At 65.1% G+C, this 112,189-nt stretch carries 108 protein-coding genes (2 of these 108 cut by a window edge); 55 read left to right on the plus strand and 53 right to left on the minus strand.

Annotated features, from left to right (window positions below; translation table 11 throughout):
- Both GTK01_RS05710 and GTK01_RS05715 read left to right on the plus strand, forming a co-directional pair.
- Positions 1–163 carry the 3' portion of a proton-translocating transhydrogenase family protein gene (locus GTK01_RS05710; protein WP_252924900.1) on the plus strand. The gene continues 254 nt to the left of window position 1, outside the view, so 163 of the gene's 417 nt are visible here — the last part of the coding sequence; its start codon lies off the left edge, out of view; the stop codon is at positions 161–163.
- Positions 164–173: 10 nt separating this feature from the next.
- Positions 174–1,574 carry an NAD(P)(+) transhydrogenase (Re/Si-specific) subunit beta gene (locus GTK01_RS05715; RefSeq protein ID WP_252924901.1) on the plus strand — a complete coding sequence of 467 codons (1,401 nt, stop codon included), beginning with the start codon at positions 174–176 and terminating at the stop codon, positions 1,572–1,574.
- A 55-nt stretch (positions 1,575–1,629) separates the two neighbouring features.
- Here the strand turns inward: GTK01_RS05715 and GTK01_RS05720 are convergent, their stop codons facing one another.
- The 3 genes from GTK01_RS05720 to rpsU form a co-directional block, all read right to left on the minus strand.
- Positions 1,630–2,103, minus strand: a complete 474-nt coding sequence (locus tag GTK01_RS05720) for a DUF992 domain-containing protein (protein WP_252924902.1) — start codon at positions 2,101–2,103, stop codon at positions 1,630–1,632.
- Positions 2,104–2,166: 63 nt separating this feature from the next.
- The gene (locus GTK01_RS05725) at positions 2,167–3,006 is read right to left on the minus strand and encodes a tetratricopeptide repeat protein (RefSeq protein WP_252924903.1); all 840 of its coding nucleotides are present in this window, start codon (positions 3,004–3,006) and stop codon (positions 2,167–2,169) included.
- Between the two features lie 129 nt (positions 3,007–3,135).
- Positions 3,136–3,372: a 30S ribosomal protein S21 gene (gene rpsU, locus GTK01_RS05730; RefSeq protein WP_252924904.1), complete on the minus strand. Its 237-nt coding sequence runs from the start codon at positions 3,370–3,372 to the stop codon at positions 3,136–3,138.
- 302 nt (positions 3,373–3,674) lie between these two features.
- Between rpsU and GTK01_RS05735 the strand changes: the two genes are divergently transcribed.
- The 4 genes from GTK01_RS05735 to GTK01_RS05750 are packed head-to-tail and all read left to right on the plus strand — an operon-like array spanning position 3,675 to position 8,825.
- Positions 3,675–4,928: a sarcosine oxidase subunit beta gene (locus GTK01_RS05735; RefSeq protein WP_252924905.1), complete on the plus strand. Its 1,254-nt coding sequence runs from the start codon at positions 3,675–3,677 to the stop codon at positions 4,926–4,928.
- A gap of 9 nt (positions 4,929–4,937) precedes the next feature.
- Positions 4,938–5,306 carry a sarcosine oxidase subunit delta gene (locus tag GTK01_RS05740; protein ID WP_252924906.1) on the plus strand — a complete coding sequence of 123 codons (369 nt, stop codon included), beginning with the start codon at positions 4,938–4,940 and terminating at the stop codon, positions 5,304–5,306.
- On the plus strand, positions 5,306–8,284 hold the full coding sequence (locus GTK01_RS05745) for a sarcosine oxidase subunit alpha (RefSeq protein ID WP_252925063.1): 2,979 nt from the start codon (positions 5,306–5,308) through the stop codon (positions 8,282–8,284). The genes GTK01_RS05740 and GTK01_RS05745 overlap by 1 nt, the downstream gene beginning before the upstream one ends.
- Position 8,285: 1 nt before the next feature.
- Entirely contained in the window at positions 8,286–8,825 is a 540-nt protein-coding gene (locus GTK01_RS05750) for a sarcosine oxidase subunit gamma (protein ID WP_252925064.1), read from the plus strand.
- Here the strand turns inward: GTK01_RS05750 and GTK01_RS05755 are convergent.
- From GTK01_RS05755 to GTK01_RS05775, 5 genes are all read right to left on the minus strand, one after another.
- Positions 8,822–11,512 carry an EAL domain-containing protein gene (locus GTK01_RS05755; RefSeq protein WP_252924907.1) on the minus strand — a complete coding sequence of 897 codons (2,691 nt, stop codon included), beginning with the start codon at positions 11,510–11,512 and terminating at the stop codon, positions 8,822–8,824. The two genes, GTK01_RS05750 and GTK01_RS05755, sit on opposite strands and share 4 nt — an antisense overlap.
- A gap of 137 nt (positions 11,513–11,649) precedes the next feature.
- Complete coding sequence (locus tag GTK01_RS05760) at positions 11,650–12,426, minus strand: SDR family NAD(P)-dependent oxidoreductase (protein WP_252924908.1); 777 nt, start codon at positions 12,424–12,426, stop codon at positions 11,650–11,652.
- A 23-nt stretch (positions 12,427–12,449) separates the two neighbouring features.
- Positions 12,450–13,484 (minus strand): phosphotransferase family protein, encoded by a 1,035-nt coding sequence (locus GTK01_RS05765; RefSeq protein ID WP_252924909.1) that lies wholly within the window; start codon positions 13,482–13,484, stop codon positions 12,450–12,452.
- On the minus strand, positions 13,481–13,972 hold the full coding sequence (locus GTK01_RS05770; RefSeq protein ID WP_305883884.1) for a MaoC family dehydratase: 492 nt from the start codon (positions 13,970–13,972) through the stop codon (positions 13,481–13,483). Before GTK01_RS05770 ends, GTK01_RS05765 begins: the two co-directional genes overlap by 4 nt.
- Positions 13,973–13,983: 11 nt before the next feature.
- Entirely contained in the window at positions 13,984–14,799 is an 816-nt protein-coding gene (locus GTK01_RS05775) for an SDR family oxidoreductase (RefSeq protein WP_252924910.1), read from the minus strand.
- 158 nt (positions 14,800–14,957) lie between these two features.
- Here GTK01_RS05775 and GTK01_RS05780 point away from each other — a divergent pair, with 158 nt between their 5' ends.
- From GTK01_RS05780 to GTK01_RS05825, 10 genes are all read left to right on the plus strand, one after another.
- Positions 14,958–15,602, plus strand: a complete 645-nt coding sequence (locus GTK01_RS05780) for a TetR/AcrR family transcriptional regulator (protein WP_252924911.1) — start codon at positions 14,958–14,960, stop codon at positions 15,600–15,602.
- Positions 15,599–16,849, plus strand: coding sequence for an acyl-CoA dehydrogenase family protein (locus tag GTK01_RS05785; RefSeq protein WP_371924277.1), 1,251 nt, complete (start codon positions 15,599–15,601; stop codon positions 16,847–16,849). Before GTK01_RS05780 ends, GTK01_RS05785 begins: the two co-directional genes overlap by 4 nt.
- A gap of 2 nt (positions 16,850–16,851) precedes the next feature.
- Positions 16,852–17,820, plus strand: coding sequence for an NADPH:quinone oxidoreductase family protein (locus GTK01_RS05790; RefSeq protein WP_252924912.1), 969 nt, complete (start codon positions 16,852–16,854; stop codon positions 17,818–17,820).
- Positions 17,821–17,830: 10 nt separating this feature from the next.
- Positions 17,831–18,865, plus strand: a complete 1,035-nt coding sequence (locus tag GTK01_RS05795; RefSeq protein ID WP_252924913.1) for a zinc-binding dehydrogenase — start codon at positions 17,831–17,833, stop codon at positions 18,863–18,865.
- Positions 18,866–18,973: 108 nt separating this feature from the next.
- Positions 18,974–19,843 (plus strand): branched-chain amino acid ABC transporter permease, encoded by an 870-nt coding sequence (locus GTK01_RS05800; RefSeq protein ID WP_252925067.1) that lies wholly within the window; start codon positions 18,974–18,976, stop codon positions 19,841–19,843.
- A gap of 4 nt (positions 19,844–19,847) precedes the next feature.
- Entirely contained in the window at positions 19,848–20,948 is a 1,101-nt protein-coding gene (locus GTK01_RS05805) for a branched-chain amino acid ABC transporter permease (RefSeq protein ID WP_252924914.1), read from the plus strand.
- Complete coding sequence (locus GTK01_RS05810) at positions 20,945–21,730, plus strand: ABC transporter ATP-binding protein (RefSeq protein ID WP_252924915.1); 786 nt, start codon at positions 20,945–20,947, stop codon at positions 21,728–21,730. Before GTK01_RS05805 ends, GTK01_RS05810 begins: the two co-directional genes overlap by 4 nt.
- 2 nt (positions 21,731–21,732) lie before the next feature.
- Entirely contained in the window at positions 21,733–22,542 is an 810-nt protein-coding gene (locus GTK01_RS05815; RefSeq protein WP_371924281.1) for an ABC transporter ATP-binding protein, read from the plus strand.
- 22 nt (positions 22,543–22,564) lie between these two features.
- A complete protein-coding gene (locus tag GTK01_RS05820; protein WP_252924917.1) occupies positions 22,565–24,454 on the plus strand; it encodes a long-chain fatty acid--CoA ligase in 1,890 nt (629 codons plus the stop codon).
- Between the two features lie 49 nt (positions 24,455–24,503).
- Positions 24,504–25,748, plus strand: coding sequence for an ABC transporter substrate-binding protein (locus tag GTK01_RS05825; RefSeq protein ID WP_252924918.1), 1,245 nt, complete (start codon positions 24,504–24,506; stop codon positions 25,746–25,748).
- A 71-nt stretch (positions 25,749–25,819) separates the two neighbouring features.
- On the opposite strand, the gene GTK01_RS05830 is transcribed toward GTK01_RS05825, so the two are convergent.
- Together GTK01_RS05830 and GTK01_RS05835 are read right to left on the minus strand one after the other, a co-directional pair.
- On the minus strand, positions 25,820–28,957 hold the full coding sequence (locus tag GTK01_RS05830) for an efflux RND transporter permease subunit (protein WP_252924919.1): 3,138 nt from the start codon (positions 28,955–28,957) through the stop codon (positions 25,820–25,822).
- Between the two features lie 11 nt (positions 28,958–28,968).
- Complete coding sequence (locus GTK01_RS05835) at positions 28,969–30,135, minus strand: efflux RND transporter periplasmic adaptor subunit (protein WP_252924920.1); 1,167 nt, start codon at positions 30,133–30,135, stop codon at positions 28,969–28,971.
- 288 nt (positions 30,136–30,423) lie between these two features.
- Between GTK01_RS05835 and GTK01_RS05840 the strand changes: the two genes are divergently transcribed.
- The 7 genes from GTK01_RS05840 to lpdA all read left to right on the plus strand — a co-directional run bounded on the left by GTK01_RS05840 (position 30,424) and on the right by lpdA (position 39,586).
- Positions 30,424–31,794, plus strand: a complete 1,371-nt coding sequence (locus tag GTK01_RS05840) for a glutamine synthetase family protein (RefSeq protein ID WP_252924921.1) — start codon at positions 30,424–30,426, stop codon at positions 31,792–31,794.
- A gap of 12 nt (positions 31,795–31,806) precedes the next feature.
- Positions 31,807–33,192 (plus strand): aldehyde dehydrogenase family protein, encoded by a 1,386-nt coding sequence (locus GTK01_RS05845; RefSeq protein ID WP_252925068.1) that lies wholly within the window; start codon positions 31,807–31,809, stop codon positions 33,190–33,192.
- Between the two features lie 8 nt (positions 33,193–33,200).
- Positions 33,201–34,358, plus strand: coding sequence for an iron-containing alcohol dehydrogenase (locus tag GTK01_RS05850; protein WP_252924922.1), 1,158 nt, complete (start codon positions 33,201–33,203; stop codon positions 34,356–34,358).
- Between the two features lie 72 nt (positions 34,359–34,430).
- Complete coding sequence (locus GTK01_RS05855) at positions 34,431–35,663, plus strand: thiamine pyrophosphate-dependent enzyme (RefSeq protein ID WP_252924923.1); 1,233 nt, start codon at positions 34,431–34,433, stop codon at positions 35,661–35,663.
- Positions 35,664–35,666: 3 nt separating this feature from the next.
- Positions 35,667–36,680, plus strand: coding sequence for an alpha-ketoacid dehydrogenase subunit beta (locus GTK01_RS05860; RefSeq protein ID WP_252924924.1), 1,014 nt, complete (start codon positions 35,667–35,669; stop codon positions 36,678–36,680).
- 154 nt (positions 36,681–36,834) lie between these two features.
- Complete coding sequence (locus GTK01_RS05865; protein WP_252924925.1) at positions 36,835–38,175, plus strand: dihydrolipoamide acetyltransferase family protein; 1,341 nt, start codon at positions 36,835–36,837, stop codon at positions 38,173–38,175.
- 16 nt (positions 38,176–38,191) lie between these two features.
- Positions 38,192–39,586 carry a dihydrolipoyl dehydrogenase gene (gene lpdA, locus GTK01_RS05870; protein WP_252924926.1) on the plus strand — a complete coding sequence of 465 codons (1,395 nt, stop codon included), beginning with the start codon at positions 38,192–38,194 and terminating at the stop codon, positions 39,584–39,586.
- Between the two features lie 3 nt (positions 39,587–39,589).
- Here the strand turns inward: lpdA and GTK01_RS05875 are convergent, their stop codons facing one another.
- A complete protein-coding gene (locus GTK01_RS05875) occupies positions 39,590–39,817 on the minus strand; it encodes a DUF982 domain-containing protein (RefSeq protein WP_252924927.1) in 228 nt (75 codons plus the stop codon).
- Between the two features lie 149 nt (positions 39,818–39,966).
- On the opposite strand from GTK01_RS05875, the gene GTK01_RS05880 reads away from it, so the two are divergent.
- The 10 genes from GTK01_RS05880 to hemH all read left to right on the plus strand — a co-directional run bounded on the left by GTK01_RS05880 (position 39,967) and on the right by hemH (position 50,250).
- Complete coding sequence (locus GTK01_RS05880) at positions 39,967–40,521, plus strand: biotin transporter BioY (RefSeq protein ID WP_252924928.1); 555 nt, start codon at positions 39,967–39,969, stop codon at positions 40,519–40,521.
- The gene (locus GTK01_RS05885) at positions 40,518–41,192 is read left to right on the plus strand and encodes an energy-coupling factor ABC transporter ATP-binding protein (protein ID WP_252924929.1); all 675 of its coding nucleotides are present in this window, start codon (positions 40,518–40,520) and stop codon (positions 41,190–41,192) included. Before GTK01_RS05880 ends, GTK01_RS05885 begins: the two co-directional genes overlap by 4 nt.
- The gene (locus GTK01_RS05890) at positions 41,189–41,794 is read left to right on the plus strand and encodes an energy-coupling factor transporter transmembrane protein EcfT (protein ID WP_256483607.1); all 606 of its coding nucleotides are present in this window, start codon (positions 41,189–41,191) and stop codon (positions 41,792–41,794) included. The genes GTK01_RS05885 and GTK01_RS05890 overlap by 4 nt, the downstream gene beginning before the upstream one ends.
- Positions 41,791–42,954 carry an aminodeoxychorismate synthase component I gene (locus GTK01_RS05895; RefSeq protein ID WP_252924931.1) on the plus strand — a complete coding sequence of 388 codons (1,164 nt, stop codon included), beginning with the start codon at positions 41,791–41,793 and terminating at the stop codon, positions 42,952–42,954. The genes GTK01_RS05890 and GTK01_RS05895 overlap by 4 nt, the downstream gene beginning before the upstream one ends.
- Complete coding sequence (locus GTK01_RS05900) at positions 42,903–43,565, plus strand: aminotransferase class IV family protein (RefSeq protein WP_252924932.1); 663 nt, start codon at positions 42,903–42,905, stop codon at positions 43,563–43,565. The genes GTK01_RS05895 and GTK01_RS05900 overlap by 52 nt, the downstream gene beginning before the upstream one ends.
- Positions 43,566–44,471 (plus strand): DUF3445 domain-containing protein, encoded by a 906-nt coding sequence (locus GTK01_RS05905; RefSeq protein ID WP_252924933.1) that lies wholly within the window; start codon positions 43,566–43,568, stop codon positions 44,469–44,471.
- Between the two features lie 85 nt (positions 44,472–44,556).
- Positions 44,557–46,002, plus strand: coding sequence for a homospermidine synthase (locus GTK01_RS05910; protein ID WP_252924934.1), 1,446 nt, complete (start codon positions 44,557–44,559; stop codon positions 46,000–46,002).
- 102 nt (positions 46,003–46,104) lie between these two features.
- Positions 46,105–46,515: a hypothetical protein gene (locus tag GTK01_RS05915; RefSeq protein WP_252924935.1), complete on the plus strand. Its 411-nt coding sequence runs from the start codon at positions 46,105–46,107 to the stop codon at positions 46,513–46,515.
- Positions 46,516–46,733: 218 nt separating this feature from the next.
- Positions 46,734–48,989 carry a 5'-nucleotidase C-terminal domain-containing protein gene (locus GTK01_RS05920; protein ID WP_252924936.1) on the plus strand — a complete coding sequence of 752 codons (2,256 nt, stop codon included), beginning with the start codon at positions 46,734–46,736 and terminating at the stop codon, positions 48,987–48,989.
- A 196-nt stretch (positions 48,990–49,185) separates the two neighbouring features.
- Complete coding sequence (gene hemH, locus GTK01_RS05925) at positions 49,186–50,250, plus strand: ferrochelatase (protein ID WP_252924937.1); 1,065 nt, start codon at positions 49,186–49,188, stop codon at positions 50,248–50,250.
- A 228-nt stretch (positions 50,251–50,478) separates the two neighbouring features.
- On the opposite strand, the gene GTK01_RS05930 is transcribed toward hemH, so the two are convergent.
- Positions 50,479–52,164, minus strand: coding sequence for an outer membrane beta-barrel protein (locus GTK01_RS05930; RefSeq protein WP_252924938.1), 1,686 nt, complete (start codon positions 52,162–52,164; stop codon positions 50,479–50,481).
- Positions 52,165–52,298: 134 nt separating this feature from the next.
- On the opposite strand from GTK01_RS05930, the gene GTK01_RS05935 reads away from it, so the two are divergent.
- A complete protein-coding gene (locus tag GTK01_RS05935) occupies positions 52,299–53,297 on the plus strand; it encodes an SIS domain-containing protein (RefSeq protein ID WP_252924939.1) in 999 nt (332 codons plus the stop codon).
- Here GTK01_RS05935 and GTK01_RS05940 read toward each other — a convergent pair whose 3' ends face one another.
- Both GTK01_RS05940 and GTK01_RS05945 read right to left on the minus strand, forming a co-directional pair.
- Positions 53,298–54,545: an SGNH family hydrolase gene (locus GTK01_RS05940; protein WP_252924940.1), complete on the minus strand. Its 1,248-nt coding sequence runs from the start codon at positions 54,543–54,545 to the stop codon at positions 53,298–53,300. It abuts the gene before it with no gap.
- A 14-nt stretch (positions 54,546–54,559) separates the two neighbouring features.
- Positions 54,560–55,807, minus strand: a complete 1,248-nt coding sequence (locus GTK01_RS05945) for a lytic murein transglycosylase (protein WP_371924278.1) — start codon at positions 55,805–55,807, stop codon at positions 54,560–54,562.
- 226 nt (positions 55,808–56,033) lie between these two features.
- Between GTK01_RS05945 and galU the strand changes: the two genes are divergently transcribed.
- Both galU and GTK01_RS05955 read left to right on the plus strand, forming a co-directional pair.
- Positions 56,034–56,903 carry a UTP--glucose-1-phosphate uridylyltransferase GalU gene (galU, locus tag GTK01_RS05950; RefSeq protein WP_252924941.1) on the plus strand — a complete coding sequence of 290 codons (870 nt, stop codon included), beginning with the start codon at positions 56,034–56,036 and terminating at the stop codon, positions 56,901–56,903.
- A 53-nt stretch (positions 56,904–56,956) separates the two neighbouring features.
- On the plus strand, positions 56,957–58,165 hold the full coding sequence (locus GTK01_RS05955) for an FAD-binding oxidoreductase (RefSeq protein WP_252924942.1): 1,209 nt from the start codon (positions 56,957–56,959) through the stop codon (positions 58,163–58,165).
- A gap of 9 nt (positions 58,166–58,174) precedes the next feature.
- On the opposite strand, the gene aat is transcribed toward GTK01_RS05955, so the two are convergent.
- Positions 58,175–58,993, minus strand: coding sequence for a leucyl/phenylalanyl-tRNA--protein transferase (gene aat, locus GTK01_RS05960; RefSeq protein ID WP_252924943.1), 819 nt, complete (start codon positions 58,991–58,993; stop codon positions 58,175–58,177).
- A gap of 128 nt (positions 58,994–59,121) precedes the next feature.
- Between aat and GTK01_RS05965 the strand changes: the two genes are divergently transcribed.
- Together GTK01_RS05965 and GTK01_RS05970 are read left to right on the plus strand one after the other, a co-directional pair.
- The gene (locus GTK01_RS05965; RefSeq protein ID WP_252924944.1) at positions 59,122–60,111 is read left to right on the plus strand and encodes an SPFH domain-containing protein; all 990 of its coding nucleotides are present in this window, start codon (positions 59,122–59,124) and stop codon (positions 60,109–60,111) included.
- Complete coding sequence (locus tag GTK01_RS05970; protein WP_252924945.1) at positions 60,108–60,563, plus strand: NfeD family protein; 456 nt, start codon at positions 60,108–60,110, stop codon at positions 60,561–60,563. Before GTK01_RS05965 ends, GTK01_RS05970 begins: the two co-directional genes overlap by 4 nt.
- A gap of 52 nt (positions 60,564–60,615) precedes the next feature.
- Here GTK01_RS05970 and GTK01_RS05975 read toward each other — a convergent pair whose 3' ends face one another.
- Positions 60,616–62,469 carry a M3 family oligoendopeptidase gene (locus GTK01_RS05975; protein WP_252924946.1) on the minus strand — a complete coding sequence of 618 codons (1,854 nt, stop codon included), beginning with the start codon at positions 62,467–62,469 and terminating at the stop codon, positions 60,616–60,618.
- A gap of 142 nt (positions 62,470–62,611) precedes the next feature.
- Here GTK01_RS05975 and GTK01_RS05980 point away from each other — a divergent pair, with 142 nt between their 5' ends.
- Both GTK01_RS05980 and GTK01_RS05985 read left to right on the plus strand, forming a co-directional pair.
- Positions 62,612–64,096, plus strand: a complete 1,485-nt coding sequence (locus tag GTK01_RS05980) for a sigma-54 dependent transcriptional regulator (protein ID WP_252924947.1) — start codon at positions 62,612–62,614, stop codon at positions 64,094–64,096.
- Positions 64,097–64,295: 199 nt separating this feature from the next.
- Entirely contained in the window at positions 64,296–66,110 is a 1,815-nt protein-coding gene (locus GTK01_RS05985; protein WP_371924279.1) for a DUF882 domain-containing protein, read from the plus strand.
- A 322-nt stretch (positions 66,111–66,432) separates the two neighbouring features.
- Here the strand turns inward: GTK01_RS05985 and GTK01_RS05990 are convergent, their stop codons facing one another.
- Positions 66,433–67,074 (minus strand): 2-dehydro-3-deoxy-phosphogluconate aldolase, encoded by a 642-nt coding sequence (locus tag GTK01_RS05990; protein WP_252924948.1) that lies wholly within the window; start codon positions 67,072–67,074, stop codon positions 66,433–66,435.
- Between the two features lie 49 nt (positions 67,075–67,123).
- Entirely contained in the window at positions 67,124–67,981 is an 858-nt protein-coding gene (locus GTK01_RS05995) for an N-acetylmuramidase domain-containing protein (protein ID WP_252924949.1), read from the minus strand.
- Between the two features lie 100 nt (positions 67,982–68,081).
- Here GTK01_RS05995 and GTK01_RS06000 point away from each other — a divergent pair, with 100 nt between their 5' ends.
- The 3 genes from GTK01_RS06000 to GTK01_RS06010 all read left to right on the plus strand — a co-directional run bounded on the left by GTK01_RS06000 (position 68,082) and on the right by GTK01_RS06010 (position 70,695).
- A complete protein-coding gene (locus GTK01_RS06000) occupies positions 68,082–69,005 on the plus strand; it encodes a rhodanese-related sulfurtransferase (RefSeq protein ID WP_252924950.1) in 924 nt (307 codons plus the stop codon).
- Positions 69,006–69,095: 90 nt separating this feature from the next.
- Complete coding sequence (locus GTK01_RS06005; RefSeq protein ID WP_252924951.1) at positions 69,096–69,854, plus strand: tellurite resistance TerB family protein; 759 nt, start codon at positions 69,096–69,098, stop codon at positions 69,852–69,854.
- Between the two features lie 58 nt (positions 69,855–69,912).
- Entirely contained in the window at positions 69,913–70,695 is a 783-nt protein-coding gene (locus GTK01_RS06010) for an alpha/beta hydrolase (protein WP_252924952.1), read from the plus strand.
- A 59-nt stretch (positions 70,696–70,754) separates the two neighbouring features.
- Here the strand turns inward: GTK01_RS06010 and GTK01_RS06015 are convergent, their stop codons facing one another.
- Positions 70,755–71,369 carry a TetR/AcrR family transcriptional regulator gene (locus tag GTK01_RS06015; RefSeq protein ID WP_252924953.1) on the minus strand — a complete coding sequence of 205 codons (615 nt, stop codon included), beginning with the start codon at positions 71,367–71,369 and terminating at the stop codon, positions 70,755–70,757.
- A gap of 122 nt (positions 71,370–71,491) precedes the next feature.
- Here GTK01_RS06015 and GTK01_RS06020 point away from each other — a divergent pair, with 122 nt between their 5' ends.
- The 4 genes from GTK01_RS06020 (at position 71,492) to GTK01_RS06035 (ending at position 75,567) form a co-directional block, all read left to right on the plus strand.
- Positions 71,492–71,941: an ABA4-like family protein gene (locus tag GTK01_RS06020; protein WP_252924954.1), complete on the plus strand. Its 450-nt coding sequence runs from the start codon at positions 71,492–71,494 to the stop codon at positions 71,939–71,941.
- Positions 71,938–72,774: a hypothetical protein gene (locus GTK01_RS06025; RefSeq protein ID WP_252924955.1), complete on the plus strand. Its 837-nt coding sequence runs from the start codon at positions 71,938–71,940 to the stop codon at positions 72,772–72,774. Before GTK01_RS06020 ends, GTK01_RS06025 begins: the two co-directional genes overlap by 4 nt.
- Positions 72,775–72,963: 189 nt before the next feature.
- On the plus strand, positions 72,964–73,716 hold the full coding sequence (locus tag GTK01_RS06030) for an SDR family oxidoreductase (RefSeq protein WP_252924956.1): 753 nt from the start codon (positions 72,964–72,966) through the stop codon (positions 73,714–73,716).
- Between the two features lie 69 nt (positions 73,717–73,785).
- Complete coding sequence (locus GTK01_RS06035) at positions 73,786–75,567, plus strand: SLC13 family permease (RefSeq protein WP_252924957.1); 1,782 nt, start codon at positions 73,786–73,788, stop codon at positions 75,565–75,567.
- On the opposite strand, the gene GTK01_RS06040 is transcribed toward GTK01_RS06035, so the two are convergent.
- Complete coding sequence (locus tag GTK01_RS06040; protein ID WP_252924958.1) at positions 75,545–76,726, minus strand: pyridoxal phosphate-dependent aminotransferase; 1,182 nt, start codon at positions 76,724–76,726, stop codon at positions 75,545–75,547. The two genes, GTK01_RS06035 and GTK01_RS06040, sit on opposite strands and share 23 nt — an antisense overlap.
- 79 nt (positions 76,727–76,805) lie before the next feature.
- On the opposite strand from GTK01_RS06040, the gene GTK01_RS06045 reads away from it, so the two are divergent.
- Positions 76,806–77,492, plus strand: coding sequence for a GNAT family N-acetyltransferase (locus tag GTK01_RS06045; RefSeq protein ID WP_252924959.1), 687 nt, complete (start codon positions 76,806–76,808; stop codon positions 77,490–77,492).
- Positions 77,492–77,686, plus strand: a complete 195-nt coding sequence (locus GTK01_RS06050) for a hypothetical protein (RefSeq protein WP_252924960.1) — start codon at positions 77,492–77,494, stop codon at positions 77,684–77,686. Before GTK01_RS06045 ends, GTK01_RS06050 begins: the two co-directional genes overlap by 1 nt.
- Here the strand turns inward: GTK01_RS06050 and GTK01_RS06055 are convergent.
- The 4 genes from GTK01_RS06055 to GTK01_RS06070 all read right to left on the minus strand — a co-directional run bounded on the left by GTK01_RS06055 (position 77,676) and on the right by GTK01_RS06070 (position 81,559).
- On the minus strand, positions 77,676–78,749 hold the full coding sequence (locus GTK01_RS06055; protein WP_252924961.1) for a nickel/cobalt transporter: 1,074 nt from the start codon (positions 78,747–78,749) through the stop codon (positions 77,676–77,678). The two genes, GTK01_RS06050 and GTK01_RS06055, sit on opposite strands and share 11 nt — an antisense overlap.
- Positions 78,746–79,402, minus strand: coding sequence for a DUF1007 family protein (locus GTK01_RS06060; RefSeq protein WP_252924962.1), 657 nt, complete (start codon positions 79,400–79,402; stop codon positions 78,746–78,748). Before GTK01_RS06060 ends, GTK01_RS06055 begins: the two co-directional genes overlap by 4 nt.
- A 73-nt stretch (positions 79,403–79,475) precedes the next feature.
- Positions 79,476–80,375 (minus strand): LysR family transcriptional regulator, encoded by a 900-nt coding sequence (locus GTK01_RS06065; protein WP_252924963.1) that lies wholly within the window; start codon positions 80,373–80,375, stop codon positions 79,476–79,478.
- A complete protein-coding gene (locus tag GTK01_RS06070) occupies positions 80,375–81,559 on the minus strand; it encodes an amidase (protein WP_252924964.1) in 1,185 nt (394 codons plus the stop codon). The genes GTK01_RS06065 and GTK01_RS06070 overlap by 1 nt, the downstream gene beginning before the upstream one ends.
- 535 nt (positions 81,560–82,094) lie before the next feature.
- Between GTK01_RS06070 and odc2 the strand changes: the two genes are divergently transcribed.
- On the plus strand, positions 82,095–83,228 hold the full coding sequence (odc2, locus tag GTK01_RS06075) for an ornithine/lysine decarboxylase (protein ID WP_252924965.1): 1,134 nt from the start codon (positions 82,095–82,097) through the stop codon (positions 83,226–83,228).
- A gap of 92 nt (positions 83,229–83,320) precedes the next feature.
- A complete protein-coding gene (locus GTK01_RS06080) occupies positions 83,321–84,052 on the plus strand; it encodes a GNAT family N-acetyltransferase (protein ID WP_252924966.1) in 732 nt (243 codons plus the stop codon).
- Positions 84,053–84,120: 68 nt separating this feature from the next.
- Here the strand turns inward: GTK01_RS06080 and GTK01_RS06085 are convergent, their stop codons facing one another.
- A complete protein-coding gene (locus GTK01_RS06085) occupies positions 84,121–84,447 on the minus strand; it encodes a hypothetical protein (RefSeq protein WP_252924967.1) in 327 nt (108 codons plus the stop codon).
- Between the two features lie 146 nt (positions 84,448–84,593).
- Positions 84,594–84,872 carry an SCP2 sterol-binding domain-containing protein gene (locus GTK01_RS06090; protein ID WP_252924968.1) on the minus strand — a complete coding sequence of 93 codons (279 nt, stop codon included), beginning with the start codon at positions 84,870–84,872 and terminating at the stop codon, positions 84,594–84,596.
- A 150-nt stretch (positions 84,873–85,022) separates the two neighbouring features.
- Here GTK01_RS06090 and GTK01_RS06095 point away from each other — a divergent pair, with 150 nt between their 5' ends.
- From GTK01_RS06095 to GTK01_RS06105, 3 genes are read left to right on the plus strand one after another with little or no spacing between them, the layout of a single operon-like run.
- Positions 85,023–86,888 carry a feruloyl-CoA synthase gene (locus GTK01_RS06095; protein WP_252924969.1) on the plus strand — a complete coding sequence of 622 codons (1,866 nt, stop codon included), beginning with the start codon at positions 85,023–85,025 and terminating at the stop codon, positions 86,886–86,888.
- Positions 86,885–88,135 (plus strand): thiolase family protein, encoded by a 1,251-nt coding sequence (locus GTK01_RS06100; protein WP_252924970.1) that lies wholly within the window; start codon positions 86,885–86,887, stop codon positions 88,133–88,135. Before GTK01_RS06095 ends, GTK01_RS06100 begins: the two co-directional genes overlap by 4 nt.
- An 11-nt stretch (positions 88,136–88,146) precedes the next feature.
- Positions 88,147–88,569 carry a thioesterase family protein gene (locus GTK01_RS06105; protein WP_252924971.1) on the plus strand — a complete coding sequence of 141 codons (423 nt, stop codon included), beginning with the start codon at positions 88,147–88,149 and terminating at the stop codon, positions 88,567–88,569.
- On the opposite strand, the gene GTK01_RS06110 is transcribed toward GTK01_RS06105, so the two are convergent.
- From GTK01_RS06110 to GTK01_RS06120, 3 genes are read right to left on the minus strand one after another with little or no spacing between them, the layout of a single operon-like run.
- Positions 88,566–89,075, minus strand: a complete 510-nt coding sequence (locus GTK01_RS06110) for a MarR family winged helix-turn-helix transcriptional regulator (protein ID WP_252924972.1) — start codon at positions 89,073–89,075, stop codon at positions 88,566–88,568. The two genes, GTK01_RS06105 and GTK01_RS06110, sit on opposite strands and share 4 nt — an antisense overlap.
- Complete coding sequence (locus GTK01_RS06115) at positions 89,072–89,521, minus strand: DUF3237 domain-containing protein (RefSeq protein ID WP_252924973.1); 450 nt, start codon at positions 89,519–89,521, stop codon at positions 89,072–89,074. The genes GTK01_RS06110 and GTK01_RS06115 overlap by 4 nt, the downstream gene beginning before the upstream one ends.
- Positions 89,522–89,529: 8 nt before the next feature.
- Positions 89,530–90,549: a TRAP transporter substrate-binding protein gene (locus GTK01_RS06120; RefSeq protein ID WP_252924974.1), complete on the minus strand. Its 1,020-nt coding sequence runs from the start codon at positions 90,547–90,549 to the stop codon at positions 89,530–89,532.
- 152 nt (positions 90,550–90,701) lie between these two features.
- On the opposite strand from GTK01_RS06120, the gene GTK01_RS06125 reads away from it, so the two are divergent.
- Positions 90,702–91,499: a crotonase/enoyl-CoA hydratase family protein gene (locus tag GTK01_RS06125; RefSeq protein WP_371924280.1), complete on the plus strand. Its 798-nt coding sequence runs from the start codon at positions 90,702–90,704 to the stop codon at positions 91,497–91,499.
- Between the two features lie 188 nt (positions 91,500–91,687).
- On the opposite strand, the gene GTK01_RS06130 is transcribed toward GTK01_RS06125, so the two are convergent.
- The 24 genes from GTK01_RS06130 to flgH all read right to left on the minus strand — a co-directional run.
- Positions 91,688–92,218 (minus strand): hypothetical protein, encoded by a 531-nt coding sequence (locus GTK01_RS06130; RefSeq protein ID WP_252924975.1) that lies wholly within the window; start codon positions 92,216–92,218, stop codon positions 91,688–91,690.
- Positions 92,215–92,625: a hypothetical protein gene (locus GTK01_RS06135; protein WP_252924976.1), complete on the minus strand. Its 411-nt coding sequence runs from the start codon at positions 92,623–92,625 to the stop codon at positions 92,215–92,217. Before GTK01_RS06135 ends, GTK01_RS06130 begins: the two co-directional genes overlap by 4 nt.
- A gap of 30 nt (positions 92,626–92,655) precedes the next feature.
- Positions 92,656–93,162, minus strand: coding sequence for a rod-binding protein (locus GTK01_RS06140; RefSeq protein WP_252924977.1), 507 nt, complete (start codon positions 93,160–93,162; stop codon positions 92,656–92,658).
- Between the two features lie 54 nt (positions 93,163–93,216).
- The gene (locus GTK01_RS06145) at positions 93,217–93,603 is read right to left on the minus strand and encodes a hypothetical protein (RefSeq protein ID WP_252924978.1); all 387 of its coding nucleotides are present in this window, start codon (positions 93,601–93,603) and stop codon (positions 93,217–93,219) included.
- A gap of 2 nt (positions 93,604–93,605) precedes the next feature.
- Positions 93,606–94,364 (minus strand): flagellar biosynthetic protein FliR, encoded by a 759-nt coding sequence (gene fliR, locus GTK01_RS06150; protein WP_252924979.1) that lies wholly within the window; start codon positions 94,362–94,364, stop codon positions 93,606–93,608.
- Positions 94,365–94,370: 6 nt separating this feature from the next.
- Positions 94,371–96,458, minus strand: a complete 2,088-nt coding sequence (gene flhA, locus GTK01_RS06155) for a flagellar biosynthesis protein FlhA (protein ID WP_252924980.1) — start codon at positions 96,456–96,458, stop codon at positions 94,371–94,373.
- 98 nt (positions 96,459–96,556) lie between these two features.
- Entirely contained in the window at positions 96,557–96,823 is a 267-nt protein-coding gene (gene fliQ, locus GTK01_RS06160) for a flagellar biosynthesis protein FliQ (RefSeq protein WP_024587712.1), read from the minus strand.
- A gap of 15 nt (positions 96,824–96,838) precedes the next feature.
- Entirely contained in the window at positions 96,839–97,231 is a 393-nt protein-coding gene (flgD, locus tag GTK01_RS06165; protein WP_252924981.1) for a flagellar hook assembly protein FlgD, read from the minus strand.
- A 4-nt stretch (positions 97,232–97,235) separates the two neighbouring features.
- Positions 97,236–97,679, minus strand: a complete 444-nt coding sequence (gene flbT, locus GTK01_RS06170) for a flagellar biosynthesis repressor FlbT (RefSeq protein WP_252924982.1) — start codon at positions 97,677–97,679, stop codon at positions 97,236–97,238.
- A complete protein-coding gene (gene flaF / locus GTK01_RS06175; RefSeq protein WP_252924983.1) occupies positions 97,676–98,023 on the minus strand; it encodes a flagellar biosynthesis regulator FlaF in 348 nt (115 codons plus the stop codon). Before flaF ends, flbT begins: the two co-directional genes overlap by 4 nt.
- A gap of 43 nt (positions 98,024–98,066) precedes the next feature.
- A complete protein-coding gene (locus GTK01_RS06180; protein WP_252924984.1) occupies positions 98,067–99,095 on the minus strand; it encodes a flagellar hook-associated family protein in 1,029 nt (342 codons plus the stop codon).
- A gap of 4 nt (positions 99,096–99,099) precedes the next feature.
- Positions 99,100–100,500, minus strand: a complete 1,401-nt coding sequence (flgK, locus tag GTK01_RS06185; protein ID WP_252924985.1) for a flagellar hook-associated protein FlgK — start codon at positions 100,498–100,500, stop codon at positions 99,100–99,102.
- 31 nt (positions 100,501–100,531) lie between these two features.
- Entirely contained in the window at positions 100,532–101,785 is a 1,254-nt protein-coding gene (locus GTK01_RS06190) for a flagellar hook protein FlgE (protein WP_252924986.1), read from the minus strand.
- 99 nt (positions 101,786–101,884) lie between these two features.
- On the minus strand, positions 101,885–102,553 hold the full coding sequence (locus tag GTK01_RS06195) for a response regulator transcription factor (RefSeq protein ID WP_252924987.1): 669 nt from the start codon (positions 102,551–102,553) through the stop codon (positions 101,885–101,887).
- 117 nt (positions 102,554–102,670) lie between these two features.
- Positions 102,671–103,240 (minus strand): transglycosylase SLT domain-containing protein, encoded by a 570-nt coding sequence (locus GTK01_RS06200; RefSeq protein WP_252924988.1) that lies wholly within the window; start codon positions 103,238–103,240, stop codon positions 102,671–102,673.
- Complete coding sequence (locus GTK01_RS06205; RefSeq protein ID WP_252924989.1) at positions 103,200–104,537, minus strand: flagellar hook-length control protein FliK; 1,338 nt, start codon at positions 104,535–104,537, stop codon at positions 103,200–103,202. Before GTK01_RS06205 ends, GTK01_RS06200 begins: the two co-directional genes overlap by 41 nt.
- Positions 104,537–105,682: a chemotaxis protein gene (locus GTK01_RS06210; RefSeq protein ID WP_252924990.1), complete on the minus strand. Its 1,146-nt coding sequence runs from the start codon at positions 105,680–105,682 to the stop codon at positions 104,537–104,539. The genes GTK01_RS06205 and GTK01_RS06210 overlap by 1 nt, the downstream gene beginning before the upstream one ends.
- A complete protein-coding gene (locus GTK01_RS06215) occupies positions 105,679–106,935 on the minus strand; it encodes a MotB family protein (RefSeq protein WP_252924991.1) in 1,257 nt (418 codons plus the stop codon). Before GTK01_RS06215 ends, GTK01_RS06210 begins: the two co-directional genes overlap by 4 nt.
- Positions 106,932–107,564, minus strand: coding sequence for a hypothetical protein (locus tag GTK01_RS06220; RefSeq protein ID WP_252924992.1), 633 nt, complete (start codon positions 107,562–107,564; stop codon positions 106,932–106,934). Before GTK01_RS06220 ends, GTK01_RS06215 begins: the two co-directional genes overlap by 4 nt.
- Complete coding sequence (gene fliF, locus GTK01_RS06225; protein WP_252924993.1) at positions 107,564–109,198, minus strand: flagellar basal-body MS-ring/collar protein FliF; 1,635 nt, start codon at positions 109,196–109,198, stop codon at positions 107,564–107,566. The genes GTK01_RS06220 and fliF overlap by 1 nt, the downstream gene beginning before the upstream one ends.
- A gap of 171 nt (positions 109,199–109,369) precedes the next feature.
- Complete coding sequence (locus tag GTK01_RS06230) at positions 109,370–110,149, minus strand: flagellin (protein ID WP_252924994.1); 780 nt, start codon at positions 110,147–110,149, stop codon at positions 109,370–109,372.
- Between the two features lie 271 nt (positions 110,150–110,420).
- On the minus strand, positions 110,421–111,155 hold the full coding sequence (fliP, locus tag GTK01_RS06235) for a flagellar type III secretion system pore protein FliP (RefSeq protein ID WP_252924995.1): 735 nt from the start codon (positions 111,153–111,155) through the stop codon (positions 110,421–110,423).
- Positions 111,152–111,640: a flagellar basal body-associated protein FliL gene (locus GTK01_RS06240; RefSeq protein ID WP_252924996.1), complete on the minus strand. Its 489-nt coding sequence runs from the start codon at positions 111,638–111,640 to the stop codon at positions 111,152–111,154. Before GTK01_RS06240 ends, fliP begins: the two co-directional genes overlap by 4 nt.
- Positions 111,641–111,652: 12 nt before the next feature.
- Positions 111,653–112,189, minus strand: partial view of a flagellar basal body L-ring protein FlgH gene (gene flgH / locus GTK01_RS06245; RefSeq protein WP_371924282.1) — the 3' portion only. The gene runs 165 nt beyond the window's last position; 537 of the gene's 702 nt are visible here — the last part of the coding sequence; the start codon falls outside the window, past its right edge; the stop codon is at positions 111,653–111,655.

Consider the following 112,189-nt stretch of genomic DNA (forward strand, 5'->3'; position numbering starts at 1 on the left):
GTCGGTCATCGTCGTCGGCGCGCTTCTGGCGGTCGGCATCTCGGCCTCGGGGCTGGCAACCGGCTTCGGTTTCGTCGCCCTCATCCTTGCATCGGTGAATATCTTCGGCGGCTTCCTCGTCACCCACCGCATGCTCGCCATGTACAAGAAAAAAGAGAAGTGAGGCGCATTCGATGAGCGAGAACTTCGCCTCCTTCCTCTACCTCGTCTCCGGCGTCCTGTTCATCATGGCGTTGCGGGGCCTGTCGCATCCCACCACCAGCCGTCAGGGCAATCTCTACGGCATGGTCGGCATGGGTATCGCCATCGTCACGACGCTGCTTCTGGCGCGTCCGACCTTCGGCGGTTTCCTCCTGATCGTCGTCGGAATCGCGATTGGCGGTGGCATCGGCGCGGTGATCGCCAAGCGCATCCCGATGACCTCGATGCCGCAGCTCGTCGCTGCCTTCCACTCGCTCGTCGGCCTTGCAGCGGTGCTCGTCGCTGCCGCGGCCGTGTACGCGCCGGAAAGCTTCGGCGTCGGCACGGTCGGCCAGATCCACACCCAGGCGCTGATCGAGATGTCGCTCGGCGTCGCCATCGGTGCCATCACTTTCACCGGCTCGATCATCGCGTTCCTGAAGCTCGATGGGCGCATGTCGGGCAAGCCGATCATGCTTCCCGCGCGTCACATGGTGAATGCGGCGATCGCAACCGCGCTCGTCCTGCTCGTCATCGTCCTCGTCATGACGCAGTCGACGCTGGCCTTCTGGCTGATCGTCCTCCTGTCCCTGGCACTCGGCGTCCTGATCATCATCCCCATCGGCGGCGCGGACATGCCGGTCGTCGTGTCGATGCTCAACTCGTATTCGGGCTGGGCGGCGGCCGGCATCGGCTTCACGCTCGGCAACCTCGCGCTGATCATTACCGGCGCGCTCGTCGGCTCGTCGGGCGCGATCCTGTCCTACATCATGTGCAAGGGCATGAACCGCTCCTTCATCTCCGTCATTCTCGGCGGTTTTGGCGGCGAAACGGCTGCCGCCGGCGCGGATGACGGGATCGAGCGAACGGTCAAGCAGGGCTCGGCCGACGACGCGGCCTACCTCATGATGAACGCGCAGAAGGTCATCATCGTGCCCGGCTACGGCATGGCCGTCGCGCAGGCGCAGCATGCGCTGCGCGAGATGGCCGACACGCTCAAGGCCAACGGCGTCGAGGTCAAATACGCGATCCACCCCGTCGCCGGCCGCATGCCCGGCCACATGAACGTGCTTCTGGCCGAGGCGAACGTGCCTTACGACGAGGTCTTCGAACTGGAAGACATCAACTCGGAATTCGCCCAGGCCGACGTCGCCTACGTCATAGGCGCCAACGACGTCACCAACCCGTCCGCCCGCGACGACAAGTCCTCGCCGATCTACGGCATGCCCATCCTCGACGTCGACAAGGCCCGCACCTGCCTCTTCGTCAAGCGCTCGCTCGGCTCGGGCTATGCCGGTATCGACAACACGCTGTTCTACAAGGACGGCACGATGATGCTGCTCGGCGACGCCAAGAAGATGACCGAGGAAATCGTCAAGGCGATGGCGCACTGACCACAAACAAAAAACCCGGCTGAAAAGCCGGGTTTTTGCTTTGCATGTTGGACGACTACAGCGCCCGCAGCTTGAACTCCGTCACACCGAGCGCCACGTTCAGGCCCGTCTGTGCCTGAACGCTCAGCGGTTGCAGCATCAGCGATTCATTCGACCCGCCGACGAGCACGCTGACACCGCCGCCCACCGCCGCCGTCACTTCGGCCGAAGCGCCATAATAGTCGCCGGCCAGGGCGGCGGGCGAGAGCTCGGCAGCGGTCGGTGCCAGAACGGCCCACTGCATCACCGCGGCGCTCGTCACGCCGACGTCGAGGCCATACTTGTTGACGACGCCGACGAACTGGACCGGCGGACGGCCGTCGGAGGGGGTGAAGGCGCACTGCATGTCCCGTGAGGAACCGAAGATGGCGCCGACGTCGCCCTCGATGGCGCATTCGAGCATGCCCATTTCGGCGCGCGTTTCCTGCGCCTGCGCGACCGTGGCGGATGTTCCCGCGACGAGGGCGGCGGCGATCAGTGTGCGGATCATATGAAGTCTCCCGTTCGAGCGTCTGCCTGACAACCGAACGGGCGGAAGATCGTTCCGATTACGTTACGAAGCGCGCGTCCGGCTCAGCCCCTCGCGGGCTACCTCGAGGCTGGGGTCCAGCCGCGCCGCCTCGGCATAGGAACGTGCGGCACGTTCGCGATCGCCACGACGCTCGAGGATGAGCGCCTGATAGGCCCAGGCTTCCGCATTCGTCTTGTCGAGGTTCAAAGCCGTATTGAAATCGGCCAGCGCGTTGTCCTCGTTGTTGATCGCGAGATAGGACAGGCCGCGCGCCGCGTATGGCTCGGCCGCGTTCGAGGCGAGCGAGATCGACTGGGCGAAATCGGCGATGGCGAAGTCATGCTGGTTGCGGGTCTGGTAGAGAAGCCCGCGATTGTAGTAGGCGCGCGGGTCGGTCGTATCGAGCTGGATCGCGCGCTCGAAATCCTGGAACGCGCTATTGGCGTTGCCGGCGAGCCGGTAGAGATTGCCGCGGCCAATCAGGGCCGAATCGTAGTTCGGGTTGAGCTGGAGCGCCTGGTTGTAGTCGGCGAGCGCGGCCTGCTGGTTGCCCATGTTGCGATGGATCAGCGCGCGGTTGTTGTAGGCTTGATAGAAGCCCGGATTGAGCTGGATGGCGCGGTCGAAATCGGCCAGCGCCTCGGCGTTGCGGCCGCCGCGGCCATAGGCCGTACCGCGCACATTATAGGCTTGCGGGTCCTGGGGGGAACGCTCGATGACGGCGGTCAGCGAGGAGATGTTCTCGCTCGAAGCCTGCGCGGCGTCCATCGGCGAGACTGTCGATATCGTTTCGGGCGCGGTCTGGCAGGCGGCGAGCGCCAGCACGGAGACGAGGGCGAAGGCGGTGGCGGTACGCCTGGCGTGGCGCGCGGTCGAAATCATCGGCTGGTTCCCCCAGTTCGGATTTGGCAGGCAGGCTGCTTCGGATCAAACGCGGACAACGAAAAAAGGTGGCAGCGATTGCTCGCGCCACCTCTGATAATTCGGCAATAAAGACCAAAAAGCGGCAGATCAACGCGCCGCTACAGGGGCACGACCGCCGCCGACCAGGCCTTCGCGCTGGGCGCGCTTGCGGGCCAGCTTGCGGGCGCGGCGAACGGCTTCGGCCTTTTCGCGGGCGCGCTTTTCGGACGGCTTCTCGTAGTGGCCGCGCATCTTCATCTCGCGGAAGATACCTTCGCGCTGCATCTTCTTCTTGAGCGCGCGGAGCGCCTGATCAACATTGTTGTCGCGGACGAGTACCTGCACGTGCGTTCCTGTTCGTTACCGTGGATCTGTCTAAATTCGTAAGCGCAAGGAATTGCGCCCGTGGCACGCACCACGGATCGGTGCGGCTCATATCACCGCCCGCATCCCTTGTCGAGCGGAAATCGTCTGGCGCCGAAACGGCATGCAACCTGCCAATTCGTCGCAGTCAAATCGGCGCGGCGCAAACGGGCAATCGAAGTCGCAATCAGTGCAAGGCGCCTCGGCGCTTTTCGCTAGTCATAGCTTCGCCATCCTGGTTCTCCTGGATGTCGTTTTCCAACGGTCCGCGAGGCACGAGCCCCATGCGCAAATATTCGGTCTTCGCCATCGCCCGCGAGGCGCTTCGCGGCCACAAGGGATGGGAGGAGCAATGGTCCTCGCCCGAGCCGCGCTCCGAATACGACGTCATCATCGTCGGTGCAGGCGGGCATGGCCTTGCAACCGCCTACTATCTTGCCAAGGAGCACGGCGTCACCAACATCGCGGTTCTGGAGAAAGGCTGGCTCGGCGGCGGCAATACCGGCCGCAACACCACCATCATCCGCTCCAACTATCTCTACGACGAATCGGCCGGGATCTACGACCACGCCGTGAAGCTGTGGGACGGGCTTTCGCAGGACCTCAACTACAACGTCATGTATTCGGCCCGCGGCGTCATGATGCTGGCCCACAACGTCCGCGACGTTCAGGTCTTCAAGCGGCATATCCACGCCAATCGGCTCAATGGCGTCGACAATGAATGGCTGACGCCGGAAGAAGCGCAGGCCTTCTGTCCGCCGCTCAACATCTCGAAGTCGGCCCGCTATCCCGTGATGGGCGCGGCGCTCCAGCGGCGCGGCGGCACGGCGCGGCACGACGCCGTCGCCTGGGGATATGCGCGCGCGGCGGCAGACCGCGGCGTCCACATCATCCAGAACTGCGAGGTCACCGGCGTTCGCCGCTCGGCCAACGGCCATGTGACTGGCGTCGACACCTCGCGCGGCTTCATCGGCGCCAAGAAGGTCGGCGTCGTCGCGGCAGGGCACTCCTCGGTCATCATGCAGATGGCGGACGTGCGCATGCCGCTCGAATCCTATCCGCTTCAGGCGCTGGTTTCCGAGCCGGTCAAGCCGGTGTTTCCCTGCGTTGTCATGTCGAACACGGTCCACGCCTACATTTCGCAGTCCGACAAGGGCGAGCTCGTCATCGGCGCGGGAACGGACCAGTATACCTCCTATTCGCAGACCGGCGGCTTCCACATCCTCAACCACACGCTCGACGCCATCTGCGAGATGTTCCCGATGTTCACGCGCATGAAGATGCTGCGCTCATGGGGCGGCATCGTCGACGTGACGCCCGACCGCTCTCCGATTCTCGCCAAGACACCGGTACCGGGGCTCTACGTCAATTGCGGCTGGGGCACGGGCGGGTTCAAGGCGACACCGGGCTCCGGCCACGTCTTCGCGCACACCATCGCCAACGACAATCCGCACCCGATCAACGCGCCGTTCAACCTCGAACGCTTCCGCACCGGCCGCCTCATCGACGAAGCTGCTGCCGCCGCCGTCGCGCACTAGGATTCCTCCATGCTTCTCATCCGCTGCCCCTATTGCGAGGAAGAGCGTCCCGAGCTCGAATTTCGTCATGCCGGCGAGGCGCATATCGCGCGCTCGGCCGAAATGAGCGAACTGAGCGACGACGAGTTCGAGAAATTCCTGTTCATCCGCCAGAACCCGAAGGGCCTGATCTTCGAGCGCTGGCGCCATGTCCATGGCTGCGGTCGCTTCTTCAATGCCGCTCGCGATACGGTCTCGGACAAGTTCCACCTGACCTACAAGGCCGGCGAGCCGAGACCGGACATCACGCTGATGGCGCCATCGGGCCCTTCGGCATGGGCCAATCGCGATCCGGCCGAGCTGAACGTCAACACGCCTGACAGGGACAAGGGCGCATGATGACCGAAACCTTCCGCATCGCCGGTGCCGGCCGCCTGACGCCTGCGCGCACTGCGCGCTTCACCTTCGACGGCAAGGCGTACGCGGGGCTCGAGGGCGATACGCTCGCCTCAGCGCTTCTTGCCAATGGCGTCCATCTCGTCGGCCGCTCCTTCAAGTACCACCGCCCGCGCGGCGTGCTGTCGGCCGGCGCGGAGGAGCCGAACGCACTCGTCGGTATCCATCGCGATGCCGCCCGCAAGACGCCGAACGTGCGCGCCACGGTGCAGGAACTCTACGACGGTCTTACCGCCGTCTCGCAGAACCGCTGGCCCTCGCTCGCCTTCGACATCGGGGAGGCCAACGATCTCGGCTCGCCGCTGTTCTCGGCCGGCTTCTACTACAAGACCTTCATGTGGCCGAAGGCAGCGTGGGACAAGGTCTATGAGCCCTTCATCCGTCGCGCGGCCGGGCTCGGCGTCGCGCCGGACCAGCCCGATCCGGATCACTACTCGTCACTTTATGCCCATTGCGACGTGCTCGTCCTTGGCGGGGGCGCGGCGGGCATTGCGGCCGCGCTGGCGGCAGCTGCCGGTGGCGCGCGCGTCATCCTGGCCGACGAACAGGCCAAGTTCGGCGGCGCTCTGCGCTTCGAGACGGGCGCCGAAATCGATGGCATGGGCGGCTGGGACTGGGCACAGGCCAGCCTGTCGAAGCTGAAGGCCATGGACAATGTTCGCGTCCTGCCGCGCGCGACAGCCTTCGGCTACTACGCGCAAAACCTTGTGGGCCTCGTCGAGCGCGTCACAGATCATCTCGCCAATCCCGGCAAGGACCTGCCGCGCGAGCGCCTCTGGCAAGTACGCGCGGGCAAGGTGGTCATTGCGACAGGTGCGATCGAGCGGCACATGGTCTTCGCCGACAACGACCGGCCAGGCATCATGCTTGCATCGGCCGCCCGCACCTTCCTCAACCAGTATGGCGTCGCGGTCGGCACAAATGTCGGCGTTTACACGGCGACCGATTCCGCCTACGCGGCGGCCATCGACCTCAAAAAGGCTGGCGTCACCATTGCCGCCATCATCGACATCCGAGACGACCCGAAAGGCGCGGCCATCGATGAAGCCCGCGGGCTCGGCATCGAGGTCCTGACCGGCCACGCCGTCACGAAGACCGGTGGCAAGCTGCGCGTTTCGTCCATGGCCGTCGCGCCGAAGGCGGGCGGGGCGACGCGCGTCATCCCCATCGACGCGCTGTTGATGTCTTCCGGCTGGACGCCCTCCGTCCACCTTTTCTCGCAGTCCCGCGGCAAGGTCGCGTTCGACGAGGCGACGCAACGCTTTCTTCCCGGCAGTTATGCGCAGGACTGCGTCTCGGTCGGCGCGTGCAACGGCACGGATACGCTTCAGGCGGTCATCGAAGAAGCTTATGCGGCCGGCGAGACAGCCGCAAAGCAGCCGAAAGGCAACCGCCCCACCGCCTCCACCACGGAAAACTGGGCCGGCGGCATGCTTGGCACCGGTCCGGGCGCGGAGCCCGATACCACCGTCAAGGCGTTCGTCGATTTCCAGAACGACGTGACCGCCAAGGACATCCGGCTTGCCGTGCGCGAAGGGATGCGCTCCATCGAGCACGTCAAGCGCTTCACGACCAACGGCATGGCGACCGACCAGGGCAAGACGTCGAACATGCACGGCCTTGCCATCGCCGCCGAGGTGCTCGGCAAGCCGATCCCGCAGGTCGGCCTGACCACCTTCCGCGCGCCCTATACGCCGGTCACCTTCGGCGCCATCGTCGGGCATTCGCGGGGTTCTCTCTTCGATCCGACGCGCCGGACCGCCATGCACGGCTTTGCAGAAGGCCGCGGCGCGGTGTTCGAGGATGTCGGGCAGTGGAAGCGCGCCTGGTATTTCCCGCAGGCGGGCGAGGACATGTACCAGGCCGTTGCGCGCGAATCGAAAACGGTGCGCCAGTCGGCCGGCATCTTCGACGCGTCGACCCTCGGCAAGATCGAGATTGTCGGCCCGGACGCCGCCGCCTTCATGGAACTCCTCTACACCAACCCGTGGGCGAAGCTCGAGCCCGGCCGCTGCCGCTATGGCATCATGCTGCGCGAGGACGGCTTCATCTACGATGACGGCGTCGTCGGCCGCCTTGCCGACGACCGCTTTCATGTGACGACGACGACCGGCGGGGCCGCGCGGGTCATGAATCACATGGAGGACTACCTCCAGACCGAGTTCCCGCATCTGCAGGTCTACCTGACTTCGATCTCGGAGCAGTGGGCGGTCATCGCGGTTCAGGGACCGAGGAGCCGCGACATCATCGCGCCGCTGGTCGAGGGCATCGACATTTCCGATGCCGCCATGCCGCACATGTCGGTGCGCGAGGGCACGATCTGCGGCGTGCCGACCCGGCTCTTCCACATGTCGTTCACCGGCGAGCGCGGCTTCGAGATCAACGTGCCTGCCGATTTTGGCGAGAGCGTCCTGGAAGCCGTGTGGGCCGAGGCGCAGAAGCATGGCGCGTGCCTCTACGGCACGGAAACGATGCACGTCCTGCGCGCCGAAAAGGGCTACATCATCGTCGGCCAGGAAACCGACGGCACGGTCACCCCGCACGATGCCGGGCTCGACTGGGCGATCGGCAAGAAGAAGAAGGACTTCGTCGGCATTCGCGGGCTGAAGCGCCCCGACCTCGTCGGCACCGGCCGCAAGCAGCTCGTCGGCCTGAAGACGGTCGATCCGAACGTGGTTCTGGAAGAGGGCGCCCAGATCGTCGCCGATCCCGACCAGCCGATTCCGATGAAGATGATCGGCCACGTCACATCGAGCTACTGGTCGTCCAATTGCGGCCGCTCGATCGCGCTGGCGCTGGTGGTGGACGGGCGCGAGAAGATGGGCCAGCGGCTCTTCGTGCCGATGCCCGACCGGGTGATCGAAGTCGAGGTAACGGGAACGGTGTTCTTTGATGAGAGCGGGGATCGGTTGAATGGTTGACATGACGAACGTGGCCCGCCGCCCCATCTTCGCCGGCCGGCAGACCACGGCGCCCAACGCCTCGGTCACCGTCGCGCCGCCGGCGTCGCGCCTGTCGCTGCGCGCGCCTGCCGAAAGCGTCGCGGGCCTGTCATCGGTCCTCGGCCTCGACCTTCCGACCCAGCCCAAGACGTCGGCCTCGTCGGGCAGCCGCCACGCGCTCTGGCTCGGACCGGACGAGTGGCTCGTCATCGACGAGGCAGGCGCCGACCTCGCTGCGCTCATCAAGCCCGTCGCAGCCTTCCATTCGGCTGTCGACGTGTCGCACCGCAATGCCGCCTTTGTCGTTTCGGGGAAGGGCGCCGCGACGGCCATCAACGCCGGCTGCCCGCAGGACCTCTCGCTCGCGGCATTTCCCGTTGGCGCTGCTTCACGCACCATCTTGCACAAGGTCGAGATCGTGCTTTACCGCACTGGCGAGGATGCATTCCGGGTGGAGTGCTGGCGGTCCTTCGCCGACTATGCCTTCACTTTCCTGACGGAAGCTGCCCGCGACGCCTAGGACGCTTTCTTCAGGCGGCACTCATTGGCGAAGGCGATGAGTTCGCCCGGCGCCATCGGCTTTGCCAAGGCGAAGCCCTGCAGCGCGTCGCAGCCAAGGCGCTGCAGAATGTGTGCGTGCTCCATCGTCTCGACGCCCTCGGCGAGCACCTGGATGCCGAGCGAATGGCCCATCTCGATGATCGAGCCAAGAAGCTGGCGCTGCGCCGGTGAATCGACGATCGGCTGGACGAGCTGACGGTCGATCTTCAGCCTCTGCGGCTTCAGCTTCAACAATGAGACGATCGAGGCGTAGCCGGTGCCGAAATCGTCGATCTCGACGTCGATGCCGATCGATTTCAGTTCCTCGACATGGGAAATCAGCAAGTCGTCATGCTCGTCGAGGAAGATCGATTCAACCAGTTCGAAGGCGATCCTGCCGGGCTCAATTTTCAGCTTGCGAAGGCCTGCAAGCAATTCCTCGTTGTGCAGGCGACGGGCCGACACGTTGACCGAGGCCTGCGGCACGTGCAGCCCCTGCAGTTCCCAGATGCCCAACTGCGCGACGGCCGCTTCCAGCATCCGGCTGTCGATCTCGTGCACGACGTCGAGTTCCTCGGCGACCTTGAGGAAATAGGCCGGGCTGAGCACGCCCTTTTGCGGGTGCTCCCAGCGGGCCAGTGCCTCCACGCCGATGATGTCGAAGGTCTGCGCATCGAATTGCGGTTGGTAGTGCGGCACGAACTCGCCGCGTTCGAGCCCCAGGCGCAATTCGTCGGCGATCTGCTTGGTGGTGATGATCTCCGCCTGCAGTTCGTCGGAGAAGAACTGGAAGCAGTTGCGCCCGTTGCGCTTGGCGCGATAGAGCGCGATGTCGGCATTGACGAGGAGGCGGGTCGGATCGGCGATCGCGTCCGTGTCCATGGCGATGCCGATCGAGCCGCCGACGCGGCATTCGTGTTCCTCGAATTGCGTCGGTTCCTGCAGGCGCACGATCGTGTTCGCCGCCAGGTCCGCCAGGCTTTCCATCGACAGATGGGCCGCATTCTGCGCCCGGCGCACGATCACGAATTCGTCGCCGCCGATCCGCGCAACGAAGTCGGTCGGTTGAACCGTCAGGCGCAAGACGTTCGCGGCATGGACGAGCATCGCGTCGCCGGCGGCGTGGCCGAGCGTGTCGTTGATCTCCTTGAAGCGGTCGAGGTCGATCTGCAGCATCGCCGCGACTTCGCGTCCTTCGGCGAAGGCGCGCGCGTGCTCGGAGACGATCTGGTCGAGATAGCGCCGGTTTGGCAGCCCGGTGAGCGAATCGTGCAGGGCATTGAACTCGATCCGTTCGCGGATCGATTCCAGTTCGGCGTTGCGTGCCTCCGAAAGGAGGACCGCCATGTTCAGTGCCTCGGCACGCTCCACATCCTCGGTCACGTCCCAGTTGACGCCGGCGATGCGCGGCGGCGCCGTCTCGTCCTGGAACACCGAGCCGATGGCGCGGATATGGCGGATCGATCCGTCGTCGAGCACGAGGCGATAATCGGAATAATAGCGGCCGGTCTCGCGCATCGCTGTCGAAAAATCCGCCTCGGCGCGCGCCTTGTCGTCGGGATGCAGGCGCCGCGCCCAGAACGGATAGTTGCGGATGCCGGCGTCCTGCGGGTAGCCGTAGAGCTCGTTCATGCGGTCGTCCCAGAAGAGCGTGCCGTTCTGCACATCCATTTCCCAGATGCCGATCCGCGAGGCCTGCACCGCAAGCCGAAGCCGTCGCGAGATCCGCTCGAGTTCGAGCCTGCGTTCGCGCATGTCGGCAATGTTGCGCTGACGCTCGTCCATCAGCCGGCCCATGATGCCAGTCGGCACGAGCACGAGAAGTGCGGCGGCGATCAGCCAGGCATAGAGTTGGCCCCGGCCGGGGACTGGCTGATCCCAGCCTCCCTTCGGCCGTGCGGCGATCTGCCAGGTGCCCGAGGGCAGCAGCACGTCGACCGTGACCGGATCGTCCGTGAGAATCGAGGCCGGCCCGAAGAAGCGTTCGCCGCGCTGTCCGGCCGCGTCGCGCCCCACGATCGCGATCTCGATCGAAAGATCGTCGTCGAGCAGCCCGCTCTGGCGGTAGAGTTGCTCGACATCGACGACGGCCGAGACGATGCCCCAGAATTCGCGAACTCCCATCGCGTTGCGCGCGAAGACGGGGAAGTGGCCGATGAAGCCCTGTCCGCCCTGGACGAGATCGACGGGGCCGGCGAGCACGAGGCCGCCGGAATTGCGTGCCTGCAACACCGCGTCGCGCTGTGTGTCGTTCGCGCGGTAGTCGAGGCCGATCGCGCGTTCGTTGCCTTCGAACGGATGGATCAGCTGGATCACGAGGTTGGGCGCGGCGGCGATGTGGCGAATCTGCAGTTCCTGCGTCAGAAGACTGCCGACGAGGTCGGAGAACTCTTCCTGCCAGATGCCGGGGTTGGTCTCGATCGAGGCGACGAGGCCGCGCACGAGTTGGATGTTGGCGTTGATGGAGCCTTCGAGCTTGGCGCGCACGAGGCTCGCCTTGGACAGGACGTCCGAGCGAAGCTTCTGGTCGAAGACGTTCTGGTTCTGGATCAGCGCGAAGGCCGCGGCGGCCACGACGACAATCGTCGCCAGGAGCAGATGCAGGTGGCTGGCGCGTATGCGCCACACCCCCTTGCGATTGCTCTTCTGGTCGAACACTTCGCCCATTCGCCTGCCTCGACGCTGCCCCAAGCACGATTGGGCCAGCATGGAAGGCGAGACCTTAAATTAGCATTGAGGCGGCGCAGCATGTGACCTGCGCAGGCGCAAAAACCACCCGGCGCGCCACTCTTTGCCAAACAGGGTTAAATGGCGGTAATGCCGCCATCGACCGCCAGCGTCTGGCCGGTCATGAAGCTGTTGTTCGGTTCGCCGGCAAAAAGCATGACCTCGATCACCTCGTCGACCTCGGCCAGACGGCGCATCGGCACGCCGCGCACCAGATCCTTCTCGGCGGAAGCCGCGTCCTCGCCGATCGCGCCGAGCGCATCCGTCGCCATCGGCGTGCGGGCGTAGGAGGGGCAGACGGCGTTGATGCGGATGCCTTTGGAGGCATATTCCGCCGCTGCCGATCGCGTCAGGCCGACCACGCCATGCTTGGCGGCGGAATAGACTGCCAGTCGCGGCGCTCCGGCAATGCCGGCAACGGAGGCGACGTTGACGATTGCACCCTTGGTTCCATCAAGGCGATACTGCCGTTCGAGCGCCGGCAACTGGTGCTTCATTGCGTAGAACACGCCCATCAGGTCGATGTCGATGACGCGCCGCGCCTCCTCTGAATCCATCGAGGGCAGCTTGGAAAATGCATGCGCGATGCCGGCATTGTTGAAGGCGACGTCGAGCTTGCCGAACCGCTTCAGTGCCAGGTTGACGAGGTCGCGCGAGTGCTCCTCCTTCGAGACGTCGCCCGAAAGCGTGGCCGCCCGTTCCCCCAGCGGCCCGGCGACGGCGTTGAGTTCCGGCTGGCGAATGTCCGACAGGACGAGATTGGCGCCTTGCTCGGCCAGCCGCTCGGCGAGCCTCTTGCCAAACCCGCCGCCCGCGCCGGTGACGATCACCGTCAGCCCCTCGTAACGCTTCATGTCAGCCCCCCGATGGTGCCGGCTCACTTGCCGGTCTTGATGGTTTCGACGGCCAGCCCGGCGAGCAGCTTCACCGCCTCGCCATAGGTTTTCGCCTTTTCCGGATTGGATGCGTTGCCATCGAGCGCGCGTTTGTAGACGCCCTGGCAGATTGCTGCGAGGCGGAAGAACGAGAAGGCGAGGTAGTAGGTCCAATTGTCGATCCCGGCTATGCCGCGGCGCTCGCAATAGGCCTCGACATATTCGGCCTCGCTCGGCAGGCCGATCCGCTTGCGGTCGACGCCGCCGAGCCCCTTGAAGGCCGATGTGTGCGGCAATCGCCACTGCATGCACTGGTAGGACAGGTCCGCATAGGGATGGCCGAGCGTCGACAGCTCCCAGTCCAGCACCGCGACGACTTTCGGCGCATCGGGCGCGAAGATCATGTTGTCGAGCCGGTAGTCGCCGTGGACGAGCGAGACGAGCCCGTCGTCGGGCACGGCGTTCGCCTCGAGCCAGTCGAGCAACGTCTCCATATCCTCGATCCGGCCTGTCTCAGAGGCGCGGTATTGGCTCGACCAACGTGCGAACTGGCGGTCGAAATAGCTGCCCGGTCGGCCAAAATCGGCAAGTCCGGCGGCTTCGAAGTCGACCGAATGGAGCGCCGCAAGCACCCGGTTCATGTCGTCGTAGATCGCCTTGCGCTCGGCGTTGTCCTTCGCGTCGGGCAGGGCAGGGTCCCAGAAGATGCGCCCATCGACGAAGTCCATGACGTAGAACATGCGCCCGATCGGCGAATCCTCGGGCGCCAGATGCACCATGTTCGGCACCGGCACGCCCGTCGCCCCCAGCGCCTTCATGACGCGAAACTCGCGGTCCACCTGGTGGGCCGACTTCAAAAGTTCGCCCGGCGGTTTGGCCCGCAGCACGTACCGCCCGCTCTGCGTCGTCAGGAGATAGGTCGGGTTCGACTGGCCGGCATTGAATTTCTTGATGTCGGCGAGCTCCGAAAACCCCGGGATCTCGGCCTCGAGATAGGGCGCGAGCGTATCGATCTCGAGTGCGTTGGGGTCACTCATGCCTGTGCTTCCTCGCGCTGCAGGACGGCGAGCGTCAGCCAGCGCGCCGTCAGCGCGGGCTTCTTCGCGCCCTCGATCTCCACCGTCACGTCGGTCGCGACCTGGATCCAGCCCGAGGGCCGCACGTTGACGTCGGCGAGCGTGAACCGGCCGCGCACGCGCGCGCCGGTCTTCACGGGCGTCACGAAGCGCACCTTCTCGAACCCGTAATTGACGCCCATCTCGGCATTCGCCAGCGGCGGGATCGATTCATAGGAAAACGTTGAGAGCAGCGAAAGCGACAGGAAACCATGCGCGATGGTTCCGCCGAAGGGCGTCGCCGCGGCGCGTTCGGGGTCGACGTGGATGAACTGGTGATCGTCGATCGCATCGGCGAACATGTCGATCATGCCTTGCGTGACGGTGCGCCAGGGTGACACGCCGATCTCGTTGCCGACACTGGCCACGAGCTGGTCGATCGAGACCGGCTCCAGACGGGGACCTTCCATGGGCGGGAATCCTAATCCTTGAACAGCGACATGCCGTGCTGGACAGACTGCCCGCCGTCGATCGGCAGAATCGCGCCCGTCACGTAGCTTCCGGCTTTCGAGCACAGATACAGCGTCGCGCCGGCGATGTCATGAGGGGCGCCGATGCGGCCGAGCGGAACGCGCGAGCCGACATGGTCCGCCTTCTCCTCGGTACCCGTGGCGAAGGCCGTCATCCGGCTCTGGAAGGGACCGGGCGCGAAAGCGTTGACGGTGATGCGCCGTTCGGCGAACTCGATCGCCAGCGTGCGCGTGAGGTGATGCACCGCGGCCTTCGAGGCGGTGTAGGAATAGGCGCCATCGGCGATCGGCTGCGTGCCCATCACCGATCCCAGATTGACGATGCGGGCAGGGTCCTCGTCGCTTGCCGCCCGTTCGAGTTCGGGCAGGAGTTCGCGCGTCAGGTGGAAGAGGCCGGTCACGTTGACGTTCAACACCTTCGCCCAGGCCGAATAGGGAAAGTCGCCAAGCTCGGCGCCCCAGGAGACGCCGGCATTGTTGAACAGGATGTTCAGCTTGTCCGTGCGCTGGCGCACCTCGGCGACGAGTGCGGCGATGCCTTCCTCCGTGGAGACGTCCCCGCCGAAGCCTTCCGCCGTGCCTTGAGTTCCCATGGCGTTCAGCTCTTCGGCGGTGCGGGCGCAGTCATGGCCCTTGCGCGATGCGATCAGCACGCGGGCGCCGCCATGCATCAGCGCGGTCGCGGCCATGCGGCCGATGCCGGTCGCCGCGCCGGTGACGAGTGCGGTCTTTCCGGCCACGGAAAACAGGTCTTCGATGTAGCTCATCATTCCTCCCCAAGAAGTTTCGCAACGCCGTTTCGAAGTCGCGTTGACAACATACCCGGTAGTATGTTCATCATTCGAACGTCCGTAAAGGCCCTTCGCGAAAACCGGCAAAAGACTGGTGGAGAGCCTTGCAGAACGGCGGGAGGAAATCGGTTCGCATGGCGCTCGGCATACGGGAACGCACGCTCGACAGTTCGCGAGCCGCCATCTTGGAGGCAGCCGCACGCTGTTTCCACGAGCGCGGCTACGCGGCGACGTCGATCGACGACGTGGCCCGGGCGCTGCAGTCGACCAAGGGCCGCATCTACCACCATTTCGAATCCAAGGCCGACCTTTTCGCCGAGGTGTTTCGCGCCGGCATGGACATGAACTATGCCGCGCTCGAACCCTTGCGCAGCATGAAGGCAGAGGCCTACCAGCTGTGGCGCCGCTTCGCCTGGGTCCATGTCGACCAGATGATCACCACCCGTGCCTTCCAGCGCGTCGTGTGGATGGGCGTCGAGATGCATCTCGTGGGCGCGCCGACGCCCCACCAGCGCGCCCTGTTCGAGGAACTGTTCGAGACCCGCTCGCGCTATGGCGACATCTTCCGCAAGCTGATCGCAGAAGGGCGCGAAACGGGCCATTTCCATTTCCCCAATCTCAGCGTCGCGAACCAGCTGATGTTCATGACGCTCAATTCGCCGATCTTCTGGTACTCGCCGCGCACCGGAGAGACGCGCGCCGACGTCGAGGATCTCATCGCACAAGTCGTCACCTGCGCCTGGCGCGGGCTGGGCGGTACGGAAGGAACCACCACATGAGCGTCAATCCCGAGATGAACCTCGCCATGAGCGAGCGGGTCAAACCGCTGCACGAAAAGGTCGCGCGCATGGTGCGCGAGGAGATCATCCCGCTCGACGAGGAGTTCCTGGCCGAGATCGGCAAGGATGGCGACCGGTGGACCTATACGAAGCGCCAGACCGAAATCCTCGAAGGCCTGAAGGCCAAGGCGCGCGAACGCGGCCTGTGGAATTTCTGGCTCACCCATTCCGACCAGGGCTACGGCCTGTCGACCGTCGAATACGCCTATCTGGCCGAGGAGATGGGCAAGGCGCATCTGGGCGCGGAAACCTTCAACTGCTCGGCGCCCGACACCGGCAACATGGAGGTGCTGGAGCGCTACGGCACGCCCGAGCACAAGGAACGTTGGCTGAAGCCGCTCCTGAACGGAGAGATCCGCTCCGCCTATTTGATGACCGAGCCGGACGTCGCCTCGTCGGACGCCACCAACATCGCCATGAGTTGCGAGCGCGACGGTGACGACTACGTTCTGAACGGCGAGAAATGGTGGTCGTCGGGTGCCGGCGATCCGCGCTGCAAGATCTACATCACCATGGTCGCTTCCCCCTCTTCAGACCGGCCGAAGCACCAGCAGCATTCGATGATCCTGGTTCCCGCCGACACGAAGGGCATTACCAAGCTGCGCGCGATGCAGGTCTATGGCGACGACGACGCGCCGCACGGCCATCTGCACCTGAAATTCGAGGATGTGCGCGTTCCCGCCTCGAACCTGATCCTCGGCGAGGGCAGGGGCTTCGAAATCGCGCAGGGCCGGCTCGGGCCGGGCCGCATCCATCACTGCATGCGCGCCATCGGCCAGGCCGAAATGGCGCTGGAGCTGATGTGCAAGCGCTCCTTGCGCCGCGAGGCCTTCGGCAAGAAACTCGCGCAACTGGGCGCCAATTTCGATATCATCGCCGAGTGCCGCATGGAGATCGAGATGGCCCGGCTCCTCTGCCTCAAGGCCGCCTGGATGATCGACCAGGGCGACAAGAAGGCCGCCGCGCCGTGGATCAGCCAGATCAAGGTCGTCGCGCCGCGCGTCGCGCTCAAGGTCACGGACGAGGCGGTGCAGATGTATGGCGGGCAGGGCATCAGCCAGGACACCCCGCTCGCCCGCTCATGGACGCATCTGCGCACGCTGCGTCTTGCCGACGGCCCCGACGCCGTCCACCGCCGCCAGGTCGCGCGCGAAGAACTGAAGAAGTACACGCAGGAAAAGGTTTGACCATGAAGGCCATCGTCGCTCGCGATTTCGGGCCGCTCGACCAACTCGACTATATTGACTGGCCGGAGCCGGAGGTCGGGCCGAAGACCGTCGTCATCGATGCCGCGATGGTCGGCGTCAACTATCCCGACGGCCTGCTCGTACAGGGCCTCTACCAGATGAAACCCGAGACACCCTTCGTGCCCGGCATGGAGGTGGCGGGCCGCGTCTCGGCCATCGGCGAGGGCGTGACGCGCTTCAAGGTCGGCGATCGCGTCGGCTCGGTTTCCGCGCTTGGCTCCTATGCCGAGAAGGTCGCGGCCGACGAGAGCGCCGTCATGCCACTGCCGGATGGCCTCACCGACGCGGATGCCTGCGCGCTGATGTGCGGCTACGGCACGTCGCACTACGCGCTGAAGCAGCGCGCTCAGCTCAAGCCCGGCGAGACGCTGTGCGTGCTCGGCGCATCCGGCGCCACCGGCGTCGCCGCCGTCCAGATCGGCAAGGCGATGGGCGCACGTGTCATCGCCGTCGCCTCGACGCCGCAAAAGCAGGACGTGGCGAAGGCGGCCGGCGCCGATATCGTGCTCGGCTATGACAACCTCAAGGACGCTTTGAAGGAAGCGACCGGCGGCAAGGGCGTCGACGTCGCCTTCGATCCGGTCGGCGGCGAGGGCTTCGACGTCCTGTCGCGCTCGATGGGTTGGGGCGGGCGCCTGCTCGTCATCGGCTTTGCCTCCGGCACGATCCCGAAGCTTGCCGTGAACCTGACCCTGGTCAAGGGCTACAGCGTCGTCGGCGTCTTCTGGGGCGCGTTCACCGCCAAGGAGCCGAAGGCCTATGCCGACAACATGAAGGAGCTGATCGGCTGGTATCTCGATGGCAAGGTCAAGCCGGTCATCGAGGGCATCTACCCGCTCGCCGATGCGCCGTCCATTCTGGAACGCGTGCTGGGTCGCGGCGCGACCGGCAAGATCGTTCTCAAGCCGTGAAGGAGACATGATGGCTCTTCCCAAGACCATGAACGCCCTCATCCTGAAGAACGAGGGCTATGCGCGCGACCATTCCGGAACGGCTCTGGAAGCGATGGAGCCCTATGTCGAAAAGGGAACCATCGAGGTGCCCGAGCCCGGCCCGAGCCAGGTTCTGGTCAAGGTCGCGCTCGCGTCCATCAATCCCTCCGACGTCATGTTCCTGAAAGGGCTCTACGGCCAGCCGCGCAAGCAGGGCCGGCCCGCCGGCTTCGAAGGCGTCGGTGAGGTGGTGGCTGCCGGCGCCGACGCGCAGGGCCTTGTCGGCAAGCGCGTCGCCTTCGCCACGGGCCTGTCCAACTGGGGAAGCTGGGCCGATTACGCGCTCGCCGAAGCCGGCGCGGCGATCCCGATCATGGACGGCGTGCGCGACGAGGATGCGGCCGCGATGATCGTCAACCCGCTCACCGCGCTCGCCATGTTCGGCATCGTCAAGGACGAAGGCGAGAAGGCCTTCGTCGTCACCGCCGGCGCGAGCCAGCTTTGCAAGCTGATGATCGCGGTCGCGAAGGACGAGGGCTACCGTCCCGTCGCCATCGTGCGCCGCGACGACCAGATCGAGCCCTTGAAGGCCATTGGCGCCGCGCATGTGCTCAACGCGGAAAGCGCCGATTTCGACCGCCGGCTCGCCGAGGTGCTGGGCTCCGAAAGGCCGCGCATCTTCCTCGACGCGGTCACCGGGCCGCTCGCCGCCAAGGTGTTCCACACGATGGGCAAGCGCGCGCGCTGGATCATCTATGGCCGGCTCGATCCGGAAACGACGCCGATCATCGAACCGGGCCAGATGATCTTCATGCACAAGAAGATCGAGGGCTTCTGGCTGACCGAATGGATGCGCACGGCCGGCAACGACAAGCGCATGGCCGCCGTCATCGAGGCGCAAAAGCGCTTTGCCGACGGGCGCTGGAAGACGGACGTAACCGCTGTCGTGCCGCTTGCCGATGCGGTCGAACGGGTGGCCGGCGAACTCGCCCGGCCGAACGGAAAGGTATTCATCAGGCCATGACGAAAAGGTGCGCGGGAGGAGCTTGCGCACCCGTACTGGCAGCTTAAGGTTGAAGGACATCGCGGCGTCAGATCGCGTGTCATAAAGTGGAGGAGAACGTCCTTGGACGTGTTGCAGCTCATCGTCAGCGGCCTTGCGAACGGCTGTGTGTACGGCCTCATCGCCATGGGGTTCGTGCTGATCTACAAGGCGACCGAAGCGGTGAATTTCGCCCAGGGCGATTTCATGATGCTCGGCGCCTTCATCTGCCTCGGGCTCACAAATCCGCAATTCATGGGCCTGCCCTTTTGGGTGTCGGTGCCCATCGCCATCGCCATCATGGGCGCCTTCGGCTATGCGCTCGATCTCGTCGTCCTGCGGCGCATGTTCGGGCAGTCGCAGATCGCCATCGTCATCCTCACCATCGCACTCGGCTTCGTGCTTCGCTTTGCCGCCGGGGTCATCTGGGGGCACGAGCCGATCTCGCTGGCCTCGCCGATCGCCGGCCGCGACGTGCGCTTTGCCGGCGTGGTGCTCGGGCTCGACGAGGTGATGGTCATCTGCGTCACCGCCGTCTTGACGCTGCTCCTCTATCTCTACTTCAACCGCACCAAGCTCGGCGTCGCCATGCAGGCATCCTCGCAGAACCAGCTTGCCGCCTATTACATGGGCATCCCGGTCAAGCGCATCCATTCCTTGATCTGGGCGCTGTCGGGCATGACGGCGGCGGTCGCCGGCATCCTCTTCGCCTCAAAGGGGTCCATCGATCCGTCGATCGGGCTTCTGGGCATCAAGGCCTTCGCGGCTGCGGTCATCGGCGGTTTCGGCTCTCTGCCGGGCGCGCTCCTGGGCGGCATCATCGTCGGCCTGATCGAGCCCTTCTCTGGCCGCTACATGCCGTCCGGCTACTCGCAGATCATGCCGTATCTCCTGCTTTTCCTCATTCTGATTTTCCGACCGCACGGCATCCTGGCCCAGGTCCACGCGAAGAAGGTGTGAGGGCATGAGAACCGTTTTCAAGACGTCCTACGACGCCGACATCAACCTCTTCCGCCATCCTCAGCAGATGGGCTGGTATCTGGCCTTGTTCGCACTGGCTTTGGCGCTGCCCCTCCTGTTGTCGAACTTCGCCCTTGGCGAGGCGACCAACGTGCTCATCTGGGCCATCGCCTGCATGGGGCTGATGATCCTGGTCGGCCAGTCGGGCCAGGCGAGCCTCGGCCATGCCGCGTTCCTCGCCATCGGCTGCTATGCCAACATCCTCCTGCAGACGCGGCTCGGCGTGCCCTTCCTGATCTCCTTCCCGCTCGCGGGGCTGATCGCGGGTGTCGCCGGCGCGCTCATCGCCATGCCGATGACCAAGCTGCACGGCATCTATCTCGCCATCGGCACCATCGCGGTCGTCATCCTCGTGGAGGATTTCATCGTCATCGCGACGCCGCTCACCAACGGCGTCATCGGGCTGGTCGCGCCGCCGATCCAGATCTTCGGCCTGGTCATCGACCGCTATTCGACGCCGAACCTCCTCTATTACCTGACGCTGGCGATCACGCTTCTCGTCGTGCTGCTTTACCGCAATCTCCTGCGCTCGCCGCTTGGCCGTTCCTTCGCCGCGATCCGCGATTCGGAGATTTCGGCGCAGGCGATGGGCGTCAACGTGGCGCGCACCAAGACCGTCGCCTTCGGCATCTCTTCCGGCATCACGGGCCTGGCCGGCGCGCTGATGGGCCACTATGCCGGCATCTTCAACAACGAGACCTTCAATCTCATCATCTCGATCCAGCTCCTGCTCGCCATCGTCATCGGCGGCCTGGGGTCCATCCACGGCGCCTTCTTCGGCGCGGCGGTGGTCGCGATGCTGCCGCAGTCCATCGCGGTCGCCCGCGACTTCCTGACCCGCATGATCGGCGGTGGATCGATCGCGATCCCGGGCATGGAAACGGCGATCTTCGGCCTGATCCTCATCCTGTTCATCCTGTTCGAGCCGATGGGCATCTACGGCCGCTGGGTGAAGATCCGGACCTATTTCGAGCTCTTTCCCTTCTACCGGAAGGACATGTTCCGCCGCCAGAAAGCCTATCTCAAGACGGAGCGTATGCGATGAGCTTGCTCGAACTCGACAATGTCACGCTGCGCTTCGGTGGCCTCACCGCCGTCAGTCAGGTCTCCTTTTCGGTCGAGGAGGGAGAGGTGTTCGCACTGGTCGGCCCGAACGGCGCCGGCAAATCGACGATCTTCAACCTCATCAGCCGCATCTACGATCCGGCCGAAGGCGACATCCGCTTCGACGGCAGGTCGATCCTCGACAGGAAGCCGCACGAGATCGCGGGGCTCGGCATCGCGCGCACCTTTCAGAACATCGAGCTGTTCGACCACGCCACGGTATTGCAGAACCTGCTCGTCGGGCGCCATCGGCACCGCCACAGCAGCATGTGGTCCGAGCTCCTCTTCACGCCCTACGTGCGGGCCGAGGAGCGACGCCACCGCGAGGCGATCGAGAAGGTGATCGACTTCCTCGACCTGCAGGCCTATCGCGAAAAATACATCGCGGGCCTGCCCTACGGCGTGCGCAAGGTCGTCGAAATGGGCCGTGCGCTGGCCATCGAGCCGCGCCTGTTGCTCCTCGACGAACCGGCCTCCGGCCTTTCGGTCGAGGAAACGCAGGACGTCGCCTTCTGGGTCGAGGACATCAAGAAGCAGATGGGCATCACCGTCCTGATGGTGGAGCATGACATGCACCTCGTCGCATCCGTGTCCGATCGCGTGCTGGCACTTGCCGACGGCATGATGCTCGCCATGGGAACGCCGCAAGAGGTGCAGAACCACCCCAAGGTGGTCGAGGCCTATATCGGCGTCGCCGACGAACACGAAAAGGTGCTGGCATGAACATGAGCGCCGCAACGCCGGCTCCCGTCGACAGAACCGACGGCAAGTCCATACTGTCGATCCGCAACCTTGAAAGCTATTACGGGCCGATCATGGCGATCCGTGGCGCCAGCCTCGACGTCCGAGAGGGCCAGATCGTCACCGTCCTCGGCGCCAACGGCGCCGGCAAGACGACGCTTCTCAAGACGATCTCCGGCGTCATGGACCCGGAGAAGGGCCAGATATTCTATGCCGGCCAGAACATCGCAGGCGCCAATCCCGACAAGGTCGTGCGCCTCGGCATGGTTCACGTCCCCGAAGGCCGCGAGGTCTTTCCTTTGCTGACCGTCGAGGAAAACCTGAAGATGGGCGCCTTCACGCGCTCCGATACCGACGGCATCGCCCGCGACGAGGAGATGGTCTACGGCTATTTCCCGATCCTCGCCGAGCGTCGCAAGCAGGCTGCGGGCACCCTTTCGGGCGGCCAGCAGCAGATGCTGGCCATCGGTCGCGGCCTGATGGCAAGGCCGAAGGTCATGCTTCTCGACGAGCCCTCGCTCGGCCTCTCGCCGCTTCTGGTCAAGGAAATCTTCCAGATCGTGCGCCGTCTCAACAAGGAGCGCGGCGTGACCATCGTCCTCGTCGAGCAGAACGCGAAGGTTGCCCTCGAAGTGGCCGACTACGGCTATGTCATGGAACTCGGCCGCATCGTCATGGCCGACACCGCCCAGCGGTTGCTTGCGTCCAAGGACATCCAGGAATTCTATCTTGGCGTCGTCGAGGAAACCCAGCGCGGCCAGAAGCGCTGGAAGCAGAAGAAGACTTGGCGATGACCGCAGTCGGGAGGAGGTCCACATGACCATCGCAGAAAAACTGCCGCCCATGCAGACCGTGCGCGGCCATTCCTTCAACCAGGACCTTCAGCGCGCGCCGTTCTATTTCGACGGCTGCGACACGCTGGTGAAGCTGTTTCGCCAGCGCTGTCTGGAACTTGGTCCCAAGATCGCCCACCGCGAGAAGGATTACGGCATCTGGCTCGCCTATAGCTGGACCGATTTCTACGAGCATGCGCGGCTGATCGGCCTCGGCCTCATCGCACTCGGGCTGAAACGAGGCGAGGTCGTCTCCATCCTCTCGGAAGACAACAAGGAGTGGATCTACTCCGATCTCGGCATCCAGTCGGTCGGTGGCATCGCGTCGGGGGTCTACACGACCGATTCTGCCAAGCAGCTCCAGTATCTCGTCAACGATTCCGACAGCCGCTTCCTCTTCGTCGAAAATGACGAGCAGCTCGACAAGTTCCTGTCCGTGCGCGGCGAGATGCCTGGCCTTTCCAAGGTCGTCGTCTTCGACCGCGACGGCCTGCACGAATTCGCCGACGACCAGGTCATCTTCCTCGACGACCTCTACCGGCTCGGCCGGGATTTCCTGAAGGAGAACCCGAACCGGTTCGACGAGGAAATCGCGAAGTCGCAGCCGCAGGATACCGCGATCCTCGTCTATACGTCCGGCACGACCGGGCCGCCCAAGGGCGCGATGATCTCGCATTCCAACATCATCGCCTCGGTCATCGGCTCGGCGCTGACGCTGCCGGTCACGCCCGACGACGAGCAGGTCTGCTTCCTCCCGCTCTGCCACATCCTCGAGCGCCTGATCACCGTCTTCACCCCGATCGGGCTGAAATCGACCGTCAACTTCGCCGAAAGCCCGGAAACCGTCTTCGACAACGTCCGCGAGGTCTCGCCGCACGTCTTCACCGGCGTGCCGCGCGTATGGGAAAAGATCTACAGCCGCATCTCCATCATGGCGAACGATTCCACGCCAATCGGCCGCTGGGCGTATCGTCAGGCAGTCAAGACGGGCATGAAACGTGCCGCAGCGCTGGAGGCCGGCGAACCGGTCCCGGGCGGGACAAGGCTCGCCTATGCGTTCTGGGATTTCATGGTGCTCTCCAACCTGCGCCGGATGCTCGGCTTCGACCGGCTGCGGCGCGGCACGACGGGCGCGGCGCCGATCTCGCCCGATCTTTTGAAATGGTACAAGGCCGTCGGCATCACCGTCCTGGAAGGCTACGGGATGACGGAAAGCTCGGGCGTCATCTCGATCAACCTGCTCGACGATTCCAAGAACGGCAGCGTCGGCAAGGTCGTGCCGGGGTCTGAAGTCCGCATCTCCCCGGAAGGGGAGATCCAGTACAAGGGCGCCAACGTCTTCAAGGGCTATTGGATGAAGCCCGACAAGACCGCCGAGACGATCACCGAGGATGGCTGGCTGAAGACCGGCGACGTCGGACGCATCGACAATGAAGGCTTTCTCTTCGTCACCGGCCGCGTCAAGGACATCATCATCACCGCCGGCGGCAAGAACATCACGCCGGCCGAGATCGAGAACCGGCTGAAATTCTCGCCTTACATCTCGGACGCGGTGGTGATCGGCGACAAGCGCAAGTTCCTCTCCTGCCTGATCATGATCGACCAGGAAAACGTCGAGAAATTCGCGCAGGACAAGAAGGTGCCCTTCAACAATTTCAAGTCGTTGTGCGCCGCGCAAGAGGTGCGCGATCTGATCGGCTCGATCGTCGAGGAAACCAACCGCGAATTCGCTCGCGTGGAGCAGATCAAGGATTTCAGGCTCATCGACGTCCTCCTCACCGCCGAGGACGAGGAACTGACGGCGACGATGAAGCTGAAGAGAAGTTTCGTCGAGCAGAAGCACAAGCCTCTGATCGACGAGATGTACGGTTGAGGAGAACCGTATGAAAACAATGCGGAACAACCCCAGGAGGAGTTTGAAAATGAGACTGTTGTTCGGAAAATCCATTCTCGCGCTCGGACTTGCCGCCGGCATGTCCACCGCCGCCTTCGCCACGCAGGGCGTCACCGACACGGAGGTCGTGATCGGCTCCAACGGCGACCTGTCGGGCATCTTCGCCGCGTTCAATGTCGGCGCCATCAAGGCCGCGCAGAACCTCTTCGACGAGGTCAACGCAGAAGGCGGCATCCATGGCCGCCAGATCCGCTTCGTCGTCGAGGATCACGGCTACCAGGTGCCGCGCGCCGTGCAGAACTTCAACAAGCTGGTCAATTCCGACCAGGTCTTCGCGATGATCCTGAACCTCGGCACGCCGCACAACATCGCCGGCTTCCAGATCATGGAGCCCAAGCAGGTCGCCAATATCGGCCCGCTCACCTCGGCCCGGCAGATGCTCGAAGGCGACATCACCTACAAGTATTCGGGCTTCGCGGCCTACTATGACGGCCTTCGCGCCGGCATCAAGATGCTGGCCGAAGAGGGCGGCGACGAGGTCCAGAACATCTGCTCGATGTACCTGCCGTCCGATTTCGGCCTCGAAGTCCATGAAGCCGCCGTCGACGAGGCCGAAGCGCTCGGGCTCAACTTCGCCGGCGAAACGACCCACCGCCCCGACGAGCAGGACTTCGTCGGCGCCGTCACGCGTCTTCGCGAACTTGATTGCGACATCATCGCCACCGGCGTCGGCGTGCGCCAGACGATCATCGCGCTCGGCACCGCCAAGCGTCTCGGCTGGGATGACGTCAAGTTCATCGGCTCGTCGGCCGGCTTCAACACCGCCATCGCCAAGGTCGAGGGCGGGGTGACGGAAGGCTACTACGCCGCTGCCGGCTGGGCCGACCACGAGGACCGGATGGACAATCCGGAAGTCAAGGCCTGGGCCGACGGCTACGCCGAGAAGAACGGCGAGCCGGCCGGCACGGCCGCGATCCTCGGCCACGGCGCCGCCACGACCCTCATCAGGGCGCTGGAAGCTGCCGGTCCGGACCTCACCGCCGAGAGCTTCAAGGATGCCATGGAGAGCCTTGAATATACCGACGTCATCTCCGGCAACATCCCCGTCAAGTACACGCCCGAAGACCACCAGGGCGGCTCGACGATCGTGATCTCGAAGATCGAGGGCGGCAAGTGGATCGAGGTCGGCCGCGTCGACCCGACCGCGGAAGGCGGTGCCGATGCTGCGGCGGCGTCTGCTGAAGGCGCGGAAGAGACGGACGCCGCCGACTGATCGAACGGCTTTCGAAATGAAGACGCCGCCCGGTTTTCCGGGCGGCGTTCTTCATTGCGCGATCGCTTTGCCTATTCGGCGGGGGCGAGCTTTTCTTCGGTGGCAGAGGCATGCGCCAGTTCGCGCTCCAGCCGTTCTTCTTCCTCCACCTTCGGCGTTACCCAGCGGCCGAGCAACAGATAGGCGACCGGCGTCAGGTAAAGCGTCGAAAGCGTCGCGAGCCCGAGCCCGCCGACGATCACCCAGCCGAGCGCGATGCGCGCCTCGGCTCCGGCGCCGGAGGCAAGGACCAGCGGCAGGCCGCCGACGATCGTGCACAGCATGGTCATCATCACCGGGCGCAGGCGCACGTTCGACGCTTCCTCGATCGCGTCGCGCACGTTGCGGCCGCGGTCGCGCAGCTGATTGGCGAATTCGACGATCAGGATGCCGTTCTTGGCCATGATGCCGACGAGAAGCACCAGCCCGATCTGCGAATAGACATTGAGCGTCGTGCCGGTCATCAGCATGGCGAAGACCGCGCAGGCGAGCCCCAGCGGCACCGTCGCCATGATGATGATCGCGCTGGTGAAGCTTTCGAACTGCGCGCCCAGCACCAGGAGCACGATGACAAGCGCAAAGCCCATGATCGTGAACATCGCGCTCGACGTTTCGCCCAGCGTCGCGGCCTCCGCGAGCGGCAGCACGCGCGCGCCTTCGGGCATGTGGCGCTCTGCGATCTGGCTTGCCACAGCCAGCGCCTCGCCGAGGGGGAAGCCGTCGGCAAGCGCGGACGTGATCGCCACGGAACGCAGCTGCTCCTCGCGCGACAGTTCCGGCGGCACCGCGATCTCGCGGATCGAGGCGATTGTGGAGACGGGGACGAAGCGGCCGTCACCGGTCTTCAGATAGATGTTTTCAAGGTCGGTCGGGTCGTTGATCGGGTTGGTGGTCGAGACGAGCTTCACCGCGAAGGCGCGGTCGTCGATGAAGACCTCGCCGATTTCCCGGCCATCGAGCAGCGATTGCAGCGCCTGCGCCAGTCCGGAAATCTCGATTCCGAGGTCGGAAGCGCGGTCTCGGTCGATCGCAACGGCAAGCTGCGGCTGGGTGGATTCCGTCGAAAGGCGCGCCTGCTGGAAGCGCGGGTCTTCCTGCATGTCGGCGACGATCGCCGCTGCGGCAACGCCAAGATCCTGATAGTTGTTGCCGAGGATCGCGAATTGCAGGCCCGAGCCTGCGCCGCGAATGCCCAGGCTGTTCGGCTGGAACGCGAAGGCGCGCACGCCCGGCACCTGTTCGACCAGCCCGTTCACTTCGTCGAGGATTTCGCCCTGGCTGCGCTCGCGCTCGTCCCAGGGCGCGAGCGTCATGGCGATGAAGCCGGAATTCGTCGAGCCGCCCGAACCCGCCAGCGAGAACGTGCTTTCGATCTCGCCGGAATCGCGCAGCGGCTGGATCAGCCGCTCCACTTCGGCCATCTGCTGGGCAAGATATTCGATCGATACGCCCTGCGGCGCGGAAATCCGCATGAAGGCGGCGGAGCGATCCTCCGGAGGCGTCAGTTCGGATTCCAGGCTGCCGAACGTCAAGGCTGCCGCGCCGGCGAAGAGAACGGAAACCATCACCACGACGACAGGCGCGTTGAGGCAGGCGGCGAGCGTGCGCCGGTAGAAGGCGGCCAGAAAGCCGCCGATCCGGCCGAGAATGCCGTTGTCGTGTCCGTCGTGACTGCCTTCCTTCAGGAGCCGTGACGCGACCATCGGGCAAAGCGACAGCGAAACGATCGACGACAGGAACACCGCGATCGCCATGACGAAGCCGAACTCGCGGAACAGTCCGCCGGCCTGTCCAGGCAGGAAGGAGAGGGGCACGAAGACGGCGACCAGTGTCGCGGTCGTCGCCAGAATGGCGAAAAAGACTTCGCGCGTGCCGAGCACGGCGGCCGCGCGCGGGCCCATGCCCTGGTTTCGCCGGCGCACGATGTTTTCCAGCACCACGATGGCGTCGTCGACGACGAGGCCGGTCGCCAGCACCAGGGCGAGCAGGGTCAGGATGTTGAGCGAAAAGCCGAGCAGATAGACCGCCGCCACCGTGCCGATCAGCGAGATCGGCAGGGCCAGCGCGGGAATGATCGTCGCGCGCCAATCGCGCAGGAAAACGAAGATGATCAGGAGGACCACCGTCACCGAGATGCCGAGTGCGATCTCGACCTCATGGATCGCGCCCTGAATGAAGGTCGCGTCGTCGCTGCGCACGGAAACGTTCATGCCCTCGGGCAATGTCGGGCGCACGCGTTCCACCGCCGCGCGCACGCCCTCGGAAATGTCGAGGGTGTTGGACTGCGCCTGGCGGATGATGCCGAGGCCGATGCCCGGCACGCCGTCGGAACGCAGGATGGATTCGCCGATGTCGGGACCGAGCGTGACATTGGCGACATCGCGCAGGCGGGCGCCGCCCGCGATGACGATGTTCTCGAAATCCTCCGGTGTCGTCACCGGCGCCGTGGCGCGTACGACGAGATCCTGAGTGCTCGACGAGAGACTGCCGGCCGGCGTGTCGAAGGAGATGGTATCGAGCGCGGTCTGGATGTCGGCCACCGTCAGGCCGAGGCTGGCCAAGCGGTTCTGGTCGATGTCGATGCGAAAGATCTTCTCGCGATCGCCATAGATCTGAACGTCGGCCACGCCGGGAACTGACGCGAACTGGTCGACGAGCTGGTCTTCGATGAACAGCGTCATGTCCTCGATGTTCATCGAGGACGACGTCACCGACAGGCGCATGATTGCCTGCGCATTGTCGTCCGCCTTGACGATCAGCGGCGCCTCGGCGTTGTCGGGCAGGTTGTTCTGGACGCGGCTGACCGCATCGCGCATGTCCGAGGCGGCGGTATCGAGATTGACGTTGTCGTTGAATTCCACGGTCACGCGCGAACGGCCGAAGGAGGACGAGGACGAGATCGAGTTGACGCCTGGAACGCGCGATACCGCGCCTTCGAGGATCGACGTCAGCTCCCGGTCGATGGTTTCCGCCGCCGCGCCGACATAGTCGGTGCGAATGGTGATGACGGGACGATCGACATCGGGGAGTTCGCGGATTTCGACGCCGAAGAAGGCGGCAAGGCCCGCCACGGCGATCAGCACGTTGACGACGAAGGCCAGCACCGCGCGCCGCACGAACAGGGCGGTCATGTCGTTGACGTTCCGGGTGGGGGCGGTCTCGCTCGACATCGGCGCGGTCCTCACGAACCGCGCGCTTCGACGGCCGGAATGCCTTCGCCGGTCTCGCCGCGACGCTGTGCGATGCGCACGTCGCCGCCCTCCCGCACGAGGTGGATGCCTTCGGAGATGATCTGCATCCCCGGCTCGACCTCGGCTGCGATCAGGATGGAGTCCGTGTTGCGCTGGACGACGCGCACGGGCACGCGGCGCGCGACGCCGTCTTCCACGGCCCAGACGAAGGCACCATCCGTGCCCCACTGCACGGTCAGCGGATCGACCGCCGGATAGGTTTCACCTGGAAAGCTCATGCGGACCTGGAACGACATGCCTGCGCGCAGCGCGTCGCTTGGGTTTTCGATCGTGGCTTCGACGCGCAAGGTGCGGCTTTGGCCATCGACCCGGTTGTCGACGGCGCTCACCTGGCCGCGGAAAACCTCGTTGGGCCGGGCGATCAACGAAGCTTCGATCTCCGCGCCGACCTGGATGGCGCCCGCATAGCGCTCGGGCGCCCAGAAATCGATCAGGATTGATGAGCGGTCGTCGATCGACGCGATCTCGGTCGCATTCGTCACGTAGTTGCCGACCGAGACCGGCAAAATGCCGACCACGCCCGAGATCGGCGCTTCCACCTCGCGGCGGTCGAGCGCAAGCTCGGCTTCGGCAAGTTCGAGCCGGGCATTTTCGAGGCCCAGTTGCGCCTCGGTCACCTGCACCTGCGAAGCCGTGTTGGAGGTGCGCAATTGGTTGACGCGCTCCAGCCGCGCCTGCGCATCTTCAAGCGCCAAACGCGCGCGCTCGGCCGTGATCGTCTCGGCCTGCGCATCCAGCCGGGCAATGATGTCGCCGGCCTCGACGGTCGAGCCGGAACGAACGAGGAGTTCAGTCAGCCTTCCCGATGCAAAAGGCGTCACAGCCACCGTCTCGGCTGCGCGGCCGGTACCGATGGCCTGGAGCCGATCGTTGATCGTCGCGGTCGTCACGGGCGAGGTAATAACCCCGCCGCCGGCGCCGGGGCCGCGTCCGCCGCCGCGCCCTGCAGCGGGCGCCGCTGCTTCGGTCGAGGCGGGGGCGTTGCCGATGCCGAGCCCCGCAAGCGTCTCGCGCGATCCGGGCACGAAAAACAGCCAGGCTGCAGCGCCGATGGCGAGCAAGGCGATGCAGACGATGAACTGTTTCCAGATCGGCATGAATGTCTCCGGTTCAGATTCCGGCCGCAGCGCGAAGTGGCCACTTGGATGCAAACGCGGCAGCATGCGAAAAGATGAGGGGCGAGGCGCCGCTCCATGAGTTATGCCAGCAGGCGTGCGGCCATGCACCAGTTTTGTTGTTAAATATCCGTAAGGAAGGGGCTTGTGGATCATGCTTTCGGGCTGGAGGGCCGCACGAATGCGTGATCTAACTGCGCAAACGGACGGCTCGCGCCGCCAGGTGAACAGGCACGAGCGCCGGCAGGCGGCGCCGGACAGAGGGGCCGCATGACCGGATCGCTATCTTTCGACGCATTGAAGAAGCGGGTTGCCGACGGGTCGATCGACACCGTTCTCGTCGCCGCCGCCGACATGCAGGGCCGCCTGATCGGCAAGCGCTTCACAGGCCGCCACTTCGTCGAAAGCGCCTATGACGAGACCCATGGCTGCAACTATCTTCTGGCCAACGACATCGATATGGAGCCGGTGCCGGGCTACAAGGCCGCAAGCTGGCAAAAGGGCTATGGCGATTTCGTCATCAAGCCGGACCTTTCCACGATCCGCCTGACGCCGTGGCTGGAAAAGACAGCCCTCGTCCTTTCCGACCTTCTCGACCATCACAGCCACGAGGATCTGCCCCATTCGCCGCGCGCGATCCTCAAGCGCCAGGTCGAGCGGCTGAAGGAGCGCGGCTATCTGGCAAATTTCGCCTCCGAACTGGAATTCTACCTCTTCGAGGAAAGCTATGACAGTGCGCGCGGGCAGGGCTGGAAGGACCTGCGCACCGCCTCTCCGCATATCGGCGACTACCTGATCCAGATCACGTCGAAGGAAGAAGAGTATATGCGCGCGCTGCGCAACGGCCTCGAGGAAGCCGGCATCCCGGTCGAAAATTCCAAGGGCGAATGGGGACCGGGGCAGGAAGAGATCAACGTCTACTATTCCGACGCGCTGGAAATGGCCGACCGCCACGTCTTCCTGAAGAACGCCGCCAAGGAGATCGCGCATCTTCAGGGCAAGGCCGTCACCTTCATGGCGAAATACGACTATGCGCTCGCCGGCAATTCGAGCCACATCCACAATTCGCTCTGGTCGGTCAACGGCAAGACGCCGCTCTTCTTCGACAAGAAGGGCGAATACACGATGACCCCGCTGATGCGCTCATGGGTCGCCGGCCAGCTCAAATATGCGGCCGACTACACCTGGTTCCTCGCGCCCTATGTCAATTCCTACAAGCGCTTTCAGGCCGGCACCTTCGCGCCGACCAAGATGATCTGGAGCCGCGACAACCGCACGGCCGGTTTCCGCCTTTGCGGGGAGGGCACCAAGGGCATCCGCACCGAATGCCGCATCGGCGGCGCGGACCTGAACCCCTATCTGGCCTTCGCCGCGCTCATCGCCGCCGGCCTTGCCGGCATCGACGAAAAGCTCGATCTGCCTCCTCCCTTCGAGGGTGACGCCTACCAGGGCGCTGACCTGCCCGAAATTCCCAAGACGCTTCGCGCGGCCATCGCGACGCTGGAGCGTTCCGATATGCTGCGCAATGCCCTCGGCCATGATGTCGTCGAACACTATCTTCACACCGCGCGCTGGGAGCAGATGGAATACGACCGCCGCGTCACCGACTGGGAACTCCATCGCGGATTCGAGCGGTACTGAGAACCGGAGACGATCGTGGACACCATCAAACTCATCTCGCCCGTCGACGGGTCGGTCTATGCCGAGCGCCCGGTCGCGAGCGACGCCGAAATCAACGCGATCACGGAGCGTGCGAAGACCGCGCAGATCGCATGGGCGCAAACGCCGCTCGCCGAGCGCGGCCGCTACCTCCTAGCCTTCCTCGAAGCCCTCCTTGCCATGAACGAGGAGATCGTGCCGGAACTCGCCTGGCAGATGGGCCGGCCGGTGCGCTATGGCGGCGAGAAGGGCGGCGTGGAGGAGCGCACCCGCTACATGGTGGACCTTGCCGCCGCCGCGCTCGCTGATGTCCTGCCGCCGGATTCCAAGCAAGGCTTCCATCGCTATCTGAAGAAGGTTCCGCTCGGCACCGTCCTCGTCATCGCGCCATGGAACTACCCGTATCTGACCGCGATCAACACCATCGTCCCGGCGCTGATGGCGGGCAACGCCGTCATTTTGAAGCACGCCGCGCAGACGCTTCTCGTCGGCGAGCGCTTCGCGAAGGCCTTCGAGGCGGCCGGCCTGCCGAGGGGCGTCTTCCAGAACATCGTCCTCGACCATGCGCAGACCGAGGCGCTGCTCGGCTCGGGCCGGATCGACCATTGCAACTTCACCGGCTCGGTCGCCGGCGGCCGCGCGATCGAGAAGGCCGCCGCTGGCACCTTCATGACGCTCGGCCTCGAACTCGGCGGCAAGGACCCGGCCTATGTGCTGCCCGACGTCAAGCTCGACCACGCCGTCGCCAATCTCGTCGATGGCGCGTTCTACAATTCGGGCCAGTGCTGCTGCGGCATCGAGCGCGTCTACGTCCACGAGAAGGTCTATGACGATTTCGTCGAGGGCTTCATCGCCGAGACGAAGAACTACGTGGTCGGCAATCCGCTCGACCAGGCGACCACGATGGGCCCGATGGCGCAGCCGCGCTTTGCCGATTTCGTGCGCGAGCAGAAGGCCGAGGCCCTGCGCAAGGGCGCTGTGGCCCATGTCGGCATGAAGGTCGACGATGACCGCGAAGGCTCGCCTTATCTCGCGCCCGAGGTGCTGACCAACGTCAACCACCAGATGAGCGTCATGCGCGAGGAGAGTTTCGGCCCCATCGTCGGCATCATGAAGGTGCGCGACGACGACGAGGCCATCCAACTCATGAATGACAGCCCCTACGGCCTCACCGCCTCGATTTGGACCACCGATGCCGACCGCGCCGCCTCGCTCGGCGACCGGATCGAGACCGGCACGGTCTTCATGAACCGCTGCGACTATGTCGATCCCGGTCTCGTGTGGACCGGCGTCAAGGACACCGGCAAGGGCGGCGCCATGGGCCGCACCGGCTACGACAACCTCACCCGCCCCAAGGGCTATCACTTGCGCGAAGTCTGATCACCGACATGACCCTCACCTCCAAGTGGAACTTGCCGACCACCGTCCTCTTCGGCGCCGGCCGCATCGCCGAACTGCCCGCCATCCTCCAATCCGCCGGCATCGCGCGCCCGCTCTTCGTCACCGATCCGGGCCTTGCGAAGCTACCCGTCGTCGCCGACACGCTCGATATCCTCGACAAGGCCGGCGTCGACCATGCCGTCTTTTCCGACGTTCGCCCGAACCCGGTCGAATCCAGCCTTGCCGCCGGCATCCAGGCGTTCAAGTTCGGCAATCATGACGGTGTCATCGCGTTCGGCGGCGGTTCGGCGCTCGATCTTGGTAAGCTCATCGCCTTCCAGGCCGGGCAGACGCGCCCGATTTGGGACTTCGAGGATGTCGGCGACTGGTGGACCCGCGCCGACGCATCCGCCATTGCCCCCGTCATCGCCGTGCCGACCACCGCCGGCACCGGCTCCGAGGTCGGCCGCGCGGGCGTCCTCACAAACGAGGCGACGCACACCAAGAAAGTCATCTTCCATCCGAAGATGCTGCCCGTCACCGTCATCGCCGATCCCGAACTCACGGTCGGCATGCCGAAGGCGATCACCGCCGGAACCGGCATGGATGCGCTGGCGCATTGCCTCGAAGCCTACTGCGCCCCCGGTTACCACCCAATGGCCGACGGCATCGCGCTCGAAGGCATCCGGCTCGTCCTCGAAAACCTGCCCAAGGCCTATGCCGACGGCACGGACATCGAAGCGCGCGCGCACATGATGTCGGCCGCCGCCATGGGTGCCACCGCGTTCCAGAAAGGTCTCGGCGCGATCCACGCGCTGTCGCATCCGATCGGTGCGCTCTATGACACCCATCACGGCATGACGAACGCGCTCTTCATGCCCCATGTGCTCGATTTCAATCGCCCCGCGATCGAGGAGCGCATCGAGCGCCTCGCCGCCTATTGCGGCATTTCCGGCGGCTTCGACGGGTTTCGCGCCCGCATCATGGCGCTGCGCACCGAACTCGGCGTGCCTGAGACGCTGGGCGGCCTCATTCCCGGACTTCGCATGGATGACGCGCGCCGCGACCTGATCGCGGAAATGGCTATCGTCGATCCGACGGCTGGCGGCAATCCGGTCGAACTGACCAAGGAGGCCGCGCTGGCGCTTCTCGACAAGTCGTTGTGAGAAATTCATGTCCGATGAGGGGGTGACTAGGTCAGTAATCCTGTCCTAAGTTGTCCCAAAGGGAGGAATGGAATGGTCGAGACACCTAAAGGCGGTCTTTTCGTGCCGGAGCCGGAAGTGCGCCCCGGTGGCCAACCGGATTTCTCCAAGGTCAAGATCCCGCGCGCCGGCTCCGTCGAGCGCCCGCCGGTCGATGTGGACCCGCGCGACATCCGCGAGATGGCGTTCTCGATCATCCGCGTCCTCAACCGCGACGGCGAGGCGGTCGGCCCCTGGGCCGGCACCCTCTCCGACGAGGAGCTTCTGGAGGGCCTCAAGCACATGATGACGCTGCGCGCCTTCGATGCGCGCATGCAGATGGCCCAGCGCCAGGGCAAGACCTCGTTCTACATGCAGCATATGGGCGAGGAGGCGGTCTCCTGCGCTTTCCGCCGGGCCATGGAGCCCGGCGACATGAACTTCCCGACCTATCGGCAAGCCGGCCTCCTCATCGCCGGCGACTATCCGATGGTCGACATGATGAACCAGATCTATTCCAACGAGGCCGATCCGCTGAAGGGCCGGCAGTTGCCGATCATGTATTCGGCGAAGGATCACGGCTTCTTCTCGATCTCCGGCAATCTCGGCACCCAGTTCATCCAGGCAGTCGGCTGGGCGATGGCCTCGGCCATCAAGAACGATAGCCGTATCGCGGCCGGCTGGATCGGCGACGGCTCGACGGCCGAGAGCGACTTTCACGCCGCGCTCGTCTTCGCCTCCACCTATCGCGCGCCGGTCGTCCTCAACATCGTCAACAACCAGTGGGCGATCTCGACCTTCCAGGGCATCGCGCGGGGTGGTGCGGGCACCTTCGCCGCGCGCGGCCTCGGTTTCGGGCTTCCGGCGCTGCGCGTCGACGGCAACGACTATCTCGCGGTCCACGCGGTCGCCAAATGGGCCGTCGAGCGCGCCCGCATGGGCCTCGGCGCAACGCTGGTCGAATACGTGACCTATCGCGTCGGCGCGCATTCCACCTCCGACGATCCGTCCGCCTACCGCCCCAAGACCGAATCCGACAGCTGGCCGCTCGGCGACCCGGTCATCCGCCTGAAGAACCATCTGATCCGCCGCGGCGTGTGGACCGACGACCGCCACAAGCAGGCCGAGGCCGAAGTGCTCGACGGCGTGATTTCCGCGCAGAAGGAAGCCGAAAAGCACGGCACCCTCCACGCCGGCGGCCGCCCTTCCGCGCGCGACATGTTCGAGGGCGTCTACGCCGAAATGCCGCCGCACCTGCGGCGCCAGCGCCAGCAGGCGGGAGTCTAGACAATGCCGCGCATGACCATGATCGAGGCGATCCGCGACGCCATGGACGTGTCCATGGGCCGCGACGAGAATGTCGTCGTCTTCGGCGAGGATGTCGGCTATTTCGGCGGCGTCTTCCGCTGCACGGCGGGCCTTCAGCAGAAATACGGCACCAGCCGCTGCTTCGATGCGCCGATCTCCGAGCTCGGCATCGTCGGCACCGCCATCGGCATGGCGGCCTACGGCCTCAAGCCCTGTGTCGAAATCCAGTTTGCCGACTACGTCTATCCGGCCTACGACCAGATCGTTTCCGAAGCCGCGCGCATCCGCTACCGTTCGGCCGGCCAGTTCACCTGCCCGATCGTGATCCGCATGCCCACCGGCGGCGGCATCTTCGGCGGCCAGACGCACAGCCAGAGCCCCGAAGCGCTGTTCACGCATGTGTCGGGCCTCAAAGTCGTCGTCCCGTCGAACCCGCAGGACGCCAAGGGCCTTTTGATCTCCGCCATCGAAGACCCCGACCCGGTGATCTTCCTCGAACCCAAGCGCCTTTACAACGGCCCCTTCGATGGCCACCACGACAGGCCCGTCACGCCCTGGTCGAAGCACGAATTGGGCGACGTCGCCGCCGATCATGTCACCGTCCCGCTCGGCAAGGCCGTCACCCGTCGCGAGGGCTCGGCGGTCACGATCCTTGCCTACGGCACGATGGTTCATGTCGCGCTCGCCGCCACCGAGGACACCGGCATCGACGCCGAAGTGATCGATTTGAGAACGCTCCTGCCGCTCGACCTCGATGCCATCGTGGCGTCGGTGAAGAAGACCGGCCGCTGCGTCGTGGTCCACGAAGCAACCATGACGTCCGGCTTCGGCGCCGAACTCGTCAGCCTCGTTCAGGAGCATTGCTTCTACCACCTCGAAGCGCCCGTTGCGCGCGTGGCGGGCTGGGACACGCCCTATCCGCACGCGCAGGAATGGGACTACTTCCCCGGCCCCGCCCGCCTCAGCGAGGCTTTGCGCGGCGTGATGGAGGCTTGAGGATGGCTCGTCGGTTCACCTCTCTCGCGCCCGCCCCTGTGCTCGGCACAGGGGAACACGCCTCGCTTCAGCCTCGACGCGCTGCTTTTTCGCTATGGGGAGGAGTGAGGGGTGGGGGTATCCCCGCCTCGATGATGAAGAAAGGGCTCTGATCATGGCTGAACACACGATCAAGATGCCCGATGTGGGCGAAGGCGTTGCCGAGGCGGAGCTGGTCGAATGGCACGTCAAGGTCGGCGATCCGGTCCGCGAGGACATGGTGCTCGCGGCCGTCATGACGGACAAGGCCACGGTCGAGATTCCATCGCCCTTCGAGGGCGAGATTTCGTGGCTCGGCGCCGAGATCGGCGACGTGGTCGCGGTCGGATCGCCGTTGATCCGGATCAAGACGGCGGGCGAGGGGCTCAAAGAAGAGTCTCCCAAAGAAGTGACCCCCACCCCTAACCCCTCCCCACAAGGGCGAGGGGAACCGGATAGCGCACCGCCAAAAGCCGAGAAAGCATCCACGGATGAGGCGGCTGCGCCGGTGCAGAGTAAGGCAAAAACGTCGGCGCCTCCCTCCCCCCTGTGGGGAGGGATAAAGGGTGGGGGTAGCTCCCTCTCCTCCGGCGCTCCCCGCGCCGAAGGCGAAAAGCCGCTGGCCTCGCCCGCCGTCCGGCTTCGCGCCAAGGACGCGGGTATCGACCTGCGCCAGGTCGCAGGTTCCGGCCCTGCCGGCCGCATCAGCCACGAGGACCTCGACGCGTTTCTCTCGGCAGGCCGCTCGACGAGCGCTGCCCGCGGCCTTGCCCGCAACACCGAAGTCACCGAGATCAAGGTCGTCGGGCTTCGCCGCAAGATCGCGGAGAAGATGGCACTCGCCAAGCGATCGATCCCGCACATAACCTATGTCGAGGAGATCGACGTCACTGCGCTCGAAGAGCTTCGCGCGGCGATGAATGCGGCCAGAAAGCCCGACCAACCCAAGCTGACCATGTTGCCCTTCCTGATGCGCGCCATGGCGAAGGCGATCGGCGAGCAGCCGGAAATCAATGCGATCTACGACGACGAGGCCGGCATCATCCGCCAGCATGGCGGCATCCATATCGGCATCGCCGCGCAGACGGCGACCGGGCTCGTCGTACCCGTCGCCCGCCATGTCGAGGCGCGCGACATCTGGGATTGCGGCGCGGAGGTGAACCGTCTTGCCGAAGCGGCGAAGTCCGGCACAGCCAGCCGCGACGAGCTTTCGGGTTCGACCATCACCATCACTTCGCTGGGCGCGATGGGCGGCATCGTCACCACCCCCGTCATCAACCATCCCGAGGTCGCCATCGTCGGCGTCAACAAGATGATGATGCGCCCCGTCTGGGACGGCACGCAGTTCATTCCGCGCAAGATGATGAACCTGTCGTCATCCTTCGACCACCGCGTCATCGACGGTTGGGACGCGGCTCGGTTCATCCAGCGGATCAAGACGCTACTCGAAGCGCCCGCGCTGATTTTCGTCGATTGAGCAGGAGACGACCCACATGAAAGACATCTCCTGCAAGCTGCTCGTCATCGGCGCCGGGCCCGGCGGCTATGTCTGCGCGATCCGCGCCGGGCAGCTCGGCATCGACACCGTCATCGTCGAGGAGAAGCGCCCCGGTGGCACCTGCCTCAATGTCGGCTGCATCCCGTCGAAGGCCATCATTCACGCGGCGGACGAGTTCCACATCGCGACGGAGGCCTCCAAAGGCGCATCGCCGGTCGGCATCTCGCTCTCCACGCCCGCGATCGACCTCAAGAAAACCATCGGCTGGAAGGACAACATAGTCGGCCGTCTGACGACCGGCGTTTCCGGGCTTTTGAAAAAGGCGAAGGTGAAGAGCGTCGAAGGCCGGGCGCGGTTTCGCGACGGCAAGACGGTCGAGGTCGAGACATCGACCGGGACGCAGATCATCCGCGCCGAGAACATCGTGATTGCGACCGGCTCGCAGTCGGTCGAGCTGCCGAACCTGCCCTTCGGCGGCAAGGTCATGTCCTCCACGGGAGCGCTGTCGCTAACGGAGCTGCCGGAGAAAATCGCCGTCATCGGCGCCGGCTATATCGGGCTCGAACTGGGCACCGCCTTCGCCAAGCTCGGAGCAAAGGTCACGATCGTCGAGGCGCTGGACCGCATCCTGCCGGTCTACGACAAGGAACTGGTGCGCCCGGTCGAAAAGCGCATCGGTGATCTCGGCATCGAGCTCCTGCTGTCGGCGAAGGCCAAGGGCCTTTCTGGAACCGGGGCATTGCTGGTCGAAACCGGCGACGGCGCAGAGCAGAAGATCGAGGCCGACGCGATCCTCGTCACGGTCGGGCGCAAGCCGGCGACCGAGAACTGGGGGCGCGAGGAACTGGTGCTCGACATGGACGGCCGCTTCGTGCGCATCGACGACCAGTGTCGCACCTCCATGCGCGGCATCTTCGCCATTGGCGACGTGACCGGCGAGCCGATGCTCGCCCACCGCGCGATGGCGCAAGGCGAGATGGTCGCGGAGATCGTCGCGGGACACAAACGGAGCTGGGACAAGGTGGCGATCGCCGCCGTCTGCTTCACCGATCCCGAGATCGTCTCGGTCGGCCTTTCGCCGGAACAGGCGAAGGCTGCGGGGCGCGAGATCAAGTCTGCGCAGTTCCCCTTCACCGCCAATGGCCGCGCCATGTCGATGGCCGACGAGACGGGCTTCGTGCGGGTCGTGGCACGGGCCGACAACCATCTGGTGCTCGGCATCCAGGCGGTCGGGCGCGGCGTCTCGGAACTGTCGGCCGCCTTCGGCCTGGCGCTCGAAATGGGCGCGCGGCTGGAGGACATCGCTGACACGATCCACGCTCATCCGACGCAGGGCGAAGCCTTGCAGGAAGCGGCTTTGCGTACGCTCGGCCACGCCCTGCACATCTAGGTTTCAAGGCGCGAGATTGCCTGCCTCCTGTGCTGCCATTTCGACCGCCATGCGCCCTTCGGAAAGTGAGCGGTGGCCGTCGCGGACCTTGAGGCAGATGTCCAGCGCCTCGTCATGCCGGGGCCCGCGCTGCGGCCAGCCGGTGTCGGACAGGGCGGTGATGGCATCGTCGAGCGAGTCGAGGCTGCGGCCGTCGGTGAGGCGGACGGGGGTTTCGAAATGCTTGGTCATGGCAAGGCCCCCTTCGGCACCATGAACTCGCGGGATGTGGACAGGTTGCCGCCGGACTTATCCGCGCGTTGAAGATTTTGCCGCAAAGGCGTAACGAACGAGCTCAAAATCGGCCGGAACGAGCCGGAATTTTCTGAAACGGGACCACAATGAACACCAAAGACATCGTCTTCATCGCACTTTTCGCTGCTCTCACCGCAGCCCTGGGAGTTTTCCCCCCGTTCACGCTGCCGGTCGTCGGCGTGCCGATCACGGCGCAGTCGATGGGCGCGATGCTGGCCGGTTCCGTGCTCGGTGCGAAGCGCGGTTCGCTGGCCCTGGCTCTCTTCCTCGTCCTCGTCGCGGCGGGCCTTCCGCTTCTGGCCGGTGGGCGCGGCGGCTTCGCGGTCTTCGCGGGACCGGGCGGCGGCTTCCTCGTTTCGTGGATTCTGGTCGCCTTCGTGGTCGGCCTTCTGTGCGAGCGTTTCTGGCGCAATCTCGGCTTCTTCCAGGCGCTCGGGATCAACATACTCGGCGGTATCCTCGTCCTCTATCCGATCGGCATCGCCTGGATCAGCCTGACGACCGGGCTCTCCTATTTCGAAGCCGCGGCGGGCTCGATCGGCTTTATTCCGGGCGACCTGATCAAGGCCGCGATCGCGGCGACGGTGGCGGTGACGGTGCGCAAGTCCTATCCGCTGATCGAGGCGCCCCGCCGCGCATGATTCGCGTTTCCGGCGTCAGCCACCGCTTCGGCGAGCGCGAGGTCCTTAAGCCTTTCAGCCTCGAACTCGTCGAGCGGCGCATCGCCGTGATCGGCGCCAATGGGTCTGGCAAGAGCACTTTCGTGCGCCTGATCAATGGCTTGCTGGTGCCGACGACGGGCAGCGTCCTGGTCGACGGGCTCGACACGAAACGCGACGGCAAGGAGGTGCGCGGCAAGGTCGGCTTCGTCTTCCAGAACCCGGACAACCAGATCGTCTATCCCGTCGTGGAAGAGGATCTGGCATTCGGTCTGAAGAACCGGAAACTGCCGAAGGACGAGATCGCGCGAAGGGTCGAGGCCGGGCTTGCCCGGTTTGGACTTTCCCACCTCGCCAAGGAGCAGACGCACCGGCTTTCGGGCGGCGAAAAGCAGATGGTCGCGATTGCCGGCGTGACAATCCTCGAACCGCAGATCATCATCTTCGACGAGCCGACGACGCTGCTCGACCTGCGCAACAAGCGGCGCGTCGCGCGGACGATTTCGGAACTGGACGAGATGGCGATCGTGGTGACGCATGACCTCGATCTCGTCGCCGATTTCGACCGCGCGCTGGTATTCGACGAAGGCGGGCTCGTCTTCGACGGAAATCCCTTCGATGCGATCCGCCACTATGAAGGCCTGATGGGATGATCTCCGCCTACCGGCCCGGAACCAGTCCGATCCACCGTCTCGCGGCGGGGCCAAAGATGGCGGCGCTTGCCATTGCCGGAACCGGGCTCTTTTTCGTCACGGGCCTTATTGGAACGGCGGCCGCGCTCTCCGTCTCGATCGCGCTCTACCTTGTGGCGCGACTTACGCTCCGTGACCTCTGGTCGGTGCTGCGACCACTCCTGATCGTCATGATCATTCTCGTCTCGGCTCATGCCTGGCTGAACGGCTGGGCGGCGGCGTTTGCGATGGGGATGCGGCTTGGCGCGCTCGTGCTTCTCGCCGGTCTCGTGACGCTGACGACGCCGTCCTCGGCGATCATGGCGGCGATCGAGACCGGACTGCAGCCACTTGTCCGGCTTGGCGTCGATGTCGAAAAAATCAGTCTCGCGCTCTCGCTTGCCTTGCGGTTCCTGCCGTTGATCGCGTCCGTGGGCGCGGAGGTGCGCGAGGCGCAGCGGGCGCGTGGTCTCGACGGCAGCCTCGTCGCGCTCGCCGTGCCGCTTCTCGTGCGCACGCTCAAAATGGGCGAGGACATCGCCGACGCGATCGACGCGCGGGGTTTTGGCAGCGCACGCAAATGACGCCATCGTCACATCGCGGCTTCGCGCTTTTCCGCGACGATCTTTCGGGGCGCGAACTGCTCTTTGCCGAGCCGGAACGACTGATCGCCGCCTGGGACGAAAAGGGCTTCCTTCACGCGATCGAGGAGGCGCAGGCGGCGCGGGAAGCGGGCAAATGGCTGGCCGGCTATGTCTCCTATGAAGCCGGCTATCTGCTCGAGCCGAAACTGCGCCCACTGCTACCCGAGAACCGCCGTGCGCCTCTCCTGTGCTTCGGCGTCTTCGAGGGGCCGTTCGAGGGTGACGCGTTCGGGGTTTTCCGGCCGCATTCGAATGCCCAGCCGGCGATCCTCGACGCGCAAGCGTCATGGTCCTCATCGACCTATGCCACGCGTTTTCGCAAGCTTCACGATCACCTGCGCGCCGGCGACAGCTATCAGGCGAATCTGACCTTTCCGGTCGTTGCCCGGTGGGAGGGCGATCCCCTCGCGATCTTCAGCCAGCTCGCCGCCCGGCAACCGGTGCGCCATTCGGCCTTGGTCGAACTCGACGGGCCGGTTGTCGTCTCGCGCTCGCCGGAACTCTTCTTCGACGTTGCGCGCGACGGCTGGATCGAGACGCTGCCGATGAAGGGCACGGCACCTCGAGGTGCGACGCCGCAGGAGGACGCTCGCCAGCGCGATTTCCTCGCCGGCGATCCGAAGAACCAGGCCGAGAACCGGATGATCGTCGATCTCCTGCGCAACGACATCTCGCTGATCAGCGAAGTCGGGACGCTCGACGTGCCAGACCTTTTCAGCGTCGAAACCTATGCGACGGTGCATCAGATGGTGAGCCGGGTGCGCGCGAAGCTGCGACCGGGGCTCACCATCGCCGATGTATTCGCCGCGCTCTTTCCCTGCGGGTCGATTACCGGCGCGCCGAAGATCCGCGCGATGGAAATCTTGCGCGAACTGGAAGACGGCCCGCGCGACGTCTATTGCGGCGCGGTCGGCTGGATCGCGCCCGGTCACCGGATGCGGTTCAACGTTGCGATCCGGACCCTCTCGCTCTATCCGTCGGGCGAGGCCGTCTACAATGTCGGCGGCGGTGTCGTCTTCGATTCCACGGCGGAAGGGGAATATGCCGAATGCCTCCTGAAAGCGCGCTTCGCGACGGGCAGCCCGCCGGCTACGCCCTGATCGAGACCATGCGCCGCGAGGCGGATGGAGCGATGCCGCGCCGCGCGCGGCATCTGGATCGCATGGAGAGGTCGGCCGCCGCGCTGGGCTTTGTGTTCGACCGGCAGAATGCGCAGAAGCTGCTGGACGGCATTGACGGCGACGAGGCGCTGCGGGTGCGGCTGGAACTTCGGGCGGATGGCGTAATCGGGCTTACGACCACGCCTTTTGCAGCGCTGCCCCAAAATGCGATGTGGCATCTCGCCATCGCACGCACGCGGCTCGACGCCGCCGATCCGCTGCGCTGCCACAAGACCGATAGCCGTGCCGTCTACGCCAAGGCGCGCAGCGAGTTTCCGACCGGGATCATCGACGAGGTTCTGTTGCTCAACGGCGAAGGCGAACTTGCCGAGGGGACGATCACAAATCTCTTTCTCGACCTTGGCGAGGGCGTGCTTGCGACGCCGCCAGTGGAGGCCGGCGCGCTGCCGGGGGTGCTGCGGGCGCAACTTCTGGACCAAGGCAAGGCGGTTGAAGCACGGCTTTTGCCAAGCGACATTGCGCGGGCGCGGGCGGTCTTCGTCGGCAACTCGCTGCGCGGGTTGATCGCGGCGCGACTGGAGAGAGACTGAATGCGATACACGCCCTTCGACGGGTCGGCCAAGCCCTTCACCATCGGCCTGAAGCCGCTCGACCTCGCTACCTGGCTGGAGGTGGACGAGGCGCTGGAGCCCTATCTGGCGGAGAAGGACCGGCTTTACGCGGAACTGCCGGAGAAGGTGTTCGCCGAGCGCGCCCACACGCGCGCGGCCCAGCAGGAAGTGCTCGACCTGATCGTCGAGAACCTCGCCCAACGGCATGGCGGCACGCATGTGGTCGAGGACGGCCAGGTTCGGATCGGGGAACGTGTGGTTGCGCTTGCAGACGGTACGGCGCCGCTCAAGATCGCCTCGCATCTGGTTCAGGAAGACCTCGTCCTGATGCGCAAGGATGTCGATGGCTGGCGGCTCGTCGCCGCGTCGCTGTGCTTTCCCTCGTCCTGGTCGCTGACGGAAAAGTACGACCGCGCGCTGGAGGACATCCACCAGCCGGTGCCGCAATTCGGGCGCGGCACGCGGATGGCCGAACTCATCGCGCGGATGTTCGACAAGCTGCAGCCGGGCAATCCGGTCGAGCGCATGAACTGGTCGCTGCAGGGAAATCCCGACCTCTATCACCCGCTGTCCCACGCAAGTCGCATCGACCGCGCCGGCGAGGGCATTCGCGAACTCTCCGCACAGGAGGTGGCCGCGCGCGCATTCATCCGCGTCGAGCGACAGACGCTGCGCAAGCTGCCGCAAACGGGCGACATCCTCTTCTCCATACGGATTTATTTGAACCCGCTGGCGCGGATCGCTGCGCATGAGGATCATCGGCGCGTGGCGGACGGGTTCGCCGGGCAGCTTGGCGCGATGGACCACGATCAGCTTGCCTATAAGGGTCTCTTGCAGGATCGCGATCGGCTGGTTTCGGCGCTCCAGGCCATTTCACGCAACTGACACGCCACTGCCGCATTGATGGCTATCGGCGTGGCGCGATCTGTGGTTTAGCAATCCGTCATCAATCACGAAGGAGACGCCTCGAATGGCAGAACGCAACTGGCCCGTCCATGGTGAAATCACCGGACCTATCGTCCTGGTTGGCTTCGGTTCTATCGGACGCGGCGTGCTGCCGCTGATCGAGCGTCACTTCAAATACGACAAGTCGCGCTTCGTGGTCATCGACCCGCGCGACGAGGACAAGGCGCTGCTCGACGAGCGCGGCATTCCCTTCATCCAGGAGCATGTGACGCGCGAAAATTATCGCGACCTGCTCACCCCCTATCTGACAGAAGGCGAGGGGCAGGGGTTCTGCATCAACCTGTCGGTCGATACGGGTTCGCTCGACATGATGAAGATGTGCCGGGAACTGGGCGTTCTCTACATCGACACCGTGGTGGAGCCCTGGCTCGGCTTTTATTTCGACATGAGCGCATCGAATGCCGAGCGCACGAACTATGCGCTGCGCGAGAGCGTGCGGCGCGAGAAGGCGGCCAATCCGGGCGGGACGACGGCCGTTTCCTGCTGCGGCGCGAACCCGGGCATGGTGTCCTGGTTCGTCAAGAAGGCGCTGGTCGATCTTGCAACGGAAATGAAGCTCAACTTCACCGAGCCGGCGGTCGGCGACCGCGTAGGCTGGGCGAAGCTGATGCAGCGCGTCGGCGTCAAGGGCATCCATATCGCCGAACGCGACACGCAGCGCACCAAGAAGGCGAAGCCGATGGACGTGTTCTGGAACACGTGGTCGGTCGAAGGCTTCATTTCGGAAGGGCTGCAGCCGGCCGAGCTTGGCTGGGGCACGCACGAGACCTGGAAGCCGGCGAACCTCAAGGAGCACGACCATGGCTGCAAGGCCGGCGTCTTTCTCGAACAGCCGGGCGCCGATACGCGCGTTCGCAGCTGGTGCCCGACCCCCGGTGCACAATACGGTTTCCTTGTCACCCATAACGAAGCGATCTCGATCGCCGATTTCTTCACCGTGAAGAGCATCGACGGGGCGGCGGAATACCGCCCGACCTGCCACTACGCGTACCACCCCTGCAACGACGCGGTGCTGTCGCTGCACGAGATGTTCGGCGCGGCCGGCAAGGCGCAGTCGGTGCAGCACGTTCTCGACGAGGACGAACTGACCGACGGCATCGACGAGCTTGGCGTCCTGCTCTACGGCCACGAACTGAACGCCTACTGGTACGGCTCGCAGCTTTCGCTTGACGAGACGCGCGAGCTTGCGCCCTACCAGAACGCGACCGGCCTGCAGGTGACCTCGGCCGTGCTGGCCGGGATGGTCTGGGCGCTGGAGAACCCCGAGGCCGGCATCGTCGAGACGGATGAGATGGACTACCGCCGGTGCCTGGAGATCCAGAAGCCCTATCTCGGCCCGGTGAAGGGCTACTATACGGACTGGACGCCGCTTGCCGGGCGGCCCGGGCTCTTTCCCGAAGACATCGACGAAAACGATCCCTGGCAATTTCGCAACATTTTGGTCCGCTGAGCATTAAGGGGGCGGGGGCGGCATGGCGACACGCCGTGCGACGCCTTGCTTTTGCCGCCGAAAGCGGTGAATTTAGGCTCGGGGACGAGGAGAATTTCCAACATGACCAAGACACGAATTTGGGGTTCGGCCGGTACGGCCATGCTCATGCTGGTGCTGGCCGGCTGCCAGGGCATGGGACCGGGGCCGGGCCAGATGGCCTCGCGCCCGATGATCCAGGCCCCGCAGATGAGCGCGTCGCAGGTCGACGGCGAATGGGCGAGCACCGACGGCGTCGCCATCTCGCGCTTCTCGAACGGCCGGTTCGAGACGGTGGCCACCGACACAGGGAACCGGCTCGCCGAAGGCACCTATGTCGACCGCGGCCAGGGTTCCGTGGAGATCACACTGACCTCGCTGATCCGCCAGACGACCTCGCGCGTCAATTGCCAGATGGCGGGCGCCGGGCAGCTCAACTGTACTGGCGAGGCCGGCAACCAGTTCTCGCTGATCCGCAGCCAGGGCGTTTCGTAACGCCGGCTTGCGGGAGCGAATGAAAAAGGGTCGCCGTCCGGCGGCCCTTTTTTGCGACTGAGGGTGGGCGAACCGTCGGCAGCGACCCCTCACGTGAGGGACAAAAGCGCTTGCGCGGGCGCAGCGCAGGTGTGAACATGTTCAGCAACACGCCTTTGCACGACTGTCACGGTCGCGTGGCAGGTATCGATAAGTACACTCCGGGAGCGTCAAGCAAGATGAAGAAACTCACCCTCGTCGCGGCCATGTCGGTGTCGACGCTGGCCCTTTCAGCCGGCCAGTCCTTTGCCGACTACACCTTGTCCATCCTGCACATCAACGACATGCATTCGCGCATCCAGTCGATCAATTCGTCGGATGCGACCTGTTCGGAGGAAGACGAGACGGCGGGCGAGTGCTTCGGCGGCGTGGCGCGTGTTGCGACCAAGATCAACGAGCGGCGCGATGCTCTTTCCGCCGACGAGGGCAACGTCATCGTGCTGGACGCAGGCGACCAGTTCCAGGGCTCGCTGTTCTACACGACCTACAAGGGCGAGGATTCCGCCGAGTTCATGAACATGATCGGCTTCGACGCGATGGCCGTCGGCAATCATGAGTTCGACGACGGGCCGTCCGTGCTCGCCGACTTCATCGACGCGGCCGAATTCCCGGTGATCTCCGGCAACACGGCCGTCGCCGAGGCCGAGACCAGCCTTGCCGGCAAGATCGAAGAATGGGCGGTCGTCGAAAAGGGCGGCGAGAAGATCGGCATCCTTTCGGTTCTGGCCACCGATACGGACGTGACCTCGCAGGGCGGGCCGAACGTCACCTTCAACGACGAGATCGAATATCTCAACGATGCCGTCTCGCGCATGGAAGGCGAGGGCATCAACAAGATCGTGCTGCTGTCGCATGTCGGCTTTGCGCGCGACCAGGAGATCGCCGCGGCGGTCGACGGCATCGACGTGATCGTGGGCGGGCATAGCCACACGCGCTTCTCCAACACGGAAGAGGGCGCCGAAGCCTATCCGACGATGGTCGCCAACCCATCTGGCACGGACGTACCGATCGTCCACGCCTATGCCAACTCGAAATATGTCGGCGAGCTCGAAGTGACCTTCGATGACGAGGGCAACGTCACGGCGGCGACCGGTGACACGATCCTCCTCGACAATTCCGTCGAGCCAGATGCCGAGATCGCAGCGCGTGTGGAAGAACTCGCCGCGCCGATCGAGGAACTGATGAGCCAGCCCGTCTCCGAGACGACGGCGGCCATCGACGGCAGCCGCGAGACGTGCCGCACGCAGGAATGCACGATGGGCAACCTCGTCGCCGATGCGATGCTCGACCGCACGGCAGACCAGGGCGTGCGCGTCGTCATCCAGAATGGCGGCGGATTGCGTGCCTCGATCGACGCCGGCGAGATCACGATGGGCGAGGTGCTCGCCGTCCTGCCGTTCCAGAACACGCTCGCGACCTTCGAACTGACCGGTGCCGACATCATTGCGTCGCTGGAACACGGCGTTTCGGGCATCGAGGAAGGCGCCGGCCGCTTCCCGCAGGTGGCGGGCATCCGCTACTCGTTCGATCCGAACGGCACGCCGAACGAGGGGCGCATCCAGTCGGTCGAGATCGAGGAGAACGGCGAATGGGTCGCGCTCGACGAGGCGGCGACTTACGGCGTTGCGACCAACAACTTCATGCGCGGCGGCGGCGACGGCTACGAGCTGTTCGAGACCAATGCGCAGAACGCCTATGATTACGGTCCGGGCCTCGAAATGGTCGTCGCCGACTATCTGCGCGAGAACGCCCCCTACGAGCCGATGCTCGACGGCCGCATCACCGACGTCGCCCAGGCCGAGCCCACCGAGCCGGTCGTCGACGAGGCCGCGCCGAGCGACGCGTCGGAAGAGCCGGCGCCTTCGGCCGAGGAACTGACGACCCCGCAGCCCGAAGCAGCCCCGGCCGAGGAAGCTGCACCGGCTGAAGACGCCGCTCCGGCGACGGATGAAGCGGCTCCGATGGAAGACGAAGCCGACCCGATGGAAGCCGCTCCGGCTGAAGATGCTGCCCCGGCAACGCAGGAAGCTGCGCCGGCTGAGGATGCCGCACCGGCAGAAGACGCCGCTCCGACGACGGAGGAAGCTGCTCCGATGGAAGACGAAGCCGATCCGATCGAAGCGGCTCCGGCACAAGAGGCCGCGCCGGCAATGGAGGAAGCAGCACCGGCTGAGGATGCCGCTCCTGTAGACGAAGCCGCTCCGGCGACGGAAGAAGCGGCTCCGATGGAAGACGAGGCCGACCCCATCGAGGCCACCCCGGCAGACGCAGGCCCGCGCACGCACACGGTCGTGGCCGGCGACAATCTGTGGGAACTGGCCGAGCAGTATCTGAACGATGGCGAACGCTTCAGGGAAATCGCCGAGGCGAATCCCGAGCTGCGCAACCCCAACCGCCTGCATGTCGGCCAGGAACTGACTATCCCGGCAAACTGAGGGGCCCGGCGAACTGACGAGCCACAAGGGCATGAATGAACGGGCCGCCTTCGAGCGGCCCGTTTCGTTTGATGCGGGCGCCGATCCGGCTGCGGCCAGACGCCGTATTGATTGACGGCCGGAAGCGCATAGCTTCCGGTCACCTACGGTTTTCAAGGCAGACATCCGCACCGGCACGGGCGGCAAGGAGACGGCGATGACGCTGCACACGACGATCGACAGTGAAAAGGCGCGGGCGACCGGTCCGCTTCCGAGCGGGCATCCGGCGGTGAAGGCCAAGAAGGTCGGCGTCCTGCTCGCCAATCTGGGCACGCCCGACGGCACCGACTATTCCTCGATGCGGCGCTACCTGAAAGAGTTTCTGTCCGATCCGCGGGTCATCGAACTCAACAAGGCGATCTGGTATCCGATCCTCCACGGCGCGGTCCTGACAACGCGGCCTTCCAAATCAGGCGCGAATTACCGGAAAATCTGGAACACGGAAAAGGACGAGTCTCCGCTGCGCACCATCACGCGCGGCCAGGCCGAAAAGCTCGCCGCCGCGCTTTCCGGCGACGAGCGGATCGTCGTCGACTGGGGCATGCGCTACGGTCAGCCGTCGATCGCGAGCGCGGTCGACAATCTGATGAAGGCGGGCTGCGACCGCATCGTCATGTTCCCGCTCTATCCGCAATTCTCGGCGACGACGACGGCGACCGCCAACGACCAGCTTTATCGCGCGCTGATGAAAATCAGGCACATGCCAACGGTTCGTTCCGTGCCGCCCTACTACGACGAGCCGATCTATATCGAGGCGCTGGCGCGCTCGCTCGAAAAGCACCTGGCCGCGCTCGACTTCGAGCCGGAGATCGTCCTCGCCTCCTATCACGGCATTCCGAAGGTCTATTTCGAGCGCGGCGACCCCTATCACTGCCATTGCCAGAAGACGACGCGTCTCCTGCGCGAGCGGCTCGGCTGGGACAAGGACCGGCTGATGACGACCTTCCAGTCACGCTTTGGCGCACAGGAATGGCTGCAGCCCTATACGGACAAGACCGTGGAGCGGCTTGCGAAGGAGGGGGTGAAGCGGATCGCCATCGTCAATCCGGGCTTTTCGGCCGATTGCATCGAGACGCTCGAGGAAATCGACGGCGAGGTGCGCGAGATTTTCGAGCATGGCGGCGGGGAGAAGTTCGCGCACATCCCGTGCCTGAACGACTCGGAGGAAGGGATGGCCGTGATCGAGACGATCGTGCGCCGGGAACTGCAGGGGTGGGTTTAGAGGGCACGGCTGCGGCTTAAACGGGGGCTGTGCCGGGAGTCGGGCGAAGGGGACCCCCACCCTTTATTCCTCCCCACAAGGGGGAGGGAGAGCGCCGGCGTCCTGCGAACCCTTCGAGCCGGGTGACGCATTGATGGGCATGTACGAGGCGGACGAATTCCCTCCCCCTTGTGGGGAGGGATACCGGGAGGGGGTCAATTCAGAAAAGACTCCTGAATGCTGGCCGCGCTATCTCTGCGCCCGAACCCCCACGAACACGCTTGCCGTATCGCTCTCGCGTCCCGCGTCGCTGCTTGTGACGGTCTCGTATCGCGCCCGTCCCGTCACCCCCAGAAAGCGGTTGAGCCACCAGGTCAGTGCCAGTTGCCCGTTCCACGTCATGTCGTAGGCGGACGAATTCGCGTAGTCGCGATAGTCGAGGCCGATCCCGGCCGTTCCCGTCAGGTTCGCGCGCAGTTCGCGCGTCAGCGACAGGTTGCCCGCATAGAGCAGGGAGCCGCTTGCGCCCGGAGACGTCGTCCCTTCCACGGTCGTCAGCGCGTTGAGGTCGACTACGGTCCCGCGCAGCGGTGACCAGGCAAGGTTGCCGCCGATCTCCAGCCCCGACACGGCGTCGAGCGCATCGTCGTCGGGGTCTTCGGAGAGCCAGCCGGCATAGGCCTCGCCGCGCCATTTCTCGGCGATGTCGATGCCGATGCCGCCACGCAGCGCCAGCCGGTCGGCCGAGCGCTCGAAGCCGGCGGCGTCGACGCGGTTGTCGTAGGTTCGCCGGCCGATTTCGACCTCGGCGAAGGGGATGAGGGCCGGCGAGACTTCGTAGCCGGTGCGCAGCCTGAGGCTCGCCAGCGTCGAGTTCCGGTCTTCCTGGCTGAGCACGGTCCCGTCGCCAAGCTCGGCGTCGGAGAACATGTCGCGCGTCACGTTGCCGGTGAGGCCGAGGCGCAGCCGCGCCACCTCGCGCCCGATGCCGAGTTCGCCGGCGAGCGTGTCGCGGTCGGGCCTTGAGGCACCCGCCGTCAGTTCGACCGGCGAGGAGGCGGATTCGGGCCGGTGCAGATAGCTGAACGCGGCCCGACCCTCATACCCGCCGGCGAAATCGAGCAGCAGTTCCCCGTCAAGCCCGGCCTCCGTGTCGCGAATTTCCGCGCCCGAAAGCTCTCGCCTGAGGATGCCGAAGCCGTTCAGCCGCGCCTCGTGCCGCGACCAGTCGGAGCGCAGCTCGAACCGCGCGGTGGTCTCCGAATAGACGGCACTTTCGGCTTCCGCACTGCCATTGGCGTTCGTCGTCGCGCCCAATCCCTGTTCGATCGACGGGAAAAGCTCGAAGGTGCCGACGCGCAGGCCGATCGGCGCATAGGGATTGTCATCCGGCAGGCGCCGCCTGATCTCGATCGAATTGACCCGCGAAGCGTCCGCGCCGATACGCAGATTGCGTTCCAGATCAAGCGAATCGACGGCGGCGAGGGGCACCGTGGCGGTCACCGTGTCGTCGAGCTGCCCTTCCGGGCCCGCGCGCTCCGCGCCGCGGTCAGGCTCGTTCTCGCGACCTTCGCGTAGCCGCGGCCGGGCAAGATCGATTGCTGGCTGCCCGGCGAACGGGTCGACGACCTCTTCGCCGTCCGACGTTTCAGCGCGGTCGCGCTCGCCTGCAAGAGGCTCGCCTGGCGAAAGCGCGCCCCCGGAGAATGGGCGATACGCCGCATCAGCCCGCGCCGCCTCTTCCTCGAGCACGCTGCGCCCGGCGAGCGGAGGGCCTGTGAGAAGGTCGCGTGCGGGGTCCTCGCGCAGATCACCGCGCAGCGGCAATTGCGTCTGTTGCGCAAGCACCTGATGCCCGGCGAACAGGGCGGCCGCCGCGCAGGCAAGCCCGAGCGCGGCGGCAAGCCTGCGAAGCCGGAAACTCGTGTCTGCCATCGGGGCGCGTCGCTTTCAGGTGAGGAAAATCATGCTTACGAAACCGTAAAGCGGCTTGGTTAACCAAGCGTTGAAATGCGCCCGCCAAGCCGACACGAATGGACAGACGGGCAAAGTGAGGCTAATCGCATCTCATGCTGCGCCATAAATCGAACACCGCACCTGACCGCGAACAGATCGTCCAGTCGGCTGCCCGTACGCTGGCGACCGAGGCCGCCGGTCTCGCCACGCTCGCCCAATCCTTCGAAAACGGTCTTGCCGATGCGTTTTCCGCGGCCGTCGAGATCGTGGCCGACATTACCGGCCGGGTGATCGTGACGGGCGTCGGCAAGAGTGGCCATATAGGCTCGAAAATAGCCGCAACGCTCGCCTCGACGGGCACGCCGGCCTTCTTCGTTCATCCGGCCGAGGCCAATCACGGCGATCTCGGCATGATCGCAAAGGACGATGCGATCCTTGCCATCTCATGGTCGGGCGAGACGAGCGAGCTTGGCGGCATCATCGCCTATGCGCGCCGCTTCTCGATCCCGCTGATCGCCATCACATCGGGCACCCAGTCGGCGCTGGCGCGCGAGTCGAGCGTCGTGCTGGCGCTGCCGAAGGTCGCCGAGGCCTGCCCGCATGGGCTGGCGCCGACGACATCGACGCTGATGCAACTCGTCATCGGCGATGCGCTGGCCGTAGCCCTTCTTGAAGCGCGCGGCTTCACACCCGACCATTTCAGGACTTTCCATCCCGGCGGAAAGCTGGGCGCGAGCCTGACCCATGTCAGCGACCTGATGCATGTGGGCGACGAATTGCCTCTGGTGCCCCTCGGCACGGCGATGGCCGATGCGGTCCATGTCCTGTCGAAGAAGCGGTTCGGATGCGTGTGCGTGGTGGACGATGCGGGCCGGCTCGCGGGAATCGTCACGGATGGCGATCTTGCCCGGAACCTTCACCGCAACCTCGCCGCGCTTGCCGTCGACGACGTCATGACGCGCACGCCGCAGACCGTTCCGCCCGACATGCTGGCCGCAACGGCCACCGGCATCATCAACGAGAGGGGCATCTCCGCCCTGGTCGTGTGCGAGGACGATCGCCCGGTCGGCATCGTCCACTTCCATGATCTCCTGCGCGTGGGCACCGCTTAGCTATCGCCTCAACGCGCCGGTTATCTCGGCATCGAACGGCTCGGGCGCTGTGCGCTCGCGCATGAAATTGTCGGCACGCCCGGCGGGCACCTCGTCCGCATCGTCCTCCGCCTCCGCCTCCACCCTTGGGGCGGGCGTTGCCAATCGCATTGGCCGAACGATGGTGCGGCCGAGCAGTTCGCTGCCGGCGCCTGGCGTGCCGAACAGGGCGACGGGCTGCGTCCTGTCGATGCGCGGCGCCTCGCGGGGACCGTCGAGGAAGCCCGGTGGCAGGTCCGGGCCGAAGAAGACGAGTTCGGGCGTCGGCGCGGCACCCAGCGCCTGCTGCAGGGGCTTTTCAACGAAGAACGCGATCTTGCGCTTGCCGGCGCGTGTCACGTTGATGCCGTCGTCGGCTCGAAGCTGAGTCGGCTGGCCGTTCATGTCAGGCCCGCTGGCGACGAACTTGCCGTTCTCGTCCACGAACCCGTCCCAGACATCGACGAACTGCCCGCCCGCCGCTTCCGCGACCTTGCGGTAGATATCGTTGAAGGCGAGCATGTCGGCCGACATCGTCGAGGGCCGGAAAGGGATCATCCCGACCCAGATCAGCGGGACGTCCTTTGCCGCCACGGCGTCTGCGACCAGCCCTGCGCGGCGCTCATACTCCTTCAGCCACGCGTCGCTGCGCGCGGCTTCGGTGCTGCCGCCGGCGGACATCGCCTGCCGGTCGTTGGAGCCCAGCATCACCACCACGACCGCGGGGTCGACCTCTTCCAGCATGGTGCCGAGCGAGCCGGGCCAGTCGTAATAGTCATCGCGCACGAGGCCGGACGAGCCGTTCGAGCGCTCGATGATCTCAACCGAGGCGTCCGCCTCGAAGGCGGCTTCGAGCCCCTCGGCCAGTCCGGCGGCAACGAAATCGCCGACGACCAGAACCTTGCGTGCATCGTCCGCCTTGGCGACCGCAGCCGCGGCGGGCGCTGCCGCCTGGGCGCGCGAAGCCGAGCTCTGGCGAGGCTGCGTCTGACCGCGAACGTCCCGCTGGCGGCGCGGCTGTGCGCGCTGCCGTTGCGGCTGGCGCTGGGGCGCCTCATAAGCCTGCGGCTGGTCGCGCTGGAAGAGGAAGCGCAGCAGCCCGCCGCCCTGCCGCTGTTCCTGCGCGACGGCCGGCGAAACGGCGAAAGGCGCGCCTTGCGGCACGCCTCCGAAAGCCAGGATCATCGCCAGACAGACAAAAGCTGCTTTGCGCAGACCTCGCGATGCCAAATCGTACTCCGTTCCTACTGCCCGCGGATGCGGGACAGAACTTCCTTCGAGGGGTGGCCGTCTGCGCTCATTCCCATGCGCGACTGGAAGGCCTTGATCGCCTCGCGCGAGGCGGGGCCGATCTTGCCGTCGATATTGCCGTCATAATAGCCGCGCGTCAAAAGATGCTGCTGAAGCTCCTGCGTCTCGTCGAACGACAGCCGGGTGAAGGGGCGGTTCCAATCGCGCGCAAGCTGCGGCTGGCCGGCGATCTGGTCGGCCAGAAGTCCGACGGCGATCGCGTAACGGTCGGCATTGTTGTAGCGCTTGAGCATGTTGAAATTGTGCAGGACGAGGAAGGCGGGGCCTTCGCGGCCGTCCGGTACTTTCAGTTCGGCGCTGTCGCCGGGGCGCGGATAGGCCTGACCGTTGGCGCGCACGACGCCGATCGACTGCCACTGCGCAAGACTCATATTGCCCGCGGGGAACTTGCGTCCCTGGGGCAGCTTGACCTCGTAACCCCAGGCATGGCCGGCGCGCCAGCCATTCTTGGCAAGCAGGTTGGCGGCCGTGGCGAGCGCATCGGGCACCGAGTTCCAGATGTCGCGGCGGCCATTGCCGTCGAAATCGACCGCATAGGCCTTGTAGCTCGTCGGGATGAACTGCGTATGGCCCATCGCGCCGGCCCATGAGCCCGTCAGGTGGCTGACGTCGATGTCGCCGCGCTGAAGGATCTCGAGTGCTGCGATCAATTGCTGGCGGGCGAAGCGCTGGCGTCGCTCGTCGGCATAGGCGAGCGTGGAGAGCGAGCGAACGACGTTGCGCATCACCCGGTCGTTGGTGAGGATCGCGCCATAGTTCGATTCCATCGACCAGATGGCCAGGAGGATATGGCGATCGACGCCGAAGCGGCTCTCGATCTGGCCGAGCAGACGGTCGTACTGGCGCGCCATCTGGCGGCCGGTGCCGATCGAGTTCTCGTTGATCCGGTTGTCGAAATAGTCCCAGACCGGCGCGACGAACTCGGGCTGGTAGCGGGCCTTTTCAAGGACTTCTGGGTCGGGCGCGGTCACGCCCTGGAACGCGCGGTCGAATGTCGCGTTGGATATGCCGCTTTGTGCCGCCGTCGCGCGGAACTGCGCGACCCACCTTTGGAAACCGGCATCGGCCTGCGCCGGCTGGGAGATGACAGAAAGGCCGACCGCCATGCCCGTCACGGTCAGAACAGCGCCCAGCGACCGCGCACCGGCGACGAGCGATTCCACGAATGTCTTCAAGCTCATGAATTCCTCCTTGATTCAGGATTTGAAGCGATTCTGCACCGATCGGGTTAGGAAAGCGTTTACCATGCAGTCCAAAGCCGCCCCCGATTCAACCTTTCCGTGCGGCAGATCAGCCACCGTCGTTCAAGACAGATCAACATTGACATGAAAATGTCCGCGACGGAACGTACGCGGCCGCGCCGATCACAAAGTCGCGATCATCGATAAACTCAGAATGGACCGTTAGATGAAGAAAGTCAGAAAGGCCGTTTTCCCCGTCGCCGGGCTTGGAACGCGTTTCCTGCCCGCCACGAAGACGGTGCCCAAGGAAATGCTGACCGTCGTCGACCGTCCGGTGATCCAGTATGTCGTCGATGAAGCACGCGAGGCGGGAATCGAGCACTTCATCTTCGTTACCGGACGCAACAAGGGCAATATCGAGGACTATTTCGACCTCCAGTTCGAGCTCAACGACACGCTGGAGCGGCGCGGCAAGACGGCGCAGCTCGAGCTCCTGCGCTCCATGCAGCCGGCCGCCGGCACGACCAGCTTCACCCGCCAGCAGGAACCGCTCGGCCTTGGCCATGCGGTGTGGTGCGCGCGCGATCTCGTCGGCGACGAGCCCTTTGCGCTGCTCTTGCCCGACATGATCATGCGGTCCGACAAGAGCTGCATGCGCGGCATGGTCGAGCTTTACGGGGAAACCGGCTCCAATGTCATCGCGGTCGCCGAATGCGATCCGGCCGAGACGCACAAATACGGCATCGTCGGTGCGGGCGCGGCGCACGGCGACGGCTTCGAGATCACCGGAATGGTCGAGAAGCCCAAGCCCGCCGATGCGCCGTCGAACCTTTACATCAACGGTCGCTACATCCTGCAGCCGGAGATTTTCGACCTTCTCGCCACGCAGGAGCAGGGCGCCGGCAACGAGATCCAGCTGACCGACGCGATGCTGCGCCTCGGCGACAGCCAGAAGCTCTACGGCTACCAGTATCAAGGCGAGACCTATGATTGCGGTTCGCCCGAAGGCTTCATCGAAGCCAACCTCGCCTTCGCGCTCGGCCGCGACGATCTGCGTGGGCAGATCGAGGCGATCGTCAAGCGGCTCGCCGGCTAGGAACCAAGGCCGCTTCGCCCCGTTGAAGAGCGCAATTCAACGGGGCACCTTCCATGCGCAAGCTTGATCTTCGGACCGGCAAGCCGGTCTGGCACGCATATCGCGCGCCTTCTGTCCCTGTCGCCGCGCTCACCCGCGACATCACGACCGAGATACTCGTCGTCGGCATGGGCATTTCCGGAGCGATGATGGCCGAGGCGTTGACCGGCGCCGGCCACGAAGTCGTCCTGATCGACCGCCGCGGCCCGCTCCTGGGCTCGACGCCCGCGACCACGGCGCTCGTCCAGTACGAGATCGACACGCCGCTCTACCGGCTGAAGCTCATGATCGGCCGCGCCGATGCCGAACGTGCCTGGCGTCGCTCGCGCCTTGCCGTGATGAACTTGAAGTCGCATGTCGAGGCGCTGGGCATTGCCTGCGACCTATCTGCGAAACCGACGCTCTACCTCGCCGGCAACGAGCTTGCCGGCCGCGCGCTCGAAGCCGAAGCCGAGGCGCGCCGCGATGCGGGCATCCTGTCCAGGTACATGACCGCCAAGCCGCTGAAGGAGGAGTTCGGCCTCGAACGCGACGGCGCGATCCTCTCCCATGACAATCTGGCGCTCGATCCGCGCAAACTGACCGCCGGCCTCCTCAACCTCGCCCGGTCGCGCGGCGCACGACTTTACGCAAATGTAGAGGCGACCACGTTCGTCCATGGCAAGGACGGCGTCTCGGTCGAGACGGCCTCCGGCCCTGTCATCACCGCCGGCCATGTCGTCCTTTGCACGGGCTACGAGCTCGTGTCCTTCGTGCCAGCCGACAACCACCAGGTCATCTCCACCTGGGCGCTCGCCACGAAGCCGCAAAAGCAGAACCTGTGGCCGCAGGAAGCGTTTATCTGGGAAGCCTCGGACCCCTATCTGTACATGCGCGCGACAAAGGACGGCCGCGTGATCTGCGGCGGGGAGGACGAGGAGTTCCAGGACGAGGAGCGCCGCGATGCGCTTCTGCCCGAAAGGATCGCTGCGATCCGCGCCAAGCTGAAGAAGCTGTTGCCTGGGCTCGACACGGAGCCGCAGTTCGCCTGGGCCGGTGCCTTCGGCTCCACCTCGACCGGCTTGCCGATCATCGGCGCCGTGCCGCGCAAACCGCGCATTCATGCCATCATGGGATATGGCGGCAACGGCATCACGTTTTCGCGGATCGCGAGCGAGATCATCTCCGCGGCCATCGCCGGGCGCTCGGACAGCGATGCCGACCTCTTCGCATTCAAGACGTGAGCCGCGTCTTCAGCGGTGCTCAACGCGCCATTCGGCCGTCTGGGCGGGCGTGAACAGTGCGCGCCATGCATCCGGGCTCGCTGCGGAAGGGCGATCGAGCAGCGCTCCATAGGCGTCCCGGTCCATCTCCACGCCGCCAAGATCGCGCACCCATCCGGAGATCACCTGATGGTCGACCGCGATGAAGCCACGGTGCGACAGGTGATGGTAGAGGCTGACGATCGCGAGCTTGGACGCGTCATCCACAGTGTGGAACATCGACAGCGCGCTGAAGACGGGATCGACGTCGACACCGAAGACGCCGCCGACTAGATTGCCGCCTGAGTCCCACACTTCCACGGAATGCGCGTGGCCTGCCGCGTGAAGCCGGTTGTAGAGTGCCTGCGCGCGCGGGGTGAGCCACGTCAGGTGCGGGCGGCCGGGCCGCGGCGCTGCGCACGCTTCGAGCACGCGCTGGAAGGCACGGTCGATCGTCACGACCATGTCGGTATTGCGCAAGGTGCGCCGGAACCGCTTCGGCAGATGGACCTCGTCAAGCATCATCACGCCACGGCGTGGCGGCGACCACCACTTCATGGGACCGATATGGGCATGGGGATAAAAGCCGCGCCGCGCAGCTTCCACCACCGCAGCGGGGGCCGGGTTCCAGGCAATGCCGGCGAAGCCGGGCGGCCTTGAGCGGATGTCAGCCGCCTCGGGCATCTTCGCGCCCGACGCGAGCGCGCTCCCCATTGCCAGCGTCAGGTGGGGCAGGTCGCGGATGCGGGCCGGCTTCAGCCAGTATCCCGCGCCCATGACGATCTGCCGCGCACCGCCCACAACGCCCATTGTCCACCACCAAGCGATTGCCTCGACCCGGACCTAGCACGTATGCGTAAAGTCATTCTTGCCGTTGCCCGTTGAGATCGGCGGCGATTCCCTTAAGTTCAGTTGCAGGCTGACCCAAGGGAGACACCATGTTCTTGTCCGGTTTCGAGATCGCGATCCTCGTTTTCGCCGTTCTCGTCCTTCTGGTCATATTCGCCGGCGTCAAGACGGTGCCGCAGGGCCACAATTATACGGTCGAGCGCTTCGGTCGCTACACGCGCACGCTTTCTCCCGGCCTCAACCTCATCGTGCCATTCGTCGAGCGCATCGGCGCGCGCATGAACATGATGGAGCAGGTGCTCGACGTTCCCACGCAGGAGGTCATCACCCGCGACAATGCCATCGTGGCGGTCGACGGCGTCGCGTTCTATCAGGTGCTGAACGCACCGCAGGCCGCCTATCAGGTCTCGGGCCTGCAGAACGCGATCCTGAACCTCACCATGACCAACATCCGCTCGGTGATGGGCTCGATGGATCTCGATGAGCTCCTGTCCAACCGCGACCAGATCAACGACCGCCTGCTCCACATCGTCGACAATGCGACGAGCCCATGGGGCATCAAGATGACGCGTGTCGAGATCAAGGACATCAACCCGCCGGCGAACCTGGTCGAATCCATGGCCCGCCAGATGATGGCGGAACGCAACAAGCGCGCGCAGATCCTCGAGGCCGAAGGCTTGAAGCAGGCGCAGGTTCTGGAAGCCGAAGGCCGCCGCGAAGCCGCATTCCGCGACGCCGAAGCGCGCGAGCGTGCGGCCGAGGCGGAGGCGCGTGCCACGCAGGTCGTCTCCGAGGCGATCGCTGCGGGCGACATGAACGCCGTGAACTATTTCGTCGCCCAGAAGTATACCGAGGCGATGGCGAAGATCGGCTCTGCGCCGAACTCGAAGGTGGTGCTGATGCCGCTCGAAGCTTCAGCGGTCATCGGTTCGCTCGGCGGCATCGGCCAGATCGCCAAGGAGGTGTTCGGCGAGGATGGCAAGCAACAGCCGGGCCGACGTTCCTCGCGGCTTCCAAACGTCCCGGCGCACAGCGTCGCCACCACGGGCACCGCCACCGACACCCAGGGCGAGCGATGAGCGAATTCCTTGCCAGCCTCGGGGCATGGAACTGGATCGTTGTCGGCGCGGTTCTACTCGGGCTCGAAATCCTCGCGCCGGGCGTCTACCTTCTTTGGATCGGCGTGGCCGCGCTCCTGACCGGCGCGCTGTCCTTTCAGATCGGCGAGGCCCCCTGGTGGGGTTGGCCCGCTCAGCTCGCCGTTTTCCTGGTGCTGAGCCTCGCCAGTGTCCTGGCCGGCCGATACGCTTTCGGGTCCGACAAGGGCGAAAGCGACCAGCCGCTCCTCAACCAGCGCGAGCGGCAACTGATCGGGCAGATTTCGACGCTCGAAGAACCCCTGCGCGACGGCCATGGACGCATACGCCTTGGCGACACGCTCTGGCTGATCACCGGCCCCGACCTTCCCGCCGGCACGCGGGTGCGCGTGGTCGGCGCGGAGGGCACGACGCTGAAGGTGGAGCCGGTGTAGCGGCAGGGTCGCGAGGGGTTGGTCGTAGGGACAATCCACGAAAAATCCGCCGTCAGGCGGTCCGGTCCAGTGCTTCGAGTTCGTGGATCAGACCTTCGATTACCGACAGGCCCTTTTTCCAGAAATCCGGGTCGGTCGCATCGAGCCCGAAGGGGGCGAGGAGTTCGGCGTGGTGCTTCGTGCCGCCGGCCTTCAGGAGGGCGAAGTACTTTTCCTGGAAGCCGGGCTCAGCCGACTGGTAGACGCCGTAGAGCGAGTTCACCAGGCAGTCGCCGAACGCGTAGGCGTAGACGTAGAAGGGCGAGTGGATGAAGTGGGGGACGTAGGCCCAGAAGGTCTCGTAGCCCTCGCGGATGCGGATCGCGGGACCAAGGCTTTCTGCCTGCACCTCAAGCCAGAACTGGCCGAGCTGGTCGGGCGTCAATTCGCCGTTCCTGCGCTCCGTGTGCACCTTGCGCTCGAACTCGTAGAAAGCGATCTGGCGCACCACGGTGTTGATCATGTCCTCCACCTTTTGCGCCAGCATCGCCTTGCGCTCGGCCTTGTCGGTGGTGCGGTCGAGAAGAGAGCGGAAGGTCAGCATCTCGCCGAAAACGGAGGCCGTTTCCGCAAGCGTCAGCGGGGTCGATGCCATCAACGCGCCCTGATCGGCGGCAAGCACCTGGTGGACGCCGTGGCCGAGCTCATGCGCGAGCGTCATCACGTCGCGCGGCTTGCCCATGTAGTTCATCATCACATAGGGGTGCACCGACGGCACGGTCGGGTGCGCGAAGGCGCCGGGCGACTTGCCGGGGCGCACGGCGGCGTCGATCCAGTTGCGATCGAAAAAGCGGCCGGCGATCTCGGCCATCTGCGGGTCGAATCCCTCATAGGCGGAGAGGATCGTCCGGCGGGCGTCCTCCCACGAGATGACCGCCTTCGGCGTCTCGGGCAGGGGGGCGTTGCGGTCCCAGTGGTTCATCTGCTCCATGCCGAGCCACTTCGCCTTCATCGCGTAGTAGCGGTGCGACAGGCGCGGATAGGCTTCGCGGACGGCCAAGGCGAGCGCGTCGACGACCTCGCGCTCGACGCGGTTGGCCAGATGGCGCGAATCCGCGATGTCCTTGAAGCCGCGCCAGCGGTCGGAGATTTCCTTGTCCTTGGCGAGCGTGTTGGTGATCAGCGTGAAGGTGCGCAGATTGTCCTTGAACACCTTGGCCAGCGCATGGGCCGCTTCCTCGCGGATAGCCGGGTCCGCGTCCTGCAGCTTGTTCAAGGTCGGCTCGAGCGGCAGCGTCTCGCCGCCGACCTCGAAACGCAGTGACGTCATGGTTTCGTCGAACAGCCGGTTCCAGGCGCCGCGGCCGGTGACGGATTTTTCGTGGAAGAGCTGCTCGATGCGGTCCTCGAGCTGGTAGGGCTTGTCGAGCCTGAGATCGACGACCCAGGGGCGGTATCGGCCGAAGGACGCGTCGGCTTCGAGCGCGGCGTCGATCAGCGCGTCGTCGAGGCGGTTCATCTCCAGCGTGAAGAAGAGGAGGTGCGAGGAGGCGTCGGTGAGCTTTTCCTGGACATCGCCGTAAAGCTTGGCGCGCTTCGGATCGGACGTGTCGCCGGTATAGAGGAGCGCGGCATAGGAGGCGACCTTGCCGATCAGCTCTTCCAGCGCCTCGTACTCGGCCATCGCGCGGCCAAGGCCGCCGGCCGCGCCCTTCTCGGCCTCATCCTTGAGCTTGCCCTTCCAGTTCGCCTCGAACGTTTCGGCATCGGTGCGGGCGCGGGCGATGTCAGCCTTGAGCTCGGGCGCATCCATGGACGGGTAGAGATCTGCGAGGTTCCACTCGGGCAGGTTGCCGAATTCGGTCTCGGCGCGGGCGGCGGAGGCCGGGGCGCAGACGGGCGCGAGCGGCGATGGCGAAGATTTCATTGAATTTCCTCGTGGAGCGAGCCGGTTTAGGCGCTGCCGGTAAGGGTTCGTTCACCGGTCTTCTTGAGCGCCTGTTCATGGAGTTGTGCCAGTGTGGAGCAACTAAACCGGGATAGGCAACGCAAAAAATCGCGCGGGCGGCATGACAGGCAGCATTCTCATCATCGACGACGATCCGGTCCAGCGCCGGCTGGTGGAGGCGGTCGTCACGCGCTGCGGCCACGGGGCGTTGACGGCTGAGAACGGGCGGCTCGGTCTTGAATGCCTGCAGGCTGCGCGCGCCGGTGAGATCGAGGCCGTAGTGCTCGACCTTGCCATGCCGGAGATGACCGGTATCGAAGTGCTCGAAGCGATGGGCCGGGCGGGGATCACAACGCCCGTCATCGTCCAGACCGCGCAGGGCACGATCGACACGGCGGTTTCCGCCATGCGGCTCGGCGCGTTCGACTTCGTGGTCAAGCCGGTCGGGCCCGATCGCCTGAAAGGCGCGGTCGAGGCGGCTATCAAGTTCGGCGCGCTTGCAGGCAAAGCGCGGACGCGCAAGTCGGGACCGGGCGCCGAGCGACGGATCGGGCTCGATGAAATCGGAGCGTCGCCGGCAATGCAGCGCACGGCAGCGCTCGCCCGCAAGGCGGCGGCGACGGATATGCCGATCCTCATCGAGGGCGAAACCGGCGTCGGCAAGGAAGTGCTGGCTCGCGCCATCCGGGCAGCGGGGCCGCGGGCAGGCAAGCCCTTCGTCACCGTCAATTGTGGCGCCATCCCGGAAAATCTCGTCGAAAGCATTCTGTTCGGCCACGAGAAGGGCGCGTTCACCGGCGCGACCGAGAAGCATCTGGGCAAATTCCTGGAGGCAGATGGCGGCACGCTCTTTCTCGACGAGGTCGGCGAACTGCCACCCGAAGCGCAGGTGAAACTGCTGCGCGCCATCCAGGAAGGCGAAGTCGATCCGGTGGGCGCGCGGCACACGATCAAGGTCGACGTGCGGCTGATCTCGGCCACCAACCGCGACCTGGCGAAGCGCATGGCGGAAGGGCTCTTCCGCGAGGACCTCTACTATCGGCTGAATGTGCTGGCCATCCCGGTGCCCCCGCTTCGAGCGCGAACGAGTGAAATCGCTGAACTGGCGGGGATATTCGTCGACCAGGCAAGATCAGCGGCGCAGATCGGCGTATCGGGACTGTCAAAGGATGCACTCAAACTGCTCGCAGCCTATGATTGGCCGGGAAATATCAGGCAGTTGCAAAATGTGATCTTCCGCGCCGCCGTGCTTGCCGAGGGCGACCGGCTGGAAGTGTCTGATTTCGCGCAAATTGCCTCCGAAATAGGCACGATACGGCCCGCGGAGCCGCCGCGCGCCGACGTGCCGTCGCACGTCGTCGAAGTTCCAGCGCAAGTGTCTGAAACAATAGACGAAATGTCGCTTCCGTTACTGGATTCGCGGGGCGAGATGCGCTCGTTGGCCGAACTGGAGCGGGAGACCATCCAGGCCGCCATCGACCACTATGACGGCCGGCTTTCGGAAGTGGCGCGCAGGCTCGGCATCGGCCGATCGACGCTCTATCGCAAGCTCAAAGAGATGGGGATCGATGCCGACGAAGGCCGCGTCGGGCGGCTCGCATCTTGACGGTGCCCCAAGGTTAGCGATAGCGCTTTTCGCCGGCAGTCGACCACAGTTTTGCCATCCGCGTCGCTTCCATTCGCCGCGTCTGCCAAACGTGAACGGCTCCACTAAGTGCTGATTAACCATTAGCGCTGATATTTGGACGACAATTGCCGTCCGGAATCGGTCCGGGGACACTCAACAGCCGACAAGGCGAGATGTTTTGATCAGTATCGCTGGAATGCCCAACACTCGGCAGATCAAGAGCGGCGGTTTCGTCCGCCGGGCCATGCAGGCCTTGATGATCGCCTTTGCCTTCTCCTTTTGCGCGACGGCCAATGCCGATGCGCAGACGCGCACGCTGAAGCTCTTCAACATCCACACCAAGGAACGCGCGGACATCACGTTCAAGCGCGGCAACCGGTTCGACCAGAACGGCCTGAACCAGGTGAACCGCTTCCTGCGCGACTGGCGCCAGAACGAGCCGACCAAGATGGACCCGCGCGTCATCGACCTGTTGTGGGAAGTCTACCAGCAGGTGGGCGGGCGCGAGCCGATCCACGTCGTGTCGGCCTATCGCTCGCCGAAGACCAACGGCATGCTGCGCTCGCGCTCCTCGGGTGTCGCCGAGAAGAGCCAGCACACGCTCGGCAAGGCGATCGACTTCTACATCCCCGGCGTCAAGCTCTCGACGCTGCGTGCGGTGGGGCTGCGCATGGAAGGCGGCGGCGTTGGATACTACCCGACCTCGGGCGCGCCATTCGTGCATATGGATGTCGGCAATGTGCGCCACTGGCCGCGCATGCGCCGCAACGACCTGATGGCCGTCTTCCCCGACGGCAAGACCATTCACGTGCCGACCGACGGCAAGCCGCTGCCCGGCTACAAGCAGGCCCTGGCCGCCTATGAATCGCGCAAGCGCTCCGGCGGCTTCGCGGTTGCCAGCGCCGGTGGTGGCGGTGGCGGTGGCGGCGGATTGCTGGCAACGCTCTTCGGTGGCGGCGGCGGAGCCGACGACGAGGAAGACGTCGCGGTTGCAGCCGCGCCTGCACAGGCCGCGCCGCAGCGCCGCGAGGCTGCGCCGACGCCCGCTGCACCCGTCGCGGAAACGCCCGAGACAATCATCGCCGCCCTGCCGACGCGCGCCGTGCCAGTGCCGCTGTCCGCGCCTCGCCCGCAGGCCGAGGTCGGCGCCCTGCCGGCCGCGCCGACCGTGGCGGCCGCCGCAATGGAAGACCGTTTCGACGCCTCAGGCGCCGTGCCTGACGAAGCCGCCGCGAGCGAGACTGAAATCGCGCTCAACGTTCCGCTGCCCACGCGCCGGCCCGACTATACGCCGGCACCGCAGGAGGCCGCCGACGCCCTGGTTGCCTCGATCAAGACGCCGGAGGCCGGCGTTCCGATCGCAGCACTTCTTGCCGAGCGCCCCAACCCGAACGGTTCGGAAGCGATCAGCCAGATCCTCAAGGAAGAGCCCAAGCTGGCGAGCGCCGACACGCAGGTCGTGTCGGCCGAGCCGGCCGTGGGCGACGGGCGTACGGCGGGCGAGATTTTCGCACTCGCTGCCTTGCCGGAAGTGGCGCCGGCCGAGCCGTTCGATCTCGACGCGTCGCGCCGCGCCAATGGCATCGACGCCAAGGAGGCCGCTCAGGCGATCAAGCAGCAGCAGGTCGCCGCGCTCGAATCCTCTCCGCGTGCGGCGCTGATCGCGCGCGCCGAAGGAACCTCTCCGATGCACGCGATCGAATCGGGCGTGCGCACCACCGCCAAGCTCGGCAAGCCGAAGGCAGGGGACGCGCAGGCGCGCCGTTCACGCAATGTCGAGGCCACGCCCGCCGTCGCGCGCTGGGCGCTTGAGCCGGGCCGCGTCGAGCAGGTACAGACCGGCACCACCGCGCCGTCCTTCGCCTACAACATCGTGCGCACGCCGCCCGCGCAGATCTACACGGCCGGCTTCCAGCAAAGCGATGTGCAGCCCGACGCGAGTCGTTTCTCGGGCAAGGCAGTGCAGTTCATGTCGGTGGCCAGGTTCAACTAGGCGCCGCTGAAAGGTCTAAACTGAAAACGGCAGCCAGCGGCTGCCGTTTTCAGTTTTTCCGAGGGGACCCCCACCCTTTATCCCTCCCCACAAGAGGGAGGGAGGGCGTCAACGGTGCGTGCGCCCGTCGGGGTTGATACTTGGCTGAAGGTGAGCTGGAGGCTGAGGACGCCCTTCTTACACGGAAGAGGGGGATGTTCTTCTTATGGTGGGCTGCACCTGTCTCCCTCCCCACAAAGGCGGAGGATCCAGGATGGGCGTCATCTTCAAAGGAAACCGACACCCGATCGTCGGGCAGAAGTTCGACGCGGAGCCGCCTGGACTACGGCCGCAGCGCTGCCGCCTCTCGTGACAGCCGTTCCACCTCGGCCCAGTCGCCAGCCTTGACGGCGGCGTCCGGCACGACCCAGGAGCCGCCCACGCAGGCGACGTTGGGGAGGACGAGATAGTCTTTGACGTTCGACGGCGAGACGCCGCCCGTGGGACAGAAGACCATGTCCGGCATGGGCGCCGAGATGGCCTTGAGGAAAGCGGCGCCGCCGGATTGCTCGGCGGGAAAGAATTTCAGGAAACCATAGCCTTCCTCGCGCATCGCCATGATTTCGCTCGGCGTGGTCGCGCCGGGCAGGAGCGGGGTTGCGGCGCTGCGGGCGGCGTCCATGAGTTCCTGCGTCGTTCCGGGGCTGACGATGAACTTCGCGCCGGCCTTTTCGGCCGCGACGAACTGCCGGGCGTCGAGGATCGTGCCGGCGCCGACGACGGCATCGGGAACCTCGTCGATGATCAGCCGGATCGCGTCGAGCGCAACCGGGGTGCGCAAGGTGACCTCGATGGCCGGCAGACCGCCCGCAACCAGCGCCCTTGCCATCGGGACCGCATGCGCCAACGCGTCGATGCGGATGACCGGGATGACGGGCTGGGTGCCGACAAGGGCTGAAAGCCGCTCGGCCTGTGATATGGCCATGACGCAATCTCCTTTTTTCAACCGATTTAGCACGGTCGCGGCCTGCGAGTCACCCTCGGGTAAAAAGGGAGCTGAACATTTCAAACATGCGGCCCAGCAGCGTGGGGGACGCCGCCAGCGCGGCAAGGGTGGCGGCATCGGACATGCCGGTGGCCGAGAGCCCGCGGCGGGACTGAAAGGCGAGAAGCGCGCTTTCGGTGGCGGGGCCGAACATGCCGTCGAAGGCAATGTTTGCGCCGTGGGCGACGAGACGGCGCTGGAGAGAACGGACCTGTTCGCCCGTATCGCCTCTTCGAAGCACGGCGCTGCCGGCTGACCAGTCGAGCCGGGCGAGGCGGGCATGCGCGGATGCGACCTTCACGTCGTAGGCGTTGCGCGCGAAGCCGGGGCCATTGTAGCCACGCGCGAAGGCGGCCCAGTCGCGACGAGACAGGGCGTCGGCGAGGCCGGCTTTCTCAATGTAGCGCGCCATGAGCCGCAACTGGCCCTCCGTGCCCGAGCGGGCTTCCGTGACGAGCGCTTCGACCGAGCCGAAGCCGAGCCACGCCCAGTGTGCGCCCATGACCTGACCCATTCCCCATGAGGTGGATTCATCGGCCGCACGGGCATCGATGGCGCGGGCGCGGGCAAGCATTGCCCAGCGGGCCACCTGCGACGCGGGGTTGCGGATCGCGCCCGCAATGGGGGAGGCGAGGCCGGCGGCGCGGGCTTTGGCCTGCGCGGCGCCGGAGAGACGGCGATCGAAATAGTGACCCTCGAGACGGATCAGCGGTTCGCGGCGGCCGTCGATCATCGCATGGGCGACAAGGTCGCTCTCGACCGAAGCAACGGCGGCGAGGGCGTCGGCGTCCAGGCCGAAGGCGCGGGACACGGCAATGAGGGCGGCGCGGATTTCGGGATCGAGCATGGCAATATCCTCTTCGATGGTCGAGGTATATTTTCCTCTCGTTTGCAAGGAGGGGGATAAGTCCGTTGCGCGTTCTTGCCGGACGGCTTATCTGCGCGCCATGCATACCGTTTCCGACATGCCGATCAAGGTCGCCGCGCTCTACCGCTTCGCCCGTCTTCCCGACTGGCGCGAGATGCGCATGCCGTTGCTCGACTTCTGCACGCGGCACGGCGTCAAGGGCACGCTGCTCCTGGCCCATGAGGGGGTCAACGGGACGGTAGCGGGCGCGCCTGACGCGATCGATGCGCTCGTCGCTCATCTGGATGCAATGCCGGCGCTGAGCGGGCTCGACGTCAAATATTCAGGCGCGCGCGAAATGCCGTTCCACCGGATGAAGGTTCGGCTCAAGGCCGAGATCGTGACCATGGGTGTTGCCGGCGTCGATCCCGAGCGCGACGCCGGCACCTATGTCGAGCCGGCCGACTGGAACGCGCTGATCGCCGACCCCGATACGGTCGTGATCGACACGCGCAACGACTATGAGGTCGGGCTCGGCACGTTCGACAGGTCGCTCGATCCGAAGACGGCCAGCTTTCGCGAGTTTCCGCACTGGCTGGAGGCCAATCGGGCCGCGCTGGAGGGCAAGAAGCTGGCGATGTTCTGCACCGGCGGCATTCGCTGCGAAAAGGCGACGGCCTATGCAAAGTCGATCGGGCTGGACGAGGTCTATCATCTCAAGGGCGGCATCCTGCGCTATCTGGAGGAGGTGGCGGAAGCTGCGAGCCGGTGGCAGGGGGAGTGCTTCGTCTTCGACGAACGCGTGGCCGTCGGGCATGGATTGCGCGAAGGAGAGGCCGAGCTTTGCCGCGCCTGCCGGCGGCCCTTGACGCCGCAGGACCGGCGCTCGCCGCTCTTTTCGGAAGGCATCTCCTGTGCGGCCTGCCACGAGGAGCGCTCGCAAGCCGACCGCGAGCGCTATGCCGAGCGCCATCGCCAGGTGGCGCGGGCGAAAACGAAAGGTGCAAGGCATATCGGCGGTTGAGCGCTTTTGCGCGGCCGCATTGCAATTAGACGGGTCGGCCCCTAGCTAATCTCGACTGCCGCAATGGCACGAATAGATGAGGAGAAGCCGATGTTCGACCCGAAGAAGCTCATCGACGGCCTGCTGGGCTCGTCAGGTTCCCTCTCCAAGGGCGGTCTCGGCGGCCTCGGGGGACTGGCCGGCGGCGGTCAGGCAGGTGGGCTGGGCGGCCTTGCCAGCGGCGGCGGGCTCGGCAAGATCGGGCAACTCGCCAAGGACAACCCCATGGCCACGGCAGCGCTGGCGGGGCTTCTTCTTTCCGGCAAGGGGCGCAAGCTCGGCGGCTCGGCGCTCAAGATCGGCGGCATGGCCGCGATCGCCGGCCTGGCCTACAAGGCCTATTCGGACTACCAGAAAGGGCAGCAGCCGCAGGCGACGCCCGCCGCGCGCGAGCCCGAACTCCTGCCGCCGCCTTCCGACACCCCGTTCAACCCCACTCGCGCGCCGCAGGGCGAGGACGCCTTCGCGCTGACCATCGTACGCGCGATGATCGCGGCGGCACGTGCCGACGGTCATATCGACGAGGCGGAGCGCGCAAAGATCGGCGGCCGCATCGGCGGTGCGGGCATCGACGACGAAGCCGAGCAGTTCCTGCTGGCGGAGCTCGACAAGCCCGTCAATCTCGACGACATCGTGCGCGAGGCGCAAAGCGAGGAGCAGCGCGTCGAGATCTACACCGCCGCCCGGCTGACGATCGACCCCGAGACGCGCGCCGAACGCGGCTTTCTCGACCAGCTTGCCGGACGGCTGAACCTGCCGGACGCGCTTGTGGATCATATCGAGGCGAATGTCGCGAGCGTGAAGGTCTAGCGAAACTTTCGCCGCGCATCGGCCGTTGCTGGAAAATCATCTTCCAGCCGCGGTGCCCATGCGCTTCCTCAATGTCCTGCTTTTCGTCGTCCTCATCGTTCTGCCGGGTTGCGGCGGGGTGGTGGGGCTCGTCAATTCCATGTCCGACACGGATGCGGTGGCGGTCGAGACGGGCCGTGCCTACGGCTCGGAGCCACGTCAGCGGTACGACGTCTATCGACCGGTACGCGCCGCGGACGATGCGCCGGTGGTCGTCTTCCTCTATGGCGGAAGCTGGTCGAGCGGGGACCGGGCGATGTATCGGTTCGTCGGCAATGCGCTTGCCGAACAGGGCTTCGTCGCGGCCATTCCTGACTATCGCGTCTATCCGCAGGTGCGTTTCCCGCAATTCGTCGAGGATGCGGCGAGGGCGGTGGCCGCGATCCGGCGCGAGGTGGCGGGTGGACGGCCGGTCGTGCTCGTCGGACACTCGGCGGGCGCGCAGATCGGTGCTCTGCTGGCGCTCGACGAGCGCTATCTCGGCGGCACGGCCTGCGGCACGATTTCCGGCTTCGTCGGCATTGCCGGTCCCTACGACTTCCTGCCGCTGACCAGCGAGCGCTACCGGCGCATCTTTCCCGAAGCGACGCGGGACCAGAGCCAGCCGATCAATTTTGCGGGCGGGCGCGCGCCGGCGAGCTTGTTGCTCCATGGCTCGTCGGATGGGACGGTCGCGGCGCAGGATAGCCGAGACCTGGCGCAGGCGCTTCAGGCGGCGGGTAACCGGGCGGAACTTCGCATCTACGATGCCGTCGGGCACATCAACATCGTCGGCGCCATCGCTTCGCCGCTGCGCGGCTAGGCGCCGACGCTGGCGGATATCAGCCGGTTCGTGCGCGAGCGGGCGGGGCGGCCAGGATGCTAGCGCCTGGGCGCGGAGCGGCGGATGACGGCCGAGATCAGGGCTTCGAGCGCTTGGCGGGGCATATCTGCGGGCAGGTGCAGTTTGCCGCCGATGAGAAGTTCGGAAAGACCGTGGACCATCGCCCAGGCGGCGATGACGTCTTCGCCGGCGGCGGGGTCGGTTGCGTAGTCCCTGCCGGTCATGGCGAGGATGTTGCCGGTCAGCACGGCGAAGGCTTCGCTGCCGGCGTCTGACAGAGGCGGACGCTCGTGGTCGGGGCGGCGCGAGCCGAACATCAGGTGAAAAAGCGCAGGGTTGGCGCAGGCAAAGTCGACATAGCCGACGCCTGAGGCAACGTATTTTTCCTCCAGCCCGCCTTCCGCCCCGGCCATCGCCGTCGTCATCGAGGCGCGAAGGCGGTCAAAGCCTTCGGCGGCCAGCGCCGAGAGGAGCGCATCTGCATCCTTAAAATGATGGGCGGGCGCGGCGTGGGAGACGCCTGCACGCTTGGCACAACCACGCAGCGAAAAGGCTTCGAGACCTTTTTCCGCCAGTTCGGCCTCTGCGGCGGCAATGAGCGTCTGGCGCAGGTCGCCATGGTGGTAGGTCTTGCGGGTCTGCGGCGGTTTCAAGTCAGTCTCCGATCTTCCCTTACATGGCCACAATCTTCGATGTTGACAATGTCAAGATATCTGGCAGTCTTAATCTTGACGCTGTCAAGTCTGTCGATGGGCGCGGGATCGAGGAGGATGCCATGAGTGCCGACCTGATTTTCCAGTATGCCACGCTGATCGCGGTCGCCGGCTGGGCGACGCTGCTGATCAGTCCATTGATCCCGCGCATCAGCGATCTTGTCGCCGCCTATACGATGCCGGCGCTGATCTCGGTCGCCTATGCAGGGCTGATCCTTGCTTTCTGGACGCGGGCGCAGGGCGGGTTCGGGTCGCTCGACGAAGTTGCGCAACTCTTTCAGACGCGCGAGATCCTTCTGGCCGGCTGGCTGCACTACCTTGCCTTTGATCTCTTCGTCGGCGCGTGGATCGTGCGGCGCGGGCGTGTCGACGGCGTGCCGTTCTGGCTCGTGCTGCCCTGCCTGCCGCTGACATTCCTGTTCGGCCCTGTCGGTTATCTCGCTTTCGTTGCCATCCGCGCCATACGGATTCAGGTTCGTGCCGCGCCCGCCATCGAGGGACGGCGACCATGACGACGCTCGCACTCGACGGTCGCGATTCGCCGCCGCTGACGCTCAATTCGCTTCTTGGCTCGGAACGCGCACTCGCCGCGCTCGGATTGCTGCTGCTTGCGCTTTTGCCCCCGACGCTTTTCGCCGGCCTCGTCGACGGACGGATGACCAACGACGTCACGGTCTGGTCGAAGCCGGTGAAGTTCCAGGTGGCGCTTGGTGTCTATGTTCTGACGCTCGCCTTCTTCGCCCGCTGGCTGCCGGAAGGCACGCAGCAAAAGGGCTGGTATCGGATCTATATCGGCGCGGTGATCGGCGCGATCGGGCTCGAGACGATCTGGCTGATGGCAGCAGCGGCGAATGGCGTGCCTGCGCATTTCAACGAGACGCCTGTCGGCGAGGTCATCTACATGGCGATGGGCGGTTTCGCGGTCGTCCTGACCTCCGCAAGCGCCGTCTATGCCTGGCAGATCGGCCGCAACCGCCAGACGGAACTGGCGCCGGTCGTCAAGGAAAGCATCGTCGCGGGACTGGCGCTCGTCCTGCCGCTGACGGTGATCACCGCTGGAACGATGAGCGCATTCGGCGGCCACTGGGTCGGCGGCGTGCGGTCCGATGCCGCCGGGCTCGCCATCTTCGGCTGGGCGCGGGACGGGGGCGACCCGCGCGTGGCGCATTTCTTCTCGACCCATGCGATGCACTTCCTGCCCGTGGCCGGCCTTGGGTCGCTGGTGGTCTTCGGGCGGGACGAGGTCAGGCCGATCCGCGTGGCCACGATCCTTCTCGTCGCGCTGGTGGCGTTCACCTTCGTGCAGGCGTTGGCTGGGCGGCCCTTCCTTGGCTTTCTGGGATGAGGGGCATCGCGCAGTTAACCTTCGGTTAAGCTTCGTATCGCATTCTTAACGAACGAATCGGACGTTCCTCCTCCTCCCAAGCACCGATTCCAAACTCAGGCGGCCGCAAATGGCCGCCTTCCTTTGTGTCCTCCCCTTGCACTGCCTCCATGCTTCTGCAATCCGTCTCTCAACGGAAGGGAACTCGACATGCAGGACAAATTCGCGCTCGTCACCGGCGCGGGCTCCGGTATCGGGCAGGCGGTCGCGACCGCGCTCGTGCGGGCCGGGTGGCACACGATCTTCACCGGACGCCGGCAGGAAAAGCTCGACGCGGCGATGGCCGAAATCGGGCAGGCGCCGGCGCGGGGCCTTGCCATCGCCTGCGACGTCGCGCGCGCCGAACAGGTGGAAAAGCTCTTCGAGCGGGTGGAGGAGGAATTCGGTCGCATCGACCTTCTCTTCAACAATGCCGGCATGGGTTACAAATCGACGCTGATCGACGAGATACCGGTCGACGTGTGGCATGACGTCGTCGACGTCAACCTGACCGGCTCGTTCCTGTGCGCGCGCTCGGCTTTCGGCCTGATGCGCCGGCAACGCCCGATGGGTGGGCGGATCATCAACAACGGGTCGATCTCCGCTTACGCGCCGCGGCCGGGTTCGGTGCCCTACACCGCCACCAAGCACGCGATCACCGGCCTGACCAAGACGCTGGCGCTCGACGGGCGCGCCTTCGACATTGCCTGCGGGCAGATCGACATCGGCAATGCCTTCACCGAAATGGCCGCTCCGATGGCGCAAGGCGTGCCGCAGGCCAATGGCGAGATCGCGCCGGAAGCGGTGATGGACGTGCGCCATGTGGCCGACGCGGTTCTTCACATGGCGAGCCTGCCGCTCGACGCCAACGTCCTTTTCATGAACGTGATGGCGACGAAGATGCCGTTCGTCGGCCGCGGATAATTTTTGGCCTGGCGGACCCGGCTGCGCCATTTGCGCGTTGGGTGGCGAAATCGGGGTCATGAGGAAATGATGGCGGGAATTTTCGGCGGTTACGAAGCGACCGTGTCGCTTGTGCTGGTCGGCTTGCTGTTTGCGATGTTTGTCTGGGAAAAATACCCTGCCGACGTCACGGCGGCGGCGGGCGCGGCGGTGTTCATTGTGCTCGGCTTCGTGCCCGCAGACCAGGCGATGGGCGTGTTTTCCAACTCCGCGCCGCTGACGATCGGCGCAATGTTCGTCCTGACCGGCGCGCTGGTCAGGACAGGCGTTCTGGAAACCGTCGCCGGGCTGGTTCTGGAGCGGGCCAAGAAGCATCCCATGCTGGCCCTCGCCCTTTTCCTGATTGCGACGCTGGCGGCTTCCGCCTTCATGAACAACACGCCGGTCGTGCTGGTACTGATCCCCATCGTGATCCGGCTGGCAGGAGCGCTCGACATCGCCTCGACGCGGCTTCTCATCCCGATTTCCTATGCGGCGATCCTCGGCGGCACGCTGACGCTGATCGGCACGTCGACCAATTTGCTCGTCGACGGCGTGGCGCGCGAGCAGGGGCTGGAGCCCTTTTCCATCTTCGAGATTACACCGATCGGAATCGTGACCGCGCTGACGGGCGTCTTGACGATGCTGGTGCTCGGCAGATTCCTGTTGCCTGACCGGCGCGAGGAGGGCGGCGAGGCGGTCCAGGAAGAGGAAGCGGAATTTCTCTCCGAGGTCACGGTTCTCGCCGATGGCGCCTATACCGAAAAGCCGATCAAGGACATCGCCGACTTCAAGCAGCCGGGACTGCGCATTACCGGCGTGCGCTCGGAAGGCCGCACCGTGCGCAAGGATGTCGGCGACATTGTCCTGAAGAAGAACGACGCGCTGATCATCGTCGCCAAGTCGTCGGAACTTCTGACCCTCAGCGAAAAGGAAGGGCTGCGCGTCGGGCAGCGTCGCGGGGTGGTGCGCGAGGGCGAGCAGATCGCGGTCGAGGCCGTCGTCGCGCCGGGCCGCTACAGCCAGGGCACGCGCCTTTCCGGCCTGTCGCTCGGACGGCGCTTCGGCGTGCGCATCCTGGGTGTCCACCGCCATCGGCACGTGCCCGGGCCCGACCTTGGCAGCGTCATGCTGCGTCCGGCCGACCGGCTGCTGCTTGAAGGCACGTCGGAGGGGCTCGACGAACTCTCCGACCAGCACGATCTCGTTTCGGTGACGCGCTCGACCGCGCGCGCGTTCCGGCGAACCAAGGCGCCGCTGGCGCTGCTGGCGCTGGGTCTCGTCGTCGTGCTCGCCGCGTTCAACGTCATGGATATCGGCCTGCTGGCAATGATCGCGGTCGCCGCCATCCTGGTCCTGCGCTGCATCGATGCGGACGAGGCTTGGGGTTCGATCGACGGCGCGATCCTGATCCTGATCTTCTCGATGCTGATCGTCGGGCAGGGGCTGCAGAACACAGGCGCCGTCACCATGATCGTGGAGGGGCTGACGCCGCTGATGTCGACCGTCTCGCCCTTCGTGCTGCTCTTGATGGTCTACGCACTCGCCTCGACGCTGACGGAATGCGTGACGAACAACGCCGTTGCCGTGCTGGTGACGCCGATCGTGATCGGGCTGGGTCAACAGCTCGGCGTCGAGCCGCGCGCTCTGGTCGTCGCGGTGATGTTCGGCGCGAGCGCCAGCTTTGCGACGCCGATCGGCTACCAGACCAACACGCTGGTCTACGGCGCCGGCAACTACCGTTTCTCGGATTTCGTCAAGATCGGCCTGCCGATGAACGTCCTCGTCGGCATCGCGACCTGTTTTGCGATCAGTTGGTATTACGGCCTTTGAGAAACGTGGAAATCCGCTCGAGAGCCCGCAGGATGTTTTCCTCCGAGTTGGCGTAGGAAAGGCGGATGTAGCCTTCGCCGAGCGTGCCGAAATCGGGCCCGCCGATGAGGGCGACGCCGGCTTCCTCGAGCAGCGCGGAGGCAAGCTTCTTCGCCTGCCAGCCGGTCTGCGCGATATTCGGGAACGCGTAGAATGCACCCTTGGGCGTGATGCAGGAGATGCCGTCGATCTCGTTCAGGCCTTCCACCACCAATTTGCGGCGGCGGTCGAAGGCGCGCATCATCGTCTCCACCTCGTCCTGCGGGCCGTCGATGGCGGCGATGCCCGCATATTGCGATGGAGCGTTGACGCAGGACCAGCAATTGACGGCGAGCTTGCGCACCTTCCCGTAAAGCGAATCCGGCCAGATCGACCAGCCCATGCGCCAGCCGGTCATTGCCCAGGTCTTCGACCAGCCGTTGAGAACGATCAGCCGGTCGCGGATTTCGGGGAATTGCAGGAGCGACGTCGCAGTCTCGCCGTCATAGGTCATGACGTCGTAGATTTCGTCGGAGAGGATCGCGACATGCGGGTGGGCGGCAAGGCCGGCGACGAGCTTTTCGATCTGCGCGCGCGGCGTGACGCCGCCGGTGGGGTTGGCGGGCGAGTTGAGGATCAGGAGCCGGGTCTGGGGCGTGATCAGCGCCAGCGTCTCCTCGGCGGAGAAGGCGAAGCCGTTTTCCTCGCGGATCGGCACCGGCACCGACTTTGCGCCGGTGTAGTCGATCATCGACTTGTAGATGGGAAAGCCCGGATCGGGGTAGAGGATCTCGGTTCCCGGCTCGCCGAACATCAGGATCGCTGCGTACATCGTCGGCTTGCCGCCGGGCATGATCATCAAGCTTTCGGGCGAGATCTCGACGCCGGTTGTCGTGAGCGTGCGGCGGGCGACCGCTTCGCGCGTGGCGAGAAGGCCGGTCGCGGGCGTATAGCCGTGATGGCCGTCGCGCAGGGCCTTCACCGCCGCCTCGACGATGTGCTCGGGCGTGCGGAAATCGGGCTGGCCGATGCCCAGATTGACGACGTCCTTGCCGGACTGGGAAAGTTCCGTCGCGCGGGCCAGAACGGCGAAGGCGTTTTCCTCGCCTATGCGGTCGAATGCGGAAATCGTCTGGAGCATATGTTCGCCAAGCCTCCCGTCTTGCAGATCGGGCTCGTTTGTGGGAGCGCTGGACGGCAATGTCAAACGGGAGAGGCGAATGGCGCGGGAGTTGAGCGGCTGGACGGCGCGGCCGATGCCGCCGCGGCAGGCCCATGACGGGCGCTATGTGCGGCTCGAACCGCTCAATGCGGACGATCATGGCGACCAGCTCTTCGAGGCATCGAGCGTGCCCGATGCAGGCGAGCGCATGCGCTATCTCTCCGATGTCCCGCCGTCCGACCGCTCCGCGCTGCAGCCCTGGCTCGACCGGTTCCAGGCATCGCCCGACCCGATGTTCTTCGCCTGCGTCGACAAGGCGGACGGGCGGGCCAAGGGGCGCATGGCCTTGATGCGGATCGACCGGGCGAACGGAGTGGCCGAAGTCGGTCACATCTACTGGGGTCCGCAAATGGCGAAGAGCCGGATGGCGACCGAGACGATCTATCTTCTCGCGCGCCATCTCTTCGACGAACTCGGCTATCGCCGCTTTGAGTGGAAGTGCAACGACCGCAACGTGGCATCGCGCCGCGCAGCGCGCCGCTTCGGCTTCGACTATGAAGGCGTCTTTCGCCAGCACATGGTGATCAAGGGCGAGAGCCGCGATACGGCCTGGTATGCGATGCTGGACGGCGACTGGCCGGCGCGGCGCGCGGCCTTCGAAGCTTGGCTCGACGAGGACAATTTCGACCGCGATGGCCAGCAGAAGCGGAAGCTGGAAGAGTTCGCGGCAGCAAAGAGCGAATGATGGATCGGGATACGAAAAATTCGGCGATTGCGGCGGCGGTCATCCTGGCCGGCATCGGCCTCATCGCCTATTTCATGCCGGCGATCATGCTGGCGGCGATCGAGATTTCGCCCTGGCTCGCGGGCGCGGTGGCCGGGCTTTTCCTGGTCGCGTTCTTCATGATCTTCTGGGTGCGCGGACGGTTCAGACGCTGAGGCTTGCCGTCAGGAGCGTCACGCCAAGCAGGAACACGAAGGCGGCGCCGGCGATTTCGATCGTCATGTGAATGCGGTTGCCGGTGCGCCCGTCGCCGGCGAAGGCGACGGCCCAGTTCTTGGCGGTGACGGCCATGGTGGCGAGCAGCGAAACGGTGATGGCCGTGCCGATCGCCATCGCGAAGACCGACAGGAAGCCGCCGAGCCACAGACCGTTCAAAAACGCGAAGGACAGGACGACCAGCGCGCCGGTGCAAGGGCGCAGGCCGACCGCGACGATGGCCGCCCAGGCCGTCTTCCAGCCGAAGCGGTCGCCCGTCAGAAGCGCCGGGTCGGGCGCATGGGAATGGCCGCAGGTCGCGCAGACGCCGTCATGCCCATGAACGTGCGCATGATCGTGATGGTGGTCATGCGTGCAGGCTTCGCCGTGGTCGTGGTGATGTTCATGCGCATGGTCGTGCACGGCCGCAGAGAGGGCGCGGACGGGGCGGCCCCAGACGAGGCCGGCAAGCGACGGCCCGGCCTTCTTCCACAGGAGCCATGCACCGAAGGCGGCGATCAGCGCGAAGCTAGCGATCTCGAGAAAGCGCGTGGCGTCGGTCATGGAGACGGCGGTGCCGCGCAGCATCAAATAGACCGCGCCCATGACGACGATCGCGGTGAGCGCCTGCAGCATGGCCGAGACGAAGGACAGCATCACACCGCGCCTCAGCGCCACCTCGTTCGCCAGCATGTAGGACGAGATGACCGCCTTGCCGTGGCCGGGGCCGGCGGCGTGGAAGATGCCGTAGGCGAAGGACAGGCCGACGAGCAGCCAGACGCCCGAGCCTCCGTCCCGCATGGAACGAAGGGCGCCGGTCAGCGAGCGGTAGAAATCCTGCTGCTGGGCGTTGATCCAGTTGAGCGTGCCGGCCAACACGCCCGTCGAGGGCGCAGCGACTTCCGCCGCGCCGATGCCGAGCGAGCTTTGCGCGTGGGCATGGCCGAGGAAATGGGTGGCGACATAGACGACCGCGACCCCTGCGAAGAAAACGCGCACGGTGCGCTTGGAAAGCTGCATCATCCGGACGCTCCGCAGGTGATTTCGAGACGCGTGGCGAAGAGTTTGGAATAGTCGACACCGCCGGGCTCGTTGAAGAAGGCCTCAGTCAGCGTTTGCTGGTTCTGGGCAAGCGCCTCGTCAGGGTCGGGGCGCACGACCTCCTTGGCACACGCGTCGGGCATCGAGGCGACGACGAGATTGCTGTCATCGTAGAAATCGATCGCGGTGTAGAAGGTCGGGTCGTAGACGCCGAAACGGAGATTGCCGGCAAGCGGCAGTTCCTCCACCGGCGTCGACTCGAAGAGGATGAGGAGCTGCTGGTCCTCCAGCGAGGCGACGATCCGTTCGGGCGGGGACATCTCGATGTCCTTGCCATCGGCGGTGACGAACTGGAAGTAGTCGAACTCGGCAAGCGATTCCAGGATGACCGAGCCGACCATTTCGAGCTCTTCGGCGTCGAGCTTCAGGTCCTTGTTGCGGTCGAATTCGAAGATGACGGTCGAGGAGAACAGGTCGTCAAAGCGCCAGACATGGCGCAGCGCCTGTACGTTCTCGCCCTCGGTGGCGATCTCAAGGCGCGCTTCGGCAAAGACGTGCGGATGTGCGGCAGCCGGAGCGGCGCCGGCTGCAAGCGCGCCGGTCGCAAGCAGAACAGTTCGAAAGCGGATCGCCATCATGCCCCTCGGTGATTTGCGTGGGAACAGTCTAGCAGAATCGCGGCAAGAATGGGGAGCCCGAAGGGGACGATTAGCCGCGCTCGTTTTCCTTGAACCATTGAGCCAGGAAGTCGACGAACAGCCGGATCTTGGCCGGCAGATAGCGGCGGTGCGGATAGACGGCATAGATGCCGCCGTCGCGCGGTACGTAGTCGTCGAGCACCGAAACGAGTTCGCCGCTTTCCAGTGCGGGCGCCGCGATGAAATCCGGCAAGGGCGCAAATCCGAGCCCCGCACAGGCGGCCGCGCGCGTCGTCAGCGGGCTGTTGACCTCAATCGGGCCGGAAACGGCAACGCTTGTCATCTCGCCATTGTCGCGGCGGAAAGGCCAGTTGGAGAGCCAGCGGCCATTGGTGTCGATGATGCAGGGCAGCTTGGCGAGTTCGGCCGGCTGCGTCGGAGTGCCAACGCGGGCGAGGAGTTCGGGCGAGCCGCAGATCCGAATCTGGAAAGGTGAGAGCCGCCGGGCGATCATCGAGGAATCGGCAAGGCGCGTGATGCGGATTGCCAGATCGAAGCCTTCCTCGACGAGATCGACGAAGCGGTCGTCGAGATGAATCTCGAGCGTGATGTCGGGATGAGCCTTGGCGAAGTCGACGAGCGAGCGGCCGATCGCCGCGTCGCCGAAGGTGCGCGGCGCGGTGAGTTTGATGCGACCCTTCACGTCGCCGGACGATTCGCGCACCGTCTCGGCGAGGCTGTCGATCTCGCGCACGAGTTCGGAGGCGCGCTTGTAGTAGGCGTGGCCGGTTTCGGTCAGCGAGAACTGCCGCGTCGTGCGGTTGAGGAGCAGCGCGCCGAGTTCGTCCTCCAACTCGCGGACATACTTGGACAGCAGCGCCTTGGAGCGGCCGATCTTGCGCGCGGCGGCGGAAAAGCCCTCGGCCTCCACCACGTCGATGAAGGCACGCATGCGGGTCAGGGTATCCATCAAGCGGCGTCCATGATGCGAGTGGCGAGCGCGACGAGCGCGCGGTCGAAATTGCGCGGGCCGATGAGCGATATGCCGAAGGGCGCGCCGTGGACCGTGCCGAGCGGAATCGTGATCTGCGGCAGCCCGGAAAGGCCGGAAAGGCACAAAAGCCGCAATGCGCGCTCGCGATAGTCGAGAAGCTGGTCGCCGGTGGACGCGCTCTTGGGTGCCGCGCCGGGCATGGTCGGAAGGATCAGGAGACCGTTCTCCCCGAGAAGCGCTTCGAGTTCGGCGCGGAACTCGCTTCGCTTCTTCGTCTCCTGCGTGGCCACCTCGCAGCCGAGCGTCTTGCCGAACTCGAACCGGGCGCGCACGGCAGGGTCCATGTTCCGCGTCTTCGACACGAAGTCGCCATGGACGGCCCAGGCCTCGTAGGCCTGGATGCGGCGGAACATCGAATAGAGTTCGTCGACCGAAAAGGAGAGGGCAGGGGCCTCTTTTGCGGCGCCGAGCACGGATTCGACGACGGCGACCATGCGGGCGTATTCGGCTGCCTCGTCGGGGCCGAGCACGAGCGCATCGAAGGAGGCGAGGCGCAGTGGGCGCATGGCAGGCAGCGTGACGGAGGCTTCGCCGAGCATGACATCCGCAACCTTTTCATAGGTCGTGGCGTCCTTGGCATACCAGCCGAAGACATCGAGGCTGGGGGCGAGCGGCATGGCCTTTTCGAGCGACAGCCGGCCATGGGTCGCGCGCAGCCCGATCAGCCCGCAAAAGCTCGCCGGGCCACGAACGGAGCCGCCGGTGTCCGACGCGGTCGCGATGTCGCAAAGGCCGCCGGCGACAGCGGCGGCCGAACCCGAGGACGAGCCGCCGGTGACACGGTCGCGCGCCTTCGGGTTGACCGGGTGGGGAAAGTGGACGTTCTGGCCCATCAGCGAGAAGGTCAGCTCCTCGGTCTGCGTCTTGCCGACGTAGCGCGCGCCGGCATCGAGCAGCTTTTGCACCGAGGGCGCGGTGGCCGTCGCCATCTTCAAGGCGCCGGGAAATTCGGGATTGCCGCCGCCTGTAGGGTGGCCGGCGACGTCGTAGATGTCCTTGACGCCGAGCGTCAGGCCGGCGAGCGGGCCCGTTGCGGCATGGGGAACGTCGATTGGCGGATAGTCGAGGAAGGCATTCAGGTCATCGCGTGTCGAGGTCATCGTTCAGTCTCGTTTGACATTGATCGCAAGGTCGTTCAGCGGGACCGGTTTTTCAAGGCGCGTGCAGTTTTTCGTTGAACGAATCGATGATCTTGCCTATGTACGCCTTGCCCAAAGTCGCACGTGCCTGTGGGTGTCCGCCGACCCTCGAATGGTGAGGGAACCGGTAAGGTACCTGGAACTAACCCCTCCAGTCGGTCTGACGGCCAACCGCCAGTCCGAGGACATCTTGAAGCAACGACGGTGCGGGCCTTTCTGGTGTTTTCCCGGTTGTCCAAAGACCGGGGTACTCAAAGAGGCACACCCTCATTGCCGGCAGTGCGGAGGCATTCTCCAAAGCTGAGGCAGACAAAGCGAGCATTCGCCGCAGACGGCGTTCGCTCACCGCCGCGTAAGCGCGTCACACGGTTCCGGTGTCTCCACCGGCTGGTTCCGTGTCGGCTGTCGCATACGCCCTTTGTCCACCGCCCGTCCATGGCCGCGCGCCGAAGACGGGAGCTTTAAGAAGCGGCTTTCGCCGCGATTGGAGACAAGCATGGCCACGCAGCGCGTCCTCGATTTCTTCGCCACCCGCCGTCCCTCGGGCCCTTGCCTCGTCGTCGACCTCGACGTCGTCGCCGATAATTTCCATGCCTTCGAAAAGGCGCTGCCGGACTCGAAGATCTACTACGCCGTCAAGGCCAATCCGGCGCCGGAGATCCTGCGCATGCTGGCCGGCCTCGGCTCGTCCTTCGACACCGCCTCGGTCGCCGAGATCGAGATGGCGCTCGACGCCGGCGCGACGCCTGACCGGATTTCCTTCGGCAACACGATCAAGAAGGAGCGCGACATCGCGCGCGCCTTCGAACTCGGTATCGACCTCTATGCCGTCGACAGCGTCGAGGAAGTGGAGAAGGTTGCCCGTGCTGCTCCCGGCGCCCGCGTGTTCTGCCGCGTCCTGACCGATGGCGAAGGCGCCGAGTGGCCGCTGTCGCGCAAGTTCGGCTGCGTGCCGGCGATGGCCGTCGACGTGCTGCGCCATGCCAACCGGCTCGGCCTTGCCGCCTATGGCGTCTCCTTCCATGTCGGCTCGCAGCAGACCGACCTCGGTGCCTGGGACAAGGCGCTTTCCGACGCAAAGGCCGTGTTCTCGCGCCTTGCCGATGAAGGTATCCTCTTGAAGATGGTCAACATGGGCGGCGGTTTCCCGACCCGTTACCTCAAGGACGTGCCGACCGCGCAGGCCTATGGCCAGGCGATCTTCCAGTCGCTGTCCAAGCATTTCGGCAACCGCCTGCCCGAGACAATCATCGAGCCGGGCCGCGGCATGGTCGGCAATGCCGGCACCATCAAATCGGAAGTCGTGCTGATCTCCAAGAAGGCCGACAACGACAATGTGCGCTGGGTCTTCCTCGACATCGGCAAGTTCGGTGGCCTCGCCGAAACGATGGACGAGGCGATCCGCTACCCGATCGTCACCGAGCGGGACGGCGACGAGAAGGCGCCCTGCGTGCTTGCCGGCCCGACCTGCGACTCGGCAGATGTGATGTACGAGAAGACGCCGTACCCGCTGCCGCTGACGCTGACCATCGGCGACGAAGTGCTGATCGAGGGTGCCGGCGCCTACACCACGACCTATGCCTCGGTCGCCTTCAACGGCTTCGAGCCGCTCCGATCCTACGTGATCTGAGGGGCGCGAGCCTTTCAGATCGCCCTGCCGCCGAAGACCTCGGCGGCAGGCTCGCTTGTGGAACAGACCTCCGCTCGTGAAGGATCGTGGAGATGGAATTTCAGCAGGACAATGTCGCGCCGGTAGCGCAGTTCACGATTGCCGTGGAGACGGCTGCCGACATTTGCGCGCGCGATGCGCTGCTCGACCGGGCCATGGGGCCGCGGTGGAAGAAGAAATCGTCGGAAAAGCTGCGCCGGGGGCGGTTGCCGGCCGAGGGCCTGGCCTTCGTCGCGCGCGATGCGGCAGGCGATGTCGTCGGGACGGTTCGGCTTTGGGACGTTGCGTTCGATGGAACGGGCGCAGAACCCCCACTTTATATCCCGCCCCACAAGGGGGAGGGAGGGCATCCACGCTGCGCTCCTCCTGTCGGCAGCAGTTCCGGTGAAGTCGTAGATGGGACGCTTGCGACTCCCTCCGCCATGTGGGGAGAGGGCGGCGGCCGCCTCGCGGCAACGCGTCCGCACAGGGCGCTCTTGCTCGGGCCGCTCGCGGTCGACCTGCAGGTCAAGTCGGGCGGGATCGGGTCGGCGCTGATGCGCCATGCGATCGACGAGGCGAAGCGGTTTGGCCATGGCGCGATCCTGCTCGTCGGCGACGCGCCCTATTATGCGCGGTTCGGCTTTTCGGCCGAGAGAACCGGCGAGTTGGCCATGCCCGGTCCCTATGAGCGCAGCCGGTTTCTGGCGCTGGAGTTGACGGATGGTGCGCTCGATGGCGCATCGGGCACGCTTGTCGCCGCGGGCCGCAAGCTGGTTCGCGAACGCTTGCGCGCCGTCGCCTGAAGGATCGCTCCAGATGAACAAGGGCACGCCGTGGCAGCACGGCGGGCCCTTTTGATTTTCAGGTCAGATCAGTCGGTGACGGTGTAGCTCCCCGTCTCGCAAAGGTCGCTCTCGTCGTCCAGTACGTCGCCGTCCTCGAAGACGACGCGCAGATCGTATCCGCACACGTCGCGGCCATCGGCGATCGTGATGCGTACGGCATCGCCGGCCGGCAGGATGTCCGCGCCGAGAATGTCCTCCTCCCAGTCGCCGACAGCGGTCGGCGAGGCGTAGAACTCGTGAATGTCGTAGCTCGACTGGTTGTCGAGCATGAAGACGAGATCCTCGGCGAGGAGGGGAAGCGTCATCGCGCCGGTCAAGAGCGCGGCAACGGCGGCAATCCTTCTGGATTTCATGATGGGTAATCCGGTTGACGACATCGGAGCGATGCCGGGGGCAGTCTATATTCAGGCACGCTGAAATACGAAGGCGGGGCGGCGTCTCTCCACAGACTAAAAAGGCGGCCCGAAGGCCGCCTTTTCCAAATTCTGCGGGGAACGCGTCAGATCAGCTGGCTGAGCTGCATGGCTACTGACATATCGCCCTCGACCTTGATCTTGCCGGTCATGAAGGCGGCGGTCGGGTTGAGGTCGCCGGCGATCAGCTCTTCGAAATTTTCCTTCGAGATCTTGATCGTGCAGTCGGTCGGCGCGTCGGTGGTCGACACGTTCTGGCCGTCGATCACGATGACCTCGTCGCCCATGTCGAACTTGACCGAACGGTCGAAGCCGGATGTGGCAACCTTGTCGCGCATCTTGGCGACAATCGCTTCGGTGTCCATTTCGAAACTCCTCTGAAAGAATGGGCTGATCGAGCCAATGCGTAGCAGTCGATTGACGTTTACGTCAACGACAATCGGCGTGAGCATCCCCCATCTTGCGATGCAGCGCGGATATTGTTATCACGCATAACAATAATCGGGAGGAGACCGATGCCGATCGTTTCGATGCCGGGACTGCGCCCGGTCAATATGGGCGAACTGGCGGCCGAGATGAGCCGCGACAGCGATGTGATCCGCGTGCGCGCGAAGGCATCGCTCGATCCTTATCCGCGCTCGCTGATCGACCGCCTGCGGCATTGGGCAGAAATCGCGCCCGACCGCATCTTCCTTGCCGATCGCGGGCCGGAGGGGGAATGGCGCAGGCTGACCTATTCGCAAGTTCTCGGCAAGACCCGCGCAATCGCGCAGGCGTTGATCGACCGCGATCTTTCGACCGAGCGGCCGATCGTGATCCTGTCGGGCAATTCGATCGAGCACGGGCTGATGGCGCTCGGCGCGATGATGGCGGGCATCGCCTATGCGCCAGTCTCGCCGGCCTATTCGCTCGTCTCCAGCGACCATGCCAAGCTGAAGCACATCTTCTCGCTCTTGACGCCAGGTCTGGTGTTCGCGGCCGATGGCGCACCGTTCGCCAAGGCGCTCGATGCGGTGATGACGCCGGAGCTGGAACTCGTCGTCGCACGCGACGCACCGGTGGGGCGCGAAGCGACGATATTCGACGACCTTCTGGCGACCGCGCCGAGCGACGCCGTCGCGGCGGCGGAAGCGCAATTGACGGGCGATACGGTGGCGAAGTTCCTGTTCACCTCCGGCTCGACGGGGATGCCGAAGGCGGTGATCAACACGCACCGCATGATGGCCTGCAACCAGGTGATGATCGCGACCGCGCTTGCGTTCCTGAAGGACAAGCCACCGGTCATGGTGGACTGGCTACCGTGGAATCACACGGCCGGCGGCAACCACAATTTCGGCATCGCGCTCCACAATGGCGGGACGCTCTATATCGACGACGGCAATCCCACGCCGGCGGGCATCTTGAAAACCGTGCGCAATCTCGAGGAGATCGCGCCGACGCTCTATTTCAACGTGCCGAAGGGGTTCGAGATGCTGGCCGAGCATCTCGCGAAGAACGACAGGCTGCGCGAAACCTTCTTCTCCAGGGTCGAGCTTCTGCAATATGCAGGCGCAGGGCTTGCCCAGCATGTGTGGGATGCGCTCGAACGCCTCGCGATCGAGACGACGGGCCACAAGATCATGATCGTCACCGGCTATGGCTCCACGGAGACCGCGCCCTTCGCCTCGACCACGACATGGCCGGTGGGGCGACCGGGCGAGGTGGGGCTGCCCGCGCCGGGGCTGGAACTGAAGCTGATACCGGACGGCGAGAAGCTGGAGCTGCGGCTGAAAGGCCCCAGCATCACGCCAGGCTATTGGCGCCAGCCGGACAAGACTGCCGAGTGCTTCGACGAGGAAGGGTTCTACAAGATCGGCGACGCGCTGAAATTCGTCGACCCCGACGACGTCAACAAGGGGTTCCTTTTCGACGGGCGCGTGTCGGAGGATTTCAAGCTGTCGACCGGAACGTGGGTCAACATGGCCGGCGTGCGCGGAGGATTGATCTCGGCTTGCGCGCCCTATGTCCGCGACGTGGTTCTGACCGGGCTCAACGCCAACCATATCGGGGCGCTGCTGCTGCTCGATTTCGACGCGGCCCGCAAGCTCGACGCATCGCTTGGCGGTGCGGACGAGAAGACCGTCGCGCACCATCGGGCGGTGCGCGGCGAAATCCAGAAACGCCTCGACGCGCTGGCGGCGAAGTCGACAGGAAGTTCGAACCTCGTTGCCCGCGCCATCATCCTCGACACGCTCCCCTCGATCGACAAGCATGAAGTGACCGACAAGGGCTCGATCAACCAGCGCGCCGTGATGGCCGCGCGGGCCGAACTGGTCGATGATCTTTATGCCGAGCCGTCTCCGGCCCACGTTATTACCGCCAACCGAAAGGCAGCCTCATGACGCAGCATCGCGGACTTCGCTATTCCTTCGAGGATGCCTGGCTCTATGACGGCATCCGCACGCCGTTCGTCGATTACACGGGCGCCTTCGCGGACGTCTCGCCGATCGACCTCGGCATCAAGGCGGCGCGCAGTGTGATCGAGAAGACCGGCATTTCGCCGGACGAGATCGACACGACGATTGCCGGCTCGATGGCGCAGGCTTCGTTCGACGCCTACATGACGCCGCGCCATATCGGGCTTTACGCAGGTGTGCCGGTCGACCGGCCGGCCCATCTCGTCCAACGCATCTGCGGCACCGGCATCGAGGTGATCCTGCAGGCGGCCGACATGGTGGAGCAGGAGCGGGCCGGCGTGGTGTTGTGCGCGGGCGCCGAATCCATGAGCCGCAACCCCGTTGCCGCCTACACGCACCGCAACGGCTTCAAAATGGGCCAGGTGGCCTTCAAGGATTTCCTCTGGGAAGCGCTGCTGGACCCGGCGTGCTCCTGCACCATGGGCGACACGGCGGAGAATCTTGCGCGCGATTACCAGATCACCCGCGAGGAGGTGGACCGCTTCGCCGAGCGCTCGTTCGCGCGCGCGGTGAAGGCGCAGGAGAGTGGGTTCCTGGCCGGCGAGATCGTGGACGTGAAAAGCGAGACGTTCACGGCCGAGGGCTTCAACGACCGTAGCATTCGCCTGCCGCGCAAGGTGGAGGCGGTGACAGTGGATAGCCACATCCGTCCGTCGCCCTATGAGGCATTGGCGAAGATCCGGCCGGCTTTCGGCGGTGTGCAGACCGGCGGCAATTCGTCGGCCGTCGTCGACGGCGCGGCGGCTTCGCTGGTCGGGTCGAAGGCCCAGGCTGCAAAGAACGGCATCACGCCGATCGCGCGGATCGTTGCCGGCGCAAGCGTCGGCGTGCCGCCGCACATCATGGGCATCGGACCGGTGCCGGCAATCCGCGCCGTTCTCGAAGAGGCCGGATTGACCCTCGACCAGATCGACCGGATCGAGATCAACGAGGCGTTCGGCGCGCAGATCATGGCCTGCATTCGCGAACTCGGGCTCGACGAAGACAAGACCAACGTCAATGGCGGCGCGATCGCGATCGGGCATCCGCTGGGCGCGACGGGCGTGCGCATCACGACCACGGTGGCGCGCGAGTTGCAGCGCTCGGGCGGGCGGTACGGCATCGCGTCGGCGTGTATCGGCGGCGGGCAGGGGATTGCCGTGCTGGTCGAGAACGTGGCCTCCGGCGCGTGAAGGGAACACGGATGCTGACCAATACGCGCGAAGTCGAGCTCGAATGGGGCGATTGCGATGCCGCGGGGATCGTTTTCTATCCGCGCTATTTCGCCATGTTCGACGCGTCCACCGCCTATCTCCTGGAAAAGGGGCTCGGCATGAAGAAGATCGCGTGGACGAAGAAGTTCGGCATCGTCGGCATTCCGATGGTCGACACCGGCGCGAAGTTCTCCATTCCGTCGCGCTATGGCGACGTCATCGCCATCGAGAGCACCATCAAGGACATTCGCCGCTCGAGCTTCGACGTCGCGCACCGGGTGCTGAAAGACGGAAAGGTGGCCATCGAGGGGCATGAGACGCGGGTCTGGACGGGACGCGATCCCGATGATCCGGCGCGCATCAAGGCCGTCGCCATGCCGGACGAGGTTGTCGCTGGGCTTTCCGGGAATTAGTCCCGCGCGACGACGCGGTCGAGGAGTTCGATCAGCCGGTCGCGCTCTTTCGGTCCGCCGAGCTTTTCGACCAGCCTTTCCTCATGCGCGGTCCAGACCGCCATCATCTTGCGCACGAACCTCACGCCTTCCGGCGTCAAATGTAGCGAGTGCGAGCGCTTGTCGGTGTCGGCCTTGCGCCGTTCGGCCAGGCCGCGCCTTTCCAGGCTGTCCATCAGCGCGACGAAGTTGGCGCGCTTGATTCCCAGTTCCTCGGCAATCTCGGTCTGCTTCAAACCGGGCCGTCGCGCCATGACCGAGAGCACGGAGAACTCGGCCGGACGCAGCTTCATGCGCGTGAAGCTCTCGATGAAATCCTGGAAGACATAAAGCTGAGCGCGGCGCAGCCTGTATCCGATGATAGTCTCGAGCGCCGGGATGCCCTCGACGTCCGTCGCTGTCAGTTCATCAAGGCGTGGACGGCCTCGTTTGGCGGCTTCCGGCGGTCTCGTCGTTGCATCGCTCATAGGACCTCGTAGAACGCAATCTTCACGCAGTCGGCCTCGCGCGCGCCCGAGCCGACGAAAATCGTCCGGTTGAGCCAGGCGTAGCGCGCATCGCCCGTCTCGAATCGCGGTTGCGTGCGCATATAGTAGCGCATCGGGTCGACATCCTCGCCCTTGGCCAGCGCTTCAAGCACGTCGGCCGGACCGTGACGGTAGCCGAAATTGCGGATGTCTATGACCGCACCATCGTGCGTTTCCATCGCATAGCGCGTGTCGAGCTCGGCCGAGCCGTCGGCGAAGACCGTCTGCCAGTCCGCGCCGAGGTTCAGGATGCGGCCGGCCAGACGCTGCCCGGTCACGGTGCCGCCGACGATCGGGATCATGCGGCGGCGGCCGCGCGGGGAAAGGCCGAGCTCGATCGGGGGAGCGAGCTCGACCCTCAGGTCGCACAGATGCGCAAGGCGCATGTCGTCCATCACTCGTAAAGCGCGTCGTGGCGGGTCAGCGCCTCGCGGTAGCTTTCGTACAGCTCGTCCGGATTGCCGCCGACGGCGGTCACCTCGGCGCGCCAGTCGTCGAGAAGCGGCGCGGCCGCGTCACGCCAGAGCTGGACCTCCTCGGCCGTCGGCTCGTAGAGCGTGTGGCTCTCGTCGGCGATCATCTTGTCGCGGCCCGATGCCTCGTTGTCCGCCCACCCCTCGGAGAAACGGCCCGACCATTCAGGCGTGCAGTGGTCGTCAATGACCTTGCGGTTCTCCTCCGACATCCCCTCATAGACCGACTTGTTGAAAAGGAGCATCTGTGAGGAAATGTAGAACGGCATGTCGAGATGGTACTTTGTCTCCGAATCGATGCCGAATATGTAGATGGAGTTCCAGGGAAAGGTCATCGCGTCGGCAGTGCCACGCGCGATCGCCTCTCGGGCCTCGGGGGCGGAGACTTGGATCGACGTGCCGCCGAGCCGCGCCACGAGCTTCGCCATGGTCGCGTGCGCCGGGCGGATGTTCTTGCCGCGAACGTCCTCGGGCACCTTGATCTCGGTCTTGGAATGGATCGTGCCCGGATCATGCGGGTTGATCAGGCAGAAATAGACTTCGGACATCTCCGTTTCGGCGATCGGGTCGTACCATTCGTGAAGCGCCACCGCGCCGCCCTTGGCGTTGGCGACGTGGAAAGGCACCTCGGCGAGGCCATAAATGGGGAAGCGGCCGGCATTATAGCCGGGATTGACGTAGCCGATGTCGGCGATGCCATCGCGCGTCATGTCATAATGGTCGGCCGGCGCGCCAAGCTGGCTCGAGGGGAAGATGGTGATGCCGATGCGCCCTTCCGAGGCTTCCGAAATCGACTGAATCCATTCCGTCATCGCGATTTCCTGCACCGGATGCGTCGGCGGCAGCCAGTGGGCGAGCCGGAGATTCACCTCTTCCTGCGCATAGGCGCCGGTCGATGTGCCGACGAGCGCCGCCAAAATTGCGGTCTTCACGAGCTTCATGATGTCCTCCCAGACAGATTGGCCAGACTGGCCTGCCGAACCAAGCGGCCGGTTTCCTCCCTGCCAGCTTGAATGAAATTCGATTGTTATGATACAGAACAATTAAATCAAGCAAAAAGGGGGCGGACGGGCCGCCTGCGAGGGAAATCGACATGAATGCGATGACGGGTACGTCGAAGGGTGGGGCGGACGACGTCCTGCATGTGAAGATTGATGGACGCATCGCTCATCTGACCTTCAACCGCCCGGCAAAGCGCAACGCCATCAACGACGCGACGCTGGCCGCGCTCGACGCATTCTTCTCGGACGTCCCGCAGGGTGTTCGTGCAATCGTGCTGTCGGGTGAAGGCGGACATTTTTCCGCCGGGCTCGATCTGTCGGAACAGTCCGAGCGCGAGGCGGCTGAAGTGCTGCGCCACTCGCGCGGCTGGCACGCGATCATGGACAAGATCCAGCTTTCGGGCGTGCCGGTCGTCTCCGTGCTGACCGGCGCCGTGATGGGCGGCGGGCTGGAGATCGCGGCGGCCACGCATGTGCGGGTCGCCGAGCCATCGGCGAAGTTCCAGCTGCCCGAAGGCAAGCGCGGCATCTTCGTGGGCGGCGGCGCGACCGTGCGCGTGGGCCGCATCATCGGTCCGGACCGGATGACCGAGATGATGCTGACGGGCCGTCTCTACACGGCTGAAGAGGGCGAGCGGCTGGGCCTCGCACACTATCTCGTCGGCGAGGGCGAGGGGCTGGAAAAGGCCTTCGCGCTTGCCAGCGACATCGCCGACAATGCGTCGCTGGTCAACTATCTCATCATCCAGTCGATCGCGCGCATCAACGACATGTCGCGAAGCGACGGGCTCTATGCGGAAAGCCTGAGCGCAGCGCTGTCGCAGACGGGGGCGGATGCGAAGGAAGGGCTGATGGCGTTTCTGGAGAAGCGGAAGCCGAATTTCAGATAGGTTTTTGCGAAGGGGACCCCCACCCTTTATCGCTCCCCACAGGGGGGAGGGAGAGCATCGGCGTCGATGCTAACCGTCAAGCTTGGTGTCAAGCCGAAGGGTAGCGCGATGCGCTGACGGCTCCCTGCCCCTTGTGGGGAGGGATACAGGGTGGGGGTCAATTCGAAAAACCCCGTCCGGGCATCACATCAACGCCCGCCATCCGCCTTCTTCGGCTCGGCCTGAGCGGCGGCGGTGGCGCTGTCCCAGCCGCGGAAGCTTGCGCGGCGGATGTCGGCCTTTGACAGATAGTCGACCTGTTCGATCAGGACTTCCGTAATCAGTTCCTCGCCGATCTTCGCATTGACCGCGTCGCGCAAGCCGGCGCGGAAGGCGTCGATGTCGAGCGCCTCCACGTTCGAGAAATCGAGGGAAGGATCGGCGTAAAGCTTGGTATAGACCGCGTCGGTCAGCATTGCGTCGGCCGGGAGGACGAGCTGCTTCAGGCGCTCGGCGGGGGCGGTGAAGACGAGACGGGCAAGGAAGTAGCCGTCGACCTCGCCGTTCTTCAGCTGCGGCACCGAGACGACATTGAGCCGGACATAGTCGAGACCGCCGAAGGCTCCGGCTTCGGGGGCGGGCGCTGCCGCCTCGACCTCGCCGGCCTGCTGGAAGGCGTAGAAGACGGAGCCCGCCGTTGCGGCGGCGATCCAGATTGCGGCTGCTACGAGCTTGATCATCTGCGCTTAGCTTCCGGGAATTCGGCCTGCGAATAGGTGCCGTCGGCCTCCGCGTCCTGCAGGGCGGTCTTGACCAGCGTGGCCACTTCGGTGACCGCTTCGAGATGGGCGACGATGGCGCCCTGATTGACGGCGAGCTTGTCGCGCAGGCGCTCGATCTGGGGCCGGAACGAGGCGATGAGGGCCTCATCGTCCTGACCGCGGATCGCCCGGGTCAGGTCGTAGAGATGGCGGCTCTTGCGCGCGTTCGACGCGGCGATGTCGAAGTTCATGTCGGTCCGGATACCGGCGGTCTCCGTTTCGATCGCGTCTTCAATGCGCGCCAGAATGGTACCGAGATCGGCCGGCTTGGAACCGGGACGCATGCGGGGCGCGGGGGAAAGTACGGGTGCTGCAAAACTGGTCATCGTTGGCAATCCTGACTCATCGCAAAGTGCTTAACTGTCGAAAAGGCTCGTGTCCGCATCAGCCCGGCCGGGCTGCAGCGCCATGCGCTGGGCCTCGTGCAGGATCGATTGGGTGACCAGCGAGCGGCCGGCGGCGTCGAGCGCGGCATGGTCCTCGGCGCGTCCGTAGTAATTCTTCAAGATGCGGTCGGCGACGCCGATGCCGCCGCTATCGGCCATGACGCCGGCAATCTTTTCGGCCATCATCGAGCGCCACATGTCGCCTGCAAGCCCCTTGCCGAAGACCGCCTCGCTTTCCTCGGGGAGCATCGACTGGATGAAGCTTTGGAGCATCATCGCCTCGAACTTGCGAAAGGCTTCCGGCGTCGCGTCAGCGTCCTTTGTCGGGAAGGGCGCGGCCGGCGCGGCGACTTCGAAGCCAGGCGCCGCATTCGTCGAGGCGCGGGCTGCAAGGCGCTCGCGCGCGGCCGCCACGTCATCGGCGGTTGCGGCGCGGGCAACGTCCAGCACGATGTCGACGGGCGGGCTGATGGCCAAGAAAATCCTCCATGTGGTGCATCACGACTATCGTTCAGGAAGCTTGTGGCAGCCTTACTTCGGCTTTGCCGGCTGTCGGGAGAGCGCTTCGGTCCGGTCGCGCTCCTCGGCGGCGCGCTCGTCCGCACGGCGCGAGATGCCGACTTCGCGAGCGACCACGTCGACGCGTGCCGACGCCTTGGCAACGCGCAGGCCCTCGACATGGGCGTTGGCCAGATGGTGCTGCTTGGCCGCCGTCGCCGAGGCCACGCGGGCGTGGTAGACCTCGGGAAAGACGCTTGCCAGCGAGCCTTCGGCGTTGAACGCCTTGACCACGTCTTCCGCCTCCTCCGCGGCGAAGCGGGCATTTGCCGTGTGCATGGCCTGACGGGTCTCGTGAAGTTGCTTCAGCTTTTCCTGCAGGACGAGGACGTTGGCCAGGCGGTCGGTGCGGCGCGACATGGCTATCTCGCAATCGTGGAAGGGAGGAAGCCGTCGACCGCCAGCGAAAGGAACGGGCCGATGGCGAACCAGGCAAGGATCAGGCCGCCGGCAAGCACGAAGGGCAGCGAGACGAAGTAGATCGGGATTTGCGGCGTCAGCTTGTTGATGAGGCCGACGGCGAGGTTCACGAGGATCGCATAGGCGATGAAGGGCGAGCCGAGACGCAGCATGACAAGAAAGGCCTGCGACAACGTGTCGGTCATGTCGGCCAGGGCAGAGGCGGGGTCGTAGAGCGTGTCGACCGGCGCGACCTGGTAGGAATCGACCAGCGCCCGGATGATCTCGTGGTGGAAGTTGAAGACGAAGAGCAGGAGCAGGACCGACAGCGAGATGATCGCGCCCAGCGCACCCTGTGGGTCCGGCTCTTCGATGGCGGTGCCGCCCATGGCGTTGAAGCCCGACATCATGCCCATGGCCGCGCCGATGAACTGCACGGCAAGGAGGTAGAGCCGGGCCAGAAGGCCGATCAGCGCGCCGATCAGCACTTCCGACACGATCAGGAGCAAGAGCGCGTCCGGCCGCGAGGAGACGAAGGGGACGAGAAAGTCCCAAAGGTGGGCGAGCAGCGCGAAGGTGACGGCGGCTGCGGTGAAGAGCCTGATCTGCATCGGCACGCGGATGCTCGACAGGCCCGGCATCAGCATGAAGCACGCGCCGATCCTGCAAAAGGCCAGGAAGGCGGCGATGACGATGGCGTCGAGGGAGGCCGGCAGGTCCATCGAGGCCTACGAGACCGAGCCCAGCACCTTGATCTCGACGCCGCGCGCGATCTCGACATGGGAGAGCACGGGCAGGGTGGAGAACAGGCGCTCGATGATCATGCGGACATAGGGACGGGCCTCGGGCGCGGCGACGACGACGAAGCGCTCGCCCTTTTCCATCTGTTCGCGGATCGCCTTCGACGCCTGGTCGCCGAACTCCTCGAGCTGGCGCGGGTCGATGTCGAACTCGCGCACCTCGCCCTTGGCGTCGCGCTTGAGGCTCTGGTGGAAGGCGAGGTCCCAGCGGTTGCCAAGACGCATGACCTTGAGAACGCCACCCTCGGCGAGATCACCGCAAATCTGCTGCGCCATGCGGATACGCACATGCTCGACGATCTGCTCGGTGCGGCGGACATGCGGTGCGATCTCTGCGATGGCCTCGATGATGAGATGGAGATTGCGGATCGAGATGCGCTCGGCAAGCAGCAGCTTGAGAACGGCCTGCAGGCCCGGATAGGTGATGTGCGAAGTGCAGATCTCGTCGGCGAGCTTCTTGTATTCGGCGTCCTGCCGGTCGAGCAGCGCCTTCATGTCCTTGTAGGAAAGAAGCTGCGGCAGGTTGTTGCGAATAACCTCCGAAAGGTGGGTCAGCAGAACCGACATGTTGTCGACGCCGGTCAGTTTCTCGCGCTTGACGTCCTCGGCGAACATTTCCGGCACCGAGAAGGCGCGCATTCCGAAGGCCGGTTCGCGCACTTCCTCGCCAGGCAGCGGCGGGGGCGCGCCGTTGCCGACCAGAACCATCAGTTCGCCGACGCGCATCTGGTATTCGGCGACGACGGTGCCGTGGATCTTGATCTGGTAGCTCTTTGGCGGGATCGAGAAGTCGTCCGTCAGTTTCACCTCGGGCACGACGAAACCGTATTGCGAAGCGAACTTCTTGCGCATCTTGCCCATGCGGAAGGCGAGTTCCTGATGCGAGGTCAGTAGCTTGGTCGAAAGCTGCTTGCCGATCAAAAGCTCGATTTCGGCGGTGCGCAGCGAGGATTTGACGGACTGCTTCTCCTCCTCGTCGCGGTCAGCCTGCGCCTTCTGCTGCACGGCGAGCGCCGCATCCTTGTCGCGCTGGCGCTGACGCGGGATGACATAGGCAAGCGTTGCGAGCGCACCGCCGAGAAAGGCGAAGGGCAGGAAGGGCAGACCGGGCATCAGGCCGAGCGTCAGAAGCAGGATCGCGGCGACGAAGAGCGCCCGCGGATAGGCGCCAAGCTGGCCGAACACGGCCTTGTCGGTGGAGCCGCGCGTGCCGCCCTTCGAGACGAGAAGGCCGGCGGCGAGGGAGACGATCAGGGCGGGAATCTGGGTGACGAGACCGTCGCCGACCGACAGCTTGACGAAGACGTCGGCCGCCTCGCCGATCTGCATGTCGTGGCGGGCATAGCCGATGGCGATGCCGCCGACAATGTTGATCGCCGTGATGATCAGCCCGGCGATGGCGTCGCCGCGCACGAATTTCGAGGCACCGTCCATGGAGCCGAAAAAGGAGGATTCCTCTTCCAGCTCGCGGCGGCGAAGCTGCGCCTCCTTCTCGTCAATCAGGCCGGCCGAAAGGTCGGCGTCGATGGACATCTGCTTGCCTGGAATGGCGTCGAGGGTAAAGCGGGCGCCCACCTCGGCGATACGCGTCGCGCCCTTGGTGATCACGATGAAGTTCACCACGATCAGGATCAGGAAAACGATCAGGCCGATGACGAAGTCGCCCGCCATGACGAGATTGGCAAAGCCGCCGATGACGTGGCCCGCGGCGTGCGTGCCCTCGTTGCCATGGGAGAGGATGACGCGCGTCGTGGCGATGTTGAGCGACAGGCGCAGCATGGTCACGATCAGGAGGACGGTCGGAAAGGCGGAGAATTCGAGAGGTCGCTGAATCCAGAGCGACACCATCAGAACGAGGACGGAAACCGCGATGGAGAAGGCAAGACCAAGATCGATGAGGAATGCCGGGATCGGCAAGAACAGAACGGCAAGAATGACGATGATGCCGAGCGCAAAGCCAATGTCGCGGCCATTGTTGCGGATCGGAGCCGCGCCCAGTGCTTCATTCATCGCCATATGGTTCGTCCATGCCTGATACGGCCGCGGTGCGGCCGGAATGACAGGACGCTAGAGGATGAAGCTTGCGCGAAAGGTGTGGAGCGGTGCGGCCCGTATCAGAAGCCGCTTTCGATGCGCTGGAAGATGACCGTGGAGAAACTCGAGATCTGGGCGCCAACGAAGGGACCGGTGAGCGCGACGGTCAGCAGGATCGCGACGATCTTCGGGACGAATGTCAGGGTGATTTCCTGGACCTGGGTCAACGCCTGGACGAGCGCGATGCCGACGCCGACGGCCATGCCGACCACGACCGCCGGGCTCGACGCGACGAGCACGACCCAGATGGCATATTGGACGATGTCTAGCGCGTCGGCTTCATTCATGGCGTTCGGTTCTGATCAGCGGATGGTGACGCCCGGCAGAATGGGGATCTGGCCACCCGATTCCAGCACGGCGACGACGCCGTCGGAGTAAAGCTTGATTTCCTTGACCGTGCCAGTGACCGAACCGTCGTGGCTGACGACTTCGCGGCCGATCAGTCCGCTCGCCTGCGACAGGGCTGACGCCTGGAGGATGTCGTCGAGCTTCTTGTTCATCTGCACCTGCTGCTCGACCTGGCTGAAGGTGGCGAGCTGGGCGACGTACTCAGTCGACTCCATCGGCGCAGTCGGGTCCTGGTTCTTCATCTGCGCGACGAGAAGCTTCAGAAAGGATTCGTAGTCGACGGTGGCGGCGCTTTTGGCGCTGGTTGGGCTTGCCTGGCTGGCGCTGGTCAGGGCTGCAACATTCATCGCGTCATTCTCCGGCAAGCAATTGGGGTTGGGGCGCGGAACGGAAGGGAAGGGGCGTCGCGCCCAGGATCTTGTCCTCAAGCGGGAACAGGGCGCGCAGCATCTTCATCGCATCGTAAACCTGGCCCTCGGCGACGAGCTGGTCGATCTGCTTCAGGTCGGCCCTGATCGTGGCGGAGGAGAAGGAGTCGATGAGGCGAGGCAGCGACTTGCGGAACATGGCGCGCGCGTCCTCGGCCTCCTGCGGGCTCATCAGCATGATCTGGACGATGAAATAGAGCTGGCGAAGCGGCGTGCGCGCGGCTTCCGGCTGCATGACGTGGTTCTCGAGGAGGAACTGCACGTCGTTGAGGAATTCGAGGGATACCTTTCGGTCGGCGCAGATGACCGCGCCGTTGACGTAGATCTTCTCGCCGGGTTTCAGCGTGATCTTCAAAGTGTTCTTCATTGCAATCCGTCCCGGATTATCTCGGAGACCTCGATCAGGCCATCGAAATTCTCTGAGCGGCCCTGGCGGATTTCCTCGCCTTCGCGCAGGAGCCACAGGCCGATGGAGATGAGGTTGGCGCGCAGTTCCTTGGGCAGCGCGTTCTCCGCGGAGCCCAGATCTTCGATGAACGTGGTCCACACGCGGTTCATGAAATAGATCGCTTCGATCGACTTCATCGACCGCACGCCGGCATCGCGCGCCTCGACCAGAAGGTCGATCGACCGCGCCAGCACCTGCTTTTCGCGGTCGCGCGCATCCGCGACGGAATCGGTCTGAATGTCAGCGTAGGCGAATTGGTACATCAGCAGGCCGATCTTTCTATGCTTGTGACGTTGAGCGGTGTCATCAGGAGATGAATTTCAGGAGTGAGAGCTGCTGTATGCGAGCCGTGAGCGTGTAGGATGTCTCGATCTGGGCCAGAAGCGATGTCAGCCGCGTGCCGGCCTCGAACTCGTCGACGCCGACCATGTCGATCTGGGTGCGCTTGAACAGGTCCACCTGGAGCGACACGCGGTCGGTGGCCTGCGTCACGCGACCTTGAACGAGGCCGACCTCGGACTGCACCGCCGTCACATCGCTGATCGCGCTGGAAGTCAGTTCGATGGCCTTTTCGGTCATGACGCGCTTTGCGTCCGCATCCATGTTGCGGTCGACCAGGCCCAAGATCATGGCCGATGCCATGGCCAGTTTGCGCAGGCCTTCTTCATTGGCGGAAACGGAAGTCTGTGCGGTCTCGCCAAGCGCGATGCGGCTCTGGATGGTCGCGTCGGTGGCACCGGACCAATCGGCCTCCCATCCGGCGCCGAGCATCTGCGTCTCGAGGTTGCCGAGGAAGGCTGCCATCTGCGCGCCGTCGATCGGGCCGGGACCGGGGAAGCTTGCAGTTGCGAGCGCCTCGAAGGAGACGCGCGCCGTCGAAGCAGGGTCGGAGAAGTCGGCCAGCGGGCGCACGTCCGTGTTGGTGCCGGCGAAGATGTAGTCGCCATTGACCGTGGTATTGATCACCGCGTTCATGGTTTCGATCACGGTGCGGGCCTGCGTGCGCGGCACGGCGGGATCCAGCGCGCCGTTGAGCATCGTCGCGAGCGTGCCCATCATCTGCTCTGCAACTTTGCGCGTCTCGCCCAGCGCGTTCTGCGTGGCGTCGAGGCGGGACATGACGATGGCGTTGGTGCCCTTGATGTTTTCCAGCCGCGCGATGTCGCGGTCGAGCGAGACGGACTGGCCTGTGCGCACGCCAAGGTGCAGGCCGCGATCGGCGACCTGGCCGGTGACGACTTCCTTTTCGGCCTTGATCATCTCGGCTTGCGTGCGCGCCATCTGCAGGCGGAGCGCCTGGCTGATCGCGTTGGAGGAAACGGACATCGCCTTCATGGGACTACCTAACCGTCGCCATCAGTGTGGACAGCATGTCGTTGGCGACCTGCATCAGCTTCGCCGAGGCCGCATAGGACTGCTCGAGTTCGAGCAGCTTGGCGAGTTCGTCGTCGATATTGACGCCGGACTTGTTGGACAGGGCCTCGGACGTTCGAGCGAGCGTGGCGTTCTTCTTTTCGGCCGCCGTCGAGGAGAGCTGCCGCAGGTTCTCGAGCCATGAGATCGACGCGGAGGCATAGGTCGAAAGGGTCTTTGCGCCTTCGATGCCGCCATCGGCGCTGAAGGTGCGGTTCGCGTCGAAAGCGTCCATCAGGCGTTCGATTTCGGCGGTGAAACCGGCATTTGCGTCAGGGTTCAAGGTGCCGGTCGTACCATCGCGAATGGCGAGCGGGTTAGCCTTGTAGGCAGTGTTCACGACCAGGGTCGACGCGCCCTGGTTGGCCGGCGTCGTCCCGGTGGCCCAGGTGAAAAGGCCGTCGTCGCCGGTTGCCTGCCGCATCTCCTCAACGAGGGCATGCGCCATCTCGTCGAGCTGGGTTTGCATCTGCGTCGCAACGCTGTCGCGAAGCTGTAGCAGGCCGGCGATCGAGCCGCCTGCATCGGTGTCGCCGCCCTGGCCGCCGGCGAGCGGTACGCCGTCGATATAGACCTGGTTGCCGCTCTGCCCGGAAAGGAGCATCGGCGAGGCCTCGAAGGCCGCCTTGCGGGCCACCGTCTCGAACAGCGTGACGCCGTCTTGGGTGAAGATGACCATGTCGCCGTCGCCACGAAGCTGCGTGGTGACCGGAACGAGTTCGGAGATCTGCTTGACGATGCCGTCGCGCAGGTCGAGCGATTCAGAGGCGTCGCGACCGAGCGTGGTAGCGGTCATGACGTCGGTGTTTATCTTTTCGAGGTCGGCGAGGAGCGAGTTCAGCTTGTCAACGGACTGCTTGATCTCGACATCGGCGTCGGTGCGCAATTGCTGGATCGCCTGCGTGCCGCCATTGAGCGCGCGCACGATGTCGCCGGCCGAATTGACGACGTTGACCGCCAGGCTGCGGTCACCGGGAGAGGCCGAGTAGGTCTGCAGCGCCGTCTGCAACTCGCCCATGCGCATGGCGGGCGAGGTGGCGTTGTCGACGCCATTGACGGAAAGGCTCAGCCTTTCGAAGCCGGTCATCAACGTGTTCTGGGCGTGCCAGACCGAAAGCGCGTCGGAGTTCTGGCGCATCAGCGCGGCGTCGGCCGCGCGGGTGATGGAGACGACGCGTGCGCCGGGGGCGGTGCTGGCCAGCACCGCCTGACGCCGCGTGTAGTCGGTGTTGTAGGCGTTGGTGATGTTGCGGGAAACGACGTTCGTCTGTCGCGACGTGTTGGTCAGCGACGACTGCGCGGTATTCAGGACAGACGATAGTGACATTTCCCACTTCAGCCGGGCGCCAAGCCCGGTCCTAACGCTTCAGGTTGACCAGGACGTCCAGAAGGTCTGCACCCGTCTGGAAGACTTTCGAATTTGCCGTGTAGTTGCGCTGCGATTCGATCATGCTCGTCAGTTCCTCGGCGATGTCGACATTGGAGCCTTCGAGGGCGCCCGAGACGATTTCGCCGAAGTTCGAGGTGGTCGCGACGCCGATCGTCATGCCGCCCGATCCGTTGTTGGACTGGTAGACGTTGCCGGGGAGCGTCGTCAGCCGGTCGGGGCTGGTGACGGTGGCGATCGGGATGCGGAAGAGGTTGATGACCGAGCCGTTCTTGTTCAGCGCGGAAACCATGCCGTTGAGGTCGATCGAGATCTCGTCGAAGCCGCCTGTGCCGCTGCCGTTCACGGCAGGTGCGCGGGCGGTGTAGTCGGCTGCGAGCGACTGGGTGCCGGCAAGCGACAGTTTGAAGAGGCCGCCATTGGGAATGGTGAACTCGACATTGGCATTGGCCGGGTCGAGGAGGGCACCGTCGACCGTGCTGAACCCGATCGTCTGCGTGACGTCGTTCAGCGGGCCGCTGGTGTAGGGAAAGCCACGTGTGGTCGCGTCGGCGGTGCTGGCGTCATAAGCCGCCACTTCCCATTCGCTCGGACCGACCTTGGTGAAATAGAGGTCGATGATGCGTTCCTCGCCGAGGCCGGTGTAGACGGTCATCGAGGTCTTGCCGCTGAACTGTGCGCCGGCGACGTTGTCGCTGGCACGCGAACCCGCGGGAACCTCATTGGCGAGCGCCGGAAGGTTCGGCGAGAACGCGCCTTCGGTGGAGGGCGAGGCGGTGAGGCCGGTCGACGAGATCGAGATGACCTCCAGATCGTCGGGCGTCAGGCCGGCGGCCATGTTGGTGGTGCCGAGAAGATAGAAACCGGCCGCGTTGACGAGGCGGCCCTGCGCATCGGGAACGAACGAGCCGGCGCGCGTCATGAACTGATCGCCGGCCCCGTTCTGCACGAGGAAGAAGCCGTCGCCCTGGATCGCGATGTCGGTCGTCGACGAGGTGAACTGCAGGAGGCCCTGATCGGCGATCGAGTTGCGCACGGTCGTCTTGACCGCGCCCGACGAATAGCTGCCGTTCTCGCCCGGCAGGATCAGCGCCGAGAATTCCGTATAGGCGCGCTTGTAGCCCATCGTGCCGGAGTTGGCGATGTTGTCCGCCACAGTGCCCAGACGGTTCGACTGCGCATTCATACCCGACACGCCCGTGCGCATCATTCCGTAAAGGCTCATTCCGGTCTCCCCGAGGTTCGCGAGCTGCCTTCGGTCAGGTTAAACCGGATGACTTGCGCGAGGCTGGCGGTGAGGCTGGTCTCGCGCATCGTGTTCATCTCAAACGACGAGCTGGTAGCCGAGGAACCGCTTGGAATCGATCGGGTCCTCGCCCAGCCGCTCGCGCAGCTTCTTGCGAAGCTTGGAGATGTGGCTTTCGACGACGTTCTCTTCCACGTCCTCGTCGAAGACGCCGTAGATCGCATTGAAGATCTGCGTCTTGGTGACCCGGCGACCGCAATTGCACGCCAGGTATTCGAGGATGCGGCGCTCGCGGCGCGGCAGCGGAAGCGGCTGGCCGGCACATTGCGGATCGCGCCCGTCGAGGAAGATGCGAAGCTGGCCGATGTCGGTGAAGGTCGCCTCGTCCTGCGCGCGGCGGCGGATCGCCGCGATGCGGGCCAGGATCTCACGGATGTGGATCGGCTTGCGCACCACGTCGTCGACGCCGGCCTCGAAGAGCTTCAGCGTATTTTCCAGCGACGGATGTTCCGACAGGGCGATCACCGGAGCGCTCGTCCGGTCGCGAATACGCGCCGGTGAGGCAATCTCCGTGTCGCAATCCCCAAGGAGAACCGCGCGCACCGCGCCGATGTCATCGTCCGCAGCGCTTTCGACCCATTCGCCGAACTCGCGTGCGCCGAAGCCAACGCTTGCAACGCCTTCCCTGTTGAAAAGTGAGTGGTAGCCGTCCTTCACAAGGTCGCGCTCGTCCACGATCACTATCATCGGCCGCCCTCCGAATCAGTTAATCAATCTCGTGCGTTATGGTTAACGCTTCATGCGAATCGGGCACAACCACGAATTCTTGTAGGTCAGAATTGGGGATTCGATTCGCGGGCGGGATCAGGGGCCGCAGAACTGCCTTGCCTCGGGAGTCCATCGGCCGAATCCGGTGGCGACCATATTGGTGATCACGCGGCAAACATACCGCTTTTGGTCGGGGTCGTTGTCGGGGCCGGCATGGTAGCGCGCGACGGCCATCGACCAGCTCTCGTGGCGCCCCTTTAGTTCGACGAGGAAGCGGGCGGCGTAGTCAACGTTGCGGGCGGGCTCGAGCATCTGGCCGACGGAGGCGAACTTTTCGCCGTGCCAGCGATGGTTGATCTGCATGCAGCCGAGGTCGATCAGGCTCGCGCCACCCTGCTTCGCAGCCGTGAAACGGCGCACCGCGTCGGACGCCGACGAGGCAAACACGGCCTTGCCTTCGATGTTCATGGCGTAAGGCTGCATCGAGCCCTTGCGGCCGGTCTCGGTCAGGCCAACTGCGTAGAGGATGCCGGCGGGGATGCCGTACCGGTCGGCGGCGCGCAAAATTTCCGTCTCGCAGGCATTGGCGAATGCGGAGCTGGTGAGGGGGAAGAGGGCGAGGACGCTAAATGTAAACGCCGCGGCTGCCCTGGCTGTCGCCTGCATTGCGCTCTCCCTCGAAGCTGCCAGTTCCGCTGCCTGCGCCGTTCCGGCCGTTCTGGCGGCCGCTTGCGCCGCCTTCATTGGCAAACCGCTCGCCGCTGCGCTCGGACGCTGCCTGCTGTCCCTGCTGGTCCTGCGACTGCGTGCTGGTCGAGGGCTGCTGTGTCACCGTCACTCGGTCGATCTCGATGCCGAGGCCGCGCAGGGCCTTCGCGATCTCGTTCGAATCCGCCTGCAGTTTGGCGGCGGCGTCGCGCGTCTCGGCCTGTAGCTCGACGCTCATCTCGCCGCCCTGGAGCGACAGGCGCGCGGTGACCATGCCAAGTTCCAGTGGGTGAAGCTGGATCTTCAGGACGCGCATCGGTTGCGCCGCGGTGTGCGGCTGCGTGGCCGCGGCATCGGCCGATCGGGCAATCTCCGGAGCCTGCTCGCCGACAGCGTCCAGGACAGTCTGCGCGGGGCCCTGCAGGGTGGCCGCAAAGGCCGGCACGGTCTGGACCGAAACGGTCGATACAGGGCGCATGGGTCGATCTCCGGTGCCTGCCTCCGACTGCTCGCCGACGCGCTGTGGCACGAGAAGCTGATCGGATGCCGGCTCGGCGGAGCCATCGCGCGCGCCGGTCTCGCGCGGGGCAGGTTCGGATGGCTTGGCGTCGGCGACCGGCGCGGAGGCGCGGGCGGGAGCTTCCTCGGCATTGCCACGCATCGATGGCCGCTCGCGCTCGGCCGAAACGCGCTCGTCCGGAATGCGCTCCTCGCGGCGCGCGACTGCGGCGGCAAGGCGCACGTCCGGCGCCGCCTCGGTCGCTTCCTGCGAGATGGCGGTTGCGTTCTCGGCGGCGTCAACCGGAGCCGGAATGGCAACGGCGTTCTCGATCTTCAATTCGCCGCTGTCGGCGGCGGGAGCCTCGTCGCCTTTGGGTATGCGCAGGGCGAGCCAGTCGATCCGCGCGCGACCGGGCGGCTGCAGTCTTGCGTCGGCGGCTTCAACGCCCGCGCGCGGGTCGGGGGCATGGCCATCGTTGGCAGGGCGGTCGCGGCGTTCAGTCAGGTGTTCATCCGGAGCGGCGACAGCGAACGAGCCTACGACCTCCATGTCGGGTTCATCCTCCACCGGCAATGCCGTCTCGTCGAGCGGCTCCTTCGATACGACCTTTGCGTCCATCCGCCGGGCAGGGGTATCGCGGTCGAGCAATTCGCCGAACGCGCCGAGGGCGCCGAGCGCATCGGCCGGCGTCTCGCGGCCGGGCATGGCGCGTGCGGCTGGCGATGGCATGGTGGGCATGTTGATGAGGCGCATCAATTCGATCCCTCCAGAAGGCTGTCGATCGCGTCGAGCTTGGCGCGGGTAGACGAGATGTAGCTCTCAGTATCGCTGGTTGCGTCAAGCCCGGTCGCGACCGGGCCGGCCGATGCGGGCACGGCCTCGGGCCGGTCGACGACGGTTCGTGCGATGTCGGTCGCCGCGTCGAGCAGCGCCCGGTCGCCTTCGGAAAGGCGCGAGCGGTCGATCGATTGCAGCGTCGAAAGCGTGTCGGCGACCTTGGGCGACGCGACGCCGCCGATGCTCGAATAAAGAAGGGCGCGCGGGTCTGTCGCCGGTTCGCCGGCCGCAAGGCGCTCGGCGAAGGCGATCATTGCCGGGTCGTTGGCGATCGCCGCCTGGCGCGAAACGCGCAGCGCGATCGTCTCGGCCTGTTCCGGCGTCATCCATGTCAGGGTTTCGGCCATCTGCGCGGCGTCGAGGCTGGCGTGCATGGCGGCGAGCCCCGACACGAAGGCTTCGGCGAACTGGCTCGCATAGGGCGAGCGCAGGAATCGGCGGACGTAGGCCGACGAGACACGGGTGAAGACATCCGGCTTCGATGCGCTAACTGCGACGAGGAGAGAGCGGCGCAACGCCGCTTCCTCGACCAGCGTGCCGGGCGCAAGCAATCGCGCGACATCGAGGTTTTCGAGCGCCGCATCTGGCTTCTCGTTCGAAAGGACGGTGCCTTTGACCAGCGCCACGAACGGCGCGTGGTCGCCAAGCGCGACGGGATCGATAGCGGCGAGGGCGTCGCCAGCATCCTTGAAATTGCCGCCGAGATAAGCGCGCAGAGCGTCGGCCAGCGGCTTTGCGGGGCTGGCCGGATCGAGCCGCGAAAGGGCAACGTCGAGGGTGACGGGGTTGCCGCCGCTCATCGCATAAATGAGAAGGGCAGAGAAATTGCGCGGTTCGGCAAAATCCTCGGGCGTGGCGTTGCGCATCCGCTCATCGATCATCTCCAGGAGCTTGCGCTGCATCGGCAGGGCCGCGTGGTCGCCATTGGCGATACGGTCCTGCACCAGTTGCAGCGAGCGGATCATCTGGAAGGGCTGAAGCGCGGAACTCGCCGCCGCCGCGCCGGCAAGGGCGCCGCAGATGGCGAGCGAGAGCCCGAGCCTGGCGGCGGCGCGTCTCATCCCTCGACCTCGAGCAGGATCTCGATACGCCTGTTGATGCCGTCGAGCGGATCGCTCGCATTCTTCAACTGGCGGTCGGCATAGCCGGCGACCTCGCCGATGCGCGTCTCGTCGAGACCGCCGCGGACCAGCATGTAGTAGGCCGCATGGGCGCGGGCGGTCGACAGGCGCCAATTGTCGTATTCGGCGCTGCGGAACGGGCGGCCATCGGTGTGGCCCATGACGGAGACCTTGCCGACACGTTGGTCGAGCGCAGCGCCAACCTTTTCCATGGCAAGGACGAGCTGGCCGACAGGCACGGCGGAGCCGACCTGGAACATGCCATATTCGAGATCGTCGGTAAGCGAAATCAGGATGCCCTTGTCGACCGACGTGATGGTGATCGATTCATTGAGCTGGCTGTCCTCGCCGAAGGCCTCGGCAAGGTCCGAGCGCAGGCTTTCGGCCATCTGCTCGGCAGCGCTGTCCTGCGGGGCGTTTTCCTCGCTCGACAAACCCTCCGCCGGGTCCGGGAGAATGGCTTGCGCAGCATCCGGCAAGGGCGCGGCGAGCGCTGCGACCTCTTCGCCCTCCAGTTCCTCGACCGCGGGCACCTCGACCATGGCGGGTGCCTGCGAGACGGGCGGGGCGGGCTCTTCGAGCACCAGCGGCTCGGCGTCCGGCAAGGGCGGGATCGCGACCTGTTCGGACCAGAAGTCGGGTGCAAAGGGATCGCGATAGGACTCGCCCCCGTGCGCACCGGTCGCCGGACCGGAGGTCTGCGCGCCGCCGTCGCCGCGCGCGGATATGTTCTGCATTGTCGCGGTCTGCTGCGCGATCTCGGCGAGCACGGCGAAAGGATCGGCGAAGAGGTGCGCGTCGCTCGTCTCTGACTGATCGTGCTGCCCTGGCGCGCTGCCTTGCTGCGCGGGGCCGGCCATGGCGCTGCTGTCGCCCGAGGGATTGTCGTTCTCCCGACCGGCGCGTCCTTCGACACTTTCGTTGGAACCGCCGGAGGGCCTTTCCTGCTGCTGCGTGCTCGGCGTCGGATCAGCAAGGCGCATCGGGTTGAAATAGCTCGCGACAGCGGCCTTGGTTTCCTCGGTGGTGGCGTTGACCAGCCACATCACGAGGAAGAAGCACATCATGGCGGTCATGAAATCGGCGAATGCGATCTTCCAGACGCCGCCATGGTGACCCTCGTCCTCGTCGCCGCCGCGGCGCTTGACGATGATGATCTCGCGCTTGGAATCGTCGCCGTCGGGCATGCTCATGCGATCACCTCGGACAGCGCGCCGGACCATTCGGCGAGCCGCGTTTCATAGACGGTCTCGTCGATCGAGACGGAAAGATCCGCGCCGGGCGCCTCGACGAAACGCATACGCTCCGAGGACGCGCCCATGGCCGCGCGCAGCGGCTCGTAGAGCGAGACCGGGCCCCGCACGACGATCTCGAGCGCGTCGCTGTCCTCCAGCGCCGAGCGTATGACCTTGACCATGCGCTGAACCGACTTGCGGCCGAGATCGTCGGACAGGACGCCCGACAGGAGCCTTGCGGCGGAGGCCGCGGTCAATTCGACGACGCGGTCCTCCAATTCCTTGAGGCGGGTGGATATCGTCGCGCCCATGGTCGAGGCGAAGTCCTGCATCAGGGTCTGGACTTCGGCGCGATGCGTCTCGGCCAGCTTCTCGATCTCTGCCTCGTGGCGCTCCTGCAGGGAGGCCGCGACACGCGCCTCGGTGTCGGCAACGACGCGGTCGAGCCGCGCCTGCCATTCGGCATCGCTCGTCGCCGAGCCGCGCGGCTCTGGCGCAGGCATGGGACGAGGGAGCTTGTCCGGACGGGGAGCAAGGGCCGCAGCACCGAAATCCAGCAGGGCGTCGGAGAGCGTCTGCGTGCGCATCAGGCGGCTTCCTTATGCGCCCATTTGCGCAGGATGAGGGCGGTGCGCTCCTCGTTCAGGTCAACCATGCGCGCCAGGCGCTCCTGCGGGTTGGGCTTCAGCTTGCGGCGCAGATCCTCGGTGACGTTGCCGGTGGCCGGGCCGGGCAGGGCCTGCGAGGCCTCGGCGTCCGCGGCCCCACCGCTCGGCGCGGGCAGGCTGTTCTGCACCTCGTCGTAGGACGGGCCAGCGACGGCCTCCTGCTGACGCGTGAACGCTGCCGTCATGGGGCGCAGGCCGAACCAGGAGACGAGGAAGACCACGACGACGAAGGCGAGGGCGTTGATCATGGTGCCGGTGTGGCGGCCGGCGGCCTCCAGCCAGCTTTGCGTGATCGGTTCGGCGCCTTCGAGGCCGTCCATGAATTCGACGGCCGAGACCGTGATGACGTCTCCGCGCGCCTCGGAGAAGCCGGTTGCGGAGGCGACGACCTGACGGATTTCGGCGATGCGCGCATCGATCTGTTCAGGCGTCGGGCTCTCGCCGATGACCGAGGCGAGCCGCGCCTGGTTGACCACTACGGCGATCGACATCTTGGAGACGGAGTAGCCGTTCGAGGTGGTGGCGATGCGCTTGGAGTTGATCTCGTAATTGGTCGTCTCCTCGCGGCGCTCGCGCTGCTCGGAGGATTCGGGGCCGGCGGCGGACGCGGCCTGCTCTTCGGGCAGGTTCTGCTGAACGGTGGTCGTCTGCGAGGCTTCGCGCTGGTTCGACTGATCGTTGGAGCGCACGACCTGCATCGAACGTTCGACGCGGCTTTCGGGATCGAAAATCGTCTCTTCGATCTGCTGGCTGTCGGTGTTGACCTCGGCGCGCACGGAGGCGCGGAAATTGTCGTAGCCCAGATAGGGCGAAAGCGCGCGGCGGATGTTGTCCTCGACCTGACCCTCGACCTGGCGCTCGACGCCCATCGCCCGGGTCAGCGCCATGTTGTTCGGGTCGTCGCCGGCAGCGAGCAGCGTGCCGGCGGAATCGAGCACGGTGACGTCCTCGACCGAAAGGCCGGGAACGGCGGCGGCGACCATGTGGCGGATGGATACGGCCTGCTGGCTGGCGTCGCCGCCGGTCGTGCGGATGACGACGGAGGCCGAAGGGCGCTGCTCCTCGCGACGGAAATTCGCGCGCTCCGACATGACGATGTGGACGCGCGCGGCCTTGACGCCGGCGATCGACTGGATGGTGCGCGCGATCTCGCCTTCCAGAGCGCGCACGCGCGTGACCTGCTGCATGAAGGAGGTGAGGCCGAACGAGCCGACATTGTCGAAGAGTTCGTAGCCGGCATTGGTGGAGGTCGGCAGGCCGCGCTCTGCGAGGAGCATGCGGGCCGGACCGGTGCGGCCGACGGGAACCATCACCGTGGTGCCGTCGCTGGCGACGTCGAAGTCGATGCCGTTCTCGCCGAGCACCATGCCGATCTGGTTGATGTCGCCCCGGTCGAGGCCGACATAGAGCGTCTCGTAGGTCGGCTTATTCAGGTAGAGCGAGGCCGCAATGACCGTCGCGACGACGAAGGCGCCGACACCGCCCATGATGGCAAGCTTTTGGGGCCCGAAGGCACGGAGATTGTCGAGAAGGGTCTTGAGCTGTTCAGGCAAAGGTTTCGCGCTCCGGCAATGCATTGTCGCATGGCGTAGGCCCGAAACCGGCTTCCACTTGCGGGCGCCATGCTGCGGGTTGCGCAGACCTTAGGTTCCCAAGCTTGTGCGAAAATGAAATCGGGCCGCTGCAAGAGCGGCCCGACCCATGTCACATCGCGGCTGCCGCTATTAGCGGAAGAGCGAGAGGATCGACTGCGAGTTCTGGTTGGCGATCGACAGCGCCTGGATGCCGAGCTGCTGCTGCGTCTGCAGAGCTGAAAGGCGAGCCGACTCGGCGTTCATGTCGGCGTCGACCAGGACGCCCACGCCACGGTCGATAGCGTCCATGCGCTTGCCCGTGAAATCGATCTGCGAGTCGATGCGGGCCTTGGAGGCGCCCATCGTGGCGGCGGCGCCACGCATGGCGGTAAGTGCAGTCTGAGCAGTGGCAGCGTCGGTGATACCAGTGCCGGCAGCTTCCAGATCATACTTGGCGACGGTGATGGTCGTTACACCGCCGGCGGCCGTGTAGCCGTTGACGACAGTCAATGCAGTACCGGCGGTCGAAAGCAGATTCTGACCCTGAAAGTCCGACGACGTCGCAATCGAGGTCATCTGTGCCTTCAGCTCTGTGATTTCCGCGTCGATCGCAGCCGTGTCGACGCCGCCCTGCTGGCGCGCGACATACTTGGCCATGATCTGCTCGGCGAGTTTGATGCCTTCCTCGAGGCCCGTGTAGGCGGTGTCGACGACGGCGGCGCCGAAGCCGAGCGAGTCCTTGACGGCGGAAAGCGCGCTGCCCTGCGCCTTCATGCCCGTGGCGATCGACCAGTAAGCCGCGTTGTCGGAAGCGGTCGAAACGCGCTCGCCGGTTGCGATGCGGTTCTGGGTCGTCGCGAGATTCTTGTTGGTGCTCTGCAGGGTCTGCAGGGCGGTCATCGCGGAGGTGTTGGTGAGAAGGCTTGCCATTGGAAATTGCCCCTGTGTGTACAGAAAACTCGACGGGACATACCGGGCTTCAAGAACCGGTTCGACGGAGCGGCATCATGCCTGTGACATCCCCTCGTCGAGCGTCAGTCCGTCGTGCTTCCTGATTCATAGGCACGAGGTCTTAACGAGATGTTTCACAGGTTGCTTATTTTCGGGAGGCTCGGGTTTTTCATGAATGAGACCCCGAGTTGCTGGTTTGCTGGGCAAGGGGGAAGGAATAAAGGGTGGGGTCAATTCGGAAGAATGCCGGTCAGGAAATCGACCGTACCAGACTGCCGACAAGCAGGTTCCAGCCGTCGATCAAAACGAAGAACAGGATCTTGAAGGGCAGGGCGACGACGGTGGGGGGGAGCATCATCATGCCCATCGCCATGGTGATGGTGGCGACGATCAGGTCGATGACGAGGAAGGGCAGGACGATCAGGAAGCCGATCTCGAAGCCGCGGCGGATTTCGGAGATCAGGAAGGCGGGGACGAGGATGCGCATGTCGACGACCTCACCCGTGGCGATCGCCTGACCGCGCTCGGCGGCGAGGTCGGCGAAGAGCGCGAGGTCCTGGTCGCGCACGTTGCGCAGCATGAACTCGCGGAAGGGCTGCGCGATCTCGGTGACCGCCTCCTCCTCCGAGATTTCATTGTTGATCAGCGGCTGCAGCCCGTTTTGCCAGGCTGTGTCGAATGTCGGCGACATGACGTAGAAGGTCATGAAGAGCGACAGCGAGATCAGGATCAGGTTCGCGGGCGTCGTCGGCAGGCCCATTCCGGCGCGCAGGATCGAGAGCGCGATGACGAAGCGGGTGAAGCTCGTCACCATGATCAGGATGCCCGGCGCGACGGACAGGATCGTCAGGATACCGAAGAGCTGGATGATGGTGCCAACCGTCGAGCCGTCGGCCTGGCCGGTCAGCGCGCCAAGGTCGAGCGTCTGCGCTTCGGCGGGCGCTGCCAGCCAGAGAAAGACAAGAAGATAGCAAAGGAATTTCATTCGAAGAGCAGCGTCCGGATCAGGACGCCCTTTACCTTGCCGTCGGAGCGGATGCGGGCGATTTCCTCGAGGTCGGCCTTGAAGTGACGATAGCCCGACGCACCCTCGATCTGGTGCGGCTTGATCGTGCGCACGAAGGCTAGGATGTCCTGATGGACGGCTTCGCCGACGAGTTCGTCGATCTCCTGCTCGAAGAGAAGCGTGGTCTCCAGCCGCGCCCACACATCCGCCGGAGCGGCGAGCGCGGTGGTGATGGCGGGCAGCGGCAGGAGCGCGAGGCTCGATTCGTGCTCGCCCGCTTCGGCGTGGGCGATTGCCTCGGCGACCTCGGCCTTGGCGGCGCTTGCCTCCGAGCCAAGCATATTGCCGAGGAACCAGCCCGCGCCGACGGCGCCGCCTGTCAGCACAAGGAAGACGATGCCCGTCACCAGGGCGGAGCCGCCCTTCTTCTTCTCGCCCGTCTTGTCTTCGATCGCTGTCGCCATTATTGCGATCTCCTAGAAGGGAAGCGCGGTGTCGACGACCTGCTGGCCCCAGGTCGGCTGTTGCACCTCGGACAGGCGCCCGCGGCCGCCATAGGAAACACGCGCCTCCGCGATGCGGTCGTAGGCGATGGTGTTGTCGGCGCTGATGTCGGATGGACGCACGATGCCTGCGATCGTGAGGATGCGCAGCTCGGCGTTCACGCGCACTTCCTGCGAGCCCATGATCAGCAGATTGCCGTTGGGCAGGACGTCGGTGACGACGGCTGCAACGCGCATGTCGATCTGTTCGGAGCGTTCGGTGGTGCCCCGACCGGCGCTCTGGCTGTTGCCGGAGGCGGTCAGGTCGAGGCCGCCGCCGGTCGAGGCTGCCTGCCAGGAAGCGTCGCCGGAAAGGCCCATGCTGCGCGCCGAAGTCCGCCGGCGGTCCGATTCGTTGTTGAGTTCGGCACGGTCGTTGATCGAGATCAGCACCGTCAGGATGTCGCCATTGTCGAGAGCGCGCGCGTCAGTGAAGAGCCGGCTCTGGCGGTCGTCCCAAAGCGAGGACCG

Origin of the sequence: Aliihoeflea sp. 40Bstr573 (genome assembly GCF_024105655.1) — a bacterium.
Taxonomy (GTDB): domain Bacteria; phylum Pseudomonadota; class Alphaproteobacteria; order Rhizobiales; family Rhizobiaceae; genus Aliihoeflea.

Excerpts from the sequence above, each read along its gene's own strand:
- GTK01_RS05715 (WP_252924901.1), top strand. The coding sequence starts at position 174 with ATGAGCGAGAACTTCGCCTCCTTCCTCTACCTCGTCTCCGGCGTCCTG.
- GTK01_RS05720 (WP_252924902.1), bottom strand. The coding sequence starts at position 2,103 with ATGATCCGCACACTGATCGCCGCCGCCCTCGTCGCGGGAACATCCGCC.
- GTK01_RS05725 (WP_252924903.1), bottom strand. The coding sequence starts at position 3,006 with ATGATTTCGACCGCGCGCCACGCCAGGCGTACCGCCACCGCCTTCGCC.
- GTK01_RS05735 (WP_252924905.1), top strand. The coding sequence starts at position 3,675 with ATGCGCAAATATTCGGTCTTCGCCATCGCCCGCGAGGCGCTTCGCGGC.
- GTK01_RS05740 (WP_252924906.1), top strand. The coding sequence starts at position 4,938 with ATGCTTCTCATCCGCTGCCCCTATTGCGAGGAAGAGCGTCCCGAGCTC.
- GTK01_RS05745 (WP_252925063.1), top strand. The coding sequence starts at position 5,306 with ATGACCGAAACCTTCCGCATCGCCGGTGCCGGCCGCCTGACGCCTGCG.
- GTK01_RS05750 (WP_252925064.1), top strand. The coding sequence starts at position 8,286 with ATGACGAACGTGGCCCGCCGCCCCATCTTCGCCGGCCGGCAGACCACG.
- GTK01_RS05755 (WP_252924907.1), bottom strand. The coding sequence starts at position 11,512 with ATGGGCGAAGTGTTCGACCAGAAGAGCAATCGCAAGGGGGTGTGGCGC.
- GTK01_RS05760 (WP_252924908.1), bottom strand. The coding sequence starts at position 12,426 with ATGAAGCGTTACGAGGGGCTGACGGTGATCGTCACCGGCGCGGGCGGC.
- GTK01_RS05765 (WP_252924909.1), bottom strand. The coding sequence starts at position 13,484 with ATGAGTGACCCCAACGCACTCGAGATCGATACGCTCGCGCCCTATCTC.
- GTK01_RS05770 (WP_305883884.1), bottom strand. The coding sequence starts at position 13,972 with ATGGAAGGTCCCCGTCTGGAGCCGGTCTCGATCGACCAGCTCGTGGCC.
- GTK01_RS05775 (WP_252924910.1), bottom strand. The coding sequence starts at position 14,799 with ATGAGCTACATCGAAGACCTGTTTTCCGTGGCCGGAAAGACCGCACTC.
- GTK01_RS05780 (WP_252924911.1), top strand. The coding sequence starts at position 14,958 with ATGGCGCTCGGCATACGGGAACGCACGCTCGACAGTTCGCGAGCCGCC.
- GTK01_RS05785 (WP_371924277.1), top strand. The coding sequence starts at position 15,599 with ATGAGCGTCAATCCCGAGATGAACCTCGCCATGAGCGAGCGGGTCAAA.
- GTK01_RS05790 (WP_252924912.1), top strand. The coding sequence starts at position 16,852 with ATGAAGGCCATCGTCGCTCGCGATTTCGGGCCGCTCGACCAACTCGAC.
- GTK01_RS05795 (WP_252924913.1), top strand. The coding sequence starts at position 17,831 with ATGGCTCTTCCCAAGACCATGAACGCCCTCATCCTGAAGAACGAGGGC.
- GTK01_RS05805 (WP_252924914.1), top strand. The coding sequence starts at position 19,848 with ATGAGAACCGTTTTCAAGACGTCCTACGACGCCGACATCAACCTCTTC.
- GTK01_RS05810 (WP_252924915.1), top strand. The coding sequence starts at position 20,945 with ATGAGCTTGCTCGAACTCGACAATGTCACGCTGCGCTTCGGTGGCCTC.
- GTK01_RS05815 (WP_371924281.1), top strand. The coding sequence starts at position 21,733 with ATGAGCGCCGCAACGCCGGCTCCCGTCGACAGAACCGACGGCAAGTCC.
- GTK01_RS05820 (WP_252924917.1), top strand. The coding sequence starts at position 22,565 with ATGACCATCGCAGAAAAACTGCCGCCCATGCAGACCGTGCGCGGCCAT.
- GTK01_RS05825 (WP_252924918.1), top strand. The coding sequence starts at position 24,504 with ATGAGACTGTTGTTCGGAAAATCCATTCTCGCGCTCGGACTTGCCGCC.
- GTK01_RS05830 (WP_252924919.1), bottom strand. The coding sequence starts at position 28,957 with ATGTCGAGCGAGACCGCCCCCACCCGGAACGTCAACGACATGACCGCC.
- GTK01_RS05835 (WP_252924920.1), bottom strand. The coding sequence starts at position 30,135 with ATGCCGATCTGGAAACAGTTCATCGTCTGCATCGCCTTGCTCGCCATC.
- GTK01_RS05840 (WP_252924921.1), top strand. The coding sequence starts at position 30,424 with ATGACCGGATCGCTATCTTTCGACGCATTGAAGAAGCGGGTTGCCGAC.
- GTK01_RS05850 (WP_252924922.1), top strand. The coding sequence starts at position 33,201 with ATGACCCTCACCTCCAAGTGGAACTTGCCGACCACCGTCCTCTTCGGC.
- GTK01_RS05855 (WP_252924923.1), top strand. The coding sequence starts at position 34,431 with ATGGTCGAGACACCTAAAGGCGGTCTTTTCGTGCCGGAGCCGGAAGTG.
- GTK01_RS05860 (WP_252924924.1), top strand. The coding sequence starts at position 35,667 with ATGCCGCGCATGACCATGATCGAGGCGATCCGCGACGCCATGGACGTG.
- GTK01_RS05865 (WP_252924925.1), top strand. The coding sequence starts at position 36,835 with ATGGCTGAACACACGATCAAGATGCCCGATGTGGGCGAAGGCGTTGCC.
- lpdA (WP_252924926.1), top strand. The coding sequence starts at position 38,192 with ATGAAAGACATCTCCTGCAAGCTGCTCGTCATCGGCGCCGGGCCCGGC.
- GTK01_RS05875 (WP_252924927.1), bottom strand. The coding sequence starts at position 39,817 with ATGACCAAGCATTTCGAAACCCCCGTCCGCCTCACCGACGGCCGCAGC.
- GTK01_RS05880 (WP_252924928.1), top strand. The coding sequence starts at position 39,967 with ATGAACACCAAAGACATCGTCTTCATCGCACTTTTCGCTGCTCTCACC.
- GTK01_RS05885 (WP_252924929.1), top strand. The coding sequence starts at position 40,518 with ATGATTCGCGTTTCCGGCGTCAGCCACCGCTTCGGCGAGCGCGAGGTC.
- GTK01_RS05890 (WP_256483607.1), top strand. The coding sequence starts at position 41,189 with ATGATCTCCGCCTACCGGCCCGGAACCAGTCCGATCCACCGTCTCGCG.
- GTK01_RS05895 (WP_252924931.1), top strand. The coding sequence starts at position 41,791 with ATGACGCCATCGTCACATCGCGGCTTCGCGCTTTTCCGCGACGATCTT.
- GTK01_RS05900 (WP_252924932.1), top strand. The coding sequence starts at position 42,903 with ATGCCTCCTGAAAGCGCGCTTCGCGACGGGCAGCCCGCCGGCTACGCC.
- GTK01_RS05905 (WP_252924933.1), top strand. The coding sequence starts at position 43,566 with ATGCGATACACGCCCTTCGACGGGTCGGCCAAGCCCTTCACCATCGGC.
- GTK01_RS05910 (WP_252924934.1), top strand. The coding sequence starts at position 44,557 with ATGGCAGAACGCAACTGGCCCGTCCATGGTGAAATCACCGGACCTATC.
- GTK01_RS05915 (WP_252924935.1), top strand. The coding sequence starts at position 46,105 with ATGACCAAGACACGAATTTGGGGTTCGGCCGGTACGGCCATGCTCATG.
- GTK01_RS05920 (WP_252924936.1), top strand. The coding sequence starts at position 46,734 with ATGAAGAAACTCACCCTCGTCGCGGCCATGTCGGTGTCGACGCTGGCC.
- hemH (WP_252924937.1), top strand. The coding sequence starts at position 49,186 with ATGACGCTGCACACGACGATCGACAGTGAAAAGGCGCGGGCGACCGGT.
- GTK01_RS05930 (WP_252924938.1), bottom strand. The coding sequence starts at position 52,164 with ATGGCAGACACGAGTTTCCGGCTTCGCAGGCTTGCCGCCGCGCTCGGG.
- GTK01_RS05935 (WP_252924939.1), top strand. The coding sequence starts at position 52,299 with ATGCTGCGCCATAAATCGAACACCGCACCTGACCGCGAACAGATCGTC.
- GTK01_RS05945 (WP_371924278.1), bottom strand. The coding sequence starts at position 55,807 with ATGAGCTTGAAGACATTCGTGGAATCGCTCGTCGCCGGTGCGCGGTCG.
- galU (WP_252924941.1), top strand. The coding sequence starts at position 56,034 with ATGAAGAAAGTCAGAAAGGCCGTTTTCCCCGTCGCCGGGCTTGGAACG.
- GTK01_RS05955 (WP_252924942.1), top strand. The coding sequence starts at position 56,957 with ATGCGCAAGCTTGATCTTCGGACCGGCAAGCCGGTCTGGCACGCATAT.
- aat (WP_252924943.1), bottom strand. The coding sequence starts at position 58,993 with ATGGGCGTTGTGGGCGGTGCGCGGCAGATCGTCATGGGCGCGGGATAC.
- GTK01_RS05965 (WP_252924944.1), top strand. The coding sequence starts at position 59,122 with ATGTTCTTGTCCGGTTTCGAGATCGCGATCCTCGTTTTCGCCGTTCTC.
- GTK01_RS05970 (WP_252924945.1), top strand. The coding sequence starts at position 60,108 with ATGAGCGAATTCCTTGCCAGCCTCGGGGCATGGAACTGGATCGTTGTC.
- GTK01_RS05975 (WP_252924946.1), bottom strand. The coding sequence starts at position 62,469 with ATGAAATCTTCGCCATCGCCGCTCGCGCCCGTCTGCGCCCCGGCCTCC.
- GTK01_RS05980 (WP_252924947.1), top strand. The coding sequence starts at position 62,612 with ATGACAGGCAGCATTCTCATCATCGACGACGATCCGGTCCAGCGCCGG.
- GTK01_RS05990 (WP_252924948.1), bottom strand. The coding sequence starts at position 67,074 with ATGGCCATATCACAGGCCGAGCGGCTTTCAGCCCTTGTCGGCACCCAG.
- GTK01_RS05995 (WP_252924949.1), bottom strand. The coding sequence starts at position 67,981 with ATGCTCGATCCCGAAATCCGCGCCGCCCTCATTGCCGTGTCCCGCGCC.
- GTK01_RS06000 (WP_252924950.1), top strand. The coding sequence starts at position 68,082 with ATGCATACCGTTTCCGACATGCCGATCAAGGTCGCCGCGCTCTACCGC.
- GTK01_RS06005 (WP_252924951.1), top strand. The coding sequence starts at position 69,096 with ATGTTCGACCCGAAGAAGCTCATCGACGGCCTGCTGGGCTCGTCAGGT.
- GTK01_RS06010 (WP_252924952.1), top strand. The coding sequence starts at position 69,913 with ATGCGCTTCCTCAATGTCCTGCTTTTCGTCGTCCTCATCGTTCTGCCG.
- GTK01_RS06020 (WP_252924954.1), top strand. The coding sequence starts at position 71,492 with ATGAGTGCCGACCTGATTTTCCAGTATGCCACGCTGATCGCGGTCGCC.
- GTK01_RS06025 (WP_252924955.1), top strand. The coding sequence starts at position 71,938 with ATGACGACGCTCGCACTCGACGGTCGCGATTCGCCGCCGCTGACGCTC.
- GTK01_RS06030 (WP_252924956.1), top strand. The coding sequence starts at position 72,964 with ATGCAGGACAAATTCGCGCTCGTCACCGGCGCGGGCTCCGGTATCGGG.
- GTK01_RS06035 (WP_252924957.1), top strand. The coding sequence starts at position 73,786 with ATGGCGGGAATTTTCGGCGGTTACGAAGCGACCGTGTCGCTTGTGCTG.
- GTK01_RS06040 (WP_252924958.1), bottom strand. The coding sequence starts at position 76,726 with ATGCTCCAGACGATTTCCGCATTCGACCGCATAGGCGAGGAAAACGCC.
- GTK01_RS06045 (WP_252924959.1), top strand. The coding sequence starts at position 76,806 with ATGGCGCGGGAGTTGAGCGGCTGGACGGCGCGGCCGATGCCGCCGCGG.
- GTK01_RS06050 (WP_252924960.1), top strand. The coding sequence starts at position 77,492 with ATGGATCGGGATACGAAAAATTCGGCGATTGCGGCGGCGGTCATCCTG.
- GTK01_RS06055 (WP_252924961.1), bottom strand. The coding sequence starts at position 78,749 with ATGATGCAGCTTTCCAAGCGCACCGTGCGCGTTTTCTTCGCAGGGGTC.
- GTK01_RS06060 (WP_252924962.1), bottom strand. The coding sequence starts at position 79,402 with ATGGCGATCCGCTTTCGAACTGTTCTGCTTGCGACCGGCGCGCTTGCA.
- GTK01_RS06065 (WP_252924963.1), bottom strand. The coding sequence starts at position 80,375 with ATGGATACCCTGACCCGCATGCGTGCCTTCATCGACGTGGTGGAGGCC.
- GTK01_RS06070 (WP_252924964.1), bottom strand. The coding sequence starts at position 81,559 with ATGACCTCGACACGCGATGACCTGAATGCCTTCCTCGACTATCCGCCA.
- odc2 (WP_252924965.1), top strand. The coding sequence starts at position 82,095 with ATGGCCACGCAGCGCGTCCTCGATTTCTTCGCCACCCGCCGTCCCTCG.
- GTK01_RS06080 (WP_252924966.1), top strand. The coding sequence starts at position 83,321 with ATGGAATTTCAGCAGGACAATGTCGCGCCGGTAGCGCAGTTCACGATT.
- GTK01_RS06085 (WP_252924967.1), bottom strand. The coding sequence starts at position 84,447 with ATGAAATCCAGAAGGATTGCCGCCGTTGCCGCGCTCTTGACCGGCGCG.
- GTK01_RS06090 (WP_252924968.1), bottom strand. The coding sequence starts at position 84,872 with ATGGACACCGAAGCGATTGTCGCCAAGATGCGCGACAAGGTTGCCACA.
- GTK01_RS06095 (WP_252924969.1), top strand. The coding sequence starts at position 85,023 with ATGCCGATCGTTTCGATGCCGGGACTGCGCCCGGTCAATATGGGCGAA.
- GTK01_RS06100 (WP_252924970.1), top strand. The coding sequence starts at position 86,885 with ATGACGCAGCATCGCGGACTTCGCTATTCCTTCGAGGATGCCTGGCTC.
- GTK01_RS06105 (WP_252924971.1), top strand. The coding sequence starts at position 88,147 with ATGCTGACCAATACGCGCGAAGTCGAGCTCGAATGGGGCGATTGCGAT.
- GTK01_RS06110 (WP_252924972.1), bottom strand. The coding sequence starts at position 89,075 with ATGAGCGATGCAACGACGAGACCGCCGGAAGCCGCCAAACGAGGCCGT.
- GTK01_RS06115 (WP_252924973.1), bottom strand. The coding sequence starts at position 89,521 with ATGCGCCTTGCGCATCTGTGCGACCTGAGGGTCGAGCTCGCTCCCCCG.
- GTK01_RS06120 (WP_252924974.1), bottom strand. The coding sequence starts at position 90,549 with ATGAAGCTCGTGAAGACCGCAATTTTGGCGGCGCTCGTCGGCACATCG.
- GTK01_RS06125 (WP_371924280.1), top strand. The coding sequence starts at position 90,702 with ATGAATGCGATGACGGGTACGTCGAAGGGTGGGGCGGACGACGTCCTG.
- GTK01_RS06130 (WP_252924975.1), bottom strand. The coding sequence starts at position 92,218 with ATGATCAAGCTCGTAGCAGCCGCAATCTGGATCGCCGCCGCAACGGCG.
- GTK01_RS06135 (WP_252924976.1), bottom strand. The coding sequence starts at position 92,625 with ATGACCAGTTTTGCAGCACCCGTACTTTCCCCCGCGCCCCGCATGCGT.
- GTK01_RS06145 (WP_252924978.1), bottom strand. The coding sequence starts at position 93,603 with ATGTCGCGCCGCACCGACCGCCTGGCCAACGTCCTCGTCCTGCAGGAA.
- fliR (WP_252924979.1), bottom strand. The coding sequence starts at position 94,364 with ATGGACCTGCCGGCCTCCCTCGACGCCATCGTCATCGCCGCCTTCCTG.
- flhA (WP_252924980.1), bottom strand. The coding sequence starts at position 96,458 with ATGGCGATGAATGAAGCACTGGGCGCGGCTCCGATCCGCAACAATGGC.
- fliQ (WP_024587712.1), bottom strand. The coding sequence starts at position 96,823 with ATGAATGAAGCCGACGCGCTAGACATCGTCCAATATGCCATCTGGGTC.
- flgD (WP_252924981.1), bottom strand. The coding sequence starts at position 97,231 with ATGAATGTTGCAGCCCTGACCAGCGCCAGCCAGGCAAGCCCAACCAGC.
- flbT (WP_252924982.1), bottom strand. The coding sequence starts at position 97,679 with ATGAAGAACACTTTGAAGATCACGCTGAAACCCGGCGAGAAGATCTAC.
- flaF (WP_252924983.1), bottom strand. The coding sequence starts at position 98,023 with ATGTACCAATTCGCCTACGCTGACATTCAGACCGATTCCGTCGCGGAT.
- GTK01_RS06180 (WP_252924984.1), bottom strand. The coding sequence starts at position 99,095 with ATGAAGGCGATGTCCGTTTCCTCCAACGCGATCAGCCAGGCGCTCCGC.
- flgK (WP_252924985.1), bottom strand. The coding sequence starts at position 100,500 with ATGTCACTATCGTCTGTCCTGAATACCGCGCAGTCGTCGCTGACCAAC.
- GTK01_RS06190 (WP_252924986.1), bottom strand. The coding sequence starts at position 101,785 with ATGAGCCTTTACGGAATGATGCGCACGGGCGTGTCGGGTATGAATGCG.
- GTK01_RS06195 (WP_252924987.1), bottom strand. The coding sequence starts at position 102,553 with ATGATAGTGATCGTGGACGAGCGCGACCTTGTGAAGGACGGCTACCAC.
- GTK01_RS06200 (WP_252924988.1), bottom strand. The coding sequence starts at position 103,240 with ATGCAGGCGACAGCCAGGGCAGCCGCGGCGTTTACATTTAGCGTCCTC.
- GTK01_RS06205 (WP_252924989.1), bottom strand. The coding sequence starts at position 104,537 with ATGCGCCTCATCAACATGCCCACCATGCCATCGCCAGCCGCACGCGCC.
- GTK01_RS06210 (WP_252924990.1), bottom strand. The coding sequence starts at position 105,682 with ATGAGACGCGCCGCCGCCAGGCTCGGGCTCTCGCTCGCCATCTGCGGC.
- GTK01_RS06215 (WP_252924991.1), bottom strand. The coding sequence starts at position 106,935 with ATGAGCATGCCCGACGGCGACGATTCCAAGCGCGAGATCATCATCGTC.
- GTK01_RS06220 (WP_252924992.1), bottom strand. The coding sequence starts at position 107,564 with ATGCGCACGCAGACGCTCTCCGACGCCCTGCTGGATTTCGGTGCTGCG.
- GTK01_RS06230 (WP_252924994.1), bottom strand. The coding sequence starts at position 110,149 with ATGGCAAGCCTTCTCACCAACACCTCCGCGATGACCGCCCTGCAGACC.
- fliP (WP_252924995.1), bottom strand. The coding sequence starts at position 111,155 with ATGAAATTCCTTTGCTATCTTCTTGTCTTTCTCTGGCTGGCAGCGCCC.
- GTK01_RS06240 (WP_252924996.1), bottom strand. The coding sequence starts at position 111,640 with ATGGCGACAGCGATCGAAGACAAGACGGGCGAGAAGAAGAAGGGCGGC.